Origin of the sequence: Paenarthrobacter nitroguajacolicus, from assembly GCF_029952445.1 — a bacterium.
Lineage (GTDB): Bacteria > Actinomycetota > Actinomycetes > Actinomycetales > Micrococcaceae > Arthrobacter > Arthrobacter nitroguajacolicus_B.
This window is the reverse complement of sequence record NZ_JAQPPK010000013.1, coordinates 1-111,634: the sequence shown is the minus strand read 5'-3', so window position 1 is coordinate 111,634 and position 111,634 is coordinate 1. Positions and strand designations below refer to the sequence as shown.

The 111,634-nt window shown below is 63.7% G+C and carries 109 protein-coding genes and 1 pseudogene (1 of these 110 cut by a window edge); 61 read left to right on the top strand and 49 right to left on the bottom strand.

Features of this window, described 5'->3' with window-relative positions; genetic code table 11:
* Window positions 1-323, bottom strand: the 5' portion of a protein-coding gene (locus PJL15_RS11585; RefSeq protein ID WP_281451292.1) for a hypothetical protein. It extends 232 nt beyond the left edge of the window; the window shows 323 of its 555 coding nt (coding positions 1-323); its start codon is at window positions 321-323; its stop codon lies beyond the left edge, outside the window.
* A 121-nt stretch (window positions 324-444) separates the two neighbouring features.
* Between PJL15_RS11585 and PJL15_RS11580 the strand changes: the two genes are divergently transcribed.
* Entirely contained in the window at window positions 445-825 is a 381-nt protein-coding gene (locus PJL15_RS11580) for a VOC family protein (RefSeq protein WP_281451291.1), read from the top strand.
* A 54-nt stretch (window positions 826-879) separates the two neighbouring features.
* On the opposite strand, the gene PJL15_RS11575 is transcribed toward PJL15_RS11580, so the two are convergent.
* Window positions 880-1,329, bottom strand: coding sequence for a DUF5997 family protein (locus PJL15_RS11575; protein WP_281451290.1), 450 nt, complete (start codon window positions 1,327-1,329; stop codon window positions 880-882).
* Between the two features lie 33 nt (window positions 1,330-1,362).
* Between PJL15_RS11575 and PJL15_RS11570 the strand changes: the two genes are divergently transcribed.
* A complete protein-coding gene (locus PJL15_RS11570) occupies window positions 1,363-2,088 on the top strand; it encodes a LysR family transcriptional regulator substrate-binding protein (protein ID WP_281451289.1) in 726 nt (241 codons plus the stop codon).
* Here the strand turns inward: PJL15_RS11570 and PJL15_RS11565 are convergent, their stop codons facing one another.
* Complete coding sequence (locus PJL15_RS11565) at window positions 2,089-2,787, bottom strand: GntR family transcriptional regulator (RefSeq protein ID WP_281451288.1); 699 nt, start codon at window positions 2,785-2,787, stop codon at window positions 2,089-2,091.
* A gap of 109 nt (window positions 2,788-2,896) precedes the next feature.
* On the opposite strand from PJL15_RS11565, the gene PJL15_RS11560 reads away from it, so the two are divergent.
* From PJL15_RS11560 to PJL15_RS11545, 4 genes are read left to right on the top strand one after another with little or no spacing between them, the layout of a single operon-like run.
* Window positions 2,897-3,655: a LamB/YcsF family protein gene (locus tag PJL15_RS11560; RefSeq protein ID WP_281451287.1), complete on the top strand. Its 759-nt coding sequence runs from the start codon at window positions 2,897-2,899 to the stop codon at window positions 3,653-3,655.
* A gap of 46 nt (window positions 3,656-3,701) precedes the next feature.
* The gene (locus PJL15_RS11555) at window positions 3,702-5,051 is read left to right on the top strand and encodes an MFS transporter (protein WP_281451286.1); all 1,350 of its coding nucleotides are present in this window, start codon (window positions 3,702-3,704) and stop codon (window positions 5,049-5,051) included.
* Between the two features lie 6 nt (window positions 5,052-5,057).
* Window positions 5,058-6,722 carry a 5-oxoprolinase/urea amidolyase family protein gene (locus PJL15_RS11550; RefSeq protein WP_281451285.1) on the top strand — a complete coding sequence of 555 codons (1,665 nt, stop codon included), beginning with the start codon at window positions 5,058-5,060 and terminating at the stop codon, window positions 6,720-6,722.
* A 7-nt stretch (window positions 6,723-6,729) separates the two neighbouring features.
* Window positions 6,730-8,487 (top strand): acetyl/propionyl/methylcrotonyl-CoA carboxylase subunit alpha, encoded by a 1,758-nt coding sequence (locus tag PJL15_RS11545; RefSeq protein ID WP_281451284.1) that lies wholly within the window; start codon window positions 6,730-6,732, stop codon window positions 8,485-8,487.
* 59 nt (window positions 8,488-8,546) lie between these two features.
* Here PJL15_RS11545 and PJL15_RS11540 read toward each other — a convergent pair whose 3' ends face one another.
* A complete protein-coding gene (locus PJL15_RS11540) occupies window positions 8,547-9,794 on the bottom strand; it encodes a D-arabinono-1,4-lactone oxidase (RefSeq protein ID WP_281451283.1) in 1,248 nt (415 codons plus the stop codon).
* A 128-nt stretch (window positions 9,795-9,922) separates the two neighbouring features.
* Here PJL15_RS11540 and PJL15_RS11535 point away from each other — a divergent pair, with 128 nt between their 5' ends.
* From PJL15_RS11535 to PJL15_RS11525, 3 genes are all read left to right on the top strand, one after another.
* Window positions 9,923-11,023, top strand: coding sequence for a LacI family DNA-binding transcriptional regulator (locus PJL15_RS11535; RefSeq protein ID WP_281451282.1), 1,101 nt, complete (start codon window positions 9,923-9,925; stop codon window positions 11,021-11,023).
* Between the two features lie 141 nt (window positions 11,024-11,164).
* Window positions 11,165-11,401, top strand: coding sequence for a hypothetical protein (locus PJL15_RS11530; RefSeq protein WP_281451281.1), 237 nt, complete (start codon window positions 11,165-11,167; stop codon window positions 11,399-11,401).
* Between the two features lie 96 nt (window positions 11,402-11,497).
* Window positions 11,498-12,139 (top strand): RNA 2'-phosphotransferase, encoded by a 642-nt coding sequence (locus PJL15_RS11525; RefSeq protein ID WP_281451280.1) that lies wholly within the window; start codon window positions 11,498-11,500, stop codon window positions 12,137-12,139.
* A 78-nt stretch (window positions 12,140-12,217) separates the two neighbouring features.
* On the opposite strand, the gene PJL15_RS11520 is transcribed toward PJL15_RS11525, so the two are convergent.
* From PJL15_RS11520 to PJL15_RS11510, 3 genes are all read right to left on the bottom strand, one after another.
* A complete protein-coding gene (locus PJL15_RS11520; protein ID WP_281451279.1) occupies window positions 12,218-13,213 on the bottom strand; it encodes a bile acid:sodium symporter family protein in 996 nt (331 codons plus the stop codon).
* A 96-nt stretch (window positions 13,214-13,309) separates the two neighbouring features.
* Complete coding sequence (locus PJL15_RS11515; protein WP_281451278.1) at window positions 13,310-14,806, bottom strand: SulP family inorganic anion transporter; 1,497 nt, start codon at window positions 14,804-14,806, stop codon at window positions 13,310-13,312.
* Between the two features lie 22 nt (window positions 14,807-14,828).
* The gene (locus tag PJL15_RS11510) at window positions 14,829-15,935 is read right to left on the bottom strand and encodes a GTP pyrophosphokinase (RefSeq protein ID WP_281451277.1); all 1,107 of its coding nucleotides are present in this window, start codon (window positions 15,933-15,935) and stop codon (window positions 14,829-14,831) included.
* Window positions 15,936-16,045: 110 nt separating this feature from the next.
* On the opposite strand from PJL15_RS11510, the gene PJL15_RS11505 reads away from it, so the two are divergent.
* Window positions 16,046-16,867 (top strand): alpha/beta hydrolase fold domain-containing protein, encoded by an 822-nt coding sequence (locus tag PJL15_RS11505; RefSeq protein ID WP_281451276.1) that lies wholly within the window; start codon window positions 16,046-16,048, stop codon window positions 16,865-16,867.
* A gap of 40 nt (window positions 16,868-16,907) precedes the next feature.
* Entirely contained in the window at window positions 16,908-17,843 is a 936-nt protein-coding gene (locus tag PJL15_RS11500; protein ID WP_281451275.1) for a carbohydrate kinase family protein, read from the top strand.
* Between the two features lie 13 nt (window positions 17,844-17,856).
* On the opposite strand, the gene PJL15_RS11495 is transcribed toward PJL15_RS11500, so the two are convergent.
* On the bottom strand, window positions 17,857-18,918 hold the full coding sequence (locus tag PJL15_RS11495; protein ID WP_281451274.1) for a glutathione S-transferase family protein: 1,062 nt from the start codon (window positions 18,916-18,918) through the stop codon (window positions 17,857-17,859).
* A 54-nt stretch (window positions 18,919-18,972) separates the two neighbouring features.
* Here PJL15_RS11495 and PJL15_RS11490 point away from each other — a divergent pair, with 54 nt between their 5' ends.
* The gene (locus tag PJL15_RS11490) at window positions 18,973-19,782 is read left to right on the top strand and encodes an HAD family hydrolase (protein ID WP_281451328.1); all 810 of its coding nucleotides are present in this window, start codon (window positions 18,973-18,975) and stop codon (window positions 19,780-19,782) included.
* Window positions 19,783-20,031: 249 nt separating this feature from the next.
* Here the strand turns inward: PJL15_RS11490 and PJL15_RS11485 are convergent, their stop codons facing one another.
* The gene (locus PJL15_RS11485) at window positions 20,032-20,889 is read right to left on the bottom strand and encodes an SDR family oxidoreductase (RefSeq protein WP_281451273.1); all 858 of its coding nucleotides are present in this window, start codon (window positions 20,887-20,889) and stop codon (window positions 20,032-20,034) included.
* 132 nt (window positions 20,890-21,021) lie between these two features.
* On the opposite strand from PJL15_RS11485, the gene PJL15_RS11480 reads away from it, so the two are divergent.
* Both PJL15_RS11480 and PJL15_RS11475 read left to right on the top strand, forming a co-directional pair.
* A complete protein-coding gene (locus tag PJL15_RS11480) occupies window positions 21,022-21,291 on the top strand; it encodes a hypothetical protein (protein WP_281451327.1) in 270 nt (89 codons plus the stop codon).
* 13 nt (window positions 21,292-21,304) lie between these two features.
* Entirely contained in the window at window positions 21,305-22,102 is a 798-nt protein-coding gene (locus PJL15_RS11475; RefSeq protein WP_281451272.1) for a glycerophosphodiester phosphodiesterase, read from the top strand.
* Between the two features lie 11 nt (window positions 22,103-22,113).
* Here the strand turns inward: PJL15_RS11475 and PJL15_RS11470 are convergent, their stop codons facing one another.
* Window positions 22,114-23,874 carry a glycoside hydrolase family 2 protein gene (locus tag PJL15_RS11470; RefSeq protein ID WP_281451326.1) on the bottom strand — a complete coding sequence of 587 codons (1,761 nt, stop codon included), beginning with the start codon at window positions 23,872-23,874 and terminating at the stop codon, window positions 22,114-22,116.
* A 205-nt stretch (window positions 23,875-24,079) separates the two neighbouring features.
* Between PJL15_RS11470 and PJL15_RS11465 the strand changes: the two genes are divergently transcribed.
* Together PJL15_RS11465 and PJL15_RS11460 are read left to right on the top strand one after the other, a co-directional pair.
* Window positions 24,080-25,063 (top strand): D-2-hydroxyacid dehydrogenase family protein, encoded by a 984-nt coding sequence (locus PJL15_RS11465; protein WP_281451271.1) that lies wholly within the window; start codon window positions 24,080-24,082, stop codon window positions 25,061-25,063.
* Between the two features lie 65 nt (window positions 25,064-25,128).
* The gene (locus PJL15_RS11460; RefSeq protein ID WP_281451270.1) at window positions 25,129-26,271 is read left to right on the top strand and encodes a glycerate kinase; all 1,143 of its coding nucleotides are present in this window, start codon (window positions 25,129-25,131) and stop codon (window positions 26,269-26,271) included.
* A gap of 29 nt (window positions 26,272-26,300) precedes the next feature.
* Here PJL15_RS11460 and PJL15_RS11455 read toward each other — a convergent pair whose 3' ends face one another.
* Entirely contained in the window at window positions 26,301-26,552 is a 252-nt protein-coding gene (locus tag PJL15_RS11455; RefSeq protein WP_281451269.1) for a DUF2630 family protein, read from the bottom strand.
* 94 nt (window positions 26,553-26,646) lie between these two features.
* Between PJL15_RS11455 and PJL15_RS11450 the strand changes: the two genes are divergently transcribed.
* Complete coding sequence (locus PJL15_RS11450; protein WP_281451268.1) at window positions 26,647-27,090, top strand: YdeI/OmpD-associated family protein; 444 nt, start codon at window positions 26,647-26,649, stop codon at window positions 27,088-27,090.
* Window positions 27,091-27,462: 372 nt separating this feature from the next.
* Here PJL15_RS11450 and PJL15_RS11445 read toward each other — a convergent pair whose 3' ends face one another.
* The 3 genes from PJL15_RS11445 to PJL15_RS11435 all read right to left on the bottom strand — a co-directional run bounded on the left by PJL15_RS11445 (window position 27,463) and on the right by PJL15_RS11435 (window position 29,230).
* Window positions 27,463-28,014 (bottom strand): dihydrofolate reductase family protein, encoded by a 552-nt coding sequence (locus PJL15_RS11445; RefSeq protein ID WP_281451267.1) that lies wholly within the window; start codon window positions 28,012-28,014, stop codon window positions 27,463-27,465.
* Between the two features lie 9 nt (window positions 28,015-28,023).
* Entirely contained in the window at window positions 28,024-28,347 is a 324-nt protein-coding gene (locus PJL15_RS11440; protein WP_281451266.1) for a hypothetical protein, read from the bottom strand.
* A gap of 289 nt (window positions 28,348-28,636) precedes the next feature.
* Window positions 28,637-29,230, bottom strand: coding sequence for a TetR/AcrR family transcriptional regulator (locus tag PJL15_RS11435; protein ID WP_281451265.1), 594 nt, complete (start codon window positions 29,228-29,230; stop codon window positions 28,637-28,639).
* A gap of 108 nt (window positions 29,231-29,338) precedes the next feature.
* On the opposite strand from PJL15_RS11435, the gene PJL15_RS11430 reads away from it, so the two are divergent.
* Window positions 29,339-30,028, top strand: coding sequence for an HXXEE domain-containing protein (locus PJL15_RS11430; protein ID WP_281451264.1), 690 nt, complete (start codon window positions 29,339-29,341; stop codon window positions 30,026-30,028).
* Window positions 30,029-30,298: 270 nt separating this feature from the next.
* Here PJL15_RS11430 and PJL15_RS11425 read toward each other — a convergent pair whose 3' ends face one another.
* Window positions 30,299-30,865: a type 1 glutamine amidotransferase domain-containing protein gene (locus PJL15_RS11425; RefSeq protein ID WP_281451263.1), complete on the bottom strand. Its 567-nt coding sequence runs from the start codon at window positions 30,863-30,865 to the stop codon at window positions 30,299-30,301.
* Window positions 30,866-31,182: 317 nt separating this feature from the next.
* On the opposite strand from PJL15_RS11425, the gene PJL15_RS11420 reads away from it, so the two are divergent.
* Both PJL15_RS11420 and PJL15_RS11415 read left to right on the top strand, forming a co-directional pair.
* Window positions 31,183-32,202, top strand: coding sequence for an AraC family transcriptional regulator (locus tag PJL15_RS11420; RefSeq protein ID WP_281451262.1), 1,020 nt, complete (start codon window positions 31,183-31,185; stop codon window positions 32,200-32,202).
* A 254-nt stretch (window positions 32,203-32,456) separates the two neighbouring features.
* Window positions 32,457-32,915, top strand: coding sequence for a hypothetical protein (locus PJL15_RS11415; protein ID WP_281451261.1), 459 nt, complete (start codon window positions 32,457-32,459; stop codon window positions 32,913-32,915).
* Here the strand turns inward: PJL15_RS11415 and PJL15_RS11410 are convergent.
* The 13 genes from PJL15_RS11410 to PJL15_RS11350 all read right to left on the bottom strand — a co-directional run bounded on the left by PJL15_RS11410 (window position 32,886) and on the right by PJL15_RS11350 (window position 47,598).
* Window positions 32,886-33,692, bottom strand: coding sequence for a DeoR/GlpR family DNA-binding transcription regulator (locus PJL15_RS11410; RefSeq protein ID WP_281451260.1), 807 nt, complete (start codon window positions 33,690-33,692; stop codon window positions 32,886-32,888). The two genes, PJL15_RS11415 and PJL15_RS11410, sit on opposite strands and share 30 nt — an antisense overlap.
* A gap of 215 nt (window positions 33,693-33,907) precedes the next feature.
* Window positions 33,908-34,849 (bottom strand): aldo/keto reductase, encoded by a 942-nt coding sequence (locus PJL15_RS11405; protein ID WP_281451259.1) that lies wholly within the window; start codon window positions 34,847-34,849, stop codon window positions 33,908-33,910.
* Between the two features lie 25 nt (window positions 34,850-34,874).
* Complete coding sequence (locus PJL15_RS11400; protein WP_281451258.1) at window positions 34,875-36,032, bottom strand: Gfo/Idh/MocA family protein; 1,158 nt, start codon at window positions 36,030-36,032, stop codon at window positions 34,875-34,877.
* A complete protein-coding gene (locus tag PJL15_RS11395; protein ID WP_281451257.1) occupies window positions 36,029-37,042 on the bottom strand; it encodes an alcohol dehydrogenase catalytic domain-containing protein in 1,014 nt (337 codons plus the stop codon). The genes PJL15_RS11400 and PJL15_RS11395 overlap by 4 nt, the downstream gene beginning before the upstream one ends.
* A gap of 97 nt (window positions 37,043-37,139) precedes the next feature.
* A complete protein-coding gene (locus tag PJL15_RS11390) occupies window positions 37,140-38,228 on the bottom strand; it encodes a nitrilase-related carbon-nitrogen hydrolase (RefSeq protein ID WP_281451256.1) in 1,089 nt (362 codons plus the stop codon).
* A gap of 90 nt (window positions 38,229-38,318) precedes the next feature.
* Entirely contained in the window at window positions 38,319-40,016 is a 1,698-nt protein-coding gene (locus PJL15_RS11385) for a GMC family oxidoreductase (protein WP_281451255.1), read from the bottom strand.
* Window positions 40,009-40,587 carry a gluconate 2-dehydrogenase subunit 3 family protein gene (locus PJL15_RS11380; protein ID WP_281451254.1) on the bottom strand — a complete coding sequence of 193 codons (579 nt, stop codon included), beginning with the start codon at window positions 40,585-40,587 and terminating at the stop codon, window positions 40,009-40,011. The genes PJL15_RS11385 and PJL15_RS11380 overlap by 8 nt, the downstream gene beginning before the upstream one ends.
* Complete coding sequence (locus PJL15_RS11375) at window positions 40,574-41,698, bottom strand: ABC transporter permease (RefSeq protein ID WP_281451253.1); 1,125 nt, start codon at window positions 41,696-41,698, stop codon at window positions 40,574-40,576. Before PJL15_RS11375 ends, PJL15_RS11380 begins: the two co-directional genes overlap by 14 nt.
* A gap of 33 nt (window positions 41,699-41,731) precedes the next feature.
* Entirely contained in the window at window positions 41,732-43,276 is a 1,545-nt protein-coding gene (locus PJL15_RS11370) for a sugar ABC transporter ATP-binding protein (protein ID WP_281451252.1), read from the bottom strand.
* 13 nt (window positions 43,277-43,289) lie between these two features.
* On the bottom strand, window positions 43,290-44,363 hold the full coding sequence (locus tag PJL15_RS11365) for a sugar ABC transporter substrate-binding protein (protein ID WP_281451251.1): 1,074 nt from the start codon (window positions 44,361-44,363) through the stop codon (window positions 43,290-43,292).
* 87 nt (window positions 44,364-44,450) lie between these two features.
* Window positions 44,451-45,422 (bottom strand): 1-phosphofructokinase family hexose kinase, encoded by a 972-nt coding sequence (locus PJL15_RS11360; RefSeq protein WP_281451250.1) that lies wholly within the window; start codon window positions 45,420-45,422, stop codon window positions 44,451-44,453.
* Window positions 45,419-46,225, bottom strand: coding sequence for a DeoR/GlpR family DNA-binding transcription regulator (locus PJL15_RS11355; RefSeq protein WP_281451249.1), 807 nt, complete (start codon window positions 46,223-46,225; stop codon window positions 45,419-45,421). The genes PJL15_RS11360 and PJL15_RS11355 overlap by 4 nt, the downstream gene beginning before the upstream one ends.
* Complete coding sequence (locus PJL15_RS11350; RefSeq protein ID WP_281451248.1) at window positions 46,222-47,598, bottom strand: FGGY-family carbohydrate kinase; 1,377 nt, start codon at window positions 47,596-47,598, stop codon at window positions 46,222-46,224. The genes PJL15_RS11355 and PJL15_RS11350 overlap by 4 nt, the downstream gene beginning before the upstream one ends.
* Before the next feature lie 134 nt (window positions 47,599-47,732).
* Between PJL15_RS11350 and PJL15_RS11345 the strand changes: the two genes are divergently transcribed.
* From PJL15_RS11345 to PJL15_RS11335, 3 genes are read left to right on the top strand one after another with little or no spacing between them, the layout of a single operon-like run.
* On the top strand, window positions 47,733-48,584 hold the full coding sequence (locus PJL15_RS11345; protein ID WP_281451247.1) for a class II fructose-bisphosphate aldolase: 852 nt from the start codon (window positions 47,733-47,735) through the stop codon (window positions 48,582-48,584).
* Complete coding sequence (locus PJL15_RS11340) at window positions 48,581-49,486, top strand: aldose 1-epimerase family protein (protein ID WP_281451246.1); 906 nt, start codon at window positions 48,581-48,583, stop codon at window positions 49,484-49,486. The genes PJL15_RS11345 and PJL15_RS11340 overlap by 4 nt, the downstream gene beginning before the upstream one ends.
* Window positions 49,476-50,258 (top strand): SDR family oxidoreductase, encoded by a 783-nt coding sequence (locus PJL15_RS11335; RefSeq protein ID WP_281451245.1) that lies wholly within the window; start codon window positions 49,476-49,478, stop codon window positions 50,256-50,258. Before PJL15_RS11340 ends, PJL15_RS11335 begins: the two co-directional genes overlap by 11 nt.
* Window positions 50,259-50,271: 13 nt before the next feature.
* On the opposite strand, the gene PJL15_RS11330 is transcribed toward PJL15_RS11335, so the two are convergent.
* Entirely contained in the window at window positions 50,272-51,624 is a 1,353-nt protein-coding gene (locus tag PJL15_RS11330; RefSeq protein WP_281451244.1) for a uracil-xanthine permease family protein, read from the bottom strand.
* Between the two features lie 82 nt (window positions 51,625-51,706).
* Window positions 51,707-54,169, bottom strand: a complete 2,463-nt coding sequence (gene opgC / locus PJL15_RS11325; protein ID WP_281451243.1) for an OpgC domain-containing protein — start codon at window positions 54,167-54,169, stop codon at window positions 51,707-51,709.
* 205 nt (window positions 54,170-54,374) lie between these two features.
* Here opgC and PJL15_RS11320 point away from each other — a divergent pair, with 205 nt between their 5' ends.
* Together PJL15_RS11320 and PJL15_RS11315 are read left to right on the top strand one after the other, a co-directional pair.
* Window positions 54,375-54,980 carry a malonic semialdehyde reductase gene (locus tag PJL15_RS11320; RefSeq protein ID WP_281451242.1) on the top strand — a complete coding sequence of 202 codons (606 nt, stop codon included), beginning with the start codon at window positions 54,375-54,377 and terminating at the stop codon, window positions 54,978-54,980.
* 162 nt (window positions 54,981-55,142) lie between these two features.
* The gene (locus tag PJL15_RS11315; protein ID WP_281451241.1) at window positions 55,143-55,661 is read left to right on the top strand and encodes a 2'-5' RNA ligase family protein; all 519 of its coding nucleotides are present in this window, start codon (window positions 55,143-55,145) and stop codon (window positions 55,659-55,661) included.
* Here the strand turns inward: PJL15_RS11315 and pgm are convergent.
* Window positions 55,658-57,319 (bottom strand): phosphoglucomutase (alpha-D-glucose-1,6-bisphosphate-dependent), encoded by a 1,662-nt coding sequence (pgm, locus tag PJL15_RS11310; protein ID WP_281451240.1) that lies wholly within the window; start codon window positions 57,317-57,319, stop codon window positions 55,658-55,660. The genes PJL15_RS11315 and pgm overlap by 4 nt on opposite strands.
* 253 nt (window positions 57,320-57,572) lie before the next feature.
* Here pgm and PJL15_RS11305 point away from each other — a divergent pair, with 253 nt between their 5' ends.
* Window positions 57,573-58,214: a DUF4190 domain-containing protein gene (locus PJL15_RS11305; RefSeq protein WP_281451239.1), complete on the top strand. Its 642-nt coding sequence runs from the start codon at window positions 57,573-57,575 to the stop codon at window positions 58,212-58,214.
* A 95-nt stretch (window positions 58,215-58,309) separates the two neighbouring features.
* Here PJL15_RS11305 and PJL15_RS11300 read toward each other — a convergent pair whose 3' ends face one another.
* Genes PJL15_RS11300 through PJL15_RS11290 form a run of 3 tightly spaced genes read right to left on the bottom strand, consistent with a single transcriptional unit; the run spans window position 58,310 to window position 61,837 of the window.
* Window positions 58,310-59,809, bottom strand: a complete 1,500-nt coding sequence (locus PJL15_RS11300; protein ID WP_281451325.1) for a peptide MFS transporter — start codon at window positions 59,807-59,809, stop codon at window positions 58,310-58,312.
* Between the two features lie 41 nt (window positions 59,810-59,850).
* Entirely contained in the window at window positions 59,851-61,317 is a 1,467-nt protein-coding gene (locus PJL15_RS11295; protein ID WP_281451238.1) for an amidase, read from the bottom strand.
* Window positions 61,310-61,837 (bottom strand): Type 1 glutamine amidotransferase-like domain-containing protein, encoded by a 528-nt coding sequence (locus PJL15_RS11290; protein ID WP_281451237.1) that lies wholly within the window; start codon window positions 61,835-61,837, stop codon window positions 61,310-61,312. The genes PJL15_RS11295 and PJL15_RS11290 overlap by 8 nt, the downstream gene beginning before the upstream one ends.
* Before the next feature lie 153 nt (window positions 61,838-61,990).
* Between PJL15_RS11290 and PJL15_RS11285 the strand changes: the two genes are divergently transcribed.
* The 3 genes from PJL15_RS11285 (at window position 61,991) to PJL15_RS11275 (ending at window position 63,623) form a co-directional block, all read left to right on the top strand.
* A complete protein-coding gene (locus tag PJL15_RS11285; RefSeq protein ID WP_144660051.1) occupies window positions 61,991-62,317 on the top strand; it encodes a rhodanese-like domain-containing protein in 327 nt (108 codons plus the stop codon).
* Between the two features lie 36 nt (window positions 62,318-62,353).
* Window positions 62,354-63,286 (top strand): prephenate dehydratase, encoded by a 933-nt coding sequence (pheA, locus tag PJL15_RS11280; protein WP_281451236.1) that lies wholly within the window; start codon window positions 62,354-62,356, stop codon window positions 63,284-63,286.
* Between the two features lie 106 nt (window positions 63,287-63,392).
* Window positions 63,393-63,623 (top strand): hypothetical protein, encoded by a 231-nt coding sequence (locus tag PJL15_RS11275; protein ID WP_281451235.1) that lies wholly within the window; start codon window positions 63,393-63,395, stop codon window positions 63,621-63,623.
* On the opposite strand, the gene PJL15_RS11270 is transcribed toward PJL15_RS11275, so the two are convergent.
* Entirely contained in the window at window positions 63,620-64,681 is a 1,062-nt protein-coding gene (locus PJL15_RS11270; protein ID WP_281451234.1) for a diacylglycerol/lipid kinase family protein, read from the bottom strand. The two genes, PJL15_RS11275 and PJL15_RS11270, sit on opposite strands and share 4 nt — an antisense overlap.
* A 32-nt stretch (window positions 64,682-64,713) precedes the next feature.
* Here PJL15_RS11270 and serS point away from each other — a divergent pair, with 32 nt between their 5' ends.
* Window positions 64,714-65,994: a serine--tRNA ligase gene (gene serS, locus PJL15_RS11265; RefSeq protein ID WP_281451233.1), complete on the top strand. Its 1,281-nt coding sequence runs from the start codon at window positions 64,714-64,716 to the stop codon at window positions 65,992-65,994.
* Here the strand turns inward: serS and PJL15_RS11260 are convergent.
* Window positions 65,991-66,731: a class I SAM-dependent methyltransferase gene (locus PJL15_RS11260; protein ID WP_281451232.1), complete on the bottom strand. Its 741-nt coding sequence runs from the start codon at window positions 66,729-66,731 to the stop codon at window positions 65,991-65,993. The two genes, serS and PJL15_RS11260, sit on opposite strands and share 4 nt — an antisense overlap.
* Window positions 66,732-66,882: 151 nt before the next feature.
* Between PJL15_RS11260 and helR the strand changes: the two are divergent.
* Both helR and PJL15_RS11250 read left to right on the top strand, forming a co-directional pair.
* Window positions 66,883-69,066 (top strand): annotated as a pseudogene (helR, locus tag PJL15_RS11255) (RNA polymerase recycling motor ATPase HelR).
* A gap of 81 nt (window positions 69,067-69,147) precedes the next feature.
* A complete protein-coding gene (locus tag PJL15_RS11250) occupies window positions 69,148-69,993 on the top strand; it encodes an HAD family hydrolase (RefSeq protein WP_281451231.1) in 846 nt (281 codons plus the stop codon).
* A 154-nt stretch (window positions 69,994-70,147) separates the two neighbouring features.
* Here PJL15_RS11250 and PJL15_RS11245 read toward each other — a convergent pair whose 3' ends face one another.
* The 4 genes from PJL15_RS11245 to PJL15_RS11230 form a co-directional block, all read right to left on the bottom strand.
* Window positions 70,148-70,831 carry a DedA family protein gene (locus tag PJL15_RS11245; RefSeq protein WP_281451230.1) on the bottom strand — a complete coding sequence of 228 codons (684 nt, stop codon included), beginning with the start codon at window positions 70,829-70,831 and terminating at the stop codon, window positions 70,148-70,150.
* 180 nt (window positions 70,832-71,011) lie between these two features.
* The gene (locus PJL15_RS11240; protein ID WP_281451229.1) at window positions 71,012-71,515 is read right to left on the bottom strand and encodes a hypothetical protein; all 504 of its coding nucleotides are present in this window, start codon (window positions 71,513-71,515) and stop codon (window positions 71,012-71,014) included.
* Window positions 71,516-71,800: 285 nt separating this feature from the next.
* Window positions 71,801-72,454, bottom strand: coding sequence for an MBL fold metallo-hydrolase (locus tag PJL15_RS11235; RefSeq protein ID WP_281451228.1), 654 nt, complete (start codon window positions 72,452-72,454; stop codon window positions 71,801-71,803).
* A gap of 118 nt (window positions 72,455-72,572) precedes the next feature.
* Window positions 72,573-73,313, bottom strand: a complete 741-nt coding sequence (locus PJL15_RS11230) for a GAF and ANTAR domain-containing protein (RefSeq protein WP_281451227.1) — start codon at window positions 73,311-73,313, stop codon at window positions 72,573-72,575.
* A 142-nt stretch (window positions 73,314-73,455) separates the two neighbouring features.
* Here PJL15_RS11230 and PJL15_RS11225 point away from each other — a divergent pair, with 142 nt between their 5' ends.
* A complete protein-coding gene (locus PJL15_RS11225; RefSeq protein WP_281451226.1) occupies window positions 73,456-74,232 on the top strand; it encodes a sigma-70 family RNA polymerase sigma factor in 777 nt (258 codons plus the stop codon).
* A gap of 6 nt (window positions 74,233-74,238) precedes the next feature.
* Here PJL15_RS11225 and PJL15_RS11220 read toward each other — a convergent pair whose 3' ends face one another.
* On the bottom strand, window positions 74,239-75,201 hold the full coding sequence (locus tag PJL15_RS11220) for a glycosyltransferase family 9 protein (protein WP_281451225.1): 963 nt from the start codon (window positions 75,199-75,201) through the stop codon (window positions 74,239-74,241).
* Between the two features lie 86 nt (window positions 75,202-75,287).
* Between PJL15_RS11220 and PJL15_RS11215 the strand changes: the two genes are divergently transcribed.
* From PJL15_RS11215 to PJL15_RS11185, 7 genes are read left to right on the top strand one after another with little or no spacing between them, the layout of a single operon-like run.
* A complete protein-coding gene (locus tag PJL15_RS11215) occupies window positions 75,288-75,899 on the top strand; it encodes a D-glycero-alpha-D-manno-heptose-1,7-bisphosphate 7-phosphatase (RefSeq protein WP_281451224.1) in 612 nt (203 codons plus the stop codon).
* The gene (locus PJL15_RS11210) at window positions 75,896-76,984 is read left to right on the top strand and encodes a glycosyltransferase family 9 protein (RefSeq protein WP_281451223.1); all 1,089 of its coding nucleotides are present in this window, start codon (window positions 75,896-75,898) and stop codon (window positions 76,982-76,984) included. The genes PJL15_RS11215 and PJL15_RS11210 overlap by 4 nt, the downstream gene beginning before the upstream one ends.
* A complete protein-coding gene (locus PJL15_RS11205) occupies window positions 76,981-78,021 on the top strand; it encodes a glycosyltransferase (RefSeq protein WP_281451222.1) in 1,041 nt (346 codons plus the stop codon). The genes PJL15_RS11210 and PJL15_RS11205 overlap by 4 nt, the downstream gene beginning before the upstream one ends.
* Window positions 78,018-79,286 (top strand): glycosyltransferase, encoded by a 1,269-nt coding sequence (locus PJL15_RS11200; RefSeq protein ID WP_281451221.1) that lies wholly within the window; start codon window positions 78,018-78,020, stop codon window positions 79,284-79,286. Before PJL15_RS11205 ends, PJL15_RS11200 begins: the two co-directional genes overlap by 4 nt.
* Complete coding sequence (locus PJL15_RS11195) at window positions 79,283-79,996, top strand: D-sedoheptulose-7-phosphate isomerase (RefSeq protein ID WP_281451220.1); 714 nt, start codon at window positions 79,283-79,285, stop codon at window positions 79,994-79,996. Before PJL15_RS11200 ends, PJL15_RS11195 begins: the two co-directional genes overlap by 4 nt.
* Complete coding sequence (locus tag PJL15_RS11190; RefSeq protein WP_281451219.1) at window positions 79,993-81,435, top strand: PfkB family carbohydrate kinase; 1,443 nt, start codon at window positions 79,993-79,995, stop codon at window positions 81,433-81,435. The genes PJL15_RS11195 and PJL15_RS11190 overlap by 4 nt, the downstream gene beginning before the upstream one ends.
* A gap of 29 nt (window positions 81,436-81,464) precedes the next feature.
* A complete protein-coding gene (locus PJL15_RS11185) occupies window positions 81,465-82,160 on the top strand; it encodes an SDR family oxidoreductase (RefSeq protein ID WP_281451218.1) in 696 nt (231 codons plus the stop codon).
* On the opposite strand, the gene PJL15_RS11180 is transcribed toward PJL15_RS11185, so the two are convergent.
* The gene (locus PJL15_RS11180) at window positions 82,126-83,301 is read right to left on the bottom strand and encodes a glycosyltransferase family 9 protein (RefSeq protein WP_281451217.1); all 1,176 of its coding nucleotides are present in this window, start codon (window positions 83,299-83,301) and stop codon (window positions 82,126-82,128) included. The genes PJL15_RS11185 and PJL15_RS11180 overlap by 35 nt on opposite strands.
* Window positions 83,302-83,391: 90 nt before the next feature.
* On the opposite strand from PJL15_RS11180, the gene rfaE2 reads away from it, so the two are divergent.
* Window positions 83,392-84,933, top strand: a complete 1,542-nt coding sequence (rfaE2, locus tag PJL15_RS11175) for a D-glycero-beta-D-manno-heptose 1-phosphate adenylyltransferase (RefSeq protein ID WP_281451216.1) — start codon at window positions 83,392-83,394, stop codon at window positions 84,931-84,933.
* Window positions 84,934-84,944: 11 nt separating this feature from the next.
* Window positions 84,945-85,979, top strand: coding sequence for an NAD-dependent epimerase/dehydratase family protein (locus PJL15_RS11170; RefSeq protein WP_281451215.1), 1,035 nt, complete (start codon window positions 84,945-84,947; stop codon window positions 85,977-85,979).
* Between the two features lie 7 nt (window positions 85,980-85,986).
* Here the strand turns inward: PJL15_RS11170 and PJL15_RS11165 are convergent, their stop codons facing one another.
* Window positions 85,987-87,069: an FUSC family protein gene (locus tag PJL15_RS11165; RefSeq protein WP_281451214.1), complete on the bottom strand. Its 1,083-nt coding sequence runs from the start codon at window positions 87,067-87,069 to the stop codon at window positions 85,987-85,989.
* A gap of 183 nt (window positions 87,070-87,252) precedes the next feature.
* On the opposite strand from PJL15_RS11165, the gene PJL15_RS11160 reads away from it, so the two are divergent.
* From PJL15_RS11160 to PJL15_RS11150, 3 genes are read left to right on the top strand one after another with little or no spacing between them, the layout of a single operon-like run.
* Window positions 87,253-88,233 (top strand): hypothetical protein, encoded by a 981-nt coding sequence (locus PJL15_RS11160; protein ID WP_281451213.1) that lies wholly within the window; start codon window positions 87,253-87,255, stop codon window positions 88,231-88,233.
* The gene (locus PJL15_RS11155) at window positions 88,230-88,661 is read left to right on the top strand and encodes a phage holin family protein (protein WP_281451212.1); all 432 of its coding nucleotides are present in this window, start codon (window positions 88,230-88,232) and stop codon (window positions 88,659-88,661) included. The genes PJL15_RS11160 and PJL15_RS11155 overlap by 4 nt, the downstream gene beginning before the upstream one ends.
* Complete coding sequence (locus tag PJL15_RS11150) at window positions 88,658-89,233, top strand: DUF3618 domain-containing protein (protein WP_281451211.1); 576 nt, start codon at window positions 88,658-88,660, stop codon at window positions 89,231-89,233. Before PJL15_RS11155 ends, PJL15_RS11150 begins: the two co-directional genes overlap by 4 nt.
* A 100-nt stretch (window positions 89,234-89,333) precedes the next feature.
* Here PJL15_RS11150 and PJL15_RS11145 read toward each other — a convergent pair whose 3' ends face one another.
* From PJL15_RS11145 to PJL15_RS11125, 5 genes are all read right to left on the bottom strand, one after another.
* Entirely contained in the window at window positions 89,334-89,933 is a 600-nt protein-coding gene (locus PJL15_RS11145; protein WP_281451210.1) for a hypothetical protein, read from the bottom strand.
* A 54-nt stretch (window positions 89,934-89,987) separates the two neighbouring features.
* A complete protein-coding gene (locus tag PJL15_RS11140) occupies window positions 89,988-90,599 on the bottom strand; it encodes an RDD family protein (protein ID WP_281451209.1) in 612 nt (203 codons plus the stop codon).
* A gap of 46 nt (window positions 90,600-90,645) precedes the next feature.
* Window positions 90,646-91,452: a hypothetical protein gene (locus PJL15_RS11135; protein WP_281451208.1), complete on the bottom strand. Its 807-nt coding sequence runs from the start codon at window positions 91,450-91,452 to the stop codon at window positions 90,646-90,648.
* Window positions 91,449-92,462, bottom strand: coding sequence for a hypothetical protein (locus tag PJL15_RS11130; protein ID WP_281451207.1), 1,014 nt, complete (start codon window positions 92,460-92,462; stop codon window positions 91,449-91,451). The genes PJL15_RS11135 and PJL15_RS11130 overlap by 4 nt, the downstream gene beginning before the upstream one ends.
* Before the next feature lie 237 nt (window positions 92,463-92,699).
* Window positions 92,700-93,191: an inorganic diphosphatase gene (locus PJL15_RS11125; RefSeq protein ID WP_281451206.1), complete on the bottom strand. Its 492-nt coding sequence runs from the start codon at window positions 93,189-93,191 to the stop codon at window positions 92,700-92,702.
* A gap of 211 nt (window positions 93,192-93,402) precedes the next feature.
* On the opposite strand from PJL15_RS11125, the gene dacB reads away from it, so the two are divergent.
* The 5 genes from dacB (at window position 93,403) to PJL15_RS11100 (ending at window position 98,795) form a co-directional block, all read left to right on the top strand.
* A complete protein-coding gene (gene dacB, locus PJL15_RS11120) occupies window positions 93,403-94,848 on the top strand; it encodes a D-alanyl-D-alanine carboxypeptidase/D-alanyl-D-alanine endopeptidase (RefSeq protein WP_281451324.1) in 1,446 nt (481 codons plus the stop codon).
* Window positions 94,849-94,908: 60 nt separating this feature from the next.
* Window positions 94,909-96,030 (top strand): zinc-dependent metalloprotease, encoded by a 1,122-nt coding sequence (locus PJL15_RS11115; protein ID WP_281451205.1) that lies wholly within the window; start codon window positions 94,909-94,911, stop codon window positions 96,028-96,030.
* 92 nt (window positions 96,031-96,122) lie between these two features.
* Window positions 96,123-97,181, top strand: coding sequence for a tRNA lysidine(34) synthetase TilS (tilS, locus tag PJL15_RS11110; RefSeq protein WP_348651487.1), 1,059 nt, complete (start codon window positions 96,123-96,125; stop codon window positions 97,179-97,181).
* 31 nt (window positions 97,182-97,212) lie between these two features.
* Complete coding sequence (gene hpt, locus PJL15_RS11105) at window positions 97,213-97,764, top strand: hypoxanthine phosphoribosyltransferase (RefSeq protein ID WP_011772910.1); 552 nt, start codon at window positions 97,213-97,215, stop codon at window positions 97,762-97,764.
* 422 nt (window positions 97,765-98,186) lie between these two features.
* Window positions 98,187-98,795, top strand: coding sequence for a hypothetical protein (locus PJL15_RS11100; RefSeq protein ID WP_281451203.1), 609 nt, complete (start codon window positions 98,187-98,189; stop codon window positions 98,793-98,795).
* 63 nt (window positions 98,796-98,858) lie between these two features.
* On the opposite strand, the gene PJL15_RS11095 is transcribed toward PJL15_RS11100, so the two are convergent.
* Window positions 98,859-99,836, bottom strand: coding sequence for a type IV toxin-antitoxin system AbiEi family antitoxin domain-containing protein (locus PJL15_RS11095; protein ID WP_281451202.1), 978 nt, complete (start codon window positions 99,834-99,836; stop codon window positions 98,859-98,861).
* Window positions 99,837-100,325: 489 nt separating this feature from the next.
* Here PJL15_RS11095 and ftsH point away from each other — a divergent pair, with 489 nt between their 5' ends.
* The 11 genes from ftsH to PJL15_RS11040 all read left to right on the top strand — a co-directional run bounded on the left by ftsH (window position 100,326) and on the right by PJL15_RS11040 (window position 110,868).
* A complete protein-coding gene (gene ftsH, locus PJL15_RS11090) occupies window positions 100,326-102,395 on the top strand; it encodes an ATP-dependent zinc metalloprotease FtsH (RefSeq protein WP_281451201.1) in 2,070 nt (689 codons plus the stop codon).
* 10 nt (window positions 102,396-102,405) lie between these two features.
* Window positions 102,406-103,038 carry a GTP cyclohydrolase I FolE gene (folE, locus tag PJL15_RS11085; protein WP_281451200.1) on the top strand — a complete coding sequence of 211 codons (633 nt, stop codon included), beginning with the start codon at window positions 102,406-102,408 and terminating at the stop codon, window positions 103,036-103,038.
* 5 nt (window positions 103,039-103,043) lie between these two features.
* Window positions 103,044-103,949 carry a dihydropteroate synthase gene (folP, locus tag PJL15_RS11080; RefSeq protein ID WP_281451199.1) on the top strand — a complete coding sequence of 302 codons (906 nt, stop codon included), beginning with the start codon at window positions 103,044-103,046 and terminating at the stop codon, window positions 103,947-103,949.
* A gap of 12 nt (window positions 103,950-103,961) precedes the next feature.
* Window positions 103,962-104,321 (top strand): dihydroneopterin aldolase, encoded by a 360-nt coding sequence (folB, locus tag PJL15_RS11075; protein WP_141286628.1) that lies wholly within the window; start codon window positions 103,962-103,964, stop codon window positions 104,319-104,321.
* Window positions 104,318-104,857 carry a 2-amino-4-hydroxy-6-hydroxymethyldihydropteridine diphosphokinase gene (gene folK / locus PJL15_RS11070; protein ID WP_281451198.1) on the top strand — a complete coding sequence of 180 codons (540 nt, stop codon included), beginning with the start codon at window positions 104,318-104,320 and terminating at the stop codon, window positions 104,855-104,857. The genes folB and folK overlap by 4 nt, the downstream gene beginning before the upstream one ends.
* Window positions 104,858-104,859: 2 nt before the next feature.
* Entirely contained in the window at window positions 104,860-105,381 is a 522-nt protein-coding gene (locus tag PJL15_RS11065) for a DUF3180 domain-containing protein (RefSeq protein WP_281451197.1), read from the top strand.
* On the top strand, window positions 105,362-105,874 hold the full coding sequence (locus PJL15_RS11060) for a PH domain-containing protein (RefSeq protein ID WP_281451196.1): 513 nt from the start codon (window positions 105,362-105,364) through the stop codon (window positions 105,872-105,874). The genes PJL15_RS11065 and PJL15_RS11060 overlap by 20 nt, the downstream gene beginning before the upstream one ends.
* A complete protein-coding gene (locus PJL15_RS11055; protein WP_432443815.1) occupies window positions 105,871-107,439 on the top strand; it encodes a PH domain-containing protein in 1,569 nt (522 codons plus the stop codon). The genes PJL15_RS11060 and PJL15_RS11055 overlap by 4 nt, the downstream gene beginning before the upstream one ends.
* A complete protein-coding gene (locus PJL15_RS11050; protein WP_281451194.1) occupies window positions 107,432-108,340 on the top strand; it encodes a Rossmann-like and DUF2520 domain-containing protein in 909 nt (302 codons plus the stop codon). The genes PJL15_RS11055 and PJL15_RS11050 overlap by 8 nt, the downstream gene beginning before the upstream one ends.
* A 4-nt stretch (window positions 108,341-108,344) precedes the next feature.
* On the top strand, window positions 108,345-109,247 hold the full coding sequence (gene panC / locus PJL15_RS11045; protein ID WP_281451193.1) for a pantoate--beta-alanine ligase: 903 nt from the start codon (window positions 108,345-108,347) through the stop codon (window positions 109,245-109,247).
* Between the two features lie 103 nt (window positions 109,248-109,350).
* Window positions 109,351-110,868 carry a DHA2 family efflux MFS transporter permease subunit gene (locus tag PJL15_RS11040; RefSeq protein ID WP_281451192.1) on the top strand — a complete coding sequence of 506 codons (1,518 nt, stop codon included), beginning with the start codon at window positions 109,351-109,353 and terminating at the stop codon, window positions 110,866-110,868.
* Window positions 110,869-111,634: the final 766 nt, after the last annotated feature.

The following is a 111,634-nucleotide window of genomic DNA, read 5'->3' as shown; positions in this document are numbered from 1 at the left end:
CTTTGGTGGCGGGCAGCGTCGTCTGGATATCCTGCTCGACGACGAGGCTCGGCCGCATGGGCCCGTTCCACTTTGCGGGAGCCGGCGAAGGTCGCTGCCGCGACGGCGACGCAGAGGAAAACCATGATGATCCCGGCGGGCGGCCATTGCACGGAGGGAACCAAGACAGCGGGCACTATGACCACCAGCCCGGCGAACAAGTCCCAAAAAAGCCCGTCCGGCTCAGGCCCGCGTCCATGAGTCAGTTTTTTGTGCAGGACGTACGTGGTTGCCGCCGTTGCAAGAACCAGGGCAACGCCCCACAGGAGCATCATTGCGGGCATCGGACCACCTCCAGGCGAATTCGCTGCTATGAATTCAGTATGCGCCAGCGCGTGAGTGGACGCGAGGGGTGCTGCGCGGGGGAGGTACTTCCTGTCGCACCTCCGGCGTAGCCTAGGCACCATGAGACTGAAAATGTGCAGCATCCACGTCAAGGACCCGGCAGCAGCCCACACTTTCTACACGGAGACGCTGGGCTTCGAGACCCTGATGGCCATGCCGGAGTACAACCTCTTCATCATCAAGGATCCCGGTGCGGACACGGGTTCAACCGGGCTGCTCCTGGAACCCAGCGACAACCCCATCGGCGCGAACTACATGAACGCCGTCTATGAGGCCGGGATGCCAGCGGTGGTCCTGGGCGTTCCGGATGTCCAGGCCGAATACCAGCGCTTGTTGGCTGCGGGCGTGACTTTCAAGGGCGAGCCGGCGGAGGACCCGTCCGGGATCAGTGCCGTTTTCGACGACGGGTGCGGCAATTTCGTCCAGCTCCACCAGGATTAGCCGTTAAAGAGGTGTGGCCGGGAACCTGGGTCCCCGGCCACACCTTTCAAAACGTTATGCGTGGTCCCGCTTCGAAGTCTTGGGAGCATCGCGCTTGGCCGCGGCATTGTCCCTGGCTTCCTTGGTGGCCGCCTTCTTGGCCGCTTCGTCCTTCACGCGCTGGGCCTCGGAACGGACGGCCGCGTGGGTGGCGCGCTCGGTGACCAGCCACTGCGGGGGAGCCTGCAGCAGCTCGGTGATTTCCGCCGTCGTGAGTGCATCCTCTACGCCGCCACGGGCCAGGCCGCTGATGGAGACGTTGAGTTTTTGCGCCACGACGGGACGCGGGTGCGGGCCGTTGCGGCGGAGTTCGGCGAGCCACTCCGGCGGGTTGGCCTGGAGTTCGGCGAATTCTTCGCGGGAGATGGACGAATCCTGGAACTCCTGGGGTGTTGCGGGCAGGTAGATGCCGAGTTTCTTGGCAACTGTTGCCGGCTTCATGGACTGGGAGTTCGAGGACGTCATGCTTCAAGGGTATCTGGCCGGTACTGTGAGTGTGTGCCAGACGCTGAAGATTCCGCCGAAACAACCGAACCCCTAGCGGGTCTCCGCTTCGCCTATGTTGCAGGTGTGACTCCCGGGAAATGGATCCGCCGGTGGGAAGAGCGCATGCCCAACTTCCCGTTGCACTCCTTCATGTCCGACGACGACGCCCAGGTCTCGGTACTGCGTGACGGGTCGGCTGACCTCAGCTTCGTTCGGTTGCCCGTGGACCGCGAAGGCTTGAACATTATCCCCTTGTACGAAGAGCAGCCGGTGGTTGTGGCCCCCAAGGGCCATGAGATCTCGGTGTTCGAGGAAGTGGCCCTGGAGGACCTGGCCGAGGAGAACTTTCTCGACATCGAGGAAATGGGTGGCCCCGACATGGCCCTCCAAGTGGTTGCTTCCGGCGCCGGGCTGGTGATCATGCCCATGTCGGTCGCCCGGCACCTTAACGCCAAAGACACTGTCATGCGCCGTTTGACGGGTGCGCCCGGAACACAGATCGGCTTGGCATGGCCCGTGGGGACGGACTCGCCGGTGATCGAAGAGTTTATTGGAATCGTTCGCGGCCGGACTGCCCAGAGCTCACGCCAGCCGTCCGCACAACAGGAGAAGCCCAAGAAGGCGCCCAAGCCGGATCGCCGCGGAGGTGGCCCCAAAAAGCCCGCCGTCGCGCAGCGTTATGCACCCAACCCGGACAAGGGCCGCGGCAAGGGGTCGCGGAAGAAGGGCAAGCGCTAGCTATTCGCCGTGGATTGCGGCCTGCTGCTGTTCTGAGCGGTTGAGGTAGGCAAGGAGCAAGTCTCCGGCGCGCTCCAACTGGCCCGCTTCCAAGGCTGAGCAGATCTGCTCGTTTTCCTGGAGCCAGTCGCTGTAGAAGTGTGCGTTCATGGTGGCCTTGTGGAAATACAGCCGCATCTCCGCCAGGATCTGGGCCATGATCGTGTTCAGCCGGTTGCTTTCGGCCAAGGCCACGATTGCGCCGTGGAAGTGCTGGTTGGCGCTGCCGAGTCCTTCGTTGTCATCGGCGGCTGCTGCCCGCTTTCCCTCGTCGACGGCGGCCCTGACGGCGGCTATCCCCTCGGGGGAGCCGCCGGCGCGGATCGAGCTGACCTCGATGGCGCGGCGGACAGTGTAGACATCGTGGATGTCGCCGGCTTCCAACGTGGCCACGAAGACCCCTTTGTTGGGTTGCCGCAGGAGCAGGCGCTCCGCAGCAAGCTCGGCGAAGGCCTCCCGAACGGTGTTCCTGGAAACGCCCAGGTCCTCCGCAATGGTGGCCTCAGTCAGTTTGGATCCAGGAACAAGGAAGCCTTCGGCCAGTTGATAACGGAGTTCTTCGGCCACCCGTTCGGCGACGGAGGGAACCCTGAGCCGCATGCGGGCACGGGCGCCGTCGAGGCCTGCATGTTCGCTTGAATCCTGATCTGCACCGGCCATGAATCCAAAATTACACGATTGCCGAAAATTGGGATCGCTGGATTGTTGAACAATCCAGCAGATTGATGCATGCTTGATGTAACGCGCATCACGAGGCAGGGATCACATCATGGCAATCATCGACCTGAACAGCGACGTCGGAGAGTCCTTTGGACGTTGGACGCTCGGCGACGATGCCGCCATGTTTGAGTCCGTCTCCAGTGCCAACGTGGCTTGCGGATTCCACGCCGGTGACCCCAGCGTTATCCGCAGTACCTGCGCGAAGGCGGCCAAGGCCGGCGTCGTAATTGGCGCGCATGTTGGCTACCGCGACCTCGCGGGGTTCGGCCGCCGATTCATGGATATCGACCCCATGGAACTCGCGGACGACGTCGTGTACCAGATCGGTGCGCTGCAGGCCCTGGCAGCTGTTTCCGGCGCTCGTGTCCAGTACGTGAAACCCCACGGTGGCCTGTACAACGCGATCGTCAAGCACACGGCCCAAGCGCGTGCCGTGGTTGATGCCGTGAAATCGGTTGACCCCAACCTCCCGATTCTCGGCCTTCCCGGTTCCGAAGTCCTGCGTCTTGCCGAGCAGGCAGGGCTTCGGGGCGTATCCGAAGCGTTTGCTGACCGCGCCTACAACCCTGACGGAACCTTGGTTTCCCGTTCCCAACCGGGTGCCGTCCTTCATAACCCAGAAGAAGTGGCCGAACATGTCCTGCGGATGGCCACCGAACAATCCGTCAGGACCATTGACGGCTCCATCCTGAAACTCCGCGCGGAGAGCATCTGCGTACATGGTGACTCACCCGGTGCCGTGGCAATGGCCACCGCTGTGAAGTCCGCTCTGGGCGAGGCCGGCGTCACTGTCGGCTCGTTCCTTTAGCCCATCCCGGGCGCCCGCACCATCCCTCATCCCCCCGGAGGACATCATGACCAGCACCAACAACGCAGCCAAGGCCGTGACAAGGAAGCCACCGCCCGGCGCACTCAAGGCGTACGTCGCCAGCCTCACCGGCACGTCGCTGGAGTACTACGACTTTGCGATCTACTCCGTGGCCTCGGCTGCGATTTTTCCGAAGATCTTCTTTCCAGCAGGAGACGACTTCGTAGCGCTCATTCTTTCCTTCTCCACCTACGCCGTTGGGTACTTCGCCCGGCCTATCGGCGGCGTGATCTTTGGTCGCCTCGGTGACAAGATCGGCCGCAAGTACGTCCTCGTTTTCACCTTGGTCCTCATCGGTGTTGCCACCGTCCTTATCGGGGCGCTGCCCGACTACTCGGCCATAGGGGCCGCTGCGCCCGCACTCCTGGTGCTCCTTCGCTTGGCTCAAGGCATCGGCGTAGGTGGTGAGTGGGGCGGTGCCGTGTTGCTGTCCAGTGAATTCGGAGATCCCAACAAGCGCGGTTTCTGGTCTTCGGCAGCGCAGATCGGCCCACCCGCCGGCAATCTGATGGCGAACGGTGTACTCGCAGTCCTCGCTGCTACCTTGACTGAAAGCGCACTTCTCTCCTGGGGCTGGCGCGTAGCCTTCCTCTCCTCGGCACTTCTGGTTATCTTCGGACTGGTCATACGTCTGAAATTGGAAGAGACGCCGGTCTTCAAGGCCATCCAGGCCCAAGGCGAGCGACCCAAGGCACCCATTAAGGACGTCTTCACAACGGAGCCCCGGGCCCTTATTGCAGCCGCACTGTCGCGTGTCTGCCCCGATATCCTTTACGGACTCTTCACTGTGTTCCTCTATGTATATGCCACCAAGGAACTGGGCATGACCACTGGCAACGTCCTCGCAGCGATTCTCATCGGCTCCGCCTTCCAGCTGTTCCTCATTCCTGCAGCCGGCGCTCTCACAGACCGCTTCAACCGTCGCTGGGTATATGGCATCAGTGCTGTCGCGACAGCAGTCTTCATCCCGATCTTCTTCGTCATGATCCAGGGAAGGTCTGTGGCCGTGCTGACTATCGGCACCGTTATCGGCTTGGCCCTCCACGCTTTCATGTACGGGCCGCAGGCTGCGTTTATCACCGAGCAGTTCCCGGCCCATCTCCGCTATGCAGGGAGTTCCCTTGCCTACACCTTGGCTGGTGTGATCGGAGGCGGTTTTGCCCCGATTATCTTCACAGCCCTCTACGGCGCAGCAAACCACGGCTGGTATCTCATCGCCGGATACCTCCTTCTTGCTGCCATTGTCACGATCGTCGGCATGGTCCTGGGCCGCGACCCGCAGCCCGAAGAAGAAGAGCGCTTGCTGCAGGCGGCCCATTCACAGCCGGCGGTTTAACCAAAGATGGAAACAGCAATGCAAACCACAACAGCGAAAAGGGTCCGCTCCGTCAGGCCTGTCGGCACCCGTGCCGTCCTGGCCGAGCTGGATGACCTGCAGGATGTGCTTGCCTTGCAGGACATGCTCTACAAGTCCCCGTTGCCTGGACAGGTGGACGTGCTCGCCGCCGCGGAAACGGTGATGGTGGTTGGCGAGTCGGCCTCCGCTACCCGGGCCATAGGCGCCCAGCTCATGCAGCTGGAATTGACCGTCCCCGAGGTCACTGATTCGGGGCTGGTTGTCATCGACACCGTGTACGACGGCGACGATCTTGCCGACGTCGCTGAGTTGACCGGGCTCAGTGTTGACGGTGTCATCGCGGCGCACACGGGCCAGATCTGGACGGTTGCCTTCGCGGGCTTCGCGCCCGGCTTCGGGTACATGGTGGGCCAGAATGAAGCCCTAACCGTACCCCGCCGTTCTTCCCCGCGCACAGCAGTTCCCGCTGGATCCGTTGCTCTGGGCGGGCAGTACTCTGCCGTTTACCCGCGCCGTTCCCCGGGTGGTTGGCAGCTGATCGGCAGGACTGGCGCCCGGATGTGGGACCTGGACCGTCCGCAGCCTGCCCTTGTGCGCCCCGGCGATCGCGTGCAGTACCGGGCAGTCCGGGAAGTTGTTACTGCGGCCACCCATGATTCAGAGGCCGAGTCCGACCACCACACGGGTCCGGGTTTGCGGATTCTCAACCCCGGGGCGCAGAGCCTCGTCCAGGACCTCGGCAGGCGGGGCTTTGGCCCACTGGGCGTCTCCGCTGCCGGGGCCTTGGACAGGGCCTCGCTCCGCCGTGCCAATCGACTGGTGGGCAACACCGCATCTGCCGCGGCGATTGAGTCCGTCAATGGCGGGCTGACTGTGGAGGCCGTGGGAGACCAGGTTCTTGCCGTCACTGGTGCGCCCACCACGCTGACTGTACAGTCGCCGTCGTGGGTTGATTCGGACGACGACGGCGAGGTCCAGCCCGGTGCCCAGCGGACCGTTCCGATGGCCGCCCCTTTCGCGCTGCTCGACGGCGAAGTCCTCACCGTGGGCGCCCCCGAATCGGGGTTCCGGAACTATGTGGCGATCCGCGGCGGGGTGGATGTGCCGGAGGTTCTGGGAAGCCGCTCGTCAGACACAATGTCCGGGATCGGTCCAGCGCCGTTGGTCATCGGCCAGCAACTACCGGCCGGCCACCAAACAGAATCAACGGCCGTCGGCAGTCCTGAGTTGCAACCCGAATTTCCCGGTGAGGACGTCACTGTGCTGGACGTCGTCCCCGGCCCGCGTGCCGACTGGTTCGATCAGGCCGCCCTTGACTCCCTGACGGGCCAGGATTGGCTGGTCACGCCGCAATCCAACCGGGTAGGCATGCGGCTGGACGGTACCCCCGTGGAGCGAACCCGCGAAGGTGAGCTGCCCAGCGAAGGCACCATGGCCGGCGCGTTGCAGATCCCGCCCGCGGGCTTGCCCGTCCTGTTCCTCGCCGACCACCCCATCACCGGTGGCTATCCGGTGATTGGCGTGGTCCGGGACGAACACCTGGACCTGGCGGCACAAGTGCCCATCGGTGGCCGGATCCGTTTCCGCCTCGTCCCCGAAACACCAAACTTCACCAATAACCCAGACTTCACCGATAACCCAGAGAAGTGAGTATTTGATGCGCAAGGTCCTGATCGCGAACCGCGGCGAAATCGCTGTCCGCGTCGCCCGAGCCTGCGATGACGCCGGCATCTCTTCCGTGGCGGTCTACGCCGACGTCGACGCCGATGCAATGCACGCCGGCGCAGCGGATGAAGCGTACAGCCTGGACGGAAACAGCCCCGCTGACACGTACCTGAATATCGAAAAGCTGCTCGCAGTAGCTGCACGCGCCGGCGCGGACGCCGTCCACCCCGGCTACGGCTTCCTCTCCGAGAATGCCGACTTCGCCCAGGCAGTGCTCGACGCCGGACTCGAGTGGATTGGTCCCTCGCCGGAGTCGATCCGCCAATTGGGCAACAAGATCACAGCCCGTGAGATCGCCGTGCGGGCCGGTGCTCCCTTGGTTGCCGGCAGTGACGGACCAGTCTCCACGGCTGCAGAAGCACGGGCTTTTGCCGAGGAACACGGACTCCCGATGGCCATCAAGGCGGCGTTCGGCGGGGGAGGCCGCGGGCTCAAAGTTGTCCGCGAACTGGCCGAGGTCGAAGAAGCCTTCGACTCCGCAGTCCGCGAAGCCGTTGCTGCCTTCGGCAGGGGCGAGTGCTTCGTGGAGCAGTACCTGGACCGGCCGCGGCATGTCGAAGCGCAGATTATCGCGGACAAGCACGGCAACGTCATCGTCGTGGGAACCCGTGACTGCTCGCTTCAACGCCGCCACCAAAAGCTCGTGGAGGAGGCCCCCGCGCCCTTCCTCAGCGACGAACAGCGCCAACGGATCTACGAAGGCTCCAAGGCACTCATCCGCGAGGCCGGCTATTACGGCGCAGGGACCGTGGAGTTCCTCGTTTCGGCTGACGGAGCCGTGGCTTTCCTGGAGGTTAATACCCGTCTTCAGGTGGAGCACCCCATCACCGAAGAAACAGCGGGGATCGACCTCGTTCAGGAGCAATTCCGCATCGCAGCCGGGTTGCCGTTGAGCGTTTCCGAGGATCCCGTCGCGAAGGGGCACTCCTTTGAGTTCCGGATCAACGCCGAAGACGTGGGCCGCGGGTTCCTGCCCTCGCCAGGCACTGTCGGTCGCTTTGAAGTGCCCACGGGCCCTGGAATCCGTGTGGACACCGGAGTTCGGTCAGGTTCGACTGTTCCGCCGCAGTTCGATTCGCTGTTGGCCAAACTGATCGTCTCGGGAGCCGACCGGCAACAGGCACTGCGCCGCGCACGGAGAGCCCTCGAGGAATTCAACATCACCGGGCTGGCCACGGTTTTGCCGTTCCACCGCGCGGTGCTCCAAGCCGATGACTTCACATCAGTGGCCGGACTCCGCGTGCATACACGGTGGATCGAAACCGACTTCGCGGACCGCATCCCGGTGGACTCCGACTACAGTGTTGCCGCTCCCGGTGGACAGCGCCGGACCATCACAGTGGACGTAGACGGCAAGCGACTCGCTGTGGGTCTTCCCGCCGACTTGCTGGATGGTTGGGCCCGCTCGGGGCAGGGACTGCCTGCGGCTGCGGATGTCACGGGGCTGCCTGGTTCCGTGGGTGGAGACGCTCCCGCCGAATCCGCGCTGGTTTCCAGCATGTCGGGCACCGTGGTGAAGTGGCTGGTGGAACCCGGAGCCAGCGTAGCTGCGGGAGATCCCTTGGTGGTGCTCGAAGCCATGAAGATGGAAACCCAGGTGCCGGCGCACCGCACGGGAACACTCTCGGAAGTACTCTCCACGCCCGGCGGCGTGGTCAGCGCTGGTGCAGTGCTGGCGCACATCGAGTAGGCCGTTGCCGACCCGCTGCTACGTCGTGGAGCACGACGAAACAGCGGGCACCCAACGATCTAGGACGCCACGGTCAAACCCAGCACGCTGTCCAGCAGCCCATTCCGGAACTTGCCGGTGGGGTCGTTGGCCTGAACCAACGCCCGGAAATCCTCGAACCGCGGGTAAAGCGCCGCAAAGTCATACTGGCCGGGAGTGAAGAGCTTGCCCCAGTGTGGGCGCGCACCAAATGGCCGCAGCGCTTCTTCGAGTTCGGGGAGCACGGCCTCGACGTCCTCCTGCATCGGCTTCCACGTGAAGTGCAGGGCAACGCTTTGCTGCTGGTAGAACGGGCTCATCCAGAAGTCGTCGGCAGCGATCGTTCGTATTTCCGAGATGAACAACAGAGGCGCCAGCTTGTCCGCGAGCCCACGAACCGCGTTCAAGGCTGCCGGCGCGTGCTCAAGCGGCAGGAGGAACTCGCTCTGGAGTTCTTCCCCGTTGCTGGGAGTGAATTCGTGGCGGAAATGCGGCAAACGGTCCAACCACTTGCCGGCCACGTCCAGTTGCTCGGTGCAGTTCTCGGCTGACATGTCCGGCAGCGGATGCATGGCGGCGGTTGCCGGGGTGGCGCCAAAGAGATCAGGCAGTGCGGCCTCGGTATCAAGTGCCTTGAGCCAGACCTGTGGGATGGTGTCTCCGGTGTAGTTCGTGAAGAAGCTGACGCTGTAGGCGCTGGAAGCTATGGTTTGGAAGTTCGCCAGTGCGCCCTCCCACGAGAGGTCGGTGAGCACGCGCTGCCGGACCTCGTAGCTTGGCCGGACCGCAAGCTCCAGCCCCGTCACGATGCCAAGGGCTCCCACACCAACAACGCTGGCGAGGAATTCGTCGTCGTCGGCCGTGAGGGTGACCAGCTCGCCTGAGGCGCGCACAAGGTCAACACTCACGACGGCGCCAGCCAAGGAGGGGTTGTTGACTCCACTGCCGTGCGTGCCGGTTTGGATGGCGCCGGCCACAGAGATGTGGGGCAGGGACGCGAGGTTATGGATGGCATAGCCCTGCTCTTCGAGCGAGCGGCCCAAGGCTCCGTAGCTGAGGCCACCGCTGACTTTGACCGTACCTTTCTCCTTGTTGAGGACAACTTCCTGGGGGAGGGCGTCCAAGAGAATGTGGGTCCCTTGGGTGTCCGCAACAGTATTGAAGGAGTGACGGGAGCCAAGAGCCTTGATCTGTGTCGCATTGGAGACGAGGTCACGTAGCTCTTCTACCGATGTGGGCCGCTGGATGTCCGCAGACGAGTACTGAAGGTTTCCTGCCCAGTTCTTCATTGAATAATTCTTCCCTTTTTACACTTTGTTGGCTCACGTAATTGTTAACGTTCACAACTATTGCGTCAAGGGCAGTCCACGGCGGTGAAGATAGAGTTCAAGAAGCCGCCGCCAGTCAGGAGCCTCCCGTGAGCAAAGGATCCAAGCCCACCATCCGGGATGTCGCAACGGCTGCGGGCGTGTCCCTGACCACCGTGTCCTACGTGCTCTCCGGCAGGCACGGCGGGACCACCCGGATCAGCCCGCCCACCCAGGATCGGGTGCTGTCAGCCGTGAAAGAGCTGGGCTATGTGCCCAACCAGGCCGCGCGCGGGATGCGTCGGGGCAAAACTGATGTAGTCGCCGTCGCGATTGGAAATCTGGAATGGCCGTGGGACCGGGCGCTGGCCACGACTGCGGCGAACATCCTTCCGGAGCGCGGCTATCAGCCCGTGATCCTGCTGGGTGAGGACTGGCGGAACTTCATGATGTCCGGCGGGGCCGACGGCGTCATTATTGGCTACTTTCCCGAAGCAAAATCGGAGGACGAAACCGTCACCGAACTGGCCCGCCGCGGCGTTGCCCAGGTAGTCATCTCCGGGACCATGGAGCCTGATGGGTTCGACGTCCTGGCTCCTGAACCGGAGGCCGGACTGGCTGAGGGGGTGGCCTTCCTGACCGCGTCGCACCGCAGGATTGCCTGCATTCGCAGGGCCGATCCGGCGGGACGACCCGCGAGCCGTTTCGCTTCCTATGCCCAGGGGCTTGAGGAGGCGGGTATACCGCTGGACGAGTCCCTTGTCCGGACATCGCGGCACCGCCCGGCCGAGGCGTACCGGGCGGCGCTCGAGTTGCTGCAATTGCCGGACCGTCCCACCGCCATCCTCTGCACCGACGACATGGAAGCGCTGCAGGCCATCCGGGCTGCCTTCCGGTTGGGGCTGCGCGTGCCCGAGGATGTCCAGATCGTCGGCGTGGGGAATTCCACCGAAGGAGAGGAATACGACCCTGCCCTGACAACAGTGGGCCCGGAACCGATCTTTGAGCGCGTGGTCCGGATGCTGCTGGATCGGCTGGAAAGTTCTGCTCCTGCGGAGGGTATCCGGGTGGCCTCGCCGTGGAAGCTGCATCAGCGCGGGACGACGCTGCCACACAGCAACGCTCAGTTCGGCGATCCCGACAGTGGCAGGGAGGTCTCCTTTACAAAGGAGGGCGGGCTCGACCATACGGCTCGACCGCGTTCTTCCTGATGGCGCATCCTGAATCGAACGAATGACGGCGCCTGGCCCTACGCTTGATGATGAGCCTGCCCGGTTGTCGTGGCAGGTTCAGGCAGCCAAACCTTCGTTGAAGGAACATTCAATGTTGGACATCACAGGAGAGCACCATTCATGACCAAGTCCCTTTTCATGTTGCTTTTCGCTGGCGGCGTGGGCATCGCTGCAGTCATCGCCGCTTGGGTGGCGTTCTTGGCTCTGGGTAAGGGAGGCCCGACTCCGGTGGTCCTGGCCGTTACCGTCCTAATTGGAATTGGAGGAGGTGCCCTCATGGGTGCCAGACTCTGGGATGATCGGCAGACTCTGCGGCAACGTGCGACCGAAGAAGACCACTTGGAGGAGGAGGCCTAAGGGCTTAGTGCCGCTCGCAAGACACGAGGATAACGATGACGTGGCATGCTGGGACCTCGCAACAGGCAAGATTTCGATTGTGCATGACTTTGCCGCGTGGCTTCATTCAGCTATCGACGACATGCTCGAATTTCGCTGACTGATTCGCGGATCGCCAAAGAAGCAACTGCAGAAAGCACGAGGCACATGATCGATTTTCCGAACCTCAGCCGGACCATTTCGCATGCCTTGCGCCACGAGCCCTGGCTTTACGAACTGGAATTGGACGAGGAAGGATGGACGCCTGTGGAACACCTGCTTCAGGCTCTTCGGCGCGAGTCTACTGAATGGCAGAACCTTGAGGTCGCCGATCTGGAACGTGTGGTCCTGTCGTCCTCAAAGCGACGACATGAATTGCGTGGGGGCCGCATTCGAGCCTTTTACGGCCACAGTGTCCCGGCCCGCATAGCAATGCCGCTTGAGGGGCCGCCCGAAAAGCTGTTTCATGGAACATCCAGAAAGAGCCTTGAAGCTATTCAGTCTGCGGGACTGCGGCCCATGCGACGCCAGTATGTTCACCTATCCGAGGACACCGAAATGGCTTGGCTGGTGGGACAGCGAAAGGATCCTGATCCGGTCGTCCTTCTTATTGACAGCGCGGCCGCTCACGGCGAGCACGTCAGCTTCTACCGTGGTGGCGAAAAGGTTTGGCTGGCGGACATCGTACCCCCCAAGTACATCTCGGTCCTTCCGGCATGAAAAGCTCGTAACGCCACTGTGCAACTTGATTCGGTCTTCGACGTTGCACACACGCCCACCCAGTCGGTCACGCGCTAGTCAGTCCTTCAGCGGCCTCCGCGCCAGCCAAGCTGCAACTACGGCGCCCGAAACGTTGTGCCACAGCGAGAACACGGCAGACGGCAGTGCAGCCAAAGCGCCGAAATGCGCGGTGGCCAACGTCGCGGCAAGTCCCGAGTTCTGCATCCCAACCTCGAAAGCCAAGGCACGTCGCGCCTTCTCATCCAAGCGGCCCAGCTTGCCGGCCAAGTACCCGAGTGCCAGGCCGAAACCGTTGTGGAGGACAACGGCCAGGAACACGATGCCGCCAGCGGCCACGATCTTGCTGGCACTGCCGGCAACAACAATGGCAACGATCAAAGAAATCACGACGGCGGACGCCCACGGAAGTGCCGGAAGCACCTTCGCCACGAGCTTCGAGAGGAAGAGCCTCGCCAGCAGGCCGGCGATGACGGGAAGCAGCACGGTCTTGACGATGTCCAGGACCATGGCCCCGGCGTCGATGTGAAGGAACGAACCCGCCAGGAAGAGCGTCAGCGCGGGCGTTACAAGCGGTGCGATCAACGTGGAAACGGAGGCGACAGCAACCGACAGGGCAACATCGCCCTTGGCCAGGAACGCCATCACGTTGGACGCGGTACCCGACGGTGCGCAGCCCACCAGGATCAAGCCCACCGCGAGTTCGGGTGGCAGCTGAAGCAGCACGGCAATCAGCCAGCCAGCACCCGGCATGATGACGTAGTGTGCCACGATGCCTAAGGCCACCGCCCACGGACGACGGGCAACGGAGGCGAAGTCAGGCGGCGTCAGGGTGAGGCCCATGCAGAACATGATGATTCCCAGCAGGTAAGGAACCGCGACGCCCATCGGCTTGAACAGGTCCGGAATCAGGAATCCGAAGACACCGGCCAGGACCACAAGCAGGGGAAAGACTGTGACGGCAATCCGCGCAATCTTTGCCTCGGCGGCCAAAGCCGGGTTGGCGGATCCTGGGGTTTCTTCGGTTTCTGGCGCGTTATTGGTTGCCTCAAGCATTCATCCATGCTCACACCTGCCCAGCGGCGGGAACGAATTCTTTACTTGCAGGCTGGCGTATATGTCAGATGACCGCTGTTTCCAACTCCAGTTGATTCAGGAGTTCAGTTTGCCCGCCAAGCGCTCCCGCATACGAACGCTGGCCTCGTTCAATCCGATGAACTCCACCTCGCGCCCGTGGTTCTTGTACTTCTCGGCCACCGAATCCAGCACGGACACCGAGGACGCATCCCAGATATGAGATCCGTGGAGGTCGATGATGACGCGATCTATGCCGTCTGAGGAATCCTTTGCGTAGTCGAACTGTGTGTACAGATCGTTGGAGGAGGCAAAGAAGAGCTCGCCGTCAACGGTGTACGTCGCCACAGTTTCACCGTTCAGTACCAGTTCCGTCCGCTCAACGGTGACAAAGTGCGCCACCCGCCGGGCAAACAGCACGCTCGCGGTCAAAACTCCGACGCCGACCCCCACAGCGAGGTTATGGGTCGCCACCACGGCGGCAACAGTAATGACCATGACCGCTGTTTCCGACTTCGGGAGCCGCTTCAAGGTCGAGGGACGGACAGAATGCCAGTCGAACGTGATCAGCGAAACGAAGATCATCACTGCCACCAGGGCAGCCATTGGGATCATGCCCACTACATCGCCGAGCACAACCACCAACACCAGCAGGAAAACACCGGCCAGGAACGTCGAGAGCCGGCTCCGGGCGCCTGAGCCCTTTACATTGATCATGGTTTGCCCGATCACCGCGCAGCCGCCGAGCCCACCGAGGAAGCCAGTGACGATGTTGGCGGCACCTTGGCCCCAGGAGACCCGGGTCTTGTTGGAGCGGGTGTCGGTAATGTCGTCCACCAGCTTCGCGGTCATGAGGGACTCCAGGAGCCCCACAAGCGCCATGGACAGCGCAAACGGTGCGATGATCTGGAACGTCTCGAAATTCAGGGGCACATTGGGCAGGAACAGTCCGGGAAGGCTGTTCGGGAGTTCGCCCTTGTCGCTGACCGTCGGCACGTCGATTCCACCAAAGGCAGTGACCAACGTAATGAGCACGATGGCTACCAACGGTGCAGGAACAGCCTTGGTCAATCGCGGCAACAAGAACACGATCGCCAAGCCAACAATGACTATCGGATAGACCATCCATGGCACGTTGAACAGCTCCGGCATCTGGGACATGAACACCAGGATGGCCAGTGCGTTCACAAAGCCGATCATCACGGAACGAGGAATGAACCGCATCAGCCTGGTAACGCCCAGGACCGCCAGGATGATCTGGAAAACGCCGGCCAGGATGATCGTGGCGATCAGGTAGTCCAGCCCGTGTTCCTTCATCACCGGCGCGATCACCAGGGCAACGGCTCCGGTTGCTGCGGAGATCATGGCCGGACGCCCACCAACCAGTGCCGTCACCACGCCCATGGTGAACGATGCGAACAAGCCGATCCGGGGATCCACGCCGGCAATCACCGAGAACGCGATGGCTTCCGGGATCAAAGCCAAAGCCACCACGAGCCCGGCGAGGGACTCCGTCAACAGGCGGCGGGGCGAGCGAAAGGTCGCCCGCAGTGACATGAGTTGCTCCGGAGTCATGGGTCCTTACAGGGCAGATTTCTTACAGTGCGGTCTGGCGGTAGCGCTCAATCTGCTTAAGGCGCCGCTGGAGGCTGTCGCGCCGCGGGTGCGGAACGACGTCGGGCGCCTCAGCGGTGAGGTCAATGTGTTCGGTTCCGTACTGCCACAGCAGGAGGTCATCCAGCAGGCGGTCCGGGCCGGGGGAGTAGCGGTGGTCCAAGGCCTTGCGGACCTCGGTGATCCGGTTGGCGCTGAGAAGTCCGGCCAGTTCCACGGTCTTGGTGAGCCCGTGGGCGGCGAGCAGCTCGGCAGCCCATCCCCAGTCATCATCAACTTTACGGTCAACGTGCGGCAGGAGCGTGCGCCAGACATCGCGAACACGGTTGGGCGTCAACGGAGACCCGCCCTCGCCGTCCAGATCCCAATACCCCCGGACTTCCTCGTACCGCTCGTGGAGATCGGCGAACGCGCTTTCCACGGTTTCCAGCATGGCTGCGGTTGCGGTGAACTGGCGGTCAAAATGGGGTGTCCAGGCGCGAGGGTCCTCGGCCTTGAAGCGGATGTCATGCTCGATCTCGCTCCAGGCATGGGCGAACACCGTGCGGATCTGGCACTCGAAGAAGTAGCTGCCGTTGGCGGGCATGTCCGGATTGAAGACGTGCTGGTATTCCTTCACCGTCTCGTTCTGGATAGTGCGCAGGATGAGGTGCCGGCTGGAGTAGCCGTAGGTTCCGGACTCGATGGAACCGATGTCCTTCTCGCGGTCGCCGCGGCAGTCAAAGAGTTGCCGCTGGCGCTTGATGATGTTGGCCACCGCTGCGTTTTCCGCAGGCAGCTTGGTGATGACACGGATGCCAACCATGTCGTTCAAAGTGCGGAAAGGGTCCGGGAACTTGAGCACGCGCGGGCCACCGGGCTCCAAAGGATCATCGGTACGGGAAATTTTTTCGCGGAACGATTCCACGGTCTTGGTCCGGCCGGTCACGAACAGGGGGGTGACTTCGGCGTCGTTCAACATGTCCCGCAGAGTCAGCAGGACATCCCGCGTGACCCGCTTCAAAGCAGGGCGGACGCGCTCATAAAGGGCGACATTCGCATCCACTGCATCCCGCTGAGCCTGGTCCAGGCTGTCCCAATTGCTTGCCATGCCCCCAGCTTACGGGGCGGGTGCGACACTGAACCGGGCCACCCGCCGTCGGGGTGCCTCTAGCCAAACTCCGGAACCGTCACGATAGGCTCAGTACAAAGGAGGGCGCAATGTTGCGGCACAAGTACAGCTACGGCGAACACCCCAGTCAGTGGGGCGAACTCTTCATACCTGAACCGAACAACGGAAACCATCGCGGCGCATCAGCTGTTGCCGGTGGAATCGCCGTTGTAATCCATGGCGGCTACTGGCGCTCACAGTACGGCGCTGAGCTCGGCGAGCCACTCGCGAGGGACCTCGCCGCGCATGGAATCACCGCCTGGAATCTCGAATACCGGCGGGCCGGCAACGGCGGTGGTTGGCCCCATACGTTCGAGGACATCCTCGCCGGCATCGACCACCTCTCCGAAATCGCGGGAAACCACGACCTCCAACTCGGCAAAGTCGTGGCTCTGGGCCACTCAGCCGGCGGCCACCTGGCGGTTTGGGCAGCGGGCAGGCAGCGGCTTTCCGCCATCGGAACGCCCGACGCCGACCGCCAATTGGTGCGGTCGCCCGAGGATACCGCGGTGCATCTGACGGGTGTGGTGAGCCAGTCCGGCCTCCTCAACCTCGCGGCAGCGGAGAAACTCAACCTCAGCAACGGTGCCGTCTGCAACCTCATGGGCGGAGATTCAGCTAGATTCCCCAAACGGCATAAATACGCCGACCCAATGAGTTTGCTGCCCATCGACGTCCCCGTATATGCCGTGCACGCCACGGAAGACGAGGACGTCCCTGCGAGCCAGTCCGAGGCCTACGTTGCGGCAGCCACGGCAGCAGGGAGCTCTGCCCAGCTTCTGCGGGTCCCGGGCGACCACTTCGACCTCATCGACCCCAAGGCTGTCGCCTACAAGAAGTGCCGCGAATTGGTGCAGCGACTGCTCTCGTAATTGTTGGGTGGCGGCGGTTGACCTCTGGCAGAGTGGACCCATGCTGACAGTCATTGGTGAGGCCCTGGTAGACGTCGTCCAACGCTCCTCTGGAATTGAAGCGCACGTTGGCGGCAGTCCACTCAACGTTGCCGTGGGCCTCGCGCGGTTGGACCACCCGGTGCAGTTCATCGGGCGCTTTGGCCGGGACGCGTACGGCGACTCGGTTGCCGCCCACCTGCGGTCGAGTTCCGTGATGGTCCCGCTGCCCCCGGACGGGAAGCCGACCAGCGTGGCCACCGCCCAGATCGACGACGACGGCGCCGCCACCTACGTTTTCGACCTCACCTGGGAACTCCCCGGACTCGCCGGCCGGCTGCCCCTCATGCTGCAGGGTGCCACCCTGCTGCACACGGGCTCCATTGCCACGTTCCTTGAGCCGGGTGCCGCGGAGGTTCTTGCCGCCGTCGAGCATGCCCACCCAAGCAGCACCATCAGCTTCGACCCCAACTGCCGCCCAAGCATCATTACGGACGTTGAGTACGCACGGACGCAAGCTGAGCGCTTCGTGGCGCTGGCCGACGTCGTCAAGGCCTCGGATGAAGATCTCGAGTGGCTGTATCCCGGCGTTGATCCCACGGAGTCCGCACGCAGGTGGTTGTCCCTCGGCGGCGAAGCAGGGCCAGCCCTGGTGGTAGTGACCCGCGGTTCGCGTGGTCCGTGGGGCATCACCCGGGCCGGTGAAACCCAGGTTGCGGCTCCGTCGGTGGACGTTGTGGATACCGTTGGCGCGGGGGACTCGTTCATGGCGGGGCTTTTGTCCGCGATTGTGGACCACGGGTTGGACGGCGCGCAAAACCGCGAGGCGCTGCGGAACATGCCCGCCGAAACACTCGCGGCGATCATGGATCACGCAACCCGAGCGGCCGCAGTTACCGTGTCACGCGCGGGAGCCAACCCGCCAACCCGCGCCGAGCTGAACCACGGGGCGGCCTGAAGCGACGCAGTCGCTAACCGGCGCCGTGGCCCGGGGCTACTTCCTCGCCGGCCTTAACCGGTCCGGGAGCGGTGCCGTCGCCGAACGGGCGGCCGCCCAGTGATTCCCGGCCGTGGGGCGTGAGCCAGCCGGAAAGATCAGGACCGGCAGGAACGATCTGTGTGGGGTTGATGTCCTCGTGCACGATGTAGTAGTGCTGTTTGATCTGCACGAAGTCGATTGTGTCCCCGAAACCGGGCGTCTGGAACAGGTCTCTGGCGTAGCCCCATAGCGCCGGCATTTCGCTGAGTTTGTTGCGGTTGCACTTGAAATGCCCGTGATAAACGGCGTCGAAGCGGGCCAGTGTGGTGAAGAGCCGGACGTCGGCCTCGGTGATGGAATCGCCCACCAGGTAACGCTGCGTCGACAGCCGTTCCTCCAACCAATCCATGGCGGTCCACAGCCGGGCATAGGCGGCGTCGTAGGCTTCCTGGGATCCTGCGAATCCGCACCGGTAGACGCCGTTGTTGACCTCGGTGAAGACACGCTTGTTGACCTGGTCGATTTCTTCACGCAGGTGTTCCGGGTACAGCTGGGGTGCTCCGGGGCGGTGGAACTCCGTCCATTCCGTGGAGAAGTCGAGCGTGATTTTTGGGTAGTTGTTGGTCACTACTTCCCCACTGGGGACATCCACAATGGCCGGGACTGTGATGCCGCGGGGGTAGTCCGGGATGCGGCGGAAGAATGCTTGCTGGAGTCGCTCAATTCCCAACACCGGGTCTTTGCCCTCCGGATCAAGATCGAAGGTCCAGGAGCGTGCGTCGTGCGTGGGGCCGGGTTGCCCCAGGCTGATGACATCCTCCAAGCCAAGGAGCCGCCGAACAATCACTGAACGGTTGGCCCATGGGCAAGCACGCGCTGCGATCAGCCGGTAGCGTCCCGGCTCTACCGGCCAGCCAGGCTCCCCGTTGGGCCCGGCAGCACCGTCGCGGGTGATCCGGTCCTCGATGTAGTTGGTGTCCCGGTTGAACTCACCGCCTGTGACGTAGGCACCCCGGGTACTGTGTTCGTCGACTGCGCTGGTCTTCTCACTCATCAACCCAGCCTATGCCCGGGCTGTGCCTATCAGAAGCCAACGTAGACTGGCATGATGCGGCTCGTAGCAAGCGATATTGACGGCACCATCCTCGGTCACGACGGAAAAATCAGCGATAGGACCATCAAGGCATTCCAGGCGTGCCGCGACGCAGGGGTGGAACTCGTCTTCGTCACGGGCCGTCCGCCGCGCTGGCTGTACCCCCTTCAGGAGCAGCTGGGACACAGCGGAATCGTGATCTGTTCCAACGGGGCCGTCGTGTGGGATCTCGAAACAGGGAAAGCCTTGTCCTCGAGCGTTTTGGATGCGGAGTCCGTCTTCGAAGCCCGCAGGATCATCAAGTCCATCAGGCCGGACGCATTGTTCGCTGTGGAAACCCTGACTGGTTTCCAGCTGGAGCCGGGCTTCATCGAAAACGAAACCAGCGAGCTGCTTGCCGAATTCACTCCAAAACCGTTGGCCGAGACACTGACGGCGGATGACGCCGTCGTAAAGTTCCTTGCAATCACCCGCAAAGGCACGCCGGACGAGTTCCTGGCGGAGGTGCAGCCAGCGGTCGCGCATCTTGTCTCCACGACGCACTCAGCTCCGCGGACCGCGATGCTGGAGATGTCCGTGCCGGGCATCAATAAGGCCGTCACGCTCGCGAAGTACGCAGAGTCGCTGGGGATCGAAGCGGCGGATGTCGTTGCGTTCGGGGACATGCCCAATGACATCGAGATGCTCCGTTGGGCCGGTCACGGCTACGCCATGGCGAGCGGCCACCCTGAGGCAATCCTCGCCGCCGGGCAGCAAGCACCGCACTTTGACGACGACGGCGTGGCCCAGGTTCTCGAAGCGAAGCTCACCGGGCAGCGGGTCTAGCCTCAGCGCAGGCGGGGTCCTAAACTCAAAGTGTGGTGTTTGAGGATAGGACCCTCCAACCGCACCAATGAGCGCACCGCGCTGAACAAGGACCCGAGGCCTAATTCGGGTCTTTCGTTCATTAACGGCACATCGGGCAATTGCCCAACTCACTAAACATAGCCCGGACCTTGCCGGTTTCTCCGGCAACTACGCAGCGAGCCAGCAGACATCCGCACCCCTGCACCCTTTATGTCAGCGGAGCCGCTGTCATGGGTGCCGGACACCCTCGCCGGCCAGGACCGCAAGGTAGCCTTCCTTGTAGCTGGGGTAAGTGAAGGTGAAGCCGGTGGTCTTCAGCCGTCGGTTCGAACAGCGTTTGTCGCCTGCACCGCCGTCGGACGCCGGGCCGACGGGAGGCTCCGGCAACTGCAGCTCGCCCGCGAGGAAGCGCAGGACGTCGCCGTATTCGGCGGGGTCGTCATCCACACCCAGATACACGGCTTGGGGCTGTTGCTCCATGAGCGCGAGGTGCACGATCATGGCCGCGGCGTCGTCACGGTGGATGCGGTTGGTGTGTTTGGGCTGTGCGGGGATGACGGCCTTGCCGGTCCGCACCTGGTCGATCAGCCGGGTGCGGCCGGGACCGTAGATGCCACCGAGCCGCACGGAGATGGCTTGCGTGCTGCTCCCGACGGTCCGGGCGAATAGCAAGTCCTCGGCCTCCAGCAGCACCTGGCCGCTGAAACGTGTTGGCTCCGTGGGCGTCGACTCGTCCACCACAGCCCCTCCCGAGTCCTTATACACAGCGGTGGATGAGACGAACAGGATGCGCCGGGGCTCGATCGACTGCCGTTCGAGCGCGTCCAGCACGTTCTTCACGCCGTTCACGTACGCGGCCCGGTATGCCTCCTCGGTGGAGGTGTCGGCCGCCACGGCCACCACTACGATGTCCACGTCGGTGGGCAGCTCCGGTAGGGGCTTGGAGAGGTCCGCGCGGACGCCCTGAATCTCCGGCGGGAGCTTTTCGGGGGAGCGGCGCAAGCCCACCACCCGGTGCCCCGCGGCCGCGAATCGCAGCCCAACTTCGGTTCCAAGGTCGCCGCAGCCGGCGATCAACACAGTCATGTCCCTAGTTTGTCAGTCCCGGAGTGTCACCCAGTTCCCAGCCTCCATACAACCGCCGTTCAACTTGCCACCGTAGGCTTCCAGCCAAGGCCCGTTCGCATCGTGTCTACCAGTCGAAATTCAGGGGGAATCATGGCCAAGCGCAGGATCAACGATTTCAACACGGCGCCTTTGCGGCGCATCGAACCCGATCATCACTGGCGCTCGCTGCGCCAGGGGGATCGCGTCAGCCTAAAGCTGGTGCCCGGCTACGAATCGGCTGGCGTGGTGGATGCCGTCACCGGCGATGCCACTGCAGTTTGGGTGGAGCTCGACGGCGGTCGCGGCCGGACGCTGGTCCACGTCAGCGACGGCGTGGAGATCGTTCCGCAGACGACGGCGGCACTCCAGCAGGAGGGTTAGTCCCACCTTTGCGATGGGCTACGCTACGGGAGTGACGCTGCCCTATTTCCTCCGCAAAGACGGCTCGGTAGGTCCCTTGGCCCTGGCTCATCGCGGTTTTTCCCGGGAAGGGCTGGAGAATTCCATGGCTGCGTTCCGGGCTGCCATGGAATTGGGAACCGTGCACCTGGAAACCGACGTACACACCACCTCCGACGATGTCCTTCTGGTCTTCCACGATTCATCCCTGGAGCGGGTCACGGACTCGACAGGGAAGATTTCGGAGTTGACCGCCGCCGAGGTGGCCACGGCGCGGATCGGTGGTGTGGAGCCGGTACCCACCTTCGATGAGCTGGTCCTGGCGTTGCCGGAAGCCCGTTTGAACCTGGACGTGAAGGACTGGAACTCGGTAGAACCGCTGGCGTCCGCGATCGAGAGGCACGGGATTCATGAGCAAGTCCTCGTAACCAGCTTCTCGGACAGGCGTCGCCGTGCTGTCCTGGCGAAGCTGTCGCGTCGGGTGGCCTCCTCCGCCGGGAGCTCGCTCACCGCGCTGTTTGTCCTCCTTGGCCCCGTACTGCCGGCTCCTTTGGCGCGCAGGCTGCTTGCCGGCGTCGACGTTTTCCAGGTCCCCGTCCGTTACGGCCGCTTGCCCGTGGTGACTGCCGGGCTCATCCGGCGCGCACATGGGCTCGAGAGGCAGGTACACGTGTGGACCATCAACGAGCCGACGGAGATGGAACGGCTTCTTGACCTGGGCGTGGACGGGATTGTGTCCGACCGCCTGGACCTGCTCAAGGAAGTGCTGGTTCGTCGAGGCGAGTGGGTCTGACTCGGCGGGACTTAGCCGCGTTCTATGGCGGCCTGGCGCTGCTGGATGGCCCGGATCCTCCCAAGGTCGAACTTCTCGCCGCGGTCGAAGGTGAAGATGCCGTTCTTCTCCTGGAACACGTCCGTCAGCTGCGTGTAGCAATAGCCGAACATGTCCGGGTTATCCAACAGGACGTTGCAGAGGCCCTCGAACCGCTCGTAGAACTCTTCCTCAGTCGCCACCCGCTGGCCATAGCCCCAGGAGCTTTCGACGTCGGCGCCTGCGGCTTCCGCTGCCTGCTTGGCCTCGGCCTCGTTCCACCAGATCCCGCCAAACTCCGAGACGAAGAAGGGCTGGCCGTTGTAGGGGACGGAGTAGTCCACGCCATCGTGTGCGCGGTTGAGGAACGGTTTACCTTCGGCGAGGCCTTCCTGTTCCAGCCGGAACTTGTCAGGGTCCTGCTCGTAGGAGTGGGAATCATAGATGTCCGTTTCCCTGACCCTGTGCGAGTAGCCCGAGGCGTCGATCACTGGACGCGTGGGATCAGCGAGCTTGGTGGCAAGGAACATGGCCTGGGTGACATCGTCCAGCACCGTGATTCGGTCGTGGAGGTGCTGGTGGGTTTCATTGAGCGGGCACCAGCCGATGATGCTGGGGTGGTTGTAGTCGCGCTGGAGGACTTCCAGCCATTGGGCGACGAAGCTGGCGGTGGGCTTCTGGTTATGGCCGATGGTGCCGCCGCCGGAGACACCCCAGTCCCCGAACTCGCCCCATACGAGGTAGCCGAGCCGGTCTGCATGGAACAGGAAGCGCTCCTCGAAGACCTTCTGGTGCAGCCGGGCGCCGTTGAAGCCAGCAGCCATGGACAGCTCGATGTCCTTGACCAGGGCGCCGTCGTCCGGGGAGGTCATGAGGGATTCGGGCCAGTAGCCCTGGTCAAGGACGAGCCGCTGGAAGACGGCCTCGCCGTTGATGCGGACGACTTTGCCGTCCAAGGCCACGGAGCGGATCGCGGCGTAGCTGCTCACTTCGTCCACAGTGTCACCGCTGGCGTCTTTGATGGCCACGTCCAGGTCGTAGAGGAATGGGTCCTCGGGAGACCATGGCCGGAGCTTTTCTGCCGGTATTACCAAACGAAGTGACGGGGCCAGATCGAGGTCTGCACGCACTTTCGCTTCGGCGACTGAATCCGTTCCGGCGCGAAGGGTTGCAGCCACTGTGTGGCCCTGGTGGTTGCGGGACAGCGGAATCTCGACGGTCAGGCTGGAATCAGCAAGGTTGGGAGTCACGCGGAGGCGCTTGATATGGACGTCAGGGACCGCTTCCAGCCATACTGTCTGCCAGATCCCGGTTGTGCGCGTGTACTGGCAATGCGTGTTGTTGTACCAGGTTGCCTGCTTGCCGCGGGCCTGCATTTCGTGCCGTGAATCCCGTGCCCGGACAACAACCACAGCGTCGGCGCCGGGCTCCACCACTCCGCCCAAATCCGCGGTGAAAGGCGTGAACCCACCCCGATGCCGGGCAACCTCGACGCCGTTGACCCAGATCGTGGCGTCGTGATCCACGGCTCCGAAATGGAGCAGCACGTTGTGTCCGGCCCAGTCCTCCGGGATGGTTACCGTCCTGCGGTACCAAACCGCTTCCATGAAATCCACGTGCTCAACACCCGAAAGGGTCGATTCCGGCGCGAAGGGCACCAGGATCTTCCTGTTCAGTTCACGGGTGGCGAGCCCGCGCTCCCAACCGGAATCACCGGCGTCGATCTCAAAACCCCAGGTGCCGTTGAGGTTCATCCACTTGTCGCGGACAAGTTGCGGGCGGGGGTGTTCCGGCTTGGGGATCACTGAATCGGTCAAGGTCTCTCCTTCGGAGGTGGAACGGCGGAGGTGGAACGGCTTGTCCTTTACAACGTTAGAATCTTTGGCTTGCTAATGCGAGGGCTACACGGCGCCGTCCATCAAAGAGGCTGACGTGAGAGGCTGGATCCAGGCGTCCAGCATGCGAGCTGAGGAGATTCCCGTGACCGAGTACCGTTTAGCCATTCTTGATGATTACCAGCAAGTCGCCGGGGACTACGCCCCGTGGGATTCGCTGCTCGACGACGGCATAAAGGTCAGCGTCTTCAGCGCGCCTTTCGTCTCGGAGGAGCAGGCCGTGGCCGCGTTGGCGCCGTTCGACGCCATTGTGGCGATGCGCGAGAGAACCCGGTTTCCGCAGAGTGTCCTGGATTCCTTGCCCAACCTGAAGCTGCTGGTGACCACCGGCATGGCCAATGCCGCGATCGATCTTGAGGCGGCGTCGGATCGGGGAATCGTGGTGTGCGGGACCGGCGGGTCGCCGGCCGCGGCACCGGAGCTGACCTGGGCCCTGTTGCTGGCCTTCGCGCGGAACCTGCCTGTGGAGGAGAACTCATTGCGCGCGGGCGAATGGCAGACCGGCGTCGGGTTTGAACTTGAAGGCAAAACGCTCGGAATCGTTGGTCTCGGCAGGATTGGCAAGCGCATCGCCGGGTACGCCAAGGCGTTCGGCATGGACGTTCTGGCCTGGAGCCAGAACCTCACTGCCGATGCAGCCCGGGCCGCGGGTGCCCGTTTGGTGGGTAAAGAGGAGCTGTTCAGCGAGGCGGATATCGTGACGCTGCACCTGCGGCTTTCCGAACGAACCGAGGGCATTGTGGGTTCGGAGGAACTGCGGCTTCTGGGACCCGACGGGCTATTGGTCAACACTGCCCGTGGACCGTTGGTTGACGAGGCCGCGTTGATCCGCGCCCTGGAGGAGGGCTGGATCCGCGGTGCGGCCCTGGATGTCTTTGACGAAGAGCCGCTCCCCGCCGGGCATGCACTGCTGCATTCCCCGCGGACTGTCCTCACCCCGCACGTCGGCTATGTGACGCATGAGAGCTACCGGAAGTTCTACGGCGAGGCGTTCGAGGACGTAAAGGCGTGGTTGGCCGGAGAGCCTGTGCGGGTCTTGAACGGCTGAAAGCTGACTGCCCCTAAGTTACGCGTCGGCAAGCGCTTTCCCGGGAAAGCTGGCAAGATGGACCCATGCGTATCCTCATCGCCCCGGACAAGTTCAAGGGATCCCTGACAGCCGCCGAGGCCGCGTCAGCCATGGCCGAGGGCGCTCTTCGCGTCTATCCGGATGCCGTAACCACGCAGTTCCCTGTGGCCGACGGCGGCGAAGGCACGCTGGATGCGGCCATTGCTGCGGGCTACGAGGAGCGGAACAATGCCGTGGTTGGTCCAATTCTCAAGCCGGTGGGTGCCTCCTGGGCCATCCGGAAGGACTCCTTCGGTGGGGCCACCGTGGTCATTGAGACGGCCATGGCGTCGGGGCTGGCTCACATGGAGCCCACTCCGGAGAACTCACTGCGCGCCCACAGCTACGGGTGCGGGCAGCTCATAGCGGCCGCCCTTGACGCTGGAGCCACCGAAATCATCCTCGGTGTGGGCGGCTCGGCAATGTCCGACGGAGGCAGCGGCGCCTTGCGCGCGCTGGGGCTCAAGCCCCTCGATGTGGCAGGCAACGTGGTGCCGTTGGGCGGAGGTTCCCTGGCCGACGTCGTGTCTTTGGATGTTTCAGAGCTGGATCCGCGGCTTTCGGCCGTGAAGTTCCGCATCGCCGTCGACGTCCAAAACCCGCTGTACGGGGCCGACGGCGCTGCGCACGTTTTCGGTCCGCAGAAGGGCGCTGACGAGGACGCCGTTGAAAAGCTCGACGCCGGTCTCCGCAACTGGGCATCGCTCCTTCGGGAAGCGACCGGCCGTGATGTCAACGTTCCGGGGGCTGGAGCGGCCGGCGGTTTCCCGGCGTCGTTCCTTGCCTTCACCGATGCCGCGCTGGAAGGCGGCTTCGCGTTGGTTGCGGGGCTGACGGGACTCGCCGAGCACCTGGGTGAGGCTGACCTGGTGATCACTGGCGAAGGGTCCATGGACGAGCAGTCGCTCACCGGGAAGGCGCCCATCGCACTGGCGGACGCCGCGAGTGTGCACGGCATTCCCGTGATCGCGGTGGCAGGACGCATCACCGTGACACCGGAAGACCTGGCCAAACACGGGATCGTGGCCGCGGCACAGTTGTTGGACGTCGCGCAGCGCAAGGACGGGGTTCCCGATGTGGCCGATGCCGTGGCCAACGCCGCGAAGTACTTGGCCTGGGCTACGAGCCAGGTGCTCGAGGGCGCGTAGCTTCTCCGTTCCGGATCTTCCGGGGGAGGCTACTGCCTGTAGCCCTCAACCTCGCTGATGGGACGGGCCTCGGCCTCGTTGGGGTTCTCACCGGCGTCCTTTTTCGCGCGTCGCTGGCGCAACAAATCCCAACACTGGTCCAGTTGCGCTTCGAGGTGGGCCAGGCGTGCGCGGCTGTCGTCGCTGCCCGAAGGGTTTCCCTCCCCGGTAGATGTGTCGCGGAGTCGGTGCTCCTCCTCCACCAATGCCTGGATTCGTTCCAGAAGATCCTGCTCGTCCATGGTCTCGCTCCTTGGGTTGGCGTTCCGGGCGTTATGTGAAACCTAGTACGACTGGCAGGGTGCGTCTACTGGTGCGTGACGGCATACTTGGGTCATGAAATTCACAACCACCATCGTGGGCGATGGCAACAAGGCCGGCATCGAAGTTCCCTCCGACGTGGTGGACGCGCTGGGGGCAGGGAAGAAGCCTCCCGTAGTTGTGACCATCAACGGCCAAAGCTACCGCAGCAGCATCGCCGTGATGGGCGGGAAATACATGGTGGGCGTTAGTGCGGCGAACAGGGAACTGACCGGCGCTGCCGCAGGTGACACCTTGGAGGTGGGCCTGGAGGTGGACACGCAGCCGCGCGTCGTGGAAGTTCCCGCTGATCTCGCGGCGGCACTGGACGCCGAGCCCGAGGCGAAAACCTTTTACGGGACGCTCAACTACAGCGCCCAGCGGCGGTACGTTGAGCCGATCGGGGACGCCAAGACCGAGGAAACCCGTGCGCGACGCATTGCAAAGGTTGTTTCTGACCTGAAGGCCGGGAAAAAGTAGCATCCCAGGCTGGGCCGCTTGCCCTGGCGGGCGGTTGTGCGGCCCTCCAGGAAAAATTTCAAAGAAAGTGACCTGGACCATGACACGTTCTTCGGGGTGGCGCCACTACTAAGTAGTGACAGGCTGCAGAGCGCATTTCGGATGTAGAACAGCAGCCATGGCCTACGAGGTGTTGAGACCCCCTCCTCGGCCGGTCACGGCGCAACAACCAGGGCCGCTGTTTGTCGGCGGCCTGGTGGTGCGCACGTCCGCTTGCCCGAGCGGACAGTGTGGCCGGCCCGAAAGCAGACCCCCCCTCGAGCCGGCCACACGCACCCACGTCAAAAGGGTGGGCAGCTCGTGGGACTGAGGTAAGTCCCGCCGTCGGGCTTTTCAGTCTTTCCGTAGGCTGTAAGTGCTCACAACGTTGCCCTTGCTGGTGGCGTATTGGTCCTCCAGTACCAGCCTGTTCTGGGGATCTCCGTCCTCGAAAAGGCGCCGACCGGTGCCCGCCACTACGGGGTGGGTCATAAGGGTCAGCTCATCCAGGATGCCCGCGAACAGGAGTTGGCGAACCACCGAGATGCTGCCGCATACCGCGATTTCGCCGCCGTCCCTGTTCTTGAGATCCGTGATGAAATCCTCCAGCGGACCGTTGATCAGGTGCGAGTTCTCCCACTCCAAGGGCTCGGACAACGTGCGGGAGGCGACGAACTTCTCCACTGGATTGATGAAGGCCGCAAAATCATCGTCCTGCGTGGCGTTCGGCCAGTAGCCGGCCCACTCCTGGTAGCTGACCCGGCCCAAAACCACCGTGTCCACAGAGTTGATCATCTTGGTCAAGCCCTTGCCCAGGTCCTCGTCGAAGCTGTCGAACTGGAACTTGAACGGGTCCTGGACCACGCCATCCACGGAGTGGAACAGTCCGGCGGTTACCTTGCGCATGGTTCTCCTTTAGGCCGCGGCCGTTGCCGGGCGACGACGGGACGGCAGTTCAGTGACATTGCTCAGCTCAGTGTTCAAGCGCACGGGAACTTCGAAGAGTTCAGCGTAGACCTGAAGCTCGCCGAGGGCGTCCGTGTCAACGGTGGCTTCGGAAAGGTCCATTTCGACGTTCAGGCCGCCGCCAAGGCTCTTGGTTCGCTGCACCACCGGGTAGAGGCCCTGCACGCTCGAGGTGGTGACGTGACCGGTTGCGGCAATCTGGATCTGTTCGCCGTCAACGTCGACTCGAACAACTACGGAGAGCTTCTCGCTGGTCAATGTGCTGCCTTTCATCAGGTTGCTGCCACGCTGCAGCGCACCCCAGCGTATGTGCCATGTGTGACCTGCGCAACATTACGGCGCGGCAAGTGCCGCCACCTGTTTCGCAGGGGGCGGATGCAAGCGGTCACCAGCCGGGCCATTGTGTAGGCAGCATGGATGTGGGCTCGTGAATCACAAACCCAACTGTTCCGGAAGTTGTCTTTGTGGCTTGCACTGTATGTCGGAGGTGGTCTGCACTGTGTATGGGTCTGGAAAAAGGCGGTCTTTGTCGCGGTGGAGTGATTGACCCACTGAAGGCTTCTTAGGTGCTCCCAAAATGGCGCTGAATGCTGGGCGTAGTGCGGGCGACGAGGGTCTCGAATTCGAGTTCAGCGATGGGCTGGATGTGGAAGAGGTGGCGGGCAATGGCGACGCCGAGAAGCTCGGCCATTGCCAGCGCGATTCCGGCCCGCGCTCCGGCCGGCATTCCGTCGAACGCCGTGTCGCCGGTGGGTCCAGTCAGCAGATTTCGGAGGCGCGTCGATGCGGCTTCGTTGCTGATCCCGGAACGTGCGAGCGTCAGCATCTGCTCTCGCGTGGCGGGCGCCTCCCACAGGCCAAGATAACAGCGTGTCACCTGCTCGCCGCGCGTTTCGATCGGCCCGGTCGAGAGTGCGGCCGCGATGCCGCGCCGAGCCTCCTCGGGCAGCTCGAGGGTCTCCGCGAAAAGCCCGTCCTTGTTCCCGAAGTAGTGCGACAGCAGGGCGACGTCGACGCCGGCTCGCATCGCGATCAGGCGCAGGGTAGCGCCACGGTAGCCGTGAGCGGCGAATTCCTGGCGCGCGGCAGCGATGATCGACGCACGGTTGCCACCGCCGTTCACAGGTCTGCCCGTGCGCATCCCGGTCTTCTTCATGCGTCCATATTATCCCAAATATCATCATTTGTTGACATCATCAATTGATGATGTGATGATCAGGCGGTAGCGGCAGGGTGCCGCTCTAAAACTCCGAAGAAGGTCAGGATGAGATGGTTCTTGCGCCATTGGTACGACATTGGCGGGGTGCTGGTGATCCCCACATTGCTGTGGGCGATGCTCGGTAACCTGCCGACCCTCCAGCTCATACTGGTGCTCAACCTCGCAGTTATCTTCATCCATCAGTTCGAGGAGTACCGCTTCCCCGGAGGCGAGCCGTGGGTCCTCAACGAGGTCTTCATGCGCAAGGGGAACCCGACAGCACCCGTCGACCGCCTTCCCACCAACGAGCTCTCAAGCATCTGGATCAACGGCATGGCCTGGGTGCTCTACTTCGTCGCCGCACTCTTCCCCGACCAGGTCTGGCTGGGGCTGGCCCCCATTCTGATGGGCTTTCCCGCGCAGTTCGTTGTGCACGGCATCATCACCAATCGCAAGCTCAAGGCCTGGTACAACCCCGGCCTCGGCGCGGTGGTCCTGGGACACTTGCCTCTGGCGATCTGGTACGTCGTCGCCGTGTACCAGGAAGGCCTCATTCGCTGGTGGGACTGGGGTATTGGTATCTTGCTGCTTGGCTTCTTCATGGGGTTCGTCATGCAGCTTGTCGGCTTCCACATCCTCGCCCCGCGCGGAACAGAAAAGCACTACTACGCAGCCGCCGAGTACAACAAATGGGACCGCGTCCGTCGCCTTCAGCGGGCAGGGATCACTCCGGGGACCCTGTCTGCTTCCGAGTGAACCGATCGTGTTACAGCGACAGAGCCTTTCGCCGTCGGGCCGCGGTTCCCCGCCGGCGAGACGTGCCGGATTCGCCTGCACCCAACGCGAATGGCCCGTCACTGTGCGTGGGCAGTTTCGCTCCCAATGGGATAGGTAGGCAGCGAGAAGTTGCTCAGAGGCAGTTTTGGCCACCATGCGAACTTAACCAACCAGCCAAACGCAAGTGCCGCCGTCGTACTTCTTGTGAAAGTACGACGACGGCACTTGCGTTTAGTGCCCAGGTGACCGCTAAGCGGTCTGGCCGGCGTGCTGGCCCTCGGAGATCTCCTCGACCACCTTGGCGTTGAAGGCCGGGAGGTCGTCAGGGTTGCGGCTGGTGACCAGGCCCTGGTCCACCACCACTTCCTCATCCGTCCAGTTGGCGCCCGCATTCTTCAGGTCCGTCTGGAGCGTGTGGTATGAGGTGACGTTGCGGCCCTTGATTACTCCGGCCTCGATGAGGATCCACGGCCCGTGGCAGATCGATGCCACCGGCTTGTGCTGCTCGAAGAAGGCGCGCGTGAAGTTCTGGGCGTCCTTGTCTACGCGCAGGTGATCGGCGTTCACGACGCCGCCGGGCAGGACCAGCGCGTCAAAGTCCGAGGCGTTGGCGTCTGCGACAGCGAGGTCGACGTCGAAGGTGTCACCCTTCTCCACGCCGTTGAAGCCCTGGAGCTTGCCCTTTTCGGGAGCGATCAGAGTGGGTTCGCCACCTGCGTCCTTCACGGCCTGCCAGGGGCTGGTCAGTTCCACCTGCTCGACGCCGTCCGTCAGCAGGAATGCGACCTTCTTGCCGGTGATGTTGTGTTCTGACATTGTTCCTCCTCTTGTACGGCTGCTTTTTGGGCGTGTGCCGCTGCTGCGAGAGTTGTTTGTCTGACCCGTTCAAGCCTAGGGAACGTTGAGTTAGTAAGCAAGCTGATTATTTGTTGGAGTGTGCTCCATTGTCGTCTCCCGTTTTGCCGATGCGGCCGGGCGCGGCAAGGCCGAATAAAATAGGCCTATGTCCAGGCGGCGTGGGGCCTGGGAGTAAGGGTTCGAATCCTTCATCTGCGGAGACTCATTATCAGAAGATCATTCAGCTTTAAGCTGCGGACGTGGCCATCCCGTCCGGGCGGGGCAGAGGCTGCGCCGTGACCGCCCTTCAGGCTGACGGTGAAGGCCGACTGACGCAGTACCACGTACCCCAGGATCTGACGGCGGAGCAGAAGTTCGATCACTGGCGCCATTGGTACGGAAGTGCAGTGGAAACCCCTATGAGGCTCGAGAGGCAGGGCGGGCAGCCCGGTCCCTCCTTTAGCCCGACCGCTGCGACTTTCGGGGTTCCTGATGTCAGCCTTATCGAGGTTCGGAACGAGCCCGTGGCGGGGTTTTGGAGCGGGAATCCAAGCTCGCATGATGTGAGGCTGGTGTATTTCAGGCACGCCCCCTCAGTGACACTTTGCGCTCCTGAAGCCTTGCCGGTCCAGACGGGCTACGTGGGCTTCCTCGATGTTGCACGCAATGGTGGCTTTGAAGCGCCGGCAGGGTTGCATGCGTTCCAGGTCAACATCAACCGGTCACGACTCGATCTTGACGAGCGGTCCTACTCGCGCTTGCTCCGGCAGCAGGATCTGAGCGACCACCCGCTGGTGAAGGGCTTCGTAGTGCCGTCCTTGGTGAACTGGAAACAACCCGGCCTTGGCAGCGAGGCCGCAGGTGTGGCCGACATCCTTAAGTCTGTGGTCGCGGCTTTGGTCAGTTCGCTGCTCCAAGTACCGGCTGATGGTTCACTCCTCGAGCCCGGGAGGCGACTGGCGATAAGGCAGTACGTGAAAGCCAATTTTCGGAACCGGGATTTGGACCCCGACGGGATTGCAACGCATTTTAAGATCTCCCGCCGAACCCTCTTCCACCACTTCGAGAATGAGGCCATGTCCTTATCCAGCTATGTCCGGATGCTGAGGACGGTGATGGCGCTGCAGCTTCTCACAGATCCCGCCGCCAGGAAAATGCCCTTGACCGACATTGCGAACGCCAGCGGTTTCTCAAGTCTCCAGTCAATGCGCCGGGCCTTGAAGGAGACTACGGGACTCACCATCAGGGACGCCCGTCAGCACGAGTCATTGGCGCGCACGAGCATCGCCAAGCTGCGGGAATCGTTGTCTCTTTGAACCTGCCCCAGCGCGGCGTCTGAACTTCACAAGATTGCTGGTGTTGCACTCTTTGATACTTTCGGGTCCATTCCCGGCGCTTATTGACGCTTTGGCGTTTGGAGGCGTTTCCGGGCCTTCACGGTGAACTCCGGCTGGTGATAGGTTTCAGTCGATTTCCGCCGGCGATGATGGGGTGAGCACACAGCAGGAATCGGTTCCCAGCCGTTGGGGTCCAGCGCAAGCCAGACGGACCCCGTGTACGAGGAGTCACCATGTGTACTCATGCCAACGACCAAATCTGCCTGCACTCGCCCCGGCTCCTCAGGGCATCCATTGCCAAGTCGGGTCCCGACTGCCTTCTCGAGTTCGAGTACGACGGAAAGCTTCCGTGCACGGGGGCCTTCATCGTGGGTGTCGAGATGTCCGTGGGGAGCCGCACGGATATTCGGCACTGCTGCATCGAGTTCCACGACGGCGTACCAACAGGCGCCTTAACCTACGATTTCAGGGGCCACTGGCAGGCTGACCACGGACCCGTAGGTTCCCTGGACGGAACCAACATTGTGCGGGGACGATTTCCGGCTTGGTGCTTCAGTGGTTGGACGCACAGCAGAGCCACAACGGCTTTCGCCATTCAGAACGGAGCAACCACCCACTCCGGCGTCCAAGTGACCAAGGGAACTCTCAGCCGGAGGGAGCGATCAGACCAGCTCCACCTCGAGGCCTGTTGAACGCAATGACGTCAGCATCCGGGGGTCGAGGCCGTCATCTGTAATGACAAGGTCCATGTCCGTCAGCTCTGCATGTTTGCAATTGCTGACCTTGCCGAACTTGCTGTGGTCGGCCAGCAGAATGCTCTGCCGCGCACTCGCGTGCATGAGTCGCTTGACTGCCGCTTCGGAAGCATCGTTGGTGGTGAGGCCGCGGTCGAGGGAAACAGCGGTTGTCCCAAGGAATGCAACGTCAACATTGATTTCCGCCAATGCCCTGGCCGCCCAATCGTCCACTTCCGCAGAGGTAACCGGGCGGACGCGGCCCCCCAGTGTGTAGACGGTCAGCAAGGGGGCGTCCATGAGTGCCACGGCAATGGAGAGGGTATTGGTGTAGACCCTCAAGGCACGGTCACGTGGCAGTATTTCGGCCAGCTTCGCGGTGGTGGATCCACCATCCATGAGAACTGAACCATTGTTTGGAAGGTGCCGGAGGGCCGCCCGCGCTATGCGTTCTTTTTCCTCGACGCGGGCCGTTCTCGCGGCTACTGGAGGCTCGTACGTGATGCGCCCCACGGGAATGGCACCTCCGTGGACCCGGCGGAGGAGGCCGAGTTGCTCAAGGGCAACAAGGTCCTTGCGGACGGTTTCGTTCGTGACACCAAGTTCCAGGGCGATGTCCGCGGCATCCGCCCGGCCGCTGGTCCGGAGCGTGGAAAGGATAAATTCTCTTCTTTGGTCCGCATAGGGAGCGCGCGTGTCCGGGCGCCCGCTTACTTGTCTTGCGGCTGGGGTCACGGTTACCTCCTGCTGAGCGGTTCAGCCGTCTTGCTGATACCTCCCTAACGGTGTCATGAAATCCTAGCCGACGAGAATTCGGAAAGCGGGCCGGCAGTATTGACCGGCACGCATGCGTTACAGTCGCCGGACGCAACCGTTGGCGCGCGAATGCCTCCACCCGATTCCCTAGGAATTTAGCGGAGGCATCCACACTGCTTTGGGCAGGTCGGCGCTTATCCCAGTTCGCCGGATCCGGCGTGGGCCAGCGGGAGCAACTGATCCCACAGTTCCGCGGGAATGTCCCACTCGGCAAGGTCCGCGGTTTGGGCAACCCGGCGGGGCTCGGACATGCCTACGATGGTAGATGCCACGCGGGAGTCCCTGGTGGAGAACTGGAGCGCCGCAGCAGCCAGCGGCACGTCGTATGCCTTGCACAGCTGTTCCATCTTCCGGACCCTTTCCACGATCGCCTGGCTGGCTGGGCGGTAGCAGTAGTTGGGGACTGCGTCCGGCCCCTTGACCAGCATGCCACCGCCGAACGGTGCGGCATTTACGAAGGCAACGCCACGGGCCGCCGCGTCTTGGATCAGGGGTTCAGCGGTCTGGTCGACGAGGGTGTAGCGGTTGTGGCTGATGACCACATCAAAGGCGTCGGTGGCCAGGTACTTCAATTCGAGGTCAATGGGGCCGCCAGCGACACCCAAGTGCTGAATGACGCCCTGATTCTTCAAATCCACGAGAGCTTCAAGGGGACCACCGGCCTCTGTTCCTTCCTCGAATGAGATCTTTTCGGGATCGTGAAAATAGACCAGCTGCAGCGTGTCCAATCCCAGGCGTTCAAGACTTTCCTCGACGGACTTGCGTACGCGGTCACCCGAGAAGTCAGTGGTGCCGACGATCGGATCCACCTTGGTGGCGAGGACAGTGCCCTCGGGCAGGCCACCAACTTCCTTGATGGCTTCGCCGATCCGGCGTTCGCTGTCTCCGCCGTGGCCGTATTCGTTGGAAGTGTCGATGAAGTTGAACGGTCCTTCGAACACCCTGCGGATGGTCTGTACTGCTGTTTCGTGGCTGACCTCGTAGCCGTACTGGGTGGGGTGGCTGCCCAAGGCACTTGTTCCCACGCAAACGGAGGAGACAGAGAGCCCGGTGCGTCCCAGGGTGCGGTTTTGCATGTTGTGTGGTTCCTTCGAGTCGGTGTTATCTGGTTGCTTCCAGGCCCTTGAAGGGGCCTGTTGGTCCTGGCTGATGTACGGTGGGGGCGTTATTGGCTGGGATCTGCCATGGCTGTGACGTGGAGTTGGTTGTCCCCCCGGAGCCAGCTGCTTCATGGATGAGGAGCGAAAGGTAATGATCTTGGCAGGCGTCCGCGAGGGAGTAGCCCAGATGGCGGTTTTCCGGGAGTGTGTTGCTGAGGCAGGTGGCCATGGCGATCTCCTCGTCGGAGAGCCGGGCTCCGCGAAACGGATTCACATAAAGCATTTCTCCGGCTGCGCTGAGGGTGTCCAGATCGAATCCTTCGAGGTTTCCGTCAACACCGTACTGGCGCCGTTCGACGGACGCGCTGACTGGGTCGCCGTCGTTGTTCAACCAGGTGAGCCGGTTGCCCGTGAGTTCGGCGTGGCTTCCCCGGAGTTGGAAGTGGCGCCCCCGCAGCGGGTTGAACCACTGGGTGTCGGTGAAGTCGTACAAACCTGTTTTCGAGCCTGAGCTCAAGAGTGCAAACGTGGCATTAACGTCCTCAAGCTTCGTTCGATCCGGTTTGCCCTGCCGGTCCGGTCCGCCCATGAGTGCGGTCGGTTGGGACGTCGCCAGAATCTGAACCTGCCCGTGTCCCAGAGCCAGCACCGAGCGCAGTACGGCGATGGCGTGGTAGTCGTGCGTCCACGATATTGTCGCGGAGCTGACCTCCCCGAATTTTCCGGAGTCAAGGAGGCAACGGACGGCCTGGAAGACGGGAAGATATGGGTGCTGCTCTGCGACCTGTACCAGCCCGGTGGCTCCCACGTCGTGCCACAGCGCGCGCAGGGACGGGAGATCTGCGGCGGGTGGTGTTTCCGAAAGGACAGGAATGTTCAGTCCAATGAGCGCACGGATAACGTCCGGATTGGCCTCCCGGGGGACGCAGGTGACTGCAAGCTCCGGGTGGAGGTCGCTTACTGCATGCTCGATGGTGCGATAAGTGGGAATGCCCCAGTGCTGTTCCATCTCCATCCCGCCTTCTGCCGTGCGGGTGACGGCGCCGACACAGGAGAAGAGGTGAGGAAGGCGTCGGGCGATACGAAGGTAGAAATCCGCACGCCAGCCCCTGCCGACAATAATGAAACGATGCGGTCCCCGGCCCGTCATGGCGTTCATGCCCCCGGGACCAATACTGCCCGACCCTGCAACTGACCGTTCTTCAGCTTCTGCAGAACCAGGTTGGCCTCGCTGAGGGGGAAGTCTTCGTGGACGGCATGGAGTTTGCCGTCCACTGCCAAGTCCAGTACGTCCGCCATGTCCTGACGGGTTCCCAGGACCGTTCCCACAATGGTTTTCTCGTCACCGATGTCCATGACGCCCACGGATTGTGACACGCCGAGGACGACGCGGCCCCCAGGCCTGATGACGCGCAGCGCTTCGGCCACGGTCTTGTCCGACGGGGCGAAGACGATGGCGGCGTCCTGCGATCCCTCCCGGAGCACTAAACCCCCTTCGCCGCCGGAAGGCACATAGCTTCCATGGGCGCCAAGTTGTTCAGCGAGGGCACGGGCTTTGGGGCTGCGGGATACGGCGTTGACGCGGGCGCCTGTGATGGCGGCCATTTGCAGTGCCAGATGGCCAACTCCGCCGACGCCGAATACGGCCACGTTCCGACCGGGGCGCAGGCGTGCCTTTTTAAGGGCGCCGTAGGCAGTGATGCCAGGGCACAGTAGCGGCGCAGCTTCGGTATCGGACAGGGAATCGGGGATCTTGCACGCGAAGTTGGCCTTGGCCAGCATGACTTCGGCGTAACCGCCGTCGCGCGTCTCGCCGGTGATTTGGCGCCGTCGACAACGCTGTTCATGGCCACCGACGCAGTGTTCACAGCGGCCACAAGTGGACCAGATGGGTTGGACGCCGATCCGGTCGCCTACCGCGAGATTGGACACGCCGGGACCCAGGGCCTTAACCCGGCCGATGACCTCATGGCCCGGGATGATGGGCAGCGCGGCGGGGGTGCCCGGCAACCAGTCACCTTCGATCATGTGCAGGTTGGACCGGCAGACCCCGCAAGCGAGCACACTGATCGCAACTTCTCCGGGTCCCGGAACGGGTTCGGCGACCTCGCTGTACTCCAGCGGATGGTTCTCGATGGGGCCGGGGGCCCGGAGGAGGGCGGCGTACATGCGTCTACCTTTCGAACTTTCAGTCTTTGTGTTGGAGTAGCGGGCGTCCGGCGTGGGCCGGACGCCCGCATGGTTCTCCCTCTGCAGGGAGTTGTGGCTAGTTGCTCGACGGCGCGGTGAGGAGTCCGCGTTCCATGAGGTTCTGGATGTTCATGCCACGGCGCTTGGCCTCGCGGGCAAGCCAGCCTTCGGCCGGAAGCTCGTTGAGGTATTGGTTCTTCTGGTAAATCGGCTGTTCGTAGATCCCGGCGTACATCTCGGTGCGCAGATCCTTGAACCAGTTGGTGACGCCGTTGGCGGCCCGGGAACGTCGCAGCGCCTCCAAGTCGACTACGGTGCTTACGAAGGAGTCACCGCCGCTGACGCCCTCGTTCTTCACCAGCACCCGGCCCTTGTGGTCAACAATCATCGACTGCCCGCCGAAGAGATCGAAGAGGCTGCCATCGTCATTGCGCTGTGGTCCAAGGTTCGGGGCGATCACCACGGCCTGGTTGAACATGGCGTGGGCGCGGTTCTGCAGCTCCCACATACCCATTCCGACCTGCGGTTCGATGAGCGTGCCGCGGATGATGAGTTCGGCTCCGTTCATCGCAAGGCCACGTGAGGTCTCCGGGTAGGCACCTTCGTGGCAGATGATGTATCCGATGTTGCCAATCTCGGTCTTGGCGACCGGGAAGAAGGCATCCAGAAGGCTGCCGTTGCCGCGCTTCTGAATGAATTCATCCCAGATGTCGTGCGGGTTGGTGGTGCCCAGGGCGCCGCCTTCGTAAGCGTCGGAGGTGGACTTGTAGCGCTTGTAGATGACGTCGCCGTTGGGGTCGATGATGAAGGCTACGTTGAAGAGGTGGCCGGGGAAGTCATCGTCGCGGACCAAGTAGAGTTCCGCGGCGATGTAGGTGTTGAGCTGGCGGGCCTTCTGCCCGAGGATCTCTGTTTCCGGGCCCGGGATGGTCATAGCGAAGGCTTCGTGGGCCTCGCGGTTACCGGCCTTGAAGTCCGGAAGCATGCCCTGGATGGCCATTTCCGGCAGGACAACGAGCTTCACGGGCGCACCATCGGTTGCCGCCACCATAACGGCCGGGTCCATGAAGTCACAGATCCGCTTGGTGTTTTCGATGGCGTCTTCGCGCTTCTTGATGGTGTGGACGGTGTTGGACAATGCCACGACGGCATACGGGTCAACCATTTGTTGTTTCTCTTTCTTTTTCGCAGCGCCACCTGGGGATCAGGCAGCGGGTGTTCTTTCGGGGTGGTCAGGGAGGCCGGTACGGCCGGGTCAGACTTTCTCGAGGATGTGGTCGGCGCTCAGATAGGCCAACGCCTGCAGGGTCTGGGTCGGGTTGTATCCGGACAGGGTGGGGAACTGGCCGCCTCCCACGACGTACAGACCCTTGCATTCGTGGGACTCACCGAAAATGTCGACGACGGAATCCGCGGGATTCTCGCCCATCCGGTGTGTTCCCACCTCGTGGGTGGACAGGTGGTAGGCCGGGGGTGTTGGTTCCGACCAGAACTGCGTGGCGCCCATTTCCTCGGCGATGGCGCGCTTGACCTTCTCGAAGTACCGCAGGGCGGCTAGGTCATGCTCTGACCAGTCATGCGTGATGCGCAGGGCCGGCTGGCCGAACTTGTCCTTCACTACCGGATCAAGGTCGCAGTAGTACTTCTTGGATGGGAAGCTGGGCACTTGGTTGTGGATGCCCATGAGGCGGCGGTAGTTCTCGGAGAACCAATCCTTGAATCCCTGGCCCCAGCGGCGCATGCCGGGCGGAAGGTTGTGGGCAGCCTCAATGGGTTGGAGATCCCCGGGAATGCTGGTGAGGACCGATCCCCACAGCACACCTTCATTGTTGTCAGGCACTCCGTCGCAGTTCAGGTCGTCCACAACACTGGCGGCAACCAAGGGTGCCATGAAGGGGTTGCTGAACTCCGGCAGGACCACACTGCACCAGCCGAAACTGTGCGTCATGAAGTTCCGGCCCACTTGTCCGTTGGCGTTGATGCCGGAGGCGAGCAGCAGGCGGCTGTTTTCCAGGGCGTAGCAAGCCACTACCACCAGGTTGGATCGCACTTGGTGGACGTTGCCCTCGGCATCGAAGTATGAAACTCCGGTGATCCGGCGTCCGGAGGCGTCACGATCCAGCCTGAAGGCCCGCGAGTTGGAGCGGATTTCAAGGTTGCCTGTCTGCAACGCTGCCTCGACTGAGGTGATGCGGCTCGACTGCTTGGCGTTGACGTGGCAGAGGAAGCCGTGGCAGAAACCGCAGTACTCGCAGCCTTTGAGCGACTTGTAGTCCGTTGATGCCACGGCCGCCGGCTGCTGGAAGGGACGGTATCCCAGGCGCTGGCAGGCCGCCTTGAACCGGTCGTCGGCCGCGGCAGTGCGTAGCGGGGGCATTGGGAAGCCCCGCTCACGGGGGGATTCGTACGGGTTGCCCTCCGGGTCCGGCGCACCCTTGATGTTGCCTGCCCGGCCCGAGACTCCAAGTTCCCACTCCACGCGGTCGTAGTAGGGTTCGAGGTCCTCGTAGCCGATGGGCCAGTCCACCATGGTGGAGTCCTCATCCAGGGCATCGGATCCAAACCGTTCTTCGATCAGGGATTTCATCCGAAAGTCCGAGTCCCGGTGGCGCCATGAGGCGCCGCCCCAGTGCAGGGTTCCGCCGCCCGGACCTATGGAAGGCGGCAGGTGTAGGGGTTCGCTGTTTCCCCGTACCCCGGCGGCCCAGGGGAGCAGGCGGGCCGTGGACTTCTCGTCCGGCCGCCAAGTGACGGGGTCGGTTGCCAGTTGCGGGACGAGGGAGCCGCGGGAGTAGTACTTGACTTCATCCTGCTTGAAGGTGAATTCCTCGGTTGTGTGCACGGGACCCTTGTCCAGGGCCAGCACCCGGATCCCGGCCTTGGTCAGCTGTTCGGCGATGATCCCGCCGGATGCTCCCAGTCCGACGACGATGGCCTCTGCAGTCTCAGTCATCTGCGCGCCTCAACTCTCTACGTAGATCTTCAAGGGTCTTGATGGGGATGGTCTTGGAATCGAAACCGGGCCGCATTTGCTCGGCGTTGTAGCCCCACTGGGCTCCCGGGAAGCCGACCAATTGCCACCCCAGGGCCTCGTGGTTGCCGCCGTATTGCGGATCGCAGAACATGCCCTGGATGGTGTGCTCCCAGACGAGCGCAAAGAACGTTGCCAGAAGGCCTTCGTCCTCGGGACCCTGCGGGGCGCCCGTGGATTCAACCGCTGAATTGGCCTCGATGCGCTCCAGCACCTGGTCTTTGCGTTCGTCGGACAGCTCCGCGAACCGTTGCCCGTAGAGCTCGGATGTGAGGGCATTCAGGGCCGTAACTCCGTCCCGGTAGCAACGGCGCAGAGCCTCGTCCTCGTCAGCTACGGTCCTGTCTATGTAGTTGATGACCTTGGTTTCCCTGGCGCCGGGCTTTCCGTCTCCGCTGGGAAAGATGCGTGCGCAGACCGCGTCAACGGTTTCGGCTTCAGTTTCCGTGAGGAAAACCCAACGCACTTTCGTGGCCTCGTTAGCGGCGGGCATTCGCGTCCTCCTTCTGGTTTGCAGTCTCAGCGCCTGCCGGTGTTTCATGTGCGGGCAGGCCTGTGTAGCGCTGCTGGAAGAGAACTTTTCGTAGGGCCCCGGGCAGTTTGTTACCCACCCCACTGGTAAACAGGACCGCCAGGAGGATTACAGCGCCCTTGACGATCAGTTGGGGCTGGGCCTGGATGCCCAGCAGGTCCATGATGTTCAGGATCACCGCAATGATCAGGCCTCCCAGGACGGCGCTAATAGGGTCGCCGGTACCGCCGAAGAGTGAGGCACCGCCAACCACGACGGCGGCAATTGCGTTGAGCTCGTAGCCCTCACCGATGATGGCGCTCCCCTCGGTGAGCTGAGCGGCGATCATCACGCCGCCCAGACCGGCCAGAAGGGAGGACAGGCAGTAAGCGCCGATGATGTCCCGCTTGATGGGAAGCCCGGACAGCCGGGCCGCTTCTGCGTTCCCACCCAAGGCGAACAGCCTTCGACCGAAGCGTGTCTGGGCCATGACCACCGCGAAGACGATGGTCACCAACAGGGCGATCATGACCGGTGCGGGCATCGGGCCGAGGTTGGCGGTGAAGGCCGCGAGAAAACCTTGGTCTTCGATGGCTACCTGCCTGCCCGTCTGGAGCATGTAGGCCACGCCCCTGGCGATGCTCATCATTGCAAGCGTGACGATGAATGGCGTGATGCCGCCGTAGACGATCATGAGGCCATTGAATATTCCGATCAGCCCGGCAGTGAGGAGCGCCAGGAGGAGGGCGACTGGCCAAGGTGTGCCCTGTTGAAGGGCCAGACCGACTATCACCGATGACACCGCCGCAACAGCGCCTACCGAGAGGTCGATGCCACCGGTGACAATGACGAGGTACTGTCCGACGGCAAGGATGGACACCACAGAAGCGGTGATCAGGACCGATATGAGGTTCCGTGAGGTCATGAAGTGCTGGGAGAGGGCGCTACCGACCAGAAGGACGATGGCGCCCACGGCCAGCAGGTATCCCTTGGAGCCGAGCGAAGAGACGAACGTGCGGAGCGAGGTAATGGTGCCCGGCAGACTCTGGAACGGTTTCCGTGCTGTCGGCGGGGGAGTGGTATTGGTAGCCACGGGTTTGAACTCCATTGTTTGGTTTGCGGTATGTCAGTTGAAGCGGTCGAGGATCGCGGCCTCCCCGCGCTGCTCGATTTCGCTGCGGCTTACGGTGCCGACGGTCCGGCCCCGACTGAGGATGAGCACCCGGTCACACATCAGTGCCTCGTCGATTTCGGACGTGATCAGGATGATGCTCCCGCCCTGGTCAGAAAATGTGCGGATGAGTTCGTAGATTTCGAGTTTTGCCCCGACGTCCACGCCCCGGGTGGGTTCGACGATGATCAGTGTGCTGACGCCGCTGACCAGCCATTTCGCAAGCGCGACCTTTTGCTGGTTGCCGCCGCTGAGATTCCCCACTGCTTCGCCGACGTGTGCGGTCTTGATCGCCAGGGCGTCACGCATGGTTACGGCCGCTTCATGTTCTTTGCTCTTGCTGAGGAAGTATCCGGGTGAGAATCGCGGCAGAGAGGCCATGGTGATGTTGCGGGTGATGGACATGCCAAGGATCAGCCCCTGCGTCTTGCGTTCCTCGGGGAGGAGACCGATGCCCAGGGCGATCGAATGTGCCGGATCCTGTCTGCGGCGCTCGCGCCCGTTGACCAGGAAGTGCTCGTGCTGGGACTTCTCGGCACCGAACAGGGCGGCGGCAAGCTGGCTTTGGCCGTTACCGGAGAGTCCTGCTATGCCGAGCACCTCTCCTTTGTGAAGGTCCAGATCTACACCGTGCAGGTCGTGGCCATCTCGGAGGCCGCGTACTGACAGCGCTACCTCGCCAGCGGTCCGGCCAGTGCCGAGCCTTGGCAGGTCTCCTGGTCCCACCTGAAGCTTGGCTGACCGTTCAGGGCTGATTCCCCCGAGCATGGACTGCAGGATGGCGTCATGCTGCTTTTCGTCGCTGTCGTGAAGCGCCACGCGCTGGCCATCGCGAAAGACGGAGATCCGGTCGCAGATCGCGTACATCTCGTCGAAGTGGTGCGAGATATAGATGATGGCCAGGCCGAGTTTCTTGAGTTGGTTCAGCAGGTCGAACAGTTGGTTTACATCGTGTCTGGGCAGGGTAGCAGTGGGCTCATCGAGGATGAGTACCCGGGCATCCCGAGTAAGGGCCTTGGCAATTTCCACGGCCTGCCGGTGGGCGATCGGCAGGGACGCCACGGTGGCCCGGACGTCGATGTTGAACCCCAGTCGCAGCAGTTGTTCCCGGGCCTGGTTGCGGACCTTGGACCAGTGGACGGTGCCTACGGTGGTGCGGGGCAGTTCTCCGACGTAGATGTTTTCCGCGACGGAGAGGTGGGGGACAAGGCTAAGTTCCTGGTGGACGGTCATGATCCGCGCCCGCTGGGCCGCCTGCGGGTTATCCAGCGTGACGGACTCCCCGTCAATCAGGACACGGCCGGAATCAGGCTTCTCGACCCCGGAGAGGATCCGCACGAGGGTGGATTTCCCGGCGCCGTTCTGTCCGGCGATTCCGTGGATTTCCCCGGGCATGACTTCGAGGTCCACGCCTGCCAGGGCCTGGGTTCCCGGGTAGGCCTTGGACACTCCCGATACGGAGATCAGTGGGCGCAACTTCGGCCCAGCGGGTGCAGTCATGATTAAGTCCTGCCTATTCGGCGCCGGCGAAGGCGAGGTCGTCGCTGATGTACTGCCCGGCGTTCTCCGGGGTGACGGCCAAGGCGGGCAGAATCCGGGTAGCGGGGGAGCCTTCACACTTGCCGGTAGGGGCGCCGGTCACAGCGGCGATCGCTTCGTCCACGGCGTACGCGGCCTGGAGCGCGGGCTGGTTCAAGCCGTCTGCAACCACGGGGGAGGCGGGATCCTTGGCCATCGATTTGATAACGTCCATTCCACCGTCGAACCCGGCGAGGATGACGTCGGTTTTGCCGTTCTGGTCCATGCGGCCTGCTCCCTTGAGAGCTTCGATCACGGCCGGCATCACGACGTCGGTCTGGTTGAACACCACATCGATGTCGGGGTTTCCTGAAAGCACGTTTCGCATCGCAGTCAGTGTTTTGTCCGGCAGCGCTTCCCCGTAGTTGTTGGGGATTCGCTTGGTTTTCACCGTCGGGTGCTGCTCCATGTACTTGTTCCAGCCGGCCATGAAGCCGTTTTCGCGGCTTTCTGTGACGAGCTCCTGCGGGAACAGGGCCTGGATGTAGAGGTTGATGGTGGAGTTTTCGCCCTTCTTGGCGACGGCGGCTGCCGCGGCCTTCTCGCCCACCAACTCGGCGGTCGCTTCGCCGTCGTCGTGTACGTTGCAGGCCACTTTTTTGGCGAGTTCCTCCGAGACACGGTCGTTGACCACGATGACAGGGACGCCGGCGGCCTTCGCCGCTTCAATGCCGCTGGCAACGTTGCGGTCGCCTACCGGTTCGATGATGATCGCCTTGGCGCCCTTGTTGATGAAGGTCCTCATTTGCTGGATCTGGGTCTGGGCGCTGCCTTGGGCGTCGACGGCTTCCATGGTCCAGCCCTTGGCGGTTCCGGACTTCACGGCGCCGTCGGACATGGTGCTCAGCCAGGAGTTTCCGGCGATAAACCGCATGGAAATGCCGATCAGGCCCTTCTCTTCTGAGGGCGTGCTGGCCGGTGCCGAGCCTCCACAGGCCGTGAGACCGATCAGGGTTGCAGCAGAGAGAGATGAGACAAGTGCGAGCCGCGCTGTTCGCTTGGTAATCATGGTTCTCCTTCGAAAATGGGTTGGGTGTAGCCAGGCATGGGCCTCGCAGCGCGAGGCTAAGGTGTGGTGACAGGGGGGAGGAGGGGCTTAGGCCATGCTCCCCGCCGGAAGGCCTGCTGCGGTGCAGGGTTCCTGGAGGGCTCGGTTCCGGTCGAGATCGTCGCTGATGTCCACTCGTATCTGCGGCTTGCAGCCGCGGTACAGAGTGCCCTCGTTTTGGACGGCGGCCGCCGCCCAGGCCAATCCCTCGTGAAGGGCTTGGCGTCCGTTTGCGCCGCCGGCGAGGAAGCCGGCAAGCAGTGCATCCCCAGCGCCGACGGTGCTGACGACGCGGTCAACCTGTGCCTGGCCGAAAAGGCATCCGGAATCGTCGAGGAGGATCGCTCCGTCTGATCCGAGGCTGGCCAGAACGGCCCGGGCTCCCCGGCGTCGAATTTCCTGGGCGGCGTCAACGACGTCACCCAAGGTCTCCAACGCCCGGCCGGTGAGTTCCGCGAGCTCACCGGCATTGGGTTTGACCAGGTCCGGCCCATACGGGAGGACGGTCCGCAGGGGTTCTCCCGAAGTGTCGACGGCCACCCGGGCGGTCCGTCCGTGGGCCCCCTTCACGAGGTCGATGTACAACCGTTCCACCGGGCCCTCCGGCAGCGTCCCGCAAAGGACGAGCCAGTCATGAGCCTTGACCTGCCCCAAGGCTTCCCGGACAAGGGACGTGGCCTCCGCAGTGTCCAAGGTGGGGCCTACCTCGTTGATCTTGGTGACGGTCGCGTCAGGTTCCACCAGGCTGACATTGCTTCGGATCTCCTCCGCGATCGGCACCGCGATGTGGGGGACGCCCAGTTCGGCAAGCATGCCGGTAACTTGCACCCCGTTAAAGCCGCCGGCGGGCAGGACGGTGACGACGTCGATGGCGTTCGCATGCAGCGCGACGGCGACGTTGACGCCTTTGCCGCTGGGTTCGTTGTAACTCCGGGGACTACGGACAACATCTCCGTGGCCCAGCCGGTCAATGGACATGGTGCGGTCAAGGCTCGGATTCGGTGAAACGGTCACGATCATGCCAGTTCCACCTCCACTCCTGCAGCCTGGATGGCTTTGAGCTCCCGGTCGTCAAGGTCCGAGTCGGTGATGATGATGTCGATGTCAGCCAGGTCTGCGTGTTTGCAGTTGCTCACGCACCCGAATTTGCTGTGATCGGCCAGGAGGATGCGCCGCCTGGCGCTCTGCAGCATGAGCCTTTTCACTGCGGCTTCCGCAGGATCGGGGGTAGTGAGGCCCCGGTCCACCGAAATGGCGTTCGCTCCGAGGAAGGCAACATCGACGTTTATTTCGGCAAGCGACCGGGACGCCCAGTCATCCACTTCGGCCTCCGTGAGCGGCCGGACCCGGCCACCGAGCGTATGAACCGTGAGCAGCGGTCGGTCCAGAAGGCTGGTGGCGATACTGAGCGTGTTTGTATACACGGTCAACTCCTTGTCATACGGAAACATGGCGGCCAGCCTGCCTGTTGTGGATCCGGCGTCGAGCAGCAACGAACCGCCGCTGGGCAGGTGTCGCAGTGCCGCCTTGGCGATGCGGGTCTTTTCGTCACGGAAGCCTGTCCGCGTCGATACCGCCGGCTCGTAGGTCAGTCGTCCCACTGGCACGGCTCCGCCATGAACCCGGCGCAGGAGGCCCAGTTGCTCCAGGGCCATGAGGTCCTTGCGCAAGGTTTCACCGGTGACGCCGAGTTCCTCTGAGATGGCGGCCGCGTCGGCGCGGCCTTCAGTGCGGAGGCGCTCAAGGATGAGCCCGCGCCGCTGCTCCGGGAAAGGAACGCGGGAATCCGAGCGGGCCTGATTGCGGTCCGGGGAGGGGTTCATTGCACGGCCCCTTCTTTTTGGTGGGCGGTATGGGAAGGGGCGTGCTGACTTGTGCCCGACGGAAATTCTTCAACGGATCGGTAGATGCCGGCCGCGAGGCCTCCGAAAAGCGCCGCTCCCCGCGCTCCGGCTTCTTTGGCGGGCGAGACCGTCAGCGGGCCGAACACCTTTTCCTTGTTCTCCAGGAGTCCCCTGCTGAGGGACCAGCCGCCCGTGACCACCATCCGGGAGGGGGTACCGGCGGCCCGGGTCATCCGGGAGTGGACGTCCAGGGCCTGTTGGGTCACGGCGCCCAGGGCAGCGCGCCAAATGTCTGCCTGGTTGTTTGAATTCGTGGAGCCGTGGAGCAAGAGTTCTTGCCCGGCGTGGATCGTGGCGTAAAGGGGACTGGCGCTATGGGAGGCCTCAGCGTCAAGGCGGGCGATGTCCGCGGTGTCCAGGCCAAGCATGTTCAAGGCGTTCCGGAGGACCAGCCCGGCCTGGGTTCCGCCCAGGAGTGTCCACTTCTGATCGATGACGGACCAGCCCGCAGTAATTCCGGCGGATGTCAGCTCCAGCATCGCAGATTCGGAAACGGCCGGGTCAATGATCCGCACCAGGGCTTCGGCGGTTCCGCAGGAGTCAAGGACATCACCGGGGAGGTAGGCCCCCGCTCCAACGACGGCTGCTTGGTGGTCGTGGCCCGCCACTGTGATTGCTGCTCCGGCGAGGCGGCTTATTCCCGCCCCGGCGCTCACTGTACCGATGTTGGTCCCTGCCACCGCATGTTCGGGCATCAGAGCCTGAGCGACCCCTGCCCATTCCAGGGTTTCGCTCCACCAGTTGCGGGAAGTGAGATCCATCCAGCCTGTGCGGGAGGCCAAGGAGAGTTCAGAGACGGGAGCCCCTCCCAGTGCGAAGGCCATCCACTCCGCGATGTTAAGACGCAGCATGGCCCGCCGGGTCTCCGGCACGTGGGTCAGGAGCCAGCGGTGCTTGGTCAGGGACCATTGCTCGCGCAGTGGCAGGCCCGTACGGGAGGCAAAGAGGTCCTCCGCGATTGCCGAGCGCAGGTTTTCCAGTTCGGCAAGATCCCGCCGGTCATGCCAAGCGATAACTGGTCCCAAGGCTTGGCCATCCCGGCCGATCAGCACGCCGGATTCACCCATGCTGGTGATGCCTATGGATGCGACTGCACCGCTCGGGGATGCGGACAGAGCCTTGGTCAGGGCCGCGGAAGCGGCCGTGAGAAGCTCGCTGGCTTCCAGTTGAGTCCCCTCGTTCGAGAAGGACCAAGGAGTCGCGGACCGTCCCTCGGCGAGGGCAGTGCCGTCCTCGTCGAAGACGACGGCCTTGACCGCCGTCGTGCCGATGTCGAGTCCTACGAGAAGCACCTTTGCGTCCTGACTGTTGGTTGATTGGAAGTTATTGGATATTGTTGTTTTTCATTGGAGGTGTTGTCAAGCTCACATTCAGATTGCTTGATTCAAGACGTGAACAGCTCCAACCAAAAGCAACGGGAGGTCAAATGGCACTGGCGCATACTGGTGAGCTCATGAGCGATGCGGTCGAAAGGGGCGTCGGCCTGGCGGCCTTCAACGTCATCAGCCTTGAGCATGGGGAAGCCATCATTGAGGCCGTCGAAGATACCGGGTTGCCGGCGGTGATGCAGATCAGCGAGAACTGCATCAAGTTCCATGGCGGCCGGCTTACGCCACTGCTAAGAGGACTTGCGGCACTGGCTGAGTCCTCGACAGGACGGGTTTCCATGCACCTGGATCACATTGAGGACCAAGAGATCCTCACGCAGGCGGCCTCAAGTCCAATCACGTCCGTCATGGTGGACGCCTCCCGGCTGGGGTACGAGGACAACGTCGCAGCCACACGCCGTGCCACCCGTTGGGCCCAGGCCCGCGGATGGCATGTCGAAGCAGAACTTGGAGAAATCGGCGGAAAAGAGGGTGCGCACGCGCCGGGAGTACGCACTGATCCCGCTGAAGCAGCCAGCTTCGCCGCGGCGACTGGAGTTGACTCGCTTGCCGTCGCTGTCGGCAGCTCCCATGCCATGACGGCGCGGACAGCGCGGCTGGACCACGAACTCATAGCCCGGATCAAGGCAGAAGTGGCAGTGCCGCTGGTGCTGCACGGCTCCTCGGGGGTGCCGGAGGATGAACTGGCAATGGCTGTGGAGTCAGGGATGGTGAAGATAAACTTGGGCACCATTCTCAACATCGCCTTTACGGGCGCAATCCGGTCTGCCCTGACCGGGACGGATGTAGTGGATCCCCGCCGGTACCTTGCTCCAGCGCGGCTGGAAACTACACGAGTCGTAAATCGCTTACTGGGCGTCGTCTCCACGCACCGGGCCGCTGTCCTATGAGTGCGCATCGTGATTACGGAATTTCATCGGGGGGATACAGCGCCGTCATAGTGCCCGAGGGAGCTGCAGTTCGCATGCTCACCCACGAGGGCCGTGACCTGATCGTTCCGTTCGCTTCCGGTGAGCCGATGCCTGACTACCGAGGTGCCATTGTTGCCCCTTGGCCCAACCGCATTCCGGATGGACGTTACAGCTTCGATGGCGTTGAACGGACAGTGCCAATTAACGAGCCCTCCAGGGCGGCGGCACTGCATGGTCTGGTGTCACACGTTCCATGGTCCGTTTACCACCATGACGAGGCGAGTATCAGGCTGCGGTGCATCTTGGCTAAGAGCCAGGGATATCCCTTCGAGTTGGTACTCGATGTTGCCTACACGGCGGACGAGGCCGGATTTCATACCGTCATTACCGCCACCAACGTTGGCGGGAAGCCGGCACCTTATGGGACTTGCCCGCACCCATACTTGGTTGCCGGACGCTCACCCCTTGACGACTGGCACTTGGAGCTGGCTGCAGCAACATTTCTGGACGTCACCCCGGATAGGCTCATCCCGATCCAGCGCATGTCAGTTGACGGCACCGCATTCGATTACCGCCAGTCACGGCAGTTGGGAAGGACAGCCATCGACCACGCCTTTACAGATCTCAATATCACTGCTGAGGGAGGCAGCCGGATAAGGGTTTGGGATCCGGCCGGCACTGGAGTCGCGATGACGTGGGGAAAGTCTTGCCCATGGGTCCAGATCCACACCGCGGACCATGTCATCCCGGAACGGCACCGGATTGGTTTGGCTGTGGAACCGATGACTTGCCCTCCAAACGCGTTCAATTCAGGCGAGGACCTGGTGGTGCTGCTGCCCGGTAAGGCCCACACCTCGCAATGGAGCATCCATGCGCTCTGAGGCGACGGGTTCCTCTTTCCGTGCGCCGCACCAAGCCCCAACGGAGCCTAAGACCAATGACCATCAGCTGCTGTCGGGCAAGACGGCCTTCATTACAGGGGCCAGCGGCGGAATTGGTGCCGCCGTCGCCGAAGCCCTGTCCAGGGCGGGAGCCTCGGTTTCCATGGTTTCGCGTTCCGGGCTGGGACCCGTACTTCCCGGCAGCCTGGCTTTGGCAGCTGATGTCCGGGACCGCGAGGCTATGAACTCCGCGGCAGAGAGAACGGCGGAGCACTTTGGCGGTATAGACATCGTCATAGGCAACGCCGGAGTGGGCTCCTGGGCGCCTTTCAGCAATACCTTGGACAGCGACGTGGAGGAAATGACCGACGTCAATGTGACTGGTCTCTTCAACACGGTGGGCGCTGCCCTTCCGTACCTGAAAGAGCGGGGCGCAGGGGACATCATCACCGTGGCATCGGAGGCAGGCCGTCGCGGTCTGCCCGACGAATCCGTGTACGTTGCCACAAAGTTCGCCCAGGTCGGATTCACGCGTTCACTGGACCACGAACTCAGAACCAGCGGTATCCGGTGCACCAACATTTGCCCGGGAGGAGTAGCGAGCAACTTTGGCATGGGACGAGGCCTTAGGCGGCCGGGAATGCCAGAGCTGGAGAACATGATGACCCCCGATGACGTAGCCGAGGTAGTCCTCTTCGCGCTCTCCAGGCCAAGGCACCTGAGGATCCTCGAAGTCGCCTTCAGGCACATGTCCGAACAATCCTGGGGATAGTTGCGCCGCGACCCTACTTCTTCTTCCCGCCCCGCTTCGCCGCAGCATTCATCGCCGACTTCACCGCAGGCGGCAACCCCGCCGTCTCCGTCTCCGGTTCAGCGACGGTCCCGCGCCAGCGGGCCAGCCCCTTCATGCCGTGGTAGATCACCAGGGCAGCGGCGGAGCCCAGGGCAATACCTGTGAACTTCAGCTCGCCGATGGTCCACGTGTAGTCCGCGATGCCGATGATCAGGGCAACGGCGGCAGTGGTCAGGTTGATGGGGTTGGAGAAGTTGACCTTGTTCTGCACCCAGATCTTCACGCCGAGCACACCGATCATGCCGTACAGCATCGTCGCTGCGCCACCCAGAACACCTGGCGGGACGGTCGCGATCAGCTCACCGAATTTCGGGGAGAAGCTCAGCAGGATGGCGAAGATACCGGCCACCCAGTAGGCCGCCGTCGAGTACACCTTGGTGGCGGCCATGACGCCGATGTTTTCCGCGTAAGTGGTGGTGCCTGAACCGCCGCCGAATCCGGCAAGTACCGTCGCGGCACCGTCGGCGATCAGCGCGCGGCCGGAGACGCCGTCGAGGTTTTGGCCGGTCATCGCGGCCACGGACTTCACGTGGCCAACGTTCTCAGCCACCAGGACCAGCACCACGGGTACGAAGAGACCCACCACGCCGATGTGGAATTCGGGCGTTTGGAACAGCGGCAGGCCCACCCAGGCGGCGGCGTCCATCTTTTCGTAGGAAACCTCACCGCGCATCATCGCCACGAGGTACCCCACCACAACACCCACCAGAATGCTGAGGCGCCCGAGGATTCCGCGGAACAGGACGGACACCAGGATGATCGTGACCAGGGTGATGAGGGCGGTGACGGGCGCGGCGTCGAAATTGTTCTTCGCGGCCGGCGCCAGGTTCAGGCCGATCAGCGCAACGATCGCGCCTGTCACGATCGGCGGCATCAGGCGGTTGATCCATTCAGCGCCGAACTTCTGGACGATCGCACCAATAAGCGCCAGTACGACGCCGGCAAGCACCACGCCGCCCAAGGCGCCGGCAACGCCGTACTGCTGCTGGGACGCCAGGATCGGAGCGATGAACGCGAAGCTAGACCCCAGGTAGCTGGGCACCCGGCCCTTGGTGATGGTGAGGAACAGCAGGGTCCCGATGCCGGAGAAGAACAAGGTGGTGGCCGGCGGCATGCCCGTGATGATGGGGACCAGGAAGGTCGCACCGAACATCGCGACGACGTGCTGCATGCCGATGCCGATGGTGAGGGGCCAGGCAAGCCGCTCGTCGGGTGCCACCACGTGGCCTGGGCGGATCGACTTGCCGTTGCCGTGGAGCTTCCATTTGGTGCCGAGCATGCTCATGGCGGGGCCTTCCTCAGAAGAGTATTGGGATTCGGTGCAACATTACCGCCAAATCGGCCGCAGCTGCCCCGTCAAAGCCGCCTTACCGGGGAACCAGCCTGAACAGGAACTTCGTTTTCACCATGATCCACAGAACGGCGAGCAAAGCGACGTACACGGCAGTGTTCAACCAAAGGTTGCCCTCCCGAAGAACCGGGATATTGGCAATGGCGACGATGAAGAACACGTGCATGATGAACACATAGAGCGTGGCTTGCCCGAGTGGTACGAAAAACCAGCCAACGGCGCGTGAGAGCGGCTTCCAGAACGCACTGAGCAGGGCGTACAGGGCGATGGTGATGACGATGACGTTCAGCACGCGCCCGGGTCCCAGGTAGGTGCGGCCGAAGAAGCTGTCGTAGAGGAACCGGAAAGTGTGTTCCGGAATGAGGGCAAGCCGTACGTCCAACTGGTTGGTGAGGTAAGGCCCGCTCCATGAGAAAAGCGCGCAGGCAGCGGCCAGGAATACGCACACCCCCAAGAGGATGCGCTGCCTTGGATGCGCGAACCAGTCGATGATCCGTTGGCGATGGAACCCCGCCGTCATGCCCAGAACGAACAGGACCTGCCATACGAGCAGCGGAAAGGAATCCTCGAACTGCGAGGGAAGCAAGCGGAAACGGAAGACAGACCCGGCGATATACAAGCCTCCGCTGATAGTGAGTATCAACCAGGTGAAGCCGCGGGAGAGTGCCGCCAAGATCAGGGGGCTGATCAGCAACAAGACCACGTATAGGCCCATGATGTTGAACTGCCACGGCCCAACCTGCAACAACAGCAGGGCAGGGATCAGGCCTTGCGGGACGGGGAACTGCAGCAGGCCTTCCATCCCGGCGTAGAGGTCATAGGTTGTACCTGCAGCTGAATGCCCGGCCGCGCCTGTGCCTTGGTCCGTGAACGTGGTGACCGCCGCGGCGTTGACGAACGGGAGCAAGCTCAGGCCGTACACGATCAGGACCACTGCCAAAGCGGTGAAATACAGCTTCGATGCGCGCTTCGTGGTCCCGTCCACCACGTCTCCCAGCTCCGTGGCGATCCGTGGCCCATAAACCATTCCCAGCACCACGCCCGAAAGCATCACAAAGAGCTCCGCCCCCGAGACCACGCCGATGGTCTCCTGGCTCAGCAGCTGGAAGACGGAGTTAATGCCAACGTGATTGACCACCACGAAGACGATGGCCAGACCCCGGAGCATGTCGATCCGGGGATCCCGCTTGCCTGTCCCGGTGTATGACCACCTGTTGGGTGCCGCCCGAGAAGACAGAAACCAGAGCGCCGCCACGGCCACCAGGACAGAACCGGCAGTCGCCCAGGCAGCCCACCCGCGGATGACCGTGCCCGATTTCGCCTGTGGCGCCTCGAGCCCCGGAACGTCCTTCAGTCCCTTTTCCGTGACAGGGCCGACTGCAAGGCCCGAGGTGTCCAAAGAAGTTCGGAAGGGCGCTGCCAACGACGGTTGCGCAGTGACGCGCCAGTCGATGGAAACGTTGCTCTGATCGCGTGCGTCAGTGGTTTCGTTCCAGACCACCGCTCGGACTGCACCGTTCTCGGGCTGCGCCACCGAGGAGAAGACCTGATGCCACCACGTCTGCTTGACGTCGATCTCGGTGGCCCCGCCGGCACCGGGAGAGTAGAAGGCCCCGGTTTCAACCAGGAGCGGCTTGTTCCGCGCTTGAACATACGTGCTGTAGAAGTTGTCCGTGCCTGCACCTCCGCCGGACGCGTGCAGGGAGTCGTTGAACTCACCCGCCGCGGGGAGGGTGTTTTGGGCGGCGCCGGCCCCTGTGGTGTCGTGATAGACGGACAGGCCAATCCAGTCGACAACATCATCGCCGGGGTAGTAAGGGTCAAACGCCGAATCGCCCAGGTCCCAGACTCCGTTTCCATTGGTGTCCAGCGATCCCAGGGGGACACCCTTGGGGGGTGTGGATGTCGCCGCTTGGAACGGGTAGTCCTTCTCCGCCGTCGGAGACCACACCATCACGGGATCGGTCAGGCTGGCCCGGAGTGCGGCCGCAACCCGGCCGAACGCAGCCCTGTACGCCTCCGGCTCCTGGCCCCACTCCACCCACGGGGCGTTCATGTCCGGTGCGAAGCGCACGAACACCTGCCCCCTGAAGCCGGCTGCCGCCGTCGTGATTTGCCGCGCGAAAGTGGCGGCGACGTCGTCGTTGATGTCCTGGAGGGCAATCCCGGGCCGGACGGTGAGCAAGGCGTGGGAGCCTTGGTCGGCCACCTGGGCAAAGTAGCCCTTGAGGTATTCCCGGCCGCCGTCGTCCTCCGGGAGGGACACGTTCTGCCCGTAGAGAGCCGCGGGGGCGCCGAGACGCTGGGCGTAATCCGCTGCTGAGTCCTTGTTCCAGTCCAGCAAGGTGCCGAAGAATCGTTTGCCCGGGTCATCGTCCACCGCGCCCCAGGCCTGCGTGGACGGAAGTAGGAACGCCAGGAACAGCAGGATGAGGACTACCAGCGCCCGTCGAGGGGCCGCTAGGGGAAAGGTAGGCATCAGGCCCCTTCTGGTGTCGTCATTCCCACGGCTGAGGCGGCCAGCAAAACGCGAGGCAGCCCACAAGCATGATGGTACCGACTTTCGCCCTGTGCCCAACGTCACGGGCCGTCATGGGAAGAAGACAACGGAAGTTGAAGTTGCAACCATGGAAAGCAGAAGTGCCCGGCCGGCTCAGGGTCAGGGCCCAGCGAAAGGTTCACAAATGACGATCGCCCACGAAGAAGCAGTCATTGACGCCGCAGCAGTCGACGCCATTTTTGCCGAAGCCCGCACCGCGAACAGCTTTGCCGGTGAAGTCACCGACGAGCAGGCCCGCGCCATCTACGAGCTCACCAAGTTCGGCCCCACGGCCTTCAACTCCCAGCCTCTCCGCGTGACCTACGTCCGCTCCGATGAGGCCCGCGCCAAGCTGGTGGACACCCTTTCCAACGGCAACAAGGCCAAGACGGCATCGGCCCCGCTGGTCGCCATCCTCTCCTATGACACCGACTGGCAGGGTCAGTGGGACAAGTTCCTGCCCGCCTACGGCGCGCCCAAGGCCATGTACGACGCCGATCCCGCTTTCGCCGCCGCTACGGGCAACAACAACGCCCACCTGCAGGCCGGCTACTTCATCCTTGCCGTGCGCTCACTCGGTTTTGCCGCTGGCCCGATGACCGGCGCAGACTTCTCCGCCATTGACGCCGAATTCTTCCCGGCCGGCGACCAGAAGAGCTTCCTGGTGGTCAACATTGGACAGCCCGGCCCGGACGCCTGGGGCGAAGCCAAGCCCAAGTTCGATTACGACGACGTCGTGCGCACCGTCTAGTCTCCGGTACGTACCAACGCTCCTGCCTTTTAGTGCAGGAGCGTTGGCGTTTAAGGGGGGATACGTGAGAGACGGTCGGGGATTTTGGATGCTCTCCCACCTAACCGCCCCTTGGCGGGGATCCCTCTCGCACCTCCAGCAAGCAGTGGCACACTATTGCCTATGCGGAACCTCATCTGGGTGGCGTTTACGGAGCCCGTATCGCCGGGCCTGGTCTTTCCGCGCAGCGATTGGCCGCTGCATATCACGCTGTTAAGGTTCGACGTCGGAACTGAGGCGGGTGCCGACGTCGCCGATGTCCTTGCGGACCTGGCCGAAGCGCCTGTCAAGGGCGCACTGGGGACCCAGCTGACAGTGGGCGACGAGGCGGGCTTCGGGCACATGGGCTCCATCCCGGTCAGCCTGATCGACCACAACCCGCTGCTTCAGGGACTGCACGAAGAGATTGTCGAGGCCGCGAACAGCGTAGGTGGCCGGATCGCCACGCCCAACTACGTCCTTGACCACTACCGCCCGCACATCTCGCACCACGACGGCAAGCGCCCAAAGTCCGGAGACGTCGTCGTGCTTGATCAAGTAGCGCTGGTGGACATGGCCCCGGAAGGCGACCACACCATCCGCCGCATCCTCAGGCTCTGGACCCGCGAGGCCCAGGAGCCCGAGGAAAGGCAATCTGCCTAGGCGATGACTCCGTCTACCAACGCCTTGGCCTCCTGCTGGACCTGTGCCAGGTGGTCCGCGCCCTTGAAGGACTCGGCGTAGATCTTGTAGACGTCCTCGGTGCCGGAGGGGCGGGCTGCAAACCACGCGTTCTCTGTGACAACCTTCAAGCCGCCGATCGAAGCGCCGTTGCCCGGAGCCTCCGTGAGCTTGGCGGTAATTTCCTCGCCGGCAAGGGACGTAGCTGTGACATCGGCAGCGGAGAGCTTGCCCAGCTTGGACTTCTGCTCACGTGTGGCGGCGGCGTCGATGCGGGCGTAGACGGGGGCGCCGAACTGATCGGTAAGGCCCTTGTACAGCTGTGAAGGAGAGGACCCCGTCACTGCCGTGATTTCCGAAGCCAGGAGGGCAAGCAGGATGCCGTCCTTGTCCGTGGTCCAAACGCTGCCATCGAGCTTGTTGAAGGACGCTCCAGCTGACTCCTCGCCACCGAAAGCACCTTCGCCGGAGAGCAGGCCAGGCACGAACCACTTGAAGCCGACGGGCACCTCAACGAGCTTCCGGCCAAGGCCAGCGGCTACACGGTCGATGATGGAGGACGAAACCAGCGTCTTGCCCACTACGGAATCCGGGTTCCAGCCGCTGCGGTTCCGGTACAGGTAGTCGATGGCGACGGCGAGGTAGTGGTTCGGGTTCATCAGCCCGCCATCAGGGGTCACGATGCCGTGGCGGTCGGCGTCGGCGTCGTTACCGGTGGCGACGTCGTAGGCCGAGGTGCCGTCAGCGCCCACGGACATCCGCTTGATCAGCGATGCCATGGCCGACGGCGAGGAGCAGTCCATGCGGATCTTCTCGTCCCAGTCGAGCGTCATGAAGGCCCACTGCGGATCCACGGTGGGGTTCACCACGGTGAGGTTGAGCTGGTGGCGCTCGCCGATCTCGCCCCAGTAATCCACGGAGGCACCGCCCATGGGGTCGGCACCGATGCGGACGCCGGCGTCGCGGATGGCATTGAGGTTCAGCACGGACGGGAGGTCGTCCACGTAGCTGCTGAGGAAGTCGAACTTGCCGGTGGTGTCGGCGGCCAGGGCATCGTTCAGCGGTATCCGCTTGACGCCGCGCAGCCCATTCTCGAGCAACTGGTTGGCGCGATCGGCAATCCAGCCGGTTGCGTCCGTGTCTGCCGGGCCACCGTGCGGGGGGTTGTACTTGAAGCCGCCATCGCCGGGAGGGTTGTGGCTGGGGGTAACAACAATGCCATCCGCCTGCGGAGTGCCGGGTGCGGCTTCGCGGTTGTACTTGAGGATCGCGTGGCTCAGGGCCGGAGTGGGCGTATATGCGTGGCGGGCATCCACCAGGACCGTGACGCCGTTGGCTGCCAGTACTTCAAGGGCTGAGTTCTGCGCCGGCTCACTCAGGGCGTGCGTGTCGCGCCCGATGAACAGGGGACCGGTGATCCCTTGGCGGCCACGGTACTCAACGATTGCCTGCGTGATCGCAAGGATATGCGGCTCGTTGAAGGACGCCTTCAAACTGGAACCGCGGTGCCCCGACGTTCCAAATGCCACGCGCTGCGCGGGATCGCCCAAGTCCGGAGCTACGTCGAAATACGCGTCCAGCAGGGCTGTGATGTCAACAAGGTCCTGGGGAAGGGCAACTGTGCCCGCTCGGCTAGCCATGGGGTCCAGCATGCCAGACCAAGGGGCCTGCTGACACGAAATGTCCGTGATCCGGCCCCTGTGACGCCGAATGGCGGACTTCTTTGGACGATATCGCCCGCAATCACCTAAAGGTTCACGCCGCGTTTACCATCAGTGACCTTAGTGACTGATTCCGGCCGGCAACGGCTTGCCGCCACAACGCGCACTACCTTATATGCGGCCCCGGACGGCGGTAGTGTTGGGAGCAAAGACCACTTTCAGGGGGATTCCTATGTCAGATCAGCCAGCCAAGGGCAACGAGGACAAGCCGGCAGGCTACGAACCGCCGCAGTACGTTCCGCCTGCCCAGTTCAGCGCACCCGAGCAGAGCCCAGCGGCCCCGGGCGCTCCTGTCCCGCCGTCGTTCGAGCCGCCCACCCAGTCGTTCGACCAGGGCAACGCCACGCAGCCAATTCCGCCGTACGAGCAGAGCTCCAATGGCCAGCCGAATGCTTACGGCCAGCCGGCCGGCCAGAACGCCTACACCCCGGGCGACTACAGCCAGCAGCCCCCATCGCCTTACGGCCAGCCGCCAAGCCCGTACCAGCAGCAGGCTTTCGGCCAGCAGCCCTACGGCCAACCGCAGTCCCCGTATGGCCAGCCCGCCTATTACGCCATGCCCACACAGCCCAAGGGCCTGAGCATCGCCAGCATGGTGTGCGGTATTTCCATTTACGTTGGCTTCGGGTTCATCATCCTCCCGCAGATTGCGGCCGTGATTCTGGGCCACCTCGCGCTGAAGCGCGAACCCGCGGGCAAGGGCATGGCGATCGCCGGCCTGGTGATGGGGTACCTCGGCATTGCTGCCACGGTGATCATCGGGATCTTCTTCATCGCGGCGATTGGTGCCGCGAGCAGCAGCTACAACTACTGACAAACGCACGACGACGCCCCTTGCGTCAGGTGGGATGCCCGCCTGACGCAAGGGGCGTCGTCGTTGTTCAATGCTGCCGTCGTTGGGCGATGGCCTTAGCGCACGCCGCCCATCAACTTCTTGATCGCGGGCGTTGCCGCAGCCAAGCCAATGGCCAGGACCACTGCCACGCCGCCGATGCCCAGGAAGTACGGGAGCTCGTCCTTGGGGTTGTAGAGCCCTGCGAGGATGCCGGCAAGCGTGGTGCCAAGCGAGACGGACAGGAAGAACAACGCCACCATCTGCGTGTGGAAGGCCTGCGGGGCGAGCTTGGTGCTCACGGAGAGGCCGATGGGGGAGAGGAACAGTTCGGCCAACGTGAAGAGGAACAGGATCCCCACCAGTGCCAGCAGCGGCGTCTTGCCTTCACCGGCAAGCGGAATGAAGGCCAGGAACGCCAAGCCCATGATGAGCAGGCCCGCGGAGAACTTCAGTGGAGAACTCGGCTGCCTTGAGCCCAGCTTGGTCCACAGTGCTGCCATGACGCCCGCGAAGATGATGATGAACACCGGGTTGATGGACTGGACCCAGGCTGCCGGCATTTCCCAGCCGAACAGGTTGCGGTCCAGCTTCTCTTGCGAGTACACGGCGATGAATGTGAACTGCTGCTGGAACAGTGCCCAGAAAGCCGCTGACGCGATGTACAGGGGAATGAAGGCGACCACGCGCTTGCGCTCCACGCCTGTAACCAACGGGCTGCGGAAAATCAGGAACAGGTAGATCACCGAGGCAGCGATGGCAGCGTACGCCATGCTGCGGGCGAGGTTGTTGGCGTTGACCAAGCCAGTGCCCAGCAAAACGCCGATGACGATCAGGATGCCCAGGAAAATGAGCCCGTAGCGGGTCCGGTCCTTGGCAGGCAGCGGGTTGGGCACTCGGTGCGCTTCCTCGGGGAGCCTTTTGCGGCCCAGCGAGTAGATGACCAGGCCGATAGCCATGCCCACGGCCGCGGCTCCGAAGCCAACGTGGAAGCCGAAGCTCGTCTGGAGGAAACCGGTGACCAGCGGGCCGATGAGGCCACCGATGTTGATGCCCATGTAGAAGATGGAGAAACCGGCGTCGCGGCGTTCATCCTTCTCGCCGTACAGGCTGCCAACCAGCGCCGTTGCGTTCGCCTTCAGGCCGCCGGAACCGACGCCCACCAGCACCAGGCCCGCAATCAGGCCCGGAATTCCGGGGAGGAGTGCCAGGGCGATGTGGCCGGCCATGATCATGATCGCTGAGCCGAAAAGGACTTTCTCTGAACCGAAGAGACGGTCGGCGAGCCAGGCGCCCAGGATCGTCGACAGGTAGACCCCGCCACCGTACGCGCCCACCAAACCAGCGGCGAGCCCCTGGTCGATCGCCAGGCCGCCCTGTTCGGCAGTGAAGTACATGTAGTAAAGCAGGATGCCCTGCATGCCGTAGAAGGAGAATCGCTCCCACATTTCCACGGAGAAGAGGCTGGCCAACATCTTTGGGTGGCCGAAAAATGACGTATCGCCCGCTGGCTTTGCGGACTCAGCCGTGGTTTGGGGTGTGCTCATTTTCTTAATGCTGGCACTGACTGCGGGCATTGTCACATCGATCAATGCCTCAGGCAACCACTATCCGTATGCTAGACAGGCGCAATCGCGGGTTCCAAAGAGCCGGCCAGCTGCAGGAGTTTCAGCTCGGAACCCGCTGGGCCAATGAGCTGGATTCCCATGGGCAAGCCGGTGGCCGTCCTGTGAACGGGAATGCTGATGGCGGGCTGCCCGCACACGTTGACCATGGACGACCACGGGGCGTACTGGCATTGCCGTTTGTAATCCTCGTCCGCGTCGCCCGCCCACTCGCTCGGCCACGGCTCGCCGCTGTGCCCTCCGCCCGTGAACCAGCCGATAGGCCGGGGCGTTTGCGCCAGGGTGGGCATCAGGATGAGGTCCCACTCCGCATATTGGGCGATCGTGTCATGTTCGAACTGCCGCAGGAATCCCAAGGCCTCACTGACCTTCAGCGCACTGCGCTGTTGCGCCCGGCGCCTGAATGTCCTGGTCAGTGGCGTCAGCAGGGGCTCGCGTTGGGGTGCTATCCGGGCACTTCCGACGCCGGCAGTCCAGGCCGCGGTGAACGCTTCCGGATAGCGGTTGTCATAGCGGATGTCCGCTTCACCTACGCTGTGGCCGGCCTGTTCCAGTAGCTTTGCCCCCAGTTCAAGGGCGTCCAGTGCTTCCTGTTCGATCTCAAAAGGGTAGGCACCGGTCCATGGACTGTCCAGGCTCACACCGATTCGCATGGGATCCGGCGCCCGCCCAACATTGGCGAGGAATCCGCCGTCGGGCGCTTGGCTCCGGGGGACCAGCCCGTCCATGAGCAGCGCAGCGTCGGCAGCGTTGCGTGCGAGTGGTCCGGCGACCACCAACTTTGCGGTATCGCCGGCGCTTGTACCGGAAGGCACCACACCCCGACCCGGCTTGAGCCCAAGCAGTCCGCAGGCGCCCGCAGGTATCCGGATTGACCCGCCGCCGTCGGTCCCGGGAGCGAAGGGGACGAGCCCAGCGGCGACAGCCGCCGCGCTGCCTCCCGAGGAGCCGCCGGAGCTTCGTCCAGGTGCGTGCGGATTGCGCGACGGCGGTGCAACGCGGTTTTCGCTGTAGGCCGTCAGCCCGAATTCCGGCACCTGGGTCTTGCCCAACGAGATCACGCCCTGCGCCTTCAGGGTTGCGGCGAGGGCTCCGTCCTCCGGTGCCGGTTTGTGTTCCAACGCTGCGCTGCCGTGGGTCGTCGGGACGCCGGCGACGTCCGTGAGGTCCTTGAAGGCAGTGGGCAGGCCGTGCAGCAGGGGCAGCTGTTCCAGGCGCCCTTCCCGGAGCAGTCGGGCATGGAGGGCATCGGCGGCTTTGGCATCGAGTAGAGCTTGATCGGCAGTGACTGTGACGAAGGCGCCAAGTCTCTGGTTTCGGTCCTCGATCGCGGACACGAAATGCTCCGCTGCCTCGCGGGCCGAGAGTTCCCCGGAGGCCAGGGCATCGCGGAGCTGGACGGCGGTCAGCCGGGAGAGCTCCTGCGTTGAAGGATCAGCCTGCCTTGAAGGATCAGCCAAGGAAACGTGACTCCAACCGCTCTTCCACGGCAACAGCATCCACGCTCTCGCCGGCACCTGGAGTCACTCGGAAGGCGGCCTTGTTCTTGATCTCGGAGACCACTTCCACCAGTTCCGTGCCCCGGTAAACCAGCCCCACGCCACCCTCCCAGGCTTTGCGCAGGATCCGGTCCAGCCCGTGGGCGCGCCAAACGGCCAGCAGGTTCACCACCGAGCCGCCGTTGACCCACACCACGTCCTGCTCCAGAAGGTGGGCTTCGGGATCCTCGATGTTTGGCATGGTGAAGAGGTTGAGGTGGCTGAAGTCGAACCCGGCAATGCGTGCGGCCTGGTCCATTTCCGCAGCCCACCAACGCTGGTCCCCGGACGCCGTGCCGATGTGTGTCACCTTTGGTGCACGGCCGGTTACTCCGGACAGTTCCACGGCGTAGTGCATCAGGTGGTTGAACTCGATCCTGGTCCTTTCGCCCGGCTTGTAACCGCCGGATGTAGCCAGGATCGTGGGTTGCCCAGCAGCCATGGGGTGCTCCTAGAAGCTGTTCTCGGGAATGTGCTTGGAACCCAGTCTTAACGCCATGGCTCCCGGGCGCAAGCGAGGCCTCCCGCCGCGTTACCGCGGCAACTTCCTGCGACTAGGCTGGATGCTGACCTTAATCGATGGGAAGGATCCACCATGAGCGACTTCGATACCGTGCCTGTGGGCGACATTCCGGCCGACGCCAGCATCCTGGACGTCCGCGAAGACTACGAGTGGGTGGCCGGTCACGCTGAAGGCGCACGGCACATCCCCATGGATCAACTCCCCGCGCGCCTGGACGAGCTTGATCCGGACGAGGACTTCTTCGTTATCTGCCGCACCGGTGGCCGCTCGTTCCGTGCGGTCCAGTGGCTGGTGGGCCAGGGCTACTCGGCCGTGAACGTGGCCGGGGGCATGGACATGTGGTTTGAAGCGGGCAAGCCGATGGTCTCCGACAACGGCCTCAAGCCGGTTGTCCTGTAGCTCCAATCCACGTATATAACCAGCAAGGAATACTCGATGTCAGCAGCCACCTATACCTTCCTCGGACCTGAAGGCACGTTCACCGAAGCGGCCCTCCTGCAGGTTCCGGGTGCTGCTGATGCACGCCGCATTCCCTGCTCCAACGTCAATACGGCGTTGGAGCGGGTCCGTCTCGGTGAGGCAGACGCCGCCATGGTTCCCATCGAAAACTCGGTGGAGGGCGGGGTTACTGCCACTCTGGATGCGATCGCCACGGGCCAGGAGCTGCGGATCCTCCGTGAGGCCCTGGTGCCCATCACCTTCGTGCTTGTGGCGCGTCCCGGCGTCGGGCTTTCCGACATCAAACGCATCTCTACGCACGGCCATGCCTGGGCGCAGTGCCGGTTGTGGATTGACGCCCACTTGCCCGGAGTGGACTACGTTCCGGGCTCATCCACGGCGGCAGCAGCCATGGGACTCCTGGACGAGGACGCCCCTTACGAGGCCGCCATCTGCGGTCCCTTGGTGGCCGCGGGACAGGCAGGGCTCAACGTCCTGGCCGAGGATATCGGCGACAATCCTGACGCCGTCACCCGATTCATCCTGGTGGGCCGTCCGGGCACGTTGCCGGAACGCACGGGTGCCGACAAGACCACGGTTGTTGTTCCGCTGCCCGAGGACCACCCGGGCGCACTCATGGAGATCCTGGACCAGTTCGCGTCCCGGGGCGTGAACCTCAGCCGCATCGAATCGCGGCCCACCGGACAGTACCTCGGCCACTATTTCTTCAGCATCGATGCCGATGGCCACGCCACCGATTCCCGCGTTGCCGACGCACTGGCGGGCTTGCACCGGATCAGCCCCGCAACGCGTTTCCTCGGCTCCTACGCCCGTGCCGATAAGCAGCCGGCCGTGGTTGCTCCGCACACCTCGGACGCCGCTTTCGCCTCGGCACATGCTTGGGTGGACGGGATCCTGAAGGGCCGATAGCCGCTGTCCACAGGGCAGGGCGGGGCTACTTTCGCATGAATGCTTCTGTGCGTATGCTTGCTTGATCCACAAACGATGGATGAATGCGTCAACGAAAGGAGCGGTCATGTCTGTACACCGGGATGACAAAGACGGCCAGGGCATGATCGTCAATCCGAAGCCCACAGGCGAAAACCAGGACGACTGGAATGGCGATGAAGCCGATCGGGCAGACCGGCTGCGCTTTGAAGAAGAACAAGCCATGATCAAGGAGCAGGCCGAGGCGCGCGCAGCCGCCAAGGCTGCAACCGAGGAAGCCGAAAAGAACGCTGCAAAGCCGGACGCCGGCTCGGTTTAGGCGGTCTTCGCCTTCGGGACCCGGACCAAAAGGGACCCTGGCTCCACCTGTACGGTGACCGTTGTCGCTTCACCTGACGGATCGCCGTCGAGCTGTGTCGCCATCGGTTCTTGGCTGCGGATTACCACTTTTCCGGACCGGTAAAAGCTCATCATGGGCAGGTTCCTGTTGTGCTTGAACAGGATCTTCGCGTACATCGCGAGCCAGCCGAACGCGCTGCGGGGGCTCATCACCACGATGTCCAGCATCCCGTCGTCGATCATCGCCTGCGGGATAAAGTCGATGCCGCCGGGAATCAGGCCACAGTTGGCGAACAGGACGCTGCGGATCTTCCGCGCCTGCTCGGGCTGGTCATCCATGGTGATCGTGACGCGCTTCCGCCGGCCAGGCAGGTGCCGGACACCGGCCTCCGTGTAGGCGAGCCAGCCAACGCTCTTCTTGAGGTCTTCCTTGGTATCGCCAACAACCTCGGCGTCCAGGCCCATGCCTGCGATGACCAGGAAAGTGTGTTCCTCGGTGGTTCCAGTGGTGTCGTTCTCAATCCCCATGGTGGCGGTGTCGATGTAGCGCTGGTGGCCGAACAGTGCTGTCTGGATGCAATCGGCAAGGTTCGTGACATCCAGGTCCACGTTGCGGGCCAGGAGGTTTCCAGTGCCCAGCGGGACCAGGCCCATGGCTACGTTCTTGTGCGCCAGCGACTCAGCCACAACGCGCACCGTACCGTCGCCACCGCACGCCAGAACGACGTCGGCCCCGTACGCCAAAGCCTGGCGCGACTGGCCGTAACCGGGATCTTCCACGGTGGTCTCGAAGAACTTCGGCGCGTCCCAGCCTGCAAGATCGCACGCTTCAATGATTGCCTGGCGGGCTACCGCGGCGTTGTTTTTCACGGGATTGAGGATCACGGCGACCCTCTGATCTCCAGGGACTGGCTTATGGGAGTCCTCCCGCACCGCGCTCCTGATGTGCCGTGCTTTCAATCGGCGCACGCCCCACCAGCTCGAGACGGCAAATGCCACGCCCCCAGCAAGAATCACATACAGGATCCAGTCGTTCATTGTGCTCCAACACTATTCGATACTCTTGTCTGGTGATCGACGTAAAAGACCTCAGCGAAAATCCGGACAAGTTCCGTGCCAGCCAGCGCGCCCGTGGCGCCGACGAGTCCGTCGTGGACGCGATCATCTCCGCTGACTCCGACCGCCGTGCTGCGCTGATCCGCCACGAGACCCTGCGCGCAGAGCAGAACGCGTTCGGCAAAAAGGTGGCCCAGGCCAAGGGCGAGGAGAAGCAGGCCCTGCTTGCCGAGGTCAAAGAACTGGCCAATTCGGTGAAGGCTGCGTCCGCCGAGGCCACAGCTGCACAGGCCAAGCAGGACGAATTGCTGCGCGTTATTCCCAACCTCGTTGTTGACGGTGTTCCGGAAGGCGGCGAAGACGACTATGTTGTGGTCAAGACCGTGGGGACGCCGCGGGAGTTCACGGATTTTGAGCCCAAGGACCACCTGGAAATCGGCGAATTGATCGGTGCGATCGACATGGAGCGCGGCGCCAAGGTCTCCGGCTCACGCTTTTACTTCCTCCGCGGCGTGGGCGCCCGGTTGGAAATGGCGCTGCTGCAGATGGCCATGGAACAGGCCATCGACGCCGGCTTCGTGCCCATGATCACGCCCACTTTGGTACGTCCCGAGACCATGCAGGGCACCGGTTTCGATGTGAAGCACGACGCCGAGATCTACCGTCTCGCTGAAGACGATCTTTACCTTGTGGGAACCTCGGAGGTGGCTCTCGCGGGCTACCACGCCGATGAAATCCTGGATCTCTCCACCGGTCCCATCCGCTACGCCGGACAAAGCTCCTGCTACCGCCGCGAGGCCGGCTCGCACGGCAAGGACACCCGCGGCATCATCCGCGTGCACCAGTTCAACAAGGTGGAGATGTTCATCTACACCACAGTTGAAGAAGCTGCTGCCGAACACGAGCGCCTGCTCGCCTGGGAAGAGGAGATGCTGGCCAAGTGCGAGCTTCCCTACCGCGTCATTGACACCGCGGCCGGCGATCTTGGCATGTCCGCAGCCCGCAAGTTCGACTGCGAAGCGTGGGTTCCCACCCAGAACGCCTACCGCGAGCTCACATCGACCTCCAACTGCACCACCTTCCAGGCGCGCCGCCTCAACATCCGCGAACGCGTGGTCAACGAAGAAGGTGTTGCCAAGGGCACCCGTGCAGTAGCAACGCTGAACGGCACCCTGGCCACCACGCGCTGGATCGTGGCCATCCTCGAGCACCACCAGAACCCGGATGGCTCCGTCAACGTTCCCAAGGCACTGCAGAAGTACCTTGGCGGCCTTGAGGTTTTGCCGGTTCTCTAGCGGGGTTTGCGGGCCAGGACGATCAACTCTCCCTGGCCGCTGCCCACGCTTTCGCCGGCCCAGCCTCCGTGGACGCCTTCCACGGTGAATCCCGCTGCGCCCAGATCCTGGCGCAGTCGCGCCTCCGTGCGGAACGCAAGCACTGAGGTCTCTGTCTCGACGCTACTTTCATCATGGACGCGGTATTCCGTGAGGGTAACGACTCCCGCGGCGGGCTGATGACTGTCCATCCACGTTTCCACCGCGGTGCCGTCGGGAAGGATGTGTCGGCGCTGCGTCGCCGTCGGGGTCCAACGTTCCCAAGCCCGGGCTGCGGGGTCGCGGGAATCGAAGGCCAAACGGCCGCCGGGTGCCAGCGCCCGGTGTATGTCGGCAAGCGTGCGGGACCATTCGCCGTCGTCGTGAATTGCCTGGGCGACGTGCGCCGTCATGATGGCGACGTCGAAAACCTCACTCTTCGGGATCCGGGTCGATGTACCTTCGACCCACGTGACAGCTTCCGCGCCACGCTTTCCTCGGGCGGCCGCCAGGGAACCGGGATTCGGGTCGATGCCCACCACACTGTGCCCATGGGCAGCCAGCGCCAGGCTGATCCTGCCGGTACCGCAGCCGAGATCCAGTACCCGGCTGTTCGGCCACTCATTCACGAACCCAAGGAAGAAGTCGTCGTCCTCTGCCCATTGGTTCTCCACGTCGTACAGCGCTGAGAGTTGGGCGGGGCTCAATTCCGGGGGCATCCGCCCACCCTACCCGCGGGCACAAAAAAGGAAGGGAATTATCCCTTCCATATTCAATTTATAACCCACCCGGGGGCTTGCGGCAAGGCCCCCCTGGTGCCGAACAATTGATCCTCGAACCCCATCACCAATGTAAAAAGGGAGTCGTGGGATGCCTGAAATCAATCGCCTTGGAACAAGTGCTTTTGCCTTGCCAGAGCATTTGGAGCGCAAAGCCAATCCGAAGCTGATCCGTTCCGACGAGCGGCAGTTCGACGCCATTGCCACAAGCTTGGCCGAATCGATCGCCGAGCTGTCGGCCCGGCTGGACGTAACCCGCAAGCAACCCGGTGGCCGCGGCCAGGCCGCCCTGGACCGCGACCAGGAAATCCACAGGCTCACTTCGCGGCTGCGGGCACTCCGTCGTTTCGGGCTGGACCTCTGCCTGGGCCGGATGGTGACAGTGGGGAACCCTGAGCCTGTCTATGTGGGAAGGCTGGGCCTCACGGACAGCCAAGGGAAGAGGCTCCTGATCGACTGACGGTCGCCCGCTGCCGAACCCTTCTTCGGAGCTACGCATGCAAACCCCATGGGCCTGGAGAGCCGGCGAAGGTATCGCTGGACCCGTGGTCGCGTGACGGACTATTGGGACGAAGTCTTCACGCCCGACGGGATGGCAGGAAACGCCGCGCTTGATGACCAGTCCGCGTTTATCGCAAGCCTGGGGAGCAGCCGATCTCCCCGAATGCGTGATGTTTTGGGAACCATCCAGGCCGATCAGGACAGGATCATTCGCGCCGGCTCGCGTGGGGCATTGGTGGTCGACGGCGGTCCCGGTACAGGTAAGACCGTGGTCGCCTTGCACCGCACGGCTTATCTGCTCTATTCGGATCCCCGGCTCAGCCACCGAAACAATCACAGGCGCAGCGACGTCCTGTTCGTCGGTCCGCACCAGCCGTATCTGGCGTATGTGGCCGATGTCCTTCCAAGCCTGGGGGAGGAAGGTGTGCAGACCTGCACCCTGCGGGACCTTGTCCCCGAAGGTGCCGCTGCCGCCGTCGAACGTGATCCTGAGGTGACCCGGCTGAAATCGTCCGTCGAGATGGTCAAGGCCATAGAACGCGGTGTGAGGTTCTACGAAGAGCCGCCAGCGGAGGGCATGGAGGTCGAGACGCCGTATGCCGATATCTGGCTTGGCAGCGACGATTGGGCCGAGGCCTTTGACGCCGCGGAACCGGGAACGCCGCACAACGAGGCCAGGGATGACGTCTGGGATGCGTTGCTTGCCATTTTGGCGGACAAGCTGGAGGAACATGATGTGCCGGAGGGCTTGCGGCGAAGGTCGTTGAGCCAGAGTGCGGAGCTGCAATCGGCGTTCAACAGGGCGTGGCCTTTGCTTGATTATGCGGCGCTGGTGGCGGATTTGTGGCGGGTTCCGGCTTACCTCCAGTTGTGCGCTCCTCATTTGCTCGACGGCGAGAGGGCCATGCTGCGTCGCGAAAACCCGGAGGCGTGGACCACCGCCGACCTTCCTCTTTTGGATGCGGCGAGGCTGCGCCTTGGCGATCCTGAGGCTTCGATGCGAAGGAGGAGGCGGGCGGCCACCCTGGCTGCGGAACGTGAACTCATGGACCGGGTGGTGGATGACCTCATTGCCGCCGACGACTCCGAGAACCTGGAAATGTACATGCTGCGCGGCGATGACATGAGGGACAAGCTCGTGGACGAAGATGCTGTGGAACCGGTGGATCCCGATGTCCTGGCCGGACCGTTCGCCCACATCGTGGTGGATGAGGCCCAGGAGCTGACGGACGCGGAGTGGCGGATGCTGCTGTTGCGTTGCCCCTCCAAGAGCTTCACGGTGGTGGGTGACCGCGCCCAGGCCCGGCACGGGTTCACGGAGTCGTGGAATGAACGGCTGCACCGCGTGGACATGGACAACGTGGCCCTGGCCGGCCTCAGCATCAACTACCGCACCCCCGAAGAGGTCATGGTGGAAGCCGAGCCGGTGATCCGTGCCGCCCTTCCTGACGCGAACGTACCTACCTCCGTCCGCAGCAGCGGCATCCCCGTGGTCCATGGTGCGGAGCAGGATCTGGACGCGATCCTGGACACGTGGCTTGAGGCGAACAGTGAAGGAACGGCGTGCGTCATCAGCCAGCCCGCCCTGGATTTGGATATACAGCGGGACCGGGTCAGTAGGCTCACCCCGGAGTTGGCCAAGGGTCTGGAGTTCGATCTTGTGGTCCTGATCGACCCGGACGGTTTCGGCACAGGCGTCGAAGGCGCAGTGGACCGGTACGTGGCCATGACGCGGGCCACCCAGGAGCTCGCGATCCTCACCAGCGCACCTTGAGGACAGTATTCACGCTCCGTTAATCGTCCGCTGTGGCGCCGGTCCTAGTTCAGTGTCGGAGGTGTCTGGTCTACTGGAAGCATGACTATTTTGACTGATACTCCAGTTGCTGGCATCGATGACCAGCCCAACGAAAACACCAAGCTCATGATCGCCTTGGACGTCGATGGCACCCTGGTTGACCACGACGGCCACATGACCGACGAGGTCCGCTCCGCTGCCCAGGCAGTGGTGGCCAAGGGACACGACGTCATGATTGCTACGGGACGTTCCCTCAACGCGACGCTGCCCATTATCGAAAAGATCGGCATGGAGCGCGGGTACGCGGTGTGCTGCAATGGCGGCGTTACCCTTCGCCTGGACCCCGCCCTGGCGTCCGGCTACGAGATCATCCACAAGGCGACCTTCGATCCCGCTCCTGCCTTGAAGGCGCTGCGGGAGCGGCTGCCCAACGCCAAGTACGCGCTGGAGGACGAGGACGGCAACTTCCTCTCCACGGAACGCTTCCAGGACGCGAGCTTCGGCGTGGAGTCAATCGGCGTCGACTTCCAGACCATGCTCGATGCCACCGCGGTCCGCGTGGTGGTGTTCAGCAGCGAGAACACTTCGGAAGAGTTCAATGAAGCCATCCGGCACATCGGCCTCTCCGGGGTGACCTACTCGGTGGGTTGGACTGCGTGGCTGGACATTGCCGCTGAAGGCGTCACCAAGGCCAGCGCCTTGGAGGCCCTCCGCCGTCGACTTGGCACGGACCAGGCCAACACAGTGGCCGTCGGCGACGGCCGCAACGACATCGAGATGCTCACCTGGGCCGGCCGCGGCATCGCCATGGGCCAGGCTCCCGATGAGGTGCTTGCCGCTGCGGACGAGGTCACCGCGTCAGTGCTCGACGACGGCGCCGCCCTGGTTCTGCGCGGCCTGCTGTAACGAGTTCAATTCCCGGAGAACACCTCGGATTTTCATGTCGCTGTGGGCAGGGATAGGCCGATCCCGAAGCTGCGGTGTTGTTGCCGGGCAGAGTTGAGCGAAGCGGCGTGTGCGAATCGGTCAAAGATCCGGTCGCGGTCGATGCCGGATATCCCTATTCTTGCGTGCCGGCGCTCTCCCGTGCCCGGATGCGCCTGTGCTTAAGGAACTCAATGCCCCAAGGCAGCACGGAGACCATGACCATGACGATTGCTATGACGTCGATGTTCTTGGCCACGAACTCGAAATGTCCCAGCCAGGAGCCAAGCAGCGTCACCGAGACCGCCCAGAGGATCGCACCGGCGATGTTCCATACGGCAAAGGACTTGTAGTTGTAGCGCGCGATCCCCGCGCTGAGGGGGGCGAAGGTCCGCACTACGGGTACGAAGCGGGCCAGCACCAAGGCGGGGCCACCCCGGCGGGCGAAGAAGTCCTCCGCCTTTGCCAGATGGGCTGATTTCAGTACCCGGGCGTCATCGGTGAACCAGCGACGCCCGAACCGGCGACCGAGCAGGTAGCCGACTTGGTCGCCCGCGACGGCGGCCACTGTCACCACTGTTATCAACACGGGAAGCGTCAGGTTCAGTTCCTGGTGGAGCAACCCCGCTGTGAAGAGCAGCGAATCGCCGGGCAGGAACGGGAACAGCACGCCGGATTCGATGAAGATGATCAGGGCCACGATGGCCAGGGTCGCTGGGCCAAGTCCCTGCAGGAGACCGGCAGGATCAAGGAATGGCAGCAGCTCGGTGGGGCTGAGGGCCGGAGCGAGGATATGGACTTCCATCAAGGTTTCATTCATTTCTCTTTTGCGGGAATCGGGTCACCAGGGGGCGGAACCGAGCCATTACGGCAGGTCCGAGGCGGTTCCAGGACGCTGGCCGGGCATCCCCTTCTTCATGACGGAGCGCCGCCTCGAGATGGACGGCGCTCCTTCTGGACCTCCCTTGCGTGGTCCCGGCAGGTCGTCGGGTCTTGATGGTTACGAAGCCGCCCCTGAAGAGCTGGGGCTTGGGGTGGTGGTGTTCGAACCCGAATCGTCCGCGTCGCCGTCGTTACCGCCGGGTCCGTGGCCGCCTCTTCCGCCGGGGCCGCCCTGGCCCTCTTCGGTGCTGGTGACGGTGAAGTTTTCATCCAGCAGTACTGTGGCGTGGGTGCCGTCGGCCTTGGTGATGTGGGCTTCGTACGTCGCGCCGTCCGCGTCGGTCTCCATCCGCTCGATCGTGGCATCCGGTTGGGCTGCCTTCACAGCGGCCTCCACCTTTGCCGCCGTATCACCGGTCAGGATTTCCTCAGTCTTACCGTTGGCTTGATGGGGTCCGCGGGTTCCCGTTCCCGCTGTTCCGGAGCCCGTGGACGGAGCAGCCGAGCTTGAGCTGCTGCTGCCGGCATCCGCCATGGCCGGCAACGTGGCCGCGCCGATCGCACCTCCGGCAACCACAGCCGCCAGCATGATGCCAGCCGTGGCTTTGTTGATCTTTGCCATCTCCAATTACCTCCTGAATAGACCTGGCACGCAGCATTCGCGGAGTACCAGGCTGGCCGGAAGGCCATAAATCCAGACTGGCGAGGTCGGGTATGCGGCGTCTTTGGCCAGCCTGTGCCACGTCTGTGAAGCCAACTGCCCCAGGGAGTGGTTACCGGTCCTCGTAGCCAACGAAGAGGACCGCCGCACGGCTTATCAACTCGCCAAGCTGATCCAGCTCAGGCCGCTGGAGGGACGGTGAGCCTTGTGAAATCCGGTCGCCTCGCGTCGTGGGCAAGCCAAGGTTCAATTGCCCGGAGTTGGGCCATCGGAGACAAGCCGGTGTAGGCGCGTCCCGGGGTCGGTAAGTTCCGGCCCGTGCGAAAAAACCATGCGGTCGGCCCGAAGTTCATCCAGTTTCTTCAGGGACTCTTCGGCCATGGCGGCATCTGCCGTGAACTGCGAAGGGGCACGCGTTATCTCACCGGTCATGGTGCCCACCACATCTCCGGCGAAAAGGATGCTCGCTGGCTCGTGGAGGAGACTGATGTGACCCATGGTGTGCCCGGGTGTACTGATGACGCGCAGGTCGCGGACGTAGTCGTTGTCGGAGAGCGGCCGGATGGGGGCCGTCGCACGGATGCCGGAAGCGTCGGCCTGGCCAGCCCAGAGAACGGCCTGCGGGGCGTTTCGGGTGACTTCGGTCAGACCGCCTACATGGTCGGGATGGGAATGGGTGAGGATGACATCCGTGATGTCCGACCAGCCCGCCCTGGCACGTACCAAGGCGAGCTCGATCTGCGGGCTGCTTCCCTCCAGGCCCGTGTCGAGAAGGACAAGGCCACTTGGACCTGTGATCACGAAACACCGGACGTCGAAGTCGAGTTCCGAGGGTCCGGCAACACCGGCCGCCAGATGAACTTGCTGGATCACGGGCTCGACTTGGACGTGGCTCACCATGAGAGCCATGGTTCCACCGGGTGATTCATATGAAAAGGCCCGCCGCCAGCCACCGCGCGTGACGAGCCTGCTGGGCGTAGCTGTCACCAGCGGCCTTGACGCAATGCAGGACTAAGGTCTACTTGAAGTACGTCTGAACGTGCCCGCCTCCGGCCGATTCGACAATTGCCTGGGCCACCGCGCGGAGTTTGACGTTCCGGTTGCTGGAGGCCTTCTTGATGAGATCGATGGCTTCCTCCTGGGTGCAGCGGTTTTGGGCGATGATGATGCCCGTTGCCACGTCGATCACGGTGCGGGATTCCATGGCTGCCCGCAGGTTGGCGGCGGTCTGGCTGTGCTCGGCTATCAACACTGCAAGCCGGAGCCCTTTCGACGCCTGCTGCACGTAATCGTTGGCGCGCTGTACGGCGGCTTGGTCGAACGCGTTGGGATGTTCAGAGTAGAGGTTGAGGCCAGCGGTGGCCGCCTCGTCGCTGAGGGGGAACGGCACGGCCAGCACGGAACGGATTCCGTGCTCGGTGACGATCTTGTTGTACTCGGGCCAGGTGTTGTCCTTGGCGAAATCGGGTATGTGGACCTGCGTTATTTCGCGGCATGCGCGCAGGCAGGGCCCATCGGCGAAATTGTACTGGAGCTCGTCCAGCATGCGGGCGCGCTCGCCGCTGCTTGCCACGGTGCCGGCCGACCGGTGGCGCATGAGGGTGATGCCGCAGAAGACCTCGTTGCCGGGCGTGCTGAACATGGCTGCCGAGTGCCTGGCCAGTTCTTCCAGGAACGCTTCAACGTCGGGGGTATCCAGCAGCAGGTCCTGGATTTCGGCCACCACTGTGGTCGGTCCGGCGAGTTGCGGCTCTTCCATGAGGAACTCCGATCCGTGGTTGCGGCTGTTCTTCGAGACTAACCCCGCAGACCCGTTGAAAGCTAATAGTAAGTGTGCTTCTCTTTTTAAGGAGTCTTGCCGTGGGCTCACCCCCCCACCAGTCGGTTAAGGATTTGAGCCCATGCGTCAAACCCGACCTCTCAATGTTCACGCCACCACCCTTCCATGTGCTCCGGAAGGCAGCATTCGGCAAAGCTTCCAGGACAGCCTGGTCCTGGACCACCTGAACCTGGCCAAGTCCATTGCGGCCAGATACTCCGCCCACACCCACGACCTCGACGACGTCAGGCAGGTGGCGTACATGGGCCTCATCAAGGCCTCCCGCGGCTATGACGAGTCCCGTGGCGTCAGCTTCCCCGCCTATGCTGCGCCCACCATTGCCGGTGAAGTCAAGCGATACCTGCGGGATCATTGCTGGGTGGTCCGGCCGCCAAGGACCATCCAGGACGTCCGCCGCCAAGTGCTGGCCCGGACGGAGGAGCTCACCCAGGCACTGCAAAGGACGCCCTCGCCCGAAGAAGTCGCTGACGACCTTCGCTTGGATCCGTGCCAGGTTCGCGAGGCCCTGATGGCAGGAACCAGCAAACGCCCCGATTCCCTGGACGCCCCGGCTTCGGAAGGACGTGACGGACTTCAAGGATCCCTGTCCGCCTTTGGCTGCCCCACGGACAGGCTCGAAGATGTGCTGGCCTTGCGAAACGCCATCCGGGGACTGAGCCCGGAGGACCGCCATCTGCTGTACCGGCGCTACTACCGGGAGGAGACGCAGTCCACCATCGCTGAGGCCCTGGGAGTCTCGCAGATGCAGGTCTCGCGCAAGCTTTCCAGGATTCTGGTCGCCCTCCAAAGGCAGCTGCTGGACGATGAAGCCCACCTGAAGGATGGAACGGCACCCTGACTCCGGCTAGCAGCCCAGCTTCTCCACTGCCTCAAGGACGTCGCCAGCGCTGACGGCCAACAAGGCCGGGTCGGGTTCGGCCGAGAACACATCACCGCGGCGAAGTTCGACGGCGGTCAGCACCACGTGCGGTCCGGGCGGCGGTCCCCACTCTTCCACAGGTGCCGGCCCGAACAGGACGACGGAGGGGCGTTGGTACGCGGATGCCAGGTGCGCCGCTCCCGTGTCGGCGGAAATCACCACGCGGGCTTCGGCTATGGTGGCCGCAAATTCGGCGAGGCTCTGCCGCCCTGCCAGGAGGCCGTCGTCGAGATTTGCTCCTTTGAGTTTCGCCAGAGCGGCAGTCTCCTCGGCGCGGGCGCGCTCCGAAGTGCCGCCGGTGAGGGCGATCCGATGCCCTGCCGCGGCGAGTTGGACGGCGACGTCGGCGAAGCGTTCCACGGGCCACAGCCTGCTCCCGTATGCTGCGCCAACATGGATCACGGTGGCGCCGGGACACGGCGAAGGAACCTCGGGGCGGTGGAGGCGGAAGTCGAGTGGGTCGGCGTCGATACCGTGCCAATTGAGCAGGCGCGTCCAGCGCTCGCGTTCAGGAATTCCCGTGATCCACGGCGGCCCGTCGATCCCGGCGGAGGCGTGCGCAACAATTCGCCCGGCACCAAGTTCCTGGATCCGGAGCCGGCTCTCGGGGCCGTTGCCGTGCAGGTTGACCGCCACATCCACCACACCGTGCGGCACGGTCAGCGGGTGGTCCAGCCCAGGTGTCGGCAGATGGCCAATGCCCCCAACCAGTTCCAATGCCTCGGCGATCCATGCAGGCCCGGCATACAGAATCCGGTGCTCCGGAAACGCCCGCCGCAGGCCCCGCAGCGCTGGCACGGCCACCAGGAGATCGCCAAGTTTCAGGGCGCGCAGGGCGAGCAGCAGGGGTTGGTCCTGGTTCCCGTAACTGTCCAAAGCTGTGTCCATAGTGGCCTCCCGCTGAGAGTCTAGCGGCACGAAACTTCTCGCGGCCGCGTTGTTTAGCGTCCGGAGAACCGGGGAACGTTGCGGGTATGGGAGGAACCGGAACGTTGAAGGCGGTCCTGTTTGACCGCGATGGAACACTGGTTGTCGACGTGCCGTACAACGGCGATCCACAACTGGTGCGGCCCATGGATGGTGCCCGGGCAGCGCTGCTTAAAATCCGGGGTTCAGGGCTGGCCACGGGGGTGGTGAGCAACCAGTCGGGCGTGGCGCGCGGGCTTTTGACCATGGACCAGGTGGAGTCCGTGAACCGGCAGGTGGAGACGGTGCTGGGCCCCTTCGATGTGTGGGAAATCTGCCCGCATGGTCCGGAGGACGGCTGCGAATGCCGCAAACCTGCCCCCGGAATGATCCTGGCCGCATGCCAAACGTTGGGCATCATGCCAAACGAGGCTGCCTTCATCGGCGATATCGGCGCGGATGTCCAGGCCGCCACCGCTGCGGGATCGCGTTCGGTGTTGGTGCCAACTCCCGTGACCAGGCAAGAGGAGATCGATGCGGCCGAAGTGGTGGCCCTGGACCTTGGCCACGCCGTAGAGCTGCTTCTCGGCGGGCGCTTCGCACCCGCCGAAAGCGCCGAAAGCGCCGAAAGCGCCAAACGCCCCGCCGGACGGGCCGCCGGACAGGACCCGTCCGCATGAGCCGCGTCCTGGTGGCCCGTTTGGACAGCATGGGCGACGTCCTCCTGTCGGGACCCGCCCTTCGTGCCGTGGCGAACGGAAGCCGGCCCGACGGGAGCCGCCCCAACGACGTCGTCCTCCTGTGTGGCCCGGAAGGAGCGGCGGCTGCGGAGATGCTGCCCGGGGTAACCCAGGTGCACACGTGGGCCTCCCCGTGGATTGTGAATCCTGCCCCTCCGGCAACAACTGAAGTGACCGATGCACTGATCAACTTCGTCCGCAGTTCCCGCATCCAGGAGGCCGTGATCCTCACGTCCTTCCACCAATCCCCGCTTCCCCTTGCACTGCTTTTGCGTCTGGCCGGTGTCAGGAAAATAACTGGTGCGTCCACGGACTACGCCGGCTCCCTCCTGGATGTTCGCCTCAAACCCGGTGAGGACTTCCCCGAGGACCAGCCGGAAACGGTGCGGGCCCTCACCATCGCCGAAGCAGGTGGCTACGTGTTGCCCAACGGCGACGACGGCAAACTCCGCATCACCCCAGGCCTGGACCCTGAGGGAGTGGTGGATGAACTGGCCGAAGAGGGACCGTACATCGTGGTCCACCCGGGTGCTGCTGCACCAGCCAGGGCCTGGCCGGCACTGCATCACGCGGCAACTGTGGAACTGCTGGAGGCCTACGGGCATCGGGTGGTAGTCACGGGTGGGCCCGGCGAAACCTCGCTCACGGCTACTGTGGCCGGGCCCTCGGCCCGGAACCTCGGCGGCGGAACCAACCTCCGGACGCTGGCAGCGGTACTTGCCGGGGCCGCCGTCGTGGTTACCGGAAATACCGGACCCGCCCATTTGGCGGCAGCGGTAGGGACCCCGGTGGTGTGTTTGTTCGCCCCGGTGGTGCCGGCCATCCGTTGGGCGCCTTATGGCGTGCCGCTGGAACTGCTCGGCGACCAGGAAGCTGCCTGCAAAAACTCCCGCGCCCGCGTTTGCCCGGTCCCCGGCCATCCGTGCCTGAGCTCCGTGACTCCTGAACAGGTTGTGGAAGCGGTGGAAAGGCTTCTTGGCGGCGTTTCCTCCCTGAGCACCCGACGAAAGGTGTGGAAACCATGAGGATCCTGGTGTGGCACGTCCACGGCGGGTGGATGGAAGCCTTCGTCCGCGGCCGCCATGATTACCTGCTTCCCAAAACGCCCGACGGCGGCGCCTGGGGTTTGGGGCGGGGTGGCCGTAACTGGCCTGCCGCGGCGCAGGAAGTGGATCTGGAGACCCTCGACCCGGACAGCGTCGATGCAGTGGTGCTGCAAAGGCCTGAGGAAATCGCGGCGGTGGCCCGGACGTTGGGTCGTCGGCCGGGTGTTGACCTTCCAGCCGTGTACCTGGAACACAACACCCCCAAGGGCGATGTCCCGTTCACCCTCCATCCCTTGGCGGACCAAGCCAGCATCCCCGTGGTCCACGTGACCCACTTCAACCAACTTTTCTGGGACACGGGCACCGCAAGCACCACGGTCATAGAGCACGGCATCCCGGACCCGGGCAGGCAGTACACCGGTGAACTGGAAGAGATGGGCGTGGTGGTCAACGAGCCCGTCCGGCGCGGCCGGGTCACGGGAACGGATCTTTTGCCGGGATTCGCTCGCGTGGGGGCCCTGCGGGTGTTCGGAATGGGCACGGAATCCCTCCCTCAAGCCCTGAACCTGAAAGACCTGGGCCTCAGCGAAGAAAGGCTACGCATCGCCGGTGATGTGCCGGCCAAGCAACTGCACAAGGAACTGGCTTGCTGCCGCCTGTACCTGCACCCGCTGAGATGGACCTCGCTGGGGTTGTCGCTTCTGGAAGCCATGCACCTGGGCATGCCTGTACTTGCTCTGGCCACAACTGAAGCTGCCCGCGCGATACCGCGGGACGCAGGCCTGGTCTCCAACGACGTCGGCGATCTCCAAAGGTTCGCCAAGCGATTGCTGGATGACCCCGAGGACGCGTACGCCATGGGCATCGTCGCCCGGGAGGCGGCACTGGAACGATACGGGCTCGGCAAGTTCCACAGGGCCTGGGACGAACTCCTGGGCGAACTCCGCGCGAACACGAGCCACACAGCCACCAGCCACACAGCCGCCAGCCATGACACAGAGAGGACGCACCCATGAAAATCTCCATGGTTTCCGAACACGCCAGTCCGCTGGCGGCCTTGGGAGGCGTTGACGCCGGAGGGCAGAACGTCCATGTGGCTGCGCTGTCTTCAGCGCTTGCCGACCGCGGCCATCAGGTCACGGTCTACACGAGGCGTGATGACCCGGGGCTCCCCGCGAGGGTGCAGGTTGGTCCGGGACTCACGGTGGTGAACGTGGACGCGGGCCCGGCCAGGAGGGTCCCCAAGGACGAATTGCTGCCCTTCATGGGCGAGTTGGCGGACGGAATCTGCGCGGATTGGGCTGGTCAACTGCCGGATGTGGTCCATGCTCATTTCTGGATGTCCGGTCTCGCGGCCATCCAGGCATCCCGCCGGGCGGGTGCTGCCGACCCTGTCCCCGTGGTCCAGACCTTCCACGCTTTGGGGTCCGTGAAGCGAAGGCACCAAGGGGCTGCGGACACCAGTCCGCCGGCTCGTGAATGGCTGGAACCATGGGTAGGCCGCACCGCGGACTGGGTGATCGCCACGTGCCCGGATGAGGTCTTCGAACTCAAGGCCCTGGGCATCAGCCGGTCCAAAATCTCCATTGCCCCCTGCGGTGTGGACCTCAATCTTTTCCCCGGAACGTCCGACGCCGAACCCAGGTCACGTACGCATCGGATCCTGAGCGTGGGGCGCCTGGTGCAACGCAAGGGTGTGGACCTGATCATCCGGGCCCTGCCACTTTTGGCGGAGGCAGGCTTCAACGACGTGGAGTTGCTGATTGTTGGTGGTTCCGGCGATGCCCTCAACCTCGAAGAGGACCCAGAGGCCCAGCGGCTCAGATCCTTGGCCAAAGAGCTCGGCGTCGAGGACATGGTGACCATGCGGGGACAAGTCCCGCGTGACTCCATGCCCGGCATTTTCCGCAGCGCGGACGCCGTGGTCTGCACGCCTTGGTACGAACCCTTCGGCATCGTCCCCCTTGAAGCGATGGCCTGCGGGGTACCTGTGGTGGCCGCGGCGGTGGGAGGGCTCAGGGAAACCGTCGTGGACCAGAAGACGGGACTTCACGTCCCGCCGCGGGATCCCGAAGCGCTGGCTGAAGCACTGGCCAAACTGCTGGCAGACCCGGAGCTCCGCGCGGACATGGGCCGCGCAGGTTCCCGCCGTGCGCGCTCGCGCTACTCCTGGGAACGCATCGCGGCTGACACCGAGAAGGCGTACCGGTCAGTCCTGGCTGCGGGGCTGTCCCGGCAGGCCGATGAAGGATTGGAACCACTGGAAGGAACGGCGCTGTGACATTCGAAGCCCGGGCGACCATCGGGTCCACCCTCCCAAGCTCCATCCCCGATACCCTCCCTGCCCGCTGGAGCCCCGAGCCCAGCGACCCCACCCACTATGCCGAGGTCACCAAACACCTGGACAACGTCCTGCCGGCGCTGGAGTCGCTGCGCTCGCAGTCCCACCGCTTGTCGGAATGGGGAACAGAACTTGCCACCAGGCTGCTGTCCGGGCAGCGGCTGCTGGCTGCCGGCAACGGCGGGTCAGCCGCCGAGGCCCAGCACCTGACGGCCGAACTCGTGGGCAGGTTCGACGAAGAACGCGCCCCGTTTTCTGCGATCTCACTCCACGCCGAATCTTCCGCCGTCACAGCGCTGTCCAACGATTACGGCTATGACGAAGTGTTCGCCCGGCAAGTCAGGGCACACGGCCGCACAGGCGATGTGCTCATGCTTCTCTCCACCAGCGGACGCAGCCCCAACCTGCTCAAAGCGGTGCGGGCAGCGCAGGAACGCGGCATCACAACGTGGGCACTAACGGGCGCAGGCCCCAACCCGCTTGCCGATGCCAGCGACCAAGCCATCACCATCGATGCCATCTCCGCCAACGCCCAGGAAGGCCATCTCATCGCAGTCCATGCTGTCTGCCGGGCTTTCGACGCCGAGGTCGCCAGGCGCGCCGCCCGGTTTACAGGGTCTCCAGGTGCTCCTGGAGGTGGCAAACCATGAGGATCACGGTAGTCGGCGATCTCCTCCTTGACGTCGACATCAACGGCACCGCCACCCGGCTCAGCCCCGACGCGCCGGTGCCGGTGGTGGACGTCGCCGACGTCCGGCGTCGTGCAGGTGGTGCCGGGCTGGTAGCTACCTTGTTGGCGCGCGACGGCCACGAGGTCACGTTGGTCACCGCACTGGCGGACGACGACGGCGCGAGCCACCTCAGGCTCGCACTGGCAGGAGTGTCGGTGCTCGCCGGCGCTCCGCTGGCTCCCACGCCCACGAAGACGCGGGTGCGGATCGGGACCCATCCGATGGTGAGGTTCGATCAGGGCTGTGCACCGGCCCCGGTCCCGTCCAGTACGGGGGAGATGCTCGCGGCCATCGGATCAGCCGATGCCATAGTCGTGGCGGACTACGGCCGAGGAATCACCGCCAATACGGACATCCGCTCGGCCCTCACGGATGCTGCCCGGCACGTCCCGGTGGTGTGGGATCCGCATCCTGCCGGTTCGCAGCCGGTGGAGGGGGTGGCCGTGGTCACGCCCAACCTTTCCGAAGCACTCGCATCCGCAAAGGCGGCCGGGCTGGAGGGGGCGTGCGCGGGTGCAGAGGAAGCCGGGCGGCACCTTCTGGACAAATGGGGCAGCCGCTCCGTGCTGGTGACAAGGGGCGAGGACGGAGCGCTCTTGTTGCCTGCGGGCAGCCCGCCCCAGGCCATTCCCGCTCCGGCCACCAACGTCACCGATCCGTGCGGCGCCGGAGACCGCCTTGCAGGAAGCCTCGCTACCCATTTGGGCCGGGGCCTGGACCTGTGGCTGGCTGCGGCACGGGCCGTGGAGGATGCTTCTGCCTTCCTGGCCGCTGGGGGAGCGGCGTCGCTCGCGGAGACGGTGCCTCCAGCGGTGGCGGCGGAACCGGAACCAGGGCAAGCGCCCACGGCGAGTCCCGTCGTCGAACTTAAGGGCCTGGAACTGGTGGATGCCACCGATCTTCGCCCCGACGGCATCCGCCTTGCCCGCTCCGTCCGTGACTCCGGAGGGACCGTGGTGGCTACCGGTGGATGTTTCGACCTTCTGCACGCAGGCCATGCCCGGACCCTGGCGGCGGCGAGAAGCATGGGCGACTGTCTTATCGTGTGCCTGAACTCGGACGAATCCGTCCGACGGCTCAAGGGTGCGCATCGGCCGATTGTCAGTGTGGAAGATCGGGCGGAGTTGCTGCTGGCGCTCGAATGCGTTGATGCCGTGGTGGTCTTCGGCGAGGACACCCCCGAGGACTGCCTGCGCGGGATACGGCCTGACATCTGGGTCAAAGGTGGCGACTACACCCCCGAAGAATTGCCGGAAGCACGTCTCCTGGCGGGTTGGGGAGGGCGCTGCGTGACGGTGCCCTTCCATCCGGCACGCTCCACCAGCGGCTTGGCCGCAGCACTGGCCAAGGTCAGCTGACCATCAGCAGGATCAACGAAAGGAACCGCATGAACACGCAAACACCTGGACGCGTCATAGTCACCGGAGGCGGCTCCGGCCTTGGCGCTGCAATCGTGGAAGCCATCCGCGACGCCGGTGGTACGCCGATCGTTTTCGACCGGGACGTCAGCAACGTCGCGGGGGCCAAAGCCTTGGAAGTGGACGTGTCCGACCGTGCGGCCGTCGAGGCGGCCGTCAAGGAAGCTGCCGAAAGCCTGGGCGGGCTGGACGGCGTGGTCACCGCGGCGGGCATTGATCGCTGCGGCAAGTTGGGCGACGTCCCGGCCGACGAATGGGAAAAGGTCATTGGAGTGAACCTCCTGGGCACCGTTTCCACCATTCGCGCGGCACTGCCGTACCTCAAGGGATCCCGCGGCCGGGCCGTGACCATCGCGTCCACCTTGGGTCTGCGGGCACTCCCGGACGCCACGGCCTACTGTGCCTCGAAGTTCGGGGTCATCGGCTTCAGCCGTGCCTTGGCGGCCGAAACGGGTGGGGTCATTGGCGTCACCACTATCATCCCGGGCGGCATGAAGACCCACTTCTTCGACGACCGCGATGAACAGTACAAGCCGCAGGACGATTCCAAGCTCAACGATCCCGCCAACGTGGCGCAAGCCGTGGTGTTCGCGCTCTCCCAGCCGTTCGGCAGCGAGGTCCGCGAACTCCTCATTTGCCCCGCAGAAGAAGGCTCGTGGCCGTAAGGTCCAGCACGTCCTGAACAACGTCGGCCACGGCGATGCCCCTGATGAGGGTGTCGTCGTGGCCGCAGTGCGGGGCGGTCCAGCCAACCTGGGTGATATCCGCTCCGCAGCGCGGGCACCGGGTCAGCCACGACATGTGGATGCGGTGCAGGCCGCGTCCGCGGGGACCTGCGTTGAATACATTGCCCACCCAGAAGATCCCCACGGTGGGTGTTCCCAAAGCTTGGGCCAGATGCCGCGGTCCGCTGTCGCTGGCCAGCATCACGGAGGCCTCCGCCAGCAGGGCAGCGAGATCTCCAATGTCCAATTCACCGGCCACGGAGGTCACAGCCTGCCGCTGTCCGTCCTGGAGTTGGCGGCCGGCCAACTCCGCGACTTCCTGCGCCAACGCCTTCTCAGACCTGTCCCCGACGATCAGCACCTGCGCCCCTTCTGCCGCGACAGCCGCCGCAGCTTCGGCAAAGTACGACGCCGGCCACCGCCTCCGCGGATCAGTGGCGCCCGGGTGGACAATCACCAGCGACGACCGCTGGGGATCCCTCAACCCGGCGATGTTCTGCTGATACTCGGGTTTGGGGAGCAAGGGAGGGGAGATGATGGTGGGAGCTCCAGCCAAAGCAGCCACTTCCAGCCAGCGGTCCGGCTCGTTTTGGTAGTAGACGTACTCCAGGTTCCGCTCCAGTGGTTCGGCGTCCTTGGTGCGGGTTCCTACGGTGTGCCGTGCCCCCAGCCGGAGCAGGAAGGGGTTGGAAAAGCGGCCACCGCCATGCATCTGGAGCGCGATATCGAACTCCCGGGCCCGCATGGCCTCAAAAAACGCCTCCTGAGCTGCCACGTCTTCAGCATCATCCTCGAAACGCTCCCCGTTGCGGGGACCGTCGTGGACCCCACGCGCCACGGGGAGGAGTTCGACGTCGTCAACCGGACCGTCCGTAGCCGCCGCCACTGCCGCGTGGACGGGCGTGCCCAGAAGGGTCACCTTTGCTTGGGGGTAGGCGTTTCTCAGCGCATTCAACGCTGGGTAGGTGTAGATGAGGTCGCCCAACCCGCCGCCCCTGAGCACCACGATCCGACGTACGTCGCTGAACTTTTCCAGCACTGGCCCGACGCCGGACCCCAGGTCCACCGGAGGATTGTCCATGGATGCTTTTCCTTCCGGTACGGCGTGTGAAGCACGGTCCGCGGGGTACCTGAGGGGAACAGGATTTGTTGCCCAACCGGAAGGTACCCCATGGCACGCCTATCCAATCAAGAAGGTCTGGCCGACTGGTTGCCGGGCCGCTTGGCCGAGGAACGCCCTGTTGTGACGGTCATCGGCGACTCCATCCTGGACGGCTGGTGGGACGGAACCATTGAGCGGTTCTGCCGTGAAGCACCGGCCCCTGTTGTCCAGGTCCAGCGCCGCGATTTCGCTCCCGGAGGTGCAGCCAACACAGCGATGAACCTGGCAGCCCTGGGCGCGGATGTCCGCTTCGTTTCGTTGATCGGCGAGGACCCGGCCGGAGGAATACTGACCCAAGCGCTTGAAGGGGCAGGGGTGGACGTTTCCCACGTCATCGCGCATGCAGCAATGACCACCACCACCAAGTTCCGGGTCAGCAGCGGCGGTCAAGTGATGCTGCGCCTGGACGACGCCGCTACGGAGGTTCCGGCTGTTGGCCTGGAGAGCATGGCCGCAACGCTGCCCGAAGCCCTCCGCGGTTCAGCGGCAGTGGTGCTGTGCGACTACGGCGCGGGCGCGCTGGACGGCCCCGTACGCAGCGCAATCCTGGACCATTTGGCCCCCGGTGCTGACGGCGTTGCGCCCGGATCGCGCCGGAACATGCTCGTTGTGGTGGACGCGCACCACCCCGGTCGCTGGGCCGAACTCAAACCAGACCTGGCTACGCCCAACGCCCAGGAAGCTGCCAGGCTGATCGGCACGGAATTTCCGGGCGGTGCTGCCCGGTACCCCTTCGTGGAAGCGCACGCGGATCAGTTGCTTCGCGCCTCAGGTGCGGCCGCCGTCGTCGTGACTTTGGACAAAGAAGGCACGCTGGCAATCCGTCCGGACAACGATTCCCGACAACCGGCAACGCACAGGACCTGGGCCCGGCCGCAGGCCGAAAAGCAGGCTTCGGGCGCGGGTGACACGTTTGTTGCCGCCCTGACCGTGGCCCGTGCGTCCGGGTTGCCACTGACAACCAGCGTGGACCTGGCCCAGGCCGCCGCCGACGTCGTGGTCCACAGGCCGGGTACGTCCGTGTGCACCACCGAAGAGCTGGCCAGGCACCTGCGCGGATTCGCCGATACTGCGCTGACGGACACCGAGCTGGCCAAGCGGGTTGAGGAGCACCGCAGCGAAGGACGCAGAATCGTGCTCACCAATGGGTGCTTCGACGTCCTCCACCGCGGCCACACCCGCTACCTGAACCAGGCCAAGCAACTCGGCGACGTGCTTGTAGTGGCCCTCAACAGCGATTCTTCAGTGCGGCAACTCAAGGGACCCGACCGTCCGGTCAACCACGAAGCCGACCGCGCCGCCGTGATCGCCGCACTGAGCTGCGTCGACCACGTAACCATCTTCGATACCCCCACGCCCATACCGCTGATCGAACTCCTGAAACCGGATGTCTATGCCAAGGGCGGTGACTACACGCCGGAAATGCTCCAGGAGACAGCAGCCGTGGAACGCTACGGCGGCACCGTGACCATCCTGGATTACGTGGCCGAGCATTCCACCACGGCAGTGCTGGAGCGCATCCGCTCAAGCGGCGAACACCCACAAGCCTGAGGAGCCACGCCATGCGCATTGCGATCATCGGAGCCACAGGACACGGTGGTACGGAACTGCTGAAACGGCTCCAGAGGGCACGCTCGGACGAGGGCGCGGAGCTGGAACTCGTGGGTATCGTCCGCAGGGAACCGGATCCCGACGCCGCGCCTTACCACGGCGTGGAATGGCACACCCTGGACATCGGCGCCTCCGCGGACCAGCCGGCACTCGAAGCAGCCCTTGCCGGAGCCGACGCCGTGGTGCACCTCGCGTGGCTCATCCAGCCCAACCACAACCGGGAACTGCTGCGGCGCACCAATGTGGAGGGAACAGCGAACGTCCTGGCCGCCGCACGGAAAGCCGGGGTGGGACACATCGTCTGCGCATCCTCCGTGGGTGCGTATTCGCCGGCGACCAAGGACCAGCGGACCCAGGAAGGCTGGCCCACCGGCGGTATCCGCAGCTCGCACTACAGCTCGGACAAAGCGCAGCAGGAACGGCTTCTGGACCAGTTCGCCAAGGAAAACCCTGAGATCGTTGTGGCGCGCCTGCGGCCGGCGTTGATGTTCAGCTCCGGGGGCGGCAGCGAAGTGGGACGCTATTTCCTGGGCAGGGTCCTGCCCCGTTTGGTACCGCGTAAACCGTGGATTCCGGTGCTGGCCATTCCCAGGGAAATGGTGTTCCAGGCCGTGCACACCGCCGACGTCGCGGATGCCTATTGGCGGGTGCTGCAGCACAAGGCCGAGGGCGCCTTCAACATCGCCGCCGAGCCTGTGATCGACCCCAACGCGCTCGCCTGGATCTTCAAGGCCAAGAGGTTGCTGCCGTTCCCGCTCCCGGTGCTTCGCGCCGTCGTCGAGGCCACCTGGCGCTTGCGCCTTCAGGTGACCGACGGCGGCTGGGTGGACATGGCGGCCAATGCGCCCATCATGGATTGTTCCCGGGCGCACAGCCTGTTGGGCTGGTCACCGAAGCACTCGTCACTGGAGTCCCTGGCCGAAATGCTGGAGGGAATCGGAGCGGGAAAGGGCAGGCGGGGCTCGCCGCCACTCAGGCCCCGCTAGCGCAGCACTATTCGGAGGACAGCACCACAGTCAGGATCCGGCGCAGGCTCATGGCCACCGACGCCGGAGCGTTCACGGGGGCTTGGTCGGCAGCGGCCTCTGCCACGGCATCGCTCAGGACGGCGATGCTGTCCTTGGCGCGTGCCAGGCGGTTGGCCAGTTCGCCGGACTCGGCATCGCGCCAGTGGTCCACCACGGACGCCACGGATTCCAAAGCCTCGGACAGGGGTGCCACGGCGGCGTCCGGGATGACAGTCCCGGCGCCTTCTTCCCAGATGGCGCTCGCCAGGACGTCGGTGATGTCCTGGACGTGGAAAGTGAGCCGTTCAAGGGTTCGCAAGCCTGCCAGGTCCGACGGCAGGCGGGTAGCACGACGGCGCGACCTTGGATTCGCTTTGGCGCTCAGTTCCGCTTGATGCACGGCAGTCCGCACTGCTGCCGCTGTGAGGGACAGTTCCTCGCTGCGGCCGGCCCAGGCCTCGTGGTTGGGAGGCCAGGATTCGTCCATGGCCTTCGCCATGTCCTTGAGTTGGCGGGACAAGGCGCCTTGATGGCCGGCGATCGCGGGGTCGATGTCGTCCAGGTGCAACGGCGGGAAGATCAGCCAGTTGACCGCGAATCCGACGGCAACGCCCAGGGCCATTTGGAGAACGTAGGCAAAGGAAAATCCTTCGGCGTTCGAATCGCCCAGTACCAGCACGAACAGTGCTGCCATGGGAATCCATTCAGACGCAGTCCCCAGCCGGGGAAGGCCACCGATGAGGACCCCGAGCCCCACCACTACGGCAACAGCCAGGGCCGTGGGTGCGGCGACCGTGGTGATGGCGAAGGCCATGCCGATCCCCAGGACCAAACCGGCCAGGCTCTGGAGTCCGTGTTTGGCGGAGTCGGCCACGGTGGGGTGCATGCTCACCAGGGCGCCAAGTGGAGCGTAGTAGGGATACTGGGCTGCTGGTCCAGGCATGAAGGGTGCAAGGTACCAGGCCAGGCCTGCCGCCACGGCCGTTTTGGCGGCGAAGAGGAGGCGGTGGCGGGTCACAGTTTTTCGAAGCGCGGGAATCAGCCGTCGCCTCGTGGGCAGTTGGCTCATGGGACCTACGTTGGCAGGTCTGCCGTGCTGTGTCGAGCCGGGAGCCCGGAAAGTGGGCCATGCCATCTTTTCAAAAAACGGGTGATTAGAACCGGGACAACCGGGTACTCACCCATTGATAGTAACGATACTTACTATCCCGGCTGCTGTCCGCAGCCTGCCAACTGTGGAAAGAGAGCGACAATGACTGAGAGCCAATCGCCGCAGGACGGAAGCTTCGCGGCGCCAACCACTGGTGCCCATGCAGGCACCGAACCTTTCGCCGGAAACTACCTCGACTCGGACGTTGAGACCCAGACCGCAGGAACCACCGGAATCAGCGGAACTCCCGCTGGCTCAGGGACCGGCTCCGCCAACTCCGGCAAGGTAGACACTGCCAAAGAAGAAGCTGCGGGGATGGCCGGAGCCGTATCGGACGCTGCCGGCGGTGTCGTGGACACTGCCAAGTCCGAAGCCGGCCACGTAGCCCGCGAGGTCAAGGTGAACGCACGCCAGTTGCTCACCCAGACCAAGGGCGAACTGTCCGACCAAGCCCAGGTTCAGCAGCAGCGCGTCGCCGAGGGCTTGCGGTCCATCTCCGATGAACTGCACACCATGGCCAACGCAAGCGAAGACGGCGGAGTTGCCACGGATCTGGTCCAGCAGGCAGCCCAGCGGTCCTCCGCTGTGGCGCAGTGGCTGGAAGGACGGGATCCTGGCTCCCTGCTGGACGAAGTCAAGGGCTTCGCCCGCCGCAAGCCCGGAACGTTCCTTTTGCTGGCCGCAGGAGCCGGTATCCTCGCTGGCCGTCTCGGCCGGGGCATGGCCGATAACGGGTCCGCCGGCAGTACAACGAGCGGAACCAACCGTGCAGCCACGCAGACACCTCGTGCCGCCTACTACCCCACGCAGGGCTACCCCGGGCAGGGCGGCGCAGTGACACCTCCCGCTGTGGACCTTCCCGGACCGACCACCACCACGGCCGGCTACGGAACCGCGACCACGGGTTCGGCAACCACCGGATACGACGCCGGAACCACCGGATACGACGCCGGAACCACCGGCGGTTACGACGGTTCCACACTGCCCTATCCGGAGACGGACGCCGGCGGGGTCAAGGCTCAGGGCGATCCGCTTGCAGGGCCTCTTGACCCGGACGACCCCCAGTACGGAGGTCCCCGATGAGCAGTCCCGCCGACCTGCCTCCCACAGAAGCCCACATGAAGGCGGAAACCCTTCCCCTCGGCGAGCTGCTGAGCGACCTGACACGTGACGTTTCAACGTTGATGCGCCAGGAAGTGGAGCTGGCCAAGGTGGAACTCAAGGAGTCCGCCACCAAAGCAGGAAAGGGCGCCGGCATGATGGCTGGCGCCGCTTGGGCTGGTCACATCACCGTGCTGTTCCTGTCCATCGCCCTCTGGTGGGCATTGGGCCAGCTGGTTGGCCTCGGGTGGTCCGCCGTGATCGTTGCGGTCATCTGGGGAATCATCGCGGCAGTCCTGGCCGTCATGGGCCGTAAGGAACTGAATGCCATCAAGGGCCTGCCGCGTACTGCCGAGACAGTCAAGGAAATACCCCCCGCTCTGAAACCGAACACCGAGGAGACACGATGACGCAGAACCCCGACGCCCTGCGCGCCGATATCGAAGAAACCCGCCGGCGGCTCAGCACCAACGTTGACGCCGTGGCCGACAAGGTCACGCCGTCACACATCGTCAACCGCCGGGTGGACAAGATCAAGACGGCCGTCTTCGGTGCCCGCGATGACGTCCAGGACCGGGCAGGCGACGTGGCCCACCAGGCACACGATACGGTGTCCGGTGTCGTGTCGGACATCGGCGATGCACCCCAGGCGATTGCCCGGAAGGCGCAGGGAAGCCCGATTGCGGCCGGCTTGATCGCCTTTGGCGCGGGACTCCTGGTTTCGGCGCTGATTCCGCCGTCGGACAAGGAGCGCGAGGCCGCCCAGGCGCTCAAGGAAGCGGCCCAGCCCTTGACGGAGGAACTCAGCCACGCTGCCCAGGAAGTTGCCGAACACCTGCGTGAACCAGCGCAGGATGCCATGCAGAACGTCAAGGACAGCGCCACTGAGGCTGCCGCCAACGTCAAGGACGAAGGCCAGGCTGCGGCCGCGGATGTCCAGGACCGCGCCAGCACGGCCAAGGATCACATCAGCAACCAGTAAAGCCCCGCACTTAACCCAAGTAAGTAACAGCAAACGTCGCAATGAGCGCTCATTGCGACGTTTGCTGTTACACAGTTGGGTTTGCTGTGTCCGGGGTTGGTCAGCGGACCTCGAGGATCATTTGCAGCAACCGGGCAGCGGCCGGGCGCGCTGCGTGCTCTTCCGCCCATTGCGCGCGCGCCAGGGTCTTGCTGACGGCCTGAGTGCTGATCCCCAGTTCCTGGGCAACGGCTTTCTGCTGGCCGCGGACTCCGGGCGTGAGCAGGTCGAGTACCCGCCACTCCGCGACACTCCGGTCCTGGACAATATGTCCGAGGAGGCGCAACACGGCTTCAGCCTCGGACGCCAGGGCCGCCAAGGGGCCATCCACCGCAACGGGTACCCGGTCCTTGCTGGCCCGCAGCCTGTCCACGGCCCGCCGGGCATAGACAAGTCCATGGCCCGAGGCATCCTTCACCAGGTTGGGCAGTGGCTCGTTGATGGGCCCGACGCCGATTCCGACGTACCACCGACCGGACCGGAGCGCGATCAATGCGGTCTCCACGGCCTGGTGGCTGGATTCCACGATGCCCTGCACCTCATCCTCAACTGACCGGTCGAAATCCAGGCGGGCGGGAATGTGCCGCAGGTCCTTCAGCAACTGCGGCACGAGATCGCCGTCGCGTCGGCTATCGCGTTGGTTGATGGTGAGAGTGAACATAGTGGATCACATGCTACCGGCTGGTAGCGACTCTGCAAGGGCAAATTTCGCCTGTTACCTGCCGCGTAGCCGGTCCTGCTGTTGTGCCGCCGCGGCTTGCTCCGCGGCAACAGCCTTGGGGTCGGGAATCGGCTGCTGGCCCTTGGCGATGCCGGAACGGCGATCCATGGCGGCGAACTTCGGGTCCCAGGTGTCGTCTCCGCCGCCGCTGAGGGCCGCGGCAATAACCATCACCACGAAAAACGGGAAAAACGACCAGCAGATGGCGCGCCAGCCGCCCAACCAGGCGCCCGCCGTCGTGCCGTCCTTGATCCGTACGGAGCGCATGCCCGCAGCGGCGTCGCCGACGCTACCCGCGGTACCCCAGATCATGCCGTAGATGAACAGCCCCACGAACCACAGGACAATGTAGAGGGTCAGCCAGAGGCCGTCGTTGTAGCCGAGCGACGAGCCACTGTTCATCATGGACTCGCGGACCACTGCCGCGATCGCCGCAAGGATGACGTAGCCCACCAGGAACACGATCGCATCCAGCACCCGGCCCCAGAAGTGGGCTCCCCCCGACGCCTTGACGAAGTACGCGCCAGTGTCCGGGTGGCGGCGTACTGCACGTCCGGTGAGGGGGTCCACCATGCCGGTCAACGTTGTGGGCTTAGCAGTGCTCATGAGGGGCTTTCCGTTCGACGGCGGGATGCGGCTTGGGTGCGGATCGTCAGGCGAGTCCGGCCAGTCCACCCAGAACGCGGGCCAGGGAAGCGGCTGACGTTTCCTTCAGTTCGAAGGAAAGACCCTCGGCTTGCTCCGGAAGACCGGGTTCCTGTGAGCCTTCAACCCGAGGAGTGAGGACGTGGACTCCGGCCGGGCCGGTGTAGACGGTCACGGTGGGGAATTCGTTGGTGTCGGAGTTGAAGGCGACAACGTTGCTGGCCGCCTGGGTATCCGCCAGGGCCGTGGCCGCATGTGCCTCGAACTGTGCTTCGGTATAAAGGGCAGGGTCCGAATCGCGCGCGGCAACGTTCTCCGGGTCCACGAATTCGGCCAGGCGGGTCACCAGTTGGTCCCGGGTGACGACGGTGAAGCCATGAAGGCCGCCCTCGTCCACTTCCTCCAGCAGGACGCCTTCGTCATGGACGTAGCCGTAGAGCCAGCGTTTGCCGGTGGAGACAGTCCGTTCCACCGAGACAACGTTGCTGCCGCTGCGGCGCAGGGTCAGGGCGCCTGTGATCTCGTCGGTGGCGTGCAAGCGGGAGGGTTCGGTTTCGCCCTCGAAGATCACCGGGTACACGAGTTCCTTGGCGAGCAGGCCGCGCAGGGCAACGGCACACAGGATGTCTTTGTTGGCGTCCTGGATCGAGAGCCAAGGCAAGGCCACCAGTTGTTCGTGCTGGACGCCGTCCAGGGCCACGACTTCCTCGTCGGTCAGCGTGGGCAGGTGCGCTCCTGTGGCGCTGGCTGATGCCAGGACCTTGGCTGCGGCCTGAACATCGCGTTCGGTCCATTTCATGGTGCTCGTTGTCATCCGAATATCCCTCCGACAAAGTTTCCGACCGACTTGGCGGCGTTACTGACTCCGTCTGCCACCTTACTGCCTACATCCTTGGCGAAATTGCCCACTTCCTTGGCGCCGTCGGCAATGTAACTGCCTGGGTTGCGCGCGAAGTTGGAGATGGAATCCCAATTGTCGGCCACCAGGTTGCCCAGCGCCCAGGCTCCGGCCACCAGTCCGGCGCCAATCACGATCGGGGCGCCGATGGGTCCCAGGAGGGCTGCACCGCCGGCTGTCATGAGCATGATGCTGCCCACGCCACCCACCACGGACAGGCCACCGGCCACGCGGTCACCGGTACCGCGCCAGCCGTCGTGCTCCGGGCTGATCATGTCCCCGATGCCGGTCACGATGTTCAACGGAGCGGCCACAGCTCCTGCGATGCGGAGTCCCTTGGAGAACTTGCTCGCCTCCTGGAACGCGGTGCTGTAGGGGATGTTGGCTTTGAGGTCGGTGATGACGTCGGTGACTTTTTCACCGTTGCGCAGGGCAGTGATGCCGTCGCGCAGCACTGTGCCGCCGGCGCGCCAGTTAGTCAGGATTTCCTTGGTCTGGCCGTATCGCAGGTGCCTGGGGATAACGTTCCCGGCGGCGTCCGGCTTGACTGGGAGGAGGTACTTGAACGCGGTCCACAGCGGGGCTCCCACGCCCTTGGCGCCCATGGCGGTGTCGTAAACATCCTTGAGAACGCCCACTGACGAACCCGAGCCGTCGTTGTGGCTGGCGAACTCCTGCTGGTTCGCGTGCTTCTTCAGCTGACTGGCGTTTTCCCGCAGCATGTTGGCAGCCTTGACCAGGCTTTGGCGGTGCTGGCTGTTCCAGTCGCCCTTGAAGACCGTGGCGTCGCGGCCCTGCCAGGCCGTTGTGGAGTTGATCGCGTTGGACAACTGCGTGCTTTGCAGGCTGATGGCGTCGGCGGCCTTGCCCATCACACCCGCCAGACTGCGAAGCTGCGCGATATCCGCGCCGTAGAACCCAGCCATATGGAACCCCCTGTGTGCAAGCATCGAAAAGTCTTGTAACAGCCTAGGGTGCCGGGCAAGCTCCCGCGATGGGTAGACATGCCCATGAGAGCAACGCGGGGTCACTTATGGCCCAAGTTCGACCCCCGAATGGGCCATAAGTGACCCCGCGTTGCTTTAAAAGCACGACGGCGGGTGGTGCGGTTCGCAGGGAACCGCACCACCCGCCGTCGTTACCCAACTCAGTTTGGGGAAGGACTAGTGGCCTGAGGCCGGCACGTAACGCTTGATGGAAGCCTCGAGCTCGGCTTCGGCAGCGGCACGGTCGCCCCAGCCCTCAGCCTTGACCCACTTGCCGGGCTCAAGGTCCTTGTAACGGGTGAAGAAGTGCTCGATTTCCTTGATCAGGAATTCGCTGACATCGCTGACTTCCTGGATGTGGTCGAAGCGTGCATCAACGGGAACGCAGAGGACCTTGGCGTCTCCGCCGCCGTCGTCGGTCATGTTGAAAACGCCGATGGGGCGGGACTCAACAATGACGCCCGGGTGGAGGTCGAAGTCCTGCAGGAGCACCAGTGCGTCCAGCGGATCGCCGTCTTCGCCCAGGGTGTTCTCGAAGAAACCGTAGTGCGTGGGGTACTGCATGGAGGTGAACAGGACGCGGTCCAGGCGGACACGGCCGGTTTCGTGGTCAACTTCGTACTTGACGCGCGATCCCTTGGGGATCTCGATGGTCACGTCGTGCTTCATGGAATGCTCCTTGACGGGTGAGGGTGGGCGTTGCTCCGCCGAAGCGGCCGCCACGGGTGACGGTGCCTCAGGCAGGCTGCTTAGCCCGGGGCTGGCGGCAGGCAAAAGTACAGCCGGTACCGCCGACTACTATTGAGGATATAGCGAGAGGCCCGGGTTTCTTGAACCGGCGGGGACATTTCAGGACTGACAGGACCAAGCAACTTCCATGATGGGCGTTAAAAACGGGGGTGCCCGCAAGGGTTCGTCCACGGCGTGGGGGCGCTTGGTGTGGCCGGTGCTGTTGGCGGTGGTCCTGCTGTGCGTCGGCGCAGTTGTGGTGTCCGGAATGATGCCGGGACTGCTGAGCCTGCCCAAGCCGACGCCCTCGATCCCTGCCTGGCAGCAGGAACCCATGCAGTTGTCAGGCTCCAGCGCGCTGCTTCCCCTGGACGCCCAGGCGCCTGTCCCCCTCCCAGCCGAGGTCGCACGGCTCCTGGATGGAACCCTGAAACCTGACGGCTCGGGCAGCATCAGCGGCGTGGTCATGGACGCCCTCACGGGGCAACTCCTCTTCGACCGCGACGGCAACGCCAACCGCATACCGGCGTCGAACATGAAGCTGCTGACCGCCGTGGCCGCCCTGAAGGCACTGGGCCCCGAATCGCGATTCACCACCCGGGTGCTCGGATCCGACCATCCCTCCACAGTGGTCCTCACCGGCGGAGGGGATGTGCTGCTGGGCGTCTCCGCATCTGACCCTTCCGCTGTTCTTGGACATGCCGGCCTGTCCACCTTGGCCGCGGAAACCGCGGCGGCCTTGGCTTCCTCCGGCGTGCAGGGTCCCATCACCGTCCAGGTGGACGATTCCTTCTTCACCGGGCCTGCCCTGAACCCGGCCTGGAGCCTGGACGATGTCGCAGCCGGCGAGACTGCCCCCTTGTATTCCCTCGCCTTGAACTCCGGACGTTACGCACCCGGAGTGGAGACCGGTCCACGGCCCCAGGATTCGGCCATCACCACCGCCCAAGCGTTCGCCGAGCAGTTGGCGGCGGCCGGAGTCGCGGTGAGTCCCGGCGTCGTGCGTGGAAAAGGACTCCCCGCCAAAGTCCTGGCAACCGCTGAATCGGCCACGGTCAGCGAACAAGTGGATCTCATGCTGCAGACCTCCGATAACTTCCTGGCCGAGGCACTGGGGCGGATGACCGCCTCTGCCGGCGGCAAGCAGACCACGTACGACGCCGCCATTGCAGCCGTGCGGCAAAGGCTGGGGGAGTTGGGGATCGCCACGGATTCGATGGTGTTGGCTGACGTTTCCGGCCTGGCTTTGGAGAACCAAGTCAGCGCCAGGCATTTCGTGGACGTCGTCCGCGCGATCACCAGTGGTCCGGACCCTGCACTGCGGGCGGCGCTGGATGGCTTCCCGGTGGCGGGGCTGACCGGCACCCTGAACGGCAGGTATGTGGACCCCAGCACCGCTGGAGGTGCCGGACTGGTCCGGGCCAAAACAGGAACCCTTAATACCGTCATAGCCTTGAGCGGCTACGTCGTGGACGCCGACGGGCGGCTGTTGGTGTTCTCGTTCATCGGCAACGGCCTGGACCCGGGCGCGGCCGGCAACAAAGTCTCCATGGACCGCTCCGCCTCCGTGCTGGCTGCCTGCGGATGCCGAGGTTGAGGGCTCCGCGTGGAGCGAACTTAAGGTGCACTGTCAGCCACGTGTGGTGTGATGGACCGTATGGTGTCATCTGCCCGCGAATCGTCAGCAGGGGCCCAGTCCCTGATCAATTGGGATCTGGCCGCCGCTACGGCTGCCCGGCTTGCCCCTCCCGGCCCTGAACTCAGCGCGGGGGAGATCGGCAAGGCGGTGGAGAACCTGCGCTTCAACGCCGATATCTCCGTCCCGCATGTCCACGACATCACCGGACTGGACGCAGCAAGGGACCTCCGTGATTCCCATGTCCTTGTTGTGGACCGGGCCTCGTGGTCCAAGGCCAATACCCAAAGCTTCTCGGTGATGCTCCAGCCCGCATTGAAGAAAATGCTGGACAGCCGCAGCGGGGTTTCCATGACCCCGGCAGCAGCTGCCGCAAGCGGAGCCATCACGGGAACCCAACTGGGCGCGGTGCTCGCTTTCCTGTCCAGCAAAGTCCTGGGCCAGTACGACCCCTTCGCGGCACTGGCGCCCAATTCCAACGTGCCTCCCGGTGGCCGGCTCCTCCTTGTAGCCCCCAACATCATCTCTGTGGAACGCGAACTCAACGTCCACCCCGACGACTTCCGCCTCTGGGTCTGCCTGCATGAGCAAACCCACCGGGTCCAGTTCGCAGCAGCGCCCTGGCTCAGGCACCACATGCTCGATGAAATCGAGAAACTCAGCGGCAACCTCCTGGGCAACATGGACTCACTGGTGGAACGGGCCGGAGCGGTGGCAAAGTCCCTGCGCGACCGGAACCCCTCGGAGAAGACACCCGGCCGCGGCGCCATCCTCGACCTCCTGCAGAACCCGGAGGAAAAGGCCTCGCTTTCCCACATCACCGCGGTCATGAGCCTCCTGGAAGGGCACGCCAATGTGGTGATGGATGCGGTTGACGCCAGCATCGTTCCTTCCGTGAAGACCATCCGCCAGCGGTTCAACGACCGCGGCAAGGACAGGGGCGTGGTGGAGAAGTTCATCCGCAGCCTCCTGGGGCTGGACGCCAAGATGCGCCAGTACACCGATGGCGCCAAATTCGTCCGCGAAGTTGTTGCAGTGGCCGGCATGGAGGGTTTCAACAAGGTGTGGCAATCGGCCGAGTACCTGCCCACCGAAGAGGAAATCCACAACTCCCGGCTATGGCTTGAGCGGATGGGCCTTTGAGCCTTCCCGCCGGTTCGGGTGTTGGTTCAGCAGGCAAAGGACGACGTCGACCAGGCCGCTTGGCGCCCGTCGTCGGCAAAGCCCGGAAGCATTTGCAGAACGCCCTGGCCGCTGCGGGTTACCCATCGCGCGTGCTTGTTGCATGCAGCGGAGGGCCGGATTCCCTGGCGCTCGCCGCCATTGCCGCCTACTTCGGCCGGCGTGGACACGTGGATGGGCATCCCGTTTCTGTTGCAGGGGTTGTTGTTGACCACCAGTTGCAGGCAGGTTCGGCCGAGGTGGCCGCCCGCACTGCAGTTGTGCTGCGCGAGCTGGGCCTTTCGCCTGTTGAAGTACGCACAGTCGATGTTGCTTCCACCGGATTCGGGCCGGAAGCTGCCGCGCGGGACGCCCGTCATGCCGCGTTGGAATCGGCCGCGGACGACCTTTCCTGTGACGCGATCCTGCTCGGCCATACCCTGGACGACCAAGCCGAGCAGGTCCTGCTCGGATTGGCCCGCGGCTCGGGAACGCGATCCCTGGCGGGCATGAGGCCTGCCAGGGGACGGCTGCTCCGGCCATTCCTGGGCCTCCGCCGGGACGAAACCGTGGAGATCTGCGAGGTTGAGGAACTGGATCCCTGGCATGATCCGAGCAACGCCGATCCCGCCTTCGCCCGGTCCAGGACGCGCGTGGAAGTCATGCCGGTCCTGGAAGAAAAGCTTGGACCGGGAGTGGCTGAGTCCCTGGCCCGGACGGCGGCAATCCTTCAGCAGGACGCCGATTTCCTGGAGGATTTGGCCAACGAGACCTATCTCTCACTGGTTGAGCGCGAGGAAGGCGCCGTCTGGTTGCCGGAGGACGCCGTCCGGGAACTGCCCGGAGCGCTACGGTTCCGCGTAATTGCCAAGGCCGCGGCCGACGTCGGGGGTCAACAACCCGGGTACGGGCGGCTCCAAGCGGCAGAAGCGCTGCTGCGCAGGCAGGGGTCTGCCGGCCCCGTTCAACTTCCCGGGCATGTCAGCGTGTCCCGACTTTCCCTCAGCGATTTGGCGCAGGAACATCCGTTTGAATCCAGCGGATCGCCGGCTGATTCGGCCAAGGGCGGTCCCCGTGAGGCCGCGCGCTGTGGGAAGCTAGTATTCCGGCATCAGAAACCGTCCCAACAGTAGCCGCACCCGAGCATCAAAACAGGAGCCATTGGTGGATTCAAACGACGTCCAGGCAGATCTCAAGCACGTTCTTTACACCAAAGAGCAGATCCAAACGCGCATCGCGGAACTCGCAGCGCAGATCGACAAGGACTACGAGGGCCGCGACATCCTTATTGTCGGCGTCCTCAAGGGGGCGGTCATGGTCATGGCTGACCTTGCGCGTGCGCTGCACAGCCACGTCAGCATGGACTGGATGGCCGTCTCGTCCTACGGCTCGGGCACCCAATCCTCAGGCGTTGTCCGGATCCTCAAGGACCTCGACACCGACCTCATGGGCAAGGATGTCCTCATTGTTGAGGACATCATCGATTCCGGACTTACCCTTTCCTGGCTGAAGTCCAACCTTGAATCCCGTGGAACCGCGAGCGTCGAGATCTGCACCGCGTTCCGCAAGCCGACCGCCGCCAAGGTTGAAATCGACGTCAAGTACGTCGGCTACGACATCCCCAACGAATTCGTTGTCGGTTACGGCCTGGACTACGCCGAGAAGTACCGCAACCTTGACTTCGTCGGCACCCTGGCGCCGCACGTTTACGAGTAGGCTTTCGCTTCCCCTGCGCCGCACCCTTTGCCGCCGTTTGCACCCGTAATCTCTGGTGCGTTTGGCGGGAGTAGGTGCGGCGTTGGTGCTTAAGGGGTGCGCCGAGCGTGAGTGGTTGCAGCCAGAACCTGCCATCGCGCCCTCCGCCGGGGCTAAACTAAGCCATGACCGGCGCTTCCGCCCGTGTTTTGACATGCCTTGCCGTCATGGCGACTCTGCTCTCGGCCTGCACACCCGCCGTCGATCTTCCCGGGACCGATGTCGGTCAACCAGTGGCGACATCGTCCGCCGTGCCAACTGCAGGCGGGGTGGCCACCATCCCGTCCACGGGTGCCACACAAACTTCTGCGCAGCCACAACCTGCGCCCCCGCCTGTGCCAGCACTGCCTGTGCCAGCCCCGTCTGTGCCAGCACCGCCTGCCGTGCCCCAGCCATTTGCCCTGAACCTGTACCAAACGGGCGATTTCGTACCTCAGTACACCTTTGATTGGTGCGTTGCTGCGAGCATTCAGATGGCCCATAACCTCATTGATGACACGGGTGGGGCTTCATGGGCTGATCCTGCGCAACAGGGTGAGCTGTGGGAGATGGCCAGGGCGAGGTCCTCCGACTCGTTCAATGGTGCCAACCCGTTCGGCTGGGCCCAGGTGTTGACCGAGTCCGGAATGGGACCGTACACAGTGGTCAGCGTCGCGAAGTACGACGACGCCCTGCAAACGGCCGCACGGGCCATGGCAAGCACCGGGCGACCTGTGGGCCTGGTCATGTGGAGCGGCCGCCACGCTTGGGTCATGAGCGGATTTGAGTCCATAGGTGATCCCGGAGTGTTCCCGGACTTCAAGGTAACCGGGATCCATGTCCTGGATCCGCTCTACCCTTACGGAAGCGGCCAATGGGGTGCATCTCCCGAGCCCAACAGCCTGGTCACTCCCGAGCAGCTGGCGACGCAGTTCGTGGTCCGGGAACCCCGGCGATGGAGCAGCGGCCTGCCGACCGGTTACTTGCTGGTGCTCCCGGTTGCTTCGGCCTGACACAACCGCAACGCGGTCTGAAAGGCGTTGAGTTGCGGTGTGCCGCAGTCCCGAAAATCCCCGTCAGGCGGCCCGCAGGGACGTGAGACCGCCGTCGTTCAATATGCGCGCAAAGACGCGGGGGTCCATCATCTCTGCCCAGCCCCACCGGATGACGGTCAAGCCCAGAGCCCGCAGACCGTTTTCGCGGGCCTTTTCCGCCATGACTGCCTGTTGGATGGTCTGATTTCCCAGCAATTTATTCCTCAGGTACTTGCCGTTGCCATCAAATTCCCCCACGAGGTCGAGTTCCGGCCACCAGAAATCCGTTCGTGCTGTTCGTCCGTTCCGCAACGTAAAAGCGCCTTGAAGGGTGGGGACGGGGAAGTTGAGCAAGATCATCTGGGCTCGGCTCATGGATTCACCTACCGACTCCGACTTGTCCGTGGACAATTCGAGAATCGTCCCGGCCCGCCGCCGTCTTGACTGACTCGTGAGCACGGCCATAGCGTCAGCAAGTTCGTCAACGCCAGACGCCGGACCCCACGCCCTGTCCTTGTCCCAATCGTCCACTTCGGGAGCTTTGCCCCGCGCTAAGTCTCGTCGGCTGGAGTCCACAACGGCCAATGCCTCGGCAAAATTCAGGGCGGCAGCCAACTCCGCAGTCGTGCGCACTTTGTCCGTGACCTGGAAGGCGCCAAGCCTGGCAACACCGATGTCACGGGCTCCAAAGCTTCTCCGGATCCCGTGTTTTGATCGTCCACCTGTGGGGTCGGAAGTGACGGTGCACAGGTGCTTGGGCACACCCACTACGCCGAGCCCCCAGAGAAGTGCCGCCGTCTGCAGGTTGAAAATGGGCGTTGACCTTGCCGTGTTAACCAGCGCCGCTGCGTGGAGGCCGTGCCGCTGACGGTTGTTCAGCTCGGCCCAATAGGCAGCCCGGACATACGTGCCTCGTCGGACCCGGACAAGTTCGCCGCGTTTGGCACGCTTGGCGAGTTGGCGTGCGTCCTGTCCGATACGAGTCGCGTCTGTGGCGAGTATGAGTTCTTGAAGAGCCATGGGTTCTACGCTTCCCCGTGTTGGCTCGGGCCGAAAGCTTCAGCTTTACCTATGTGGAAAACAGCGTCGGAATTCCGTTGGAAAAACCATGCGGCGCACCAACAATCGGTGATTCCTGGCCAACTCAGGTCCCGTGACTGCGGCCTTTTCCGCCATTCGCGCCCTTTGGTCACCATCTCCGCGCCCTTTGCCGCCGTTCGCACCAGTGGTAACGGGCGCGTTTGGCCCGAAGGGGTGCGCGAGCCTGTGGGGCCGGCCAATGGGCGCGCTAAGCGTGAACGGACGCGCCCGGACAACCAAGAAAGCAACAAACCCTGTCCCGGCGAGCCGACCGCGAGTATCCTGTGTACGCCCAGAGGGAACTTTTGGACTTTCCAGTGCGTGAATTACTGGGAACGGTGTATAGCTTGAAACCGAAGCAGCACCACTCGCGCGCAGAAGTTGCGCCTTGCAGCACTACCAGGAGGGACGGGGCAAAACCCCGATCAGATGAAAGCTAAGAGTTTCTTCAAGGGCCCGGGCATCTGGATTGTTGTCGTCGTTGGCTTGCTCCTGGTGGCATTCGCAACACTGGCTCCGGGCGGTTCCACACGCATTGACACCAAGGACGGCCTTGACCTCCTTTCCCAGAGCGGGAAGGTGGAACAGGCAAAGATTTTCGACGCCGAGAACCGCGTTGATTTGGTGCTCAAGGACAACCTGAACCTGGACGGCCAGGACAAGGGCAAGAACGTCCAGTTCTTCTACGTCACCGACCGTGGTCCGGACGTCGTGAAGGCTGTCACCAACGCCAACCCGGACAAGGGTTTCACTGACCAGCCCGTTGAGAACAACTGGTTCTCCGGCCTGTTCTCCCTGCTCATTCCTGTGTTGCTGCTGGGTGTGCTCTTCTGGTTCCTGCTTTCCCGCATGCAGGGTGGCGGCTCCAAGGTGATGCAGTTCGGCAAGTCCAAGGCCAAGCTGGTCAACAAGGACATGCCGCAGGTGACGTTCTCAGATGTCGCCGGCGCTGATGAAGCCGTGGAAGAGCTCCAGGAAATCAAGGAGTTCCTCCAGGAACCGGCAAAGTTCCAGGCCGTGGGTGCCAAGATCCCCAAGGGCGTGCTGCTCTACGGCCCTCCAGGTACCGGTAAGACTTTGCTTGCCCGTGCTGTTGCCGGCGAAGCCGGTGTTCCGTTCTTCTCCATCTCCGGCTCGGACTTCGTCGAAATGTTCGTCGGTGTAGGTGCCTCCCGTGTCCGCGACCTCTTCGAGCAGGCCAAGGCCAGTTCACCCGCCATCATCTTCGTGGATGAAATCGACGCCGTCGGCCGTCACCGCGGTGCCGGCATTGGCGGCGGCAATGACGAGCGTGAACAGACTTTGAACCAGCTCCTCGTGGAGATGGACGGCTTCGACGTCAAGACCAACGTCATCCTCATCGCGGCCACAAACCGTCCCGACGTCCTGGACCCTGCATTGCTGCGTCCGGGCCGTTTCGACCGCCAGATCACCGTGGAAGCCCCGGACATGATCGGCCGTGAACAGATCCTCAACGTCCATGCCAAGGGCAAGCCGATGGCGCATGGCATCGACCTGCGGGCAGTTGCCAAAAAGACTCCCGGCTATACGGGTGCTGACTTGGCGAACGTCTTGAACGAGGCTGCCCTGCTGACTGCGCGTTCCAACGCCAACCTCATTGACGACCGCGCGCTGGATGAGGCAATCGACCGCGTCATGGCCGGACCGCAGAAGCGCAGCCGGGTCATGAAGGAACTCGAGCGCAAGATCACGGCGTACCACGAAGGTGGCCACGCCCTTGTGGCCGCGGCACTGCGTAACTCCGCCCCGGTCACCAAGATCACCATCCTTCCCCGTGGCCGTGCACTCGGCTACACCATGGTGATTCCGGAGGACGACAAGTACTCGGTCACGCGCAACGAACTGCTGGACCAGATGGCCTACGCAATGGGTGGTCGCGTCGCGGAGGAAATCGTCTTCCACGATCCCTCCACCGGTGCCTCCAACGACATCGAGAAAGCCACCTCGACCGCCCGGAAGATGGTTACCCAGTACGGCATGAGCGAACGGGTTGGTGCTGTGAAGCTCGGCCAAGGTGGCGGTGAGCCGTTCCTCGGCCGCGACGCCGCGCAGGAGCGCAACTTCTCGGACCAGATTGCCTACGTCGTGGACGAGGAAGTTCGTCGCCTTATCGACCAGGCACACGACGAGGCTTACGCCATCCTTACGGAAAACCGGGACGTCCTGGACCGCCTGGCACTGGAACTCCTGGAACGGGAAACCCTGAACCAGGCCGAAATCGCCGAGATCTTCCACGACATCCGGAAGCGCGATTTCCGCGAGATCTGGTTGTCCAAGGAGTCCCGGCCGGTCCAGTCCATTCCGCCCGTGGAAAGCCGCGCCGAAAAGGCAGAGCGGGAAGCCCAGGAGGAAGCCAAGAAGGCCCGTCTGGACGAGCCGCTGGATACCGTCGCTCCGCACGCGCAGGGCGTCAGCAGCCAGGACTCCTTCCAGGCCCCGCAGCCCGACGGCGGCAACGACCACCCGCATCACGGCTAAGCTTTCTGCTGTGACTCATTTCGACGACGACGACCTCGCCGCCGCCCACGGCTCCGCCTCGGGCCACAAGGAACACTCCAAAGTGGACCGCCCGCGCATAGAAGCGGCCGTCCGGGAGATCCTTCTGGCCATTGGCGAAGACCCTGACCGTGGCGGCCTGCAGGACACGCCAAAGCGCGTTGCCAAGGCCTACGCGGAGGTTTTTGCAGGACTTCACCAACACCCCGCTGACGTCCTGTCCACCACTTTCGACCTCGACCATGAAGAGCTTGTCCTGGTGAAGGACATCCCCTTCTACTCCACGTGCGAGCACCACCTGGTGCCGTTCCATGGGGTGGCGCACGTCGGTTATATTCCGTCACATGACGGTAAGGTAACCGGGCTCAGCAAGCTGGCACGGCTGGTGGATATCTATGCCCGCAGGCCCCAGGTGCAGGAGCGCCTCACCACGCAGATCGTGGAGGCGCTGGTGAAGCACCTCAATCCGCGCGGGGCGATTGTCGTCGTCGAGTGTGAACACATGTGTATGTCCATGCGTGGCATCCGCAAGCCCGGCGCGAAGACCGTCACCAGTGCGGTGCGCGGTCAACTCCATGACCCGGCCACCCGCGCCGAGGCCATGAGCCTCATCATCGGAAGGTAAGCATTATGGACTCCCTCGCTGCAGCACCCGGAACCGGCCCGGCCACAAGCCCGCTGCCGGTTCTCCGCAAGCCGCGTCCCGCCGCCAGGTTCGAGGACCTGCCAACGGACCGCACGCTCGTCATGGGAATCCTCAACGTCACCCCGGATTCCTTCAGCGACGGCGGCACGCACCGCACGCCGGACACAGCAATCGCGCTGGGCCTGCGGATGTTCTACGCCGGCGCTGACATCATCGACGTCGGCGGGGAATCCACGCGTTCGGGCGCCGAGCCGGTGGACCCTGAAGAAGAACAGCGCCGGGTCCTCCCAGTGATCCAGGCGCTGGTGAAGGCCGGTGCGCTGGTCAGCATCGACACCATGCACACCTCCACCGCGGCAGCAGCTGTCGAAGCCGGAGCCGCCATCATCAACGATGTTTCCGGGCTGACCATCGAACCTGGCATGCCGGAGCTCGTTGCCCGGACCAAGGTCCCGTACATCCTCACGCACCGGCGTGGGGACGCCCTGACAATGGACAGCCTCACGGACTACGGCAATGTCACCGAGGACGTGGTGGCTGAGCTCAGCGGCGTCCGCGACAAGCTCTATGCCGCGGGCGTTGCGCCGGAACAGATCATCGTTGACCCGGGCATCGGGTTCTCCAAGAACGAGAACCAGAACTGGGAGCTGCTGAAGAACCTGGACCAGCTCTTCGTCCTGGGTCACAAGGTGATGGTGGCTGCTTCGCGCAAGCGTTTCCTTGGTTCGCTCCTCACTGTTGCCGGCAAGTCTGCAGCGCCCCTGGAGCGCGACTCCGCTACCGCAGCCATCACCGCTTTGAGTGCCGCCAAGGGCGCCTGGGCTGTCCGCGTCCACGACGTCGGCCCAAGCCTTGACGCCGTCAAGGTTGCCGCCCGTATCGCCCGCTGATTGGATAACGCTGTGGACAGGATCACGCTGACCGGCGTCACCGCCGTCGGTTATCACGGAGTGTTCGATTTCGAGCGCCGTGACGGCCAGCCCTTCGTGGTGGATGCCGTGCTGCACACGGATTTCACCAAGGCCGCCGAGACCGATGACCTGCAATACACGGCGCACTATGGCGAAGTTGCAGAGCTGATCACCAAGCACATCGAGGGCGAGCCCTTGAACCTGATCGAAGGACTAGCGGTCAGGATCGCCGAGGGCATCCTCGAAAACTACAACGTGGCCGCCGTCGACGTCACCGTTCACAAACCCAAGGCGCCCATTGAGGTGCCGTTCGGCGATGTGACTGTCAGCGTCCACCGGGAGCGGTCATGAGCTCCGGCTATACCAAGGCCATCCTGGCATTGGGCAGCAACCTGGGGGAGCGCAACGACACCCTGTCCACCGCCGTCGCGGACCTCGTCGATCCGCCTGAGGTCCGCCTTCTGGGCGTGTCTCCGGTGGTGCAGACCAAGGCGGTAGGCGGACCGGAGGACCAGCCGGATTTCCTGAACATGGTCATGGCGGTGGAGACCACGCTTACTCCCCTGGAGCTTCTCAAGCACTGCCACGATGTGGAAGAGAAGCATCACCGTACGCGTGAAGTTCGCTGGGGTCCCAGGACGCTCGATGTAGACATCATCGTGTTCGGCGATGTTGTGAGCGACGATCCCATCCTCACCATCCCGCACCCGAGGGCAGCCGAGAGGGCTTTCGTGCTCTACCCGTGGTCGTTGCTCGAGCCGCACGCCCAACTTGGCGGCCGGAGCGTGGCCGGACTGGCCGCCGTCGCCGCCGATATGCCGGATATCCGCAGGTTCGACGGCTTCGGCGATGTAGCCGGCGTACCCGCGACGGGGGCGGTGGAGTAGCAGTGAAAGCCATGCGCCCCGTGGTTTTGGTGCTGATCGCAGTCATTGCCGCCGTCGTCGGCTGGCTGGCCACGGTCACCACCAATCGCTTCAGCATGCCCACGCCCGTCCTGCCGACGTCGGCGCTGGTCACCATGGGCGTCATTGCGGGGCTAACGCTCATCATGGGCGTGCGGGTCCTGCGCTGGCGAAACGGCAAGAAGAAAAACATGCTGAATCCGATTCTCGCTGCCCGGACGCTGATTCTTGCCCAGGCATGCGCCTACGCGGGAACACTCCTCCTTGGCTGGCACGCCGGCATCGCTGTGGACCTGCTGCGGATCGGCACCTTGCGCAGTGGTGAAGGCATCCTCTGGAACGCCCTGATCATGGGCGGTGGCGGCATTGTCATGGTGGTAGTCGGGCTCGTGGTGGAACGGTTCTGCCGGATACCGCCCGAAGACATTGAAGGCGGCACTGCTGGTCCCGAAACGCGTCGGGGCGAGACCAAAGGCGAAGGCGAATATGCGTACAGGGGCGATTGACCCTCCCGGCGTTCAGTGGCTGCGGGTTTCCCCGAAGTACGTCACTGTCCGTTTGGTGGAGTGGGCCATCGGCAACCTGGTGGTGATTGCCGTCCTGAGCCTGCCACTGGTCTTCGTGCTTCTTGGCTGGTGGCGTTGGCCGCCGTTGTGGCTGGCCATCGCGGTCCCTGCCGTGATGCTGGTGCTGGCGCTGTGGCGCCTGATCCTGATTCCGCGGCAGGTGCGGGCCATTGGATACGCCGAACGCGACGATGATCTCCTCATCCGCCGGGGTATCTTCTTCCAGCGCACCATGGTGGTTCCCTACGGACGTATGCAGTACGTGGATGTGTCCGTTGGGCCGGTCGAGCGAAGCCTGGGGCTGTGCACGCTGAAACTCCACACGGCCTCGGCTGGAACCAATGCCCATCTGCCGGGACTTCCTGCCGATGAGGGCGCGCGTTTGCGTGAACAGCTTTCGGCCCGCGGAGAAGCCAGGCTGGCTGGGCTGTGAGCCCGGAGGACAGTGCTGCGGTGAGCCTGACGGACAAAACGGTCGACGGCGACTGGAAGCGGGTGCACCCGGCCTCACCGTTCGTTCGCGGCTGGGTGGCGTTGGCCGCCGTCGGTTTCTTCTTCGGGCGGGATGCCTTCGAGCGCATGTTGCAGGGCCGGGATTTTGTGGATCCGAACCTCAGCGGACGCGTTCCGTGGCTCCTCGCCGGCGGCGCCGTGGTGCTGCTCCTGACGGTCGGCGGGTTTATCCTCAACTGGTACTTCACGCGCTACCAAGTGGCCGAGGGCTTTGTCCGGGTGAATACTGGTTTCCTGTTCAAGCAGCAGCGGCAGGCCCGCTTGGACCGCGTCCAGGCCATCGACATTGTGCAACCGCTTTTGGCCCGGATTTTCGGTCTCGCTGAACTCAAGTTTGAAGTGGCCGACGCCGGCGAGTCAGCCGTGCGGCTGGCTTACCTTCCGATCGATCAGGCCAAGCAACTGCGCGCCACGATTCTTGCCCGGGCGGCCGGCGTTGTCAGCGAGCCCGGCTCGAGCCAGGAGATTCCGGAAGCGCCGGAGCACGTTGTGCTGTCCGTGCCGCCGGGGCGCCTCCTCGGTTCCCTGCTGCTGAGCGAACAGACCGTGGGCATCCTCATCGGAGCCGCTGCGGTTGTCTCGACCTCTGTCGTCCTGGACAACACTGCAATTTTCCTGGCGCTCATCCCCGGCATCCTCGGTATCGGCGCCTCTTACTGGAGCGCGTTCAACAAGGGTTACAACTTCACTGCCGCCATTTCGCCGGATGGAATCAGACTCCGCTACGGCCTGCTGGATACCCAGGCACAGACCTTGCCGCCGGGCCGCATCCAGGCCGTGATGGTCAGGCAGCCACCTATCTGGCGGATTTTTGGCTGGTACCGGATGCATGTCAACGTGGCCGGCTACGGCGCCGCCGGGAACTCCGAGGGCGCTGCCCGCACCATGCTGCTCCCCGTGGGCATGAAGTCCGACGTCCTGCGCATGATGTCCCTCGTGTTGCCGGATCCCGGGGTAGAGGACCCTGAGAGTGTTTTCGTCGCCGGGTTGGAGGGACTCGCCCCGGCCCAGGCCAGCCATACTTCCACCCGGGCGGATGGGTTCACCACTACGCCCCGCCGGGCTTGGCTGCTGGCACCCTTGGGCTGGCGTCGAAACGGCTTCCTGGCCACGGGCACGGCGCTCCTGATCCGATCCGGCCGCTGGTGGCGCACCTTGGTGATGGTTCCGCATCAGCGGACCCAGTCCATGGCACTGCACCAGGGCCCGCTGGCCAGGCGATTCGGTGTTGCCGATCTTGTCCTCCACACCACTGCGGGTCCAGTAATGCCCCGGGTGTTCCAGGCCGGCGTAGCCCAGGCAGTGGAGCTTTTCGATCAGCAGGCCGCCCGCGCCCGTGCGGCCCGGAAGCGGCAGACCAGCGAACAGTGGCTGGCGCAGGTGGCGCCGCAAGCCCCGGAAGTCGCTGCAGCCGCCCAGCCTGGACAAGCCATCCAGGCCGAACAACCCCGGACGCTCAAGCAGGAGGAATCACACGATGGCTAAGCCAGGACGACTCGGAGTCGGGATCATAGGTGCCGGCAAGGTGGGCGCCGTGATCGGCGCGGCTTTGCGCGCTGCCGAGCACGCCGTCGTCGGGGTTTCCGCGGTCTCCGAGGCAAGCCGCGAACGGGCAGAAAACCTGCTGCCCGGCGTCCCGATCCTTGAAATCCAGGACATCGTGGAGCGGTCGGAACTGGTGCTCCTGGCTGTCCCGGATGACTCGCTGGGGGAATTGGTGGCGGGTTTGGCCAAGCTGGGCGCCTGGCAGCCCGGCCAGCTGGTGGCGCATACCTCAGGAAGGTTCGGCGTTGGAATCCTGAACCCGGTGCGGGCCGCGGGAGCGATTCCCCTGGCCCTTCACCCGGCAATGACCTTCACCGGCATGAGCCTGGACCTGACCCGCCTCATGGACTGCACCTTTGGCGTCACGGCGGACGCGGCCATGCTGCCGATCGCCCAGGCCTTGGTGGTGGAGATGGGTGCCGAGCCCGTAGCGATCGCCGAAGCGGACCGCACCATTTACCACGCAGCCCTTGCCCACAGCTCAAACCACATGGTCACCCTGGTGGCCCAGGCGTCGCAGATGCTGCGGGAGATCGGCGTCGAAAGTCCTGAGACGATGCTGGGTCCGCTGTTGCGGGCGACGCTGGAGAATGCCCTCGCCTCAGGCGAATCCGCGCTGACCGGGCCGGTGGCCCGCGGCGACGTGGGTACAGTTACCGCGCACGCCCAGGCGTTGAAGGAGTACGACGCCGGTGCGGGCGGTGACGTCCTTGCCGCCTACCAGGCCATGGCCCGGGCCACCGCGCGCAGGGCGGGAAACCGTGGACTCCTGCGCCCTGAACAATTGACGGATATCGACGCGGCTTTGGATGCAGAACCCAAAGCTCCGGAAGGAAACTGATCCCATGGCTATCAAACTGGTCACCACTGCCTCGGAATTGCGTGCCGAGAGTGCCCGGCTTCTCGCTGGGAAGCAGGGGAGTTCGCAGGGGTTGGTCCCCACCATGGGCGCGCTCCACCAAGGCCATGCCGCCCTGGCCCGGACAGCAGTGGCGGAGAACGACGTCGTCGTGGCCACCATTTTCGTGAACCCATTGCAGTTCGGTGACGCCGTTGACCTGGACCGGTACCCTCGAACGTTGGAAGCAGATATGGCCCTCCTGGATGCCGAAGGCGTGGATCTTGTCTTCGCGCCGTCCGTCGAGGAGGTTTACCCAGGCGGACAGCCGTTGGTGCGGGTGACGGCAGGTCCGCTGGGCGAAAAGTGGGAGGGCGCCTCCCGCCCCGGGCACTTCGACGGCGCCCTCACCGTGGTCGCCAAGTTGCTCCACTACGGACTCCCCGGAGGTGCCGCAGCTGACGGCACGACGGCGGCCTACCGGGCTTACTTCGGGCAGAAGGACGCGCAACAGTTGGCTTTGGTGAAGCGTATGGTCTCGGATTTGAACTTCCCAGTGGAGATCGTCCCCGTACCCATCGTTCGCAGCGAGGACGGCCTGGCTCTTTCGAGTCGCAACCGCTTCCTCTCGGACCAGCAACATGAGGCGGCGCTGGTGTTGTCGCGGGCCTTGCGCCTTATCGAGTCCCGCGCGAACGCACGTGAACCGCTCGACCTGGATTCCGCCGTCGCGCTTGTTGAGTCCCAACCGCTGGTGGAATTGGACTATTTCGACGTCGTCGACCCGGCCACATTGGAACCGCTGGCCGAAAACTGCAAGGAAACACCGTTCCGGGGCGAAGGCTTGGCGATTATCGCCGCGAAGGTTGGTCCCGTGCGCCTCATAGACAACGCCCCATTGTTTTCCTAAGGTTTGATTTTTTCCGGTGACGGGAATTGGCGGGGCGTTTAGACTGTTTTAGTCTTCACCGGCATCGATCGCCGGACACCAAATCCAAACCTTGGGGATCCTCATGTCTACCGACGTCACGTCCGACGCAAACGGCAAGCCCGAATCCGGCGCTTCCGGAGTGGCCGCCCCAGCAGGGACAACGTCCACGCAGGCTCCGGCACCCCAGGGCCCGGATGGGCAGGTGGCGGCCTCTGGAAAGATGTCGCGTGAGTCGGTGACGGTCATCGTGACGTTGCTGGTGGCGACGTTCGTGGTGATCCTGAACGAAACCATCATGAACGTTGCCCTGCAGCGACTCATGACGGACCTTCAAGTGAGTGCCTCCACCGTGCAATGGCTGGCGACTGGCTTCATGCTCACCATGGCGGTGGTTATTCCCACCACGGGATTCATCCTGCAACGCATGAGTACCCGGGGTGCCTTCATGCTGGCGATGGGGCTCTTCAGCGGTGGTACCTTGCTGGCAGCCTTGGCACCGGGATTCCTGGTGCTGTTGCTGGCGCGGATCGTCCAGGCCGGCGGAACGGCCATAATGCTGCCGCTGCTGATGACCACGATCCTCACCCTGGTGCCGCTGTCCAAGCGTGGTGCCGTGATGGGCAACGTGAGCATTGCCATTTCCGTGGCTCCCGCGATGGGACCTACGGTCTCCGGCATCATCCTGGACAATTTCTCGTGGCGTTTCATGTTTGTGTTCGTGCTGCCGGTTGCCCTGGCCGCGTTCGCCATTGGTGCCAAGTACCTCACCAACGTAGGGGAGCGGGAGAAGACAACCCTGGATGTCACCTCGGTGATCCTCACTGTTCCGGCCTTCGGTGGACTGGTCTATGGCCTCAGCCAGATCGGTGGTTCCAACGCCGGGGTTGTTCCGCTGATCGCCCTGGTGGCAGGCCTTCTCTGCCTGGCACTGTTTGTCTTCCGCCAGCTCAAGCTCCAGAAGTCGGATGCTCCGCTGTTGGATCTGCGCGCCTTCAATTTCCGCATGTTTACGGTGTCCACCCTGTTGATGGTGGTGGCGATGATGGCGCTGTTTGGCGGAGTGATCCTGCTGCCGTTGTACCTGCAGAACACCCTGCATCTTCAGCCACTGGAAACCGGGCTGGCATTGCTGCCCGGCGGTTTGGCAATGGGTCTGTTGGGTCCCGTCATTGGCCGGATCTTCGACAAAGTTGGCCCCCTGCCGCTGACCCTTTCCGGTTCCGTCCTGATGGTCCTCACGCTGTGGCAGTTCTCCCGGCTTGACGAGGGCAGTGCGCTTGGCTGGGTGATTGCCCTCCACGTGGCCCTGAGTTTTGGCTTGGCGCTGCTCTTCACGCCGGCGTTCACTACGGGTCTGAACCCGCTTCCACCGCACCTGTACTCCCACGGTTCGGCGATCATCAGCACGGCCCAGCAGGTTTCCGGTGCGGCCGGTACCGCGTTGCTCGTGTCCATCTACGCCGTGGTTTCTGCTTCGTCCGGTCTGGTGGCCGGCATGCAGGCAGCCTTCCTTGTCGCGACTGTCATTGCCGTCGTCGCTGTGGTGCTGAGCGCCATGATGCGCAAGACCGAAGGAGCCGGCGGCCACGGAGGCCACTGACGCCCAGGTTCCTCTGACTGAGCCTTCGGGAAGGCCGGCGACCGTTGTGGTTGCCGGCCTTTTCCGCGTTTAGGCGCTTGTGCCGGGGCCGGCTGGTGTCGGATGCTCTCTCACTTCATCGCCGGTTTTCCCTGATGCTCTCGCACATCATCACCGGTTTTCCCTGATGCTCGATCACTTCATCGCCGTTTTTGGGTATCGCTCTCTCGCTTCGTTCGGGTGGGGTCGTCGAGGGCGGCGCTTGTTTGGGTGTTTGTCTTTCGACGGCGGTGCTGGGCTTTTGTGTTTGTCTTCCGACGGTTGTCGCGGGGGGGTGGTGTGATGGGGTTCACGGGGATTCGTTGTAGTGGTTTGGTGGGGTTGTTTGGCGTGTGTTGGCGGGGTTTTTGGGTGGTGTTGGGGTGGATTTGGTGTGGGGGTTGGGCGCGTGTACAGTTATTCGAGTCGCCGCCGCTGATGCGGAAAGATAGCGACCGACTCCCTTCAAATCACTGGTTCTGGTGGCGCTTTTGTGTGCTGCTGGGTGGTGGGGGAGGCCCGGGGTTTGGTTTGCTTTGAGCGGCCGGTTCGGGTAAGTTTGGAAAGTTGCTCCGGAGCGATCCTGGACCCGAGTGTGGGTGTGGGTGGTGCCGGTAGTGTCTGTTGTTTGAGAACTCAATAGTGTGCCAAGTTTGTTGATACCGATTGTTTTATTGATTGGTTGAATTATGCCGGATTGCCCGCACCCCCGTGTGTGGTGGTCTGGTTTTCAGCTGGTTTCGAATTT

Excerpts from the sequence above, each read along its gene's own strand:
- PJL15_RS11115 (WP_281451205.1), top strand. The coding sequence starts at position 94,909 with ATGGTGTCATCTGCCCGCGAATCGTCAGCAGGGGCCCAGTCCCTGATC.
- PJL15_RS11560 (WP_281451287.1), top strand. The coding sequence starts at position 2,897 with ATGGCAATCATCGACCTGAACAGCGACGTCGGAGAGTCCTTTGGACGT.
- PJL15_RS11040 (WP_281451192.1), top strand. The coding sequence starts at position 109,351 with ATGTCTACCGACGTCACGTCCGACGCAAACGGCAAGCCCGAATCCGGC.
- PJL15_RS11515 (WP_281451278.1), bottom strand. The coding sequence starts at position 14,806 with ATGACTCCGGAGCAACTCATGTCACTGCGGGCGACCTTTCGCTCGCCC.
- PJL15_RS11165 (WP_281451214.1), bottom strand. The coding sequence starts at position 87,069 with ATGAGCCAACTGCCCACGAGGCGACGGCTGATTCCCGCGCTTCGAAAA.
- PJL15_RS11460 (WP_281451270.1), top strand. The coding sequence starts at position 25,129 with ATGCGTATCCTCATCGCCCCGGACAAGTTCAAGGGATCCCTGACAGCC.
- PJL15_RS11485 (WP_281451273.1), bottom strand. The coding sequence starts at position 20,889 with ATGACTGTGTTGATCGCCGGCTGCGGCGACCTTGGAACCGAAGTTGGG.
- PJL15_RS11575 (WP_281451290.1), bottom strand. The coding sequence starts at position 1,329 with ATGACGTCCTCGAACTCCCAGTCCATGAAGCCGGCAACAGTTGCCAAG.
- PJL15_RS11315 (WP_281451241.1), top strand. The coding sequence starts at position 55,143 with ATGCGGAACCTCATCTGGGTGGCGTTTACGGAGCCCGTATCGCCGGGC.
- PJL15_RS11225 (WP_281451226.1), top strand. The coding sequence starts at position 73,456 with ATGCGTCAAACCCGACCTCTCAATGTTCACGCCACCACCCTTCCATGT.
- pgm (WP_281451240.1), bottom strand. The coding sequence starts at position 57,319 with ATGGCTAGCCGAGCGGGCACAGTTGCCCTTCCCCAGGACCTTGTTGAC.
- PJL15_RS11290 (WP_281451237.1), bottom strand. The coding sequence starts at position 61,837 with ATGGCTGCTGGGCAACCCACGATCCTGGCTACATCCGGCGGTTACAAG.
- PJL15_RS11490 (WP_281451328.1), top strand. The coding sequence starts at position 18,973 with ATGCGGCTCGTAGCAAGCGATATTGACGGCACCATCCTCGGTCACGAC.
- PJL15_RS11125 (WP_281451206.1), bottom strand. The coding sequence starts at position 93,191 with ATGAAGCACGACGTGACCATCGAGATCCCCAAGGGATCGCGCGTCAAG.
- PJL15_RS11510 (WP_281451277.1), bottom strand. The coding sequence starts at position 15,935 with ATGGCAAGCAATTGGGACAGCCTGGACCAGGCTCAGCGGGATGCAGTG.
- PJL15_RS11140 (WP_281451209.1), bottom strand. The coding sequence starts at position 90,599 with ATGAGCACTGCTAAGCCCACAACGTTGACCGGCATGGTGGACCCCCTC.
- PJL15_RS11340 (WP_281451246.1), top strand. The coding sequence starts at position 48,581 with ATGAGTGCGCATCGTGATTACGGAATTTCATCGGGGGGATACAGCGCC.
- pheA (WP_281451236.1), top strand. The coding sequence starts at position 62,354 with ATGTCAGCAGCCACCTATACCTTCCTCGGACCTGAAGGCACGTTCACC.
- PJL15_RS11400 (WP_281451258.1), bottom strand. The coding sequence starts at position 36,032 with ATGAACGCCATGACGGGCCGGGGACCGCATCGTTTCATTATTGTCGGC.
- PJL15_RS11500 (WP_281451275.1), top strand. The coding sequence starts at position 16,908 with ATGCTGACAGTCATTGGTGAGGCCCTGGTAGACGTCGTCCAACGCTCC.
- folP (WP_281451199.1), top strand. The coding sequence starts at position 103,044 with ATGGACTCCCTCGCTGCAGCACCCGGAACCGGCCCGGCCACAAGCCCG.
- PJL15_RS11580 (WP_281451291.1), top strand. The coding sequence starts at position 445 with ATGAGACTGAAAATGTGCAGCATCCACGTCAAGGACCCGGCAGCAGCC.
- PJL15_RS11155 (WP_281451212.1), top strand. The coding sequence starts at position 88,230 with ATGAGCAGTCCCGCCGACCTGCCTCCCACAGAAGCCCACATGAAGGCG.
- PJL15_RS11300 (WP_281451325.1), bottom strand. The coding sequence starts at position 59,809 with ATGCCCGCAGTCAGTGCCAGCATTAAGAAAATGAGCACACCCCAAACC.
- PJL15_RS11285 (WP_144660051.1), top strand. The coding sequence starts at position 61,991 with ATGAGCGACTTCGATACCGTGCCTGTGGGCGACATTCCGGCCGACGCC.
- PJL15_RS11145 (WP_281451210.1), bottom strand. The coding sequence starts at position 89,933 with ATGTTCACTCTCACCATCAACCAACGCGATAGCCGACGCGACGGCGAT.
- panC (WP_281451193.1), top strand. The coding sequence starts at position 108,345 with ATGGCTATCAAACTGGTCACCACTGCCTCGGAATTGCGTGCCGAGAGT.
- PJL15_RS11160 (WP_281451213.1), top strand. The coding sequence starts at position 87,253 with ATGACTGAGAGCCAATCGCCGCAGGACGGAAGCTTCGCGGCGCCAACC.
- opgC (WP_281451243.1), bottom strand. The coding sequence starts at position 54,169 with ATGCCTACCTTTCCCCTAGCGGCCCCTCGACGGGCGCTGGTAGTCCTC.
- PJL15_RS11240 (WP_281451229.1), bottom strand. The coding sequence starts at position 71,515 with ATGGCAAAGATCAACAAAGCCACGGCTGGCATCATGCTGGCGGCTGTG.
- PJL15_RS11200 (WP_281451221.1), top strand. The coding sequence starts at position 78,018 with ATGAAAATCTCCATGGTTTCCGAACACGCCAGTCCGCTGGCGGCCTTG.
- PJL15_RS11440 (WP_281451266.1), bottom strand. The coding sequence starts at position 28,347 with ATGAAAGGCAGCACATTGACCAGCGAGAAGCTCTCCGTAGTTGTTCGA.
- PJL15_RS11390 (WP_281451256.1), bottom strand. The coding sequence starts at position 38,228 with ATGGTTGACCCGTATGCCGTCGTGGCATTGTCCAACACCGTCCACACC.
- PJL15_RS11235 (WP_281451228.1), bottom strand. The coding sequence starts at position 72,454 with ATGGTGAGCCACGTCCAAGTCGAGCCCGTGATCCAGCAAGTTCATCTG.
- PJL15_RS11540 (WP_281451283.1), bottom strand. The coding sequence starts at position 9,794 with ATGAAGAACTGGGCAGGAAACCTTCAGTACTCGTCTGCGGACATCCAG.
- PJL15_RS11150 (WP_281451211.1), top strand. The coding sequence starts at position 88,658 with ATGACGCAGAACCCCGACGCCCTGCGCGCCGATATCGAAGAAACCCGC.
- PJL15_RS11565 (WP_281451288.1), bottom strand. The coding sequence starts at position 2,787 with ATGGCCGGTGCAGATCAGGATTCAAGCGAACATGCAGGCCTCGACGGC.
- PJL15_RS11180 (WP_281451217.1), bottom strand. The coding sequence starts at position 83,301 with ATGGACAATCCTCCGGTGGACCTGGGGTCCGGCGTCGGGCCAGTGCTG.
- PJL15_RS11425 (WP_281451263.1), bottom strand. The coding sequence starts at position 30,865 with ATGTCAGAACACAACATCACCGGCAAGAAGGTCGCATTCCTGCTGACG.
- PJL15_RS11250 (WP_281451231.1), top strand. The coding sequence starts at position 69,148 with ATGACTATTTTGACTGATACTCCAGTTGCTGGCATCGATGACCAGCCC.
- rfaE2 (WP_281451216.1), top strand. The coding sequence starts at position 83,392 with ATGGCACGCCTATCCAATCAAGAAGGTCTGGCCGACTGGTTGCCGGGC.
- PJL15_RS11445 (WP_281451267.1), bottom strand. The coding sequence starts at position 28,014 with ATGCGCAAGGTAACCGCCGGACTGTTCCACTCCGTGGATGGCGTGGTC.
- PJL15_RS11520 (WP_281451279.1), bottom strand. The coding sequence starts at position 13,213 with ATGCTTGAGGCAACCAATAACGCGCCAGAAACCGAAGAAACCCCAGGA.
- PJL15_RS11405 (WP_281451259.1), bottom strand. The coding sequence starts at position 34,849 with ATGCAAAACCGCACCCTGGGACGCACCGGGCTCTCTGTCTCCTCCGTT.
- PJL15_RS11555 (WP_281451286.1), top strand. The coding sequence starts at position 3,702 with ATGACCAGCACCAACAACGCAGCCAAGGCCGTGACAAGGAAGCCACCG.
- PJL15_RS11130 (WP_281451207.1), bottom strand. The coding sequence starts at position 92,462 with ATGGCTGGGTTCTACGGCGCGGATATCGCGCAGCTTCGCAGTCTGGCG.
- PJL15_RS11395 (WP_281451257.1), bottom strand. The coding sequence starts at position 37,042 with ATGTACGCCGCCCTCCTCCGGGCCCCCGGCCCCATCGAGAACCATCCG.
- PJL15_RS11210 (WP_281451223.1), top strand. The coding sequence starts at position 75,896 with ATGAGCCGCGTCCTGGTGGCCCGTTTGGACAGCATGGGCGACGTCCTC.
- PJL15_RS11355 (WP_281451249.1), bottom strand. The coding sequence starts at position 46,225 with ATGAACCCCTCCCCGGACCGCAATCAGGCCCGCTCGGATTCCCGCGTT.
- PJL15_RS11455 (WP_281451269.1), bottom strand. The coding sequence starts at position 26,552 with ATGGACGAGCAGGATCTTCTGGAACGAATCCAGGCATTGGTGGAGGAG.
- PJL15_RS11230 (WP_281451227.1), bottom strand. The coding sequence starts at position 73,313 with ATGGAAGAGCCGCAACTCGCCGGACCGACCACAGTGGTGGCCGAAATC.
- PJL15_RS11275 (WP_281451235.1), top strand. The coding sequence starts at position 63,393 with ATGTCTGTACACCGGGATGACAAAGACGGCCAGGGCATGATCGTCAAT.
- PJL15_RS11435 (WP_281451265.1), bottom strand. The coding sequence starts at position 29,230 with ATGAAGAAGACCGGGATGCGCACGGGCAGACCTGTGAACGGCGGTGGC.
- ftsH (WP_281451201.1), top strand. The coding sequence starts at position 100,326 with ATGAAAGCTAAGAGTTTCTTCAAGGGCCCGGGCATCTGGATTGTTGTC.
- PJL15_RS11245 (WP_281451230.1), bottom strand. The coding sequence starts at position 70,831 with ATGAATGAAACCTTGATGGAAGTCCATATCCTCGCTCCGGCCCTCAGC.
- PJL15_RS11270 (WP_281451234.1), bottom strand. The coding sequence starts at position 64,681 with ATGAACGACTGGATCCTGTATGTGATTCTTGCTGGGGGCGTGGCATTT.
- PJL15_RS11470 (WP_281451326.1), bottom strand. The coding sequence starts at position 23,874 with ATGAACCTCAACGGCACCTGGGGTTTTGAGATCGACGCCGGTGATTCC.
- PJL15_RS11260 (WP_281451232.1), bottom strand. The coding sequence starts at position 66,731 with ATGCCCCCGGAATTGAGCCCCGCCCAACTCTCAGCGCTGTACGACGTG.
- folK (WP_281451198.1), top strand. The coding sequence starts at position 104,318 with ATGAGCTCCGGCTATACCAAGGCCATCCTGGCATTGGGCAGCAACCTG.
- PJL15_RS11050 (WP_281451194.1), top strand. The coding sequence starts at position 107,432 with ATGGCTAAGCCAGGACGACTCGGAGTCGGGATCATAGGTGCCGGCAAG.
- PJL15_RS11060 (WP_281451196.1), top strand. The coding sequence starts at position 105,362 with ATGCGTACAGGGGCGATTGACCCTCCCGGCGTTCAGTGGCTGCGGGTT.
- PJL15_RS11545 (WP_281451284.1), top strand. The coding sequence starts at position 6,730 with ATGCGCAAGGTCCTGATCGCGAACCGCGGCGAAATCGCTGTCCGCGTC.
- PJL15_RS11205 (WP_281451222.1), top strand. The coding sequence starts at position 76,981 with ATGAGGATCCTGGTGTGGCACGTCCACGGCGGGTGGATGGAAGCCTTC.
- PJL15_RS11430 (WP_281451264.1), top strand. The coding sequence starts at position 29,339 with ATGAGATGGTTCTTGCGCCATTGGTACGACATTGGCGGGGTGCTGGTG.
- PJL15_RS11345 (WP_281451247.1), top strand. The coding sequence starts at position 47,733 with ATGGCACTGGCGCATACTGGTGAGCTCATGAGCGATGCGGTCGAAAGG.
- PJL15_RS11095 (WP_281451202.1), bottom strand. The coding sequence starts at position 99,836 with ATGGCTCTTCAAGAACTCATACTCGCCACAGACGCGACTCGTATCGGA.
- PJL15_RS11190 (WP_281451219.1), top strand. The coding sequence starts at position 79,993 with ATGAGGATCACGGTAGTCGGCGATCTCCTCCTTGACGTCGACATCAAC.
- PJL15_RS11380 (WP_281451254.1), bottom strand. The coding sequence starts at position 40,587 with ATGCCCGCCGCTAACGAGGCCACGAAAGTGCGTTGGGTTTTCCTCACG.
- PJL15_RS11450 (WP_281451268.1), top strand. The coding sequence starts at position 26,647 with ATGAAATTCACAACCACCATCGTGGGCGATGGCAACAAGGCCGGCATC.
- PJL15_RS11415 (WP_281451261.1), top strand. The coding sequence starts at position 32,457 with ATGTGTACTCATGCCAACGACCAAATCTGCCTGCACTCGCCCCGGCTC.
- PJL15_RS11320 (WP_281451242.1), top strand. The coding sequence starts at position 54,375 with ATGACGATCGCCCACGAAGAAGCAGTCATTGACGCCGCAGCAGTCGAC.
- PJL15_RS11360 (WP_281451250.1), bottom strand. The coding sequence starts at position 45,422 with ATGATCGTGACCGTTTCACCGAATCCGAGCCTTGACCGCACCATGTCC.
- PJL15_RS11215 (WP_281451224.1), top strand. The coding sequence starts at position 75,288 with ATGGGAGGAACCGGAACGTTGAAGGCGGTCCTGTTTGACCGCGATGGA.
- PJL15_RS11465 (WP_281451271.1), top strand. The coding sequence starts at position 24,080 with ATGCGAGCTGAGGAGATTCCCGTGACCGAGTACCGTTTAGCCATTCTT.
- PJL15_RS11135 (WP_281451208.1), bottom strand. The coding sequence starts at position 91,452 with ATGACAACGAGCACCATGAAATGGACCGAACGCGATGTTCAGGCCGCA.
- PJL15_RS11480 (WP_281451327.1), top strand. The coding sequence starts at position 21,022 with ATGGCCAAGCGCAGGATCAACGATTTCAACACGGCGCCTTTGCGGCGC.
- PJL15_RS11505 (WP_281451276.1), top strand. The coding sequence starts at position 16,046 with ATGTTGCGGCACAAGTACAGCTACGGCGAACACCCCAGTCAGTGGGGC.
- PJL15_RS11330 (WP_281451244.1), bottom strand. The coding sequence starts at position 51,624 with ATGAGCATGCTCGGCACCAAATGGAAGCTCCACGGCAACGGCAAGTCG.
- PJL15_RS11475 (WP_281451272.1), top strand. The coding sequence starts at position 21,305 with ATGGGCTACGCTACGGGAGTGACGCTGCCCTATTTCCTCCGCAAAGAC.
- PJL15_RS11335 (WP_281451245.1), top strand. The coding sequence starts at position 49,476 with ATGCGCTCTGAGGCGACGGGTTCCTCTTTCCGTGCGCCGCACCAAGCC.
- PJL15_RS11550 (WP_281451285.1), top strand. The coding sequence starts at position 5,058 with ATGGAAACAGCAATGCAAACCACAACAGCGAAAAGGGTCCGCTCCGTC.
- PJL15_RS11185 (WP_281451218.1), top strand. The coding sequence starts at position 81,465 with ATGAACACGCAAACACCTGGACGCGTCATAGTCACCGGAGGCGGCTCC.
- PJL15_RS11305 (WP_281451239.1), top strand. The coding sequence starts at position 57,573 with ATGTCAGATCAGCCAGCCAAGGGCAACGAGGACAAGCCGGCAGGCTAC.
- PJL15_RS11530 (WP_281451281.1), top strand. The coding sequence starts at position 11,165 with ATGACCAAGTCCCTTTTCATGTTGCTTTTCGCTGGCGGCGTGGGCATC.
- PJL15_RS11370 (WP_281451252.1), bottom strand. The coding sequence starts at position 43,276 with ATGACTGCACCCGCTGGGCCGAAGTTGCGCCCACTGATCTCCGTATCG.
- PJL15_RS11385 (WP_281451255.1), bottom strand. The coding sequence starts at position 40,016 with ATGACTGAGACTGCAGAGGCCATCGTCGTCGGACTGGGAGCATCCGGC.
- dacB (WP_281451324.1), top strand. The coding sequence starts at position 93,403 with ATGGGCGTTAAAAACGGGGGTGCCCGCAAGGGTTCGTCCACGGCGTGG.
- PJL15_RS11170 (WP_281451215.1), top strand. The coding sequence starts at position 84,945 with ATGCGCATTGCGATCATCGGAGCCACAGGACACGGTGGTACGGAACTG.
- PJL15_RS11495 (WP_281451274.1), bottom strand. The coding sequence starts at position 18,918 with ATGAGTGAGAAGACCAGCGCAGTCGACGAACACAGTACCCGGGGTGCC.
- PJL15_RS11220 (WP_281451225.1), bottom strand. The coding sequence starts at position 75,201 with ATGGACACAGCTTTGGACAGTTACGGGAACCAGGACCAACCCCTGCTG.
- PJL15_RS11365 (WP_281451251.1), bottom strand. The coding sequence starts at position 44,363 with ATGATTACCAAGCGAACAGCGCGGCTCGCACTTGTCTCATCTCTCTCT.